We start from the raw sequence: 115,343 nt of genomic DNA on the forward strand, positions 1-115,343 counted from the left end.
ACCCCGCCCCTTCCCGCGAGCCTGCGCCTGCCGCTGCTGGAACGCGAGCAGGAGGGCTACCTCCCGCATGGCTATGAGCAGCTGGCCGCCGCGTATCGGCGTATCGGCGACGACGCGGCGGCACGGACGGTGCAACTGGCCAAGCTTCGCCATCACCGCAGCTCACTCCCCTGGTACCTGAAGGTCTGGGGGTTCCTCCAGGACGGTCTGGTCGGCTACGGGTTCCGGCCGTTGCGGGCGGCGGCCTGGCTGGTCGCTCTGCTGGCGGTGGGCAGCATCGTGTTCGGGATCCAGCCGCCGCCCGAGCTGAAGAAGGGCGAGTCGCCCGGGTTCAATCCGTTCTTCTACACGCTGGACCTGCTGCTGCCGATCATCGACTTCGGCCAGGAGAAGGCGTACAAGCCCCAGCACGGCTACCAGTACCTGGCGTACACCCTGATCATCGCGGGCTGGATCCTGGCCACCACGATCGCCGCCGGGATCACGCGGGCCATCAGCCGCCAGTGATCGACTCCATCGCCGTGGCTCCTTGCGGCGACCTAAAACCTACTATATAGGTAGAGATAATAGGTTTTACCGGGAGGGGCACTGCTGGGATGAGCGCGGTACTGCTGCTGACCGACCATGGCCGTACGCCGCAGGAGGTCCTTCCTGCGCTCGGCGAGCTGCCGCACGCGGTGCGCGTGCTGCCCGCCTCGGCGGCGTGGACCGACCCGACGTGCGACGTGGTCCTGGTGGACGCGCGCAAGGACCTGCAGAGGGCCCGGAGCGTGTGTCACAGCCTCAAGGGCGGCCCGCCGCTGCTCGCCGTGTTCACCGACGGCGGGCTGATCACGCTCGACTCCGGCTGGGGCGTGGACGACATCCTGCTGGACTCCTCCCCCGCCGCCGAGGTCGCCGTACGGCTCCAGATGGCCGGGACCCGCCGGCCCCTGCTTCAGCGGCCGGCCGTGCGGCGGATGCCCTCAGGCCTGTCGTTCGACGACTCCGCCCGTACGGTCCGGCTGAACGACCGCGCGATCCCGCTGACGCACGCCGAGTACCAGATCCTGACCCGCCTGGCCGCCCGGCCCGGCCAGATCCTCACCTACCGCCAGCTCCTGGAGAGCTACAACAGCAGGAGGCCGCAGAGCACCCGTACGATCCACACCCACGTCCGCCGCCTGCGCGCCAAGCTGGGCCCCGACCACGCCGCGCTGATCCACACCAGCCACGGCCTCGGCTACCGCCTCCGCTCGGTCAACGCGTAGTCGATCTCAGCCGACAGGCCGGCTCGTCAACCGATGAGCTTCTCCGACAGCGTCCAGAGCCGTTCCGCGCGCTCGGGGTCGAGGATGCGCGCCAGGTAGTGGCCGAACGGCGGCTGGTCGTCGGCGGTCCATGGCGTGGCGATCGCGCAGTCGTCCAGGTAGTGGCCGCCGACGCCCTCGAGCTCCGGGGCGACGGCGGCCCAGATCGTGGTCGCCGCGCCCTGCTCGACGGTCTTCCACCCTTGCGGCGTGATCCGGTTGCCGTCGGCGTCGGCCCAGCCCATGTCCTGCAGCTCGCCGGTCGCGATGTGGCGCTGAAGGTCGGTCATGATGGCGCCGGGGTTCAGGGCGTTGGCCGTGATCCCGTCGGTGGCCCACCGCTCGGTCAGCTCGACCGCGAAGAGTGCGTTGGCGCTCTTGGACTGGCCGTAGGACTCCCACGGGTCGTACGGGCGGTGCCGGTAGTTCGGGTCGTCGAGATCGATGTCCCCGCGCCGGTGCGCCCGCGAGGACAGCGCCACTACCCGCGCTCCGCCTCCCGCGGCGGCGAGCGCCGGACGCAGTCCCGCCGTGAGCGCGAAGTGCCCCAGGTGGTTGGTGCCGAACTGCGACTCGAAACCGTCCTCGGTGTAGGTCAGCGGCGACGCCATGACGCCGGCGTTGTTGATCAGCAGGTGCAGGCTCCGGCCGGTGGCCGCGTAGCGTTCGGTGAACGCGCGGACCGACGCGAGCGACCCCAGATCGAGCTCGGAGAACTCCACGGCCCGGTTGCCGGTCTCCTCGCGCAGCCGCCGCACGGCTGCCTCTCCCCGGCCGGCGTCGCGTCCGGCGACCACGACCCGGGCGCCCGCGAGCGCCAGCACCCGTGCGGTCTCGGCGCCGAGCCCGGAGGCCCCGCCGGTGACGATCACCTCCTTGCCCGTCAGGTCGTGCCCGGCGACCACCTCGGCCGCGGTGGAGTTCTTGTCGAAAGCCATCGTCATCTCCGTTCGTCCCGCCCGCATCGACCGGGCAAGACGATCATCGCCGCACCGGGTACGCCCAGTGAAGACCGCGACGTTCCTGGCAGTGATACGGCCAGGAACGTCGCGGTGGGAGCGGCGGGGGGCACGCCACGCTCCGGGGTCAGCCTTGGGAGCTCCTGTCGACGGAGTTCAGCGCCGGGAGGTAGCCGCGGCTCTGGCCTCGCGCGGTCGGGTGGTACGAGTCGTCGATCGGAATCGACACCGAGTTCAGCCAGCCGTCACCCGAGCACAACTCATGGCCCGCGAATTCGTCGCGTACGTCGGAATAGGTGAACGAGGCGCGCGACACCGCGGCGGCGATGGTGGAGTCGAGCGCGTCGGCCGCCTGGTTCAGTGCGACCCGCTTGGTGTTGTTCAGTCCGGCGCAGTTGCTCACGATTTTGTAGAGGTGCGGGTAACCGAGGACGATGACCTTCGCCGCAGGCGCCTTGCCCTTCATCGCGGCGTACAGGCCGTCGAGCCGGTCGGGCAGTTTGGTGGTCATGTAGTCCTCCGCCGTCTTCACCGCGGCGGTGCAGTCGCCGGTCGATTCCAGCACGCAGGCCCGCATCACGTTGGTGAAGCCCGCGTCGTTCCCGCCGACGGTGATGGTGACCAGCGTGGTGTTCGGCGTAAGCGCGCTGAGCTGGCTGTTCAGGACGTTGTCGGTGCGCGCGCCCGAACAGGCCACGAACGTGAAACTGACCGGTGAACGGTCGTTCGCCCACAGTTTCGGATAGGCGTTGTCGCTGCGGCGGCACGAGCCGCTGTCGGACTCATAGGAGCCTGCGCCCACTCCGGCGGAGTAGGAATCGCCGAGGGCGACGTAGTTCACGGGACCGGCGACGGAGACGGCCGGCCCGGCGCAGGCAATGGATCCAGCGAGCACGCCCATGACGCCAATGGCGACAGAGCAGATACGGGGCACGCGCATCGGCACTCCGGCGGGAGAACGTTTCTCTAATTGTGCTGACCGACTTATACCCGGGTCCCGCGCGAAAGAAGCCTCGGCCGCGGAGCAGATATTTCATCATGTCCGGCCATTGATGCCCAGTAATGAGAAAGAGACCGCCGATACCAAGAAATGCGAAACACCCGTTTCGTGGGCACCAGGCACCACACGTCACGCGGGTCAGGAGGAGGGAGCGACCAGCCCGGCCTCGTAGGCGATGATCACCAGGTGGACGCGGTCGCGGGCGTCGAGCTTGGTGAACAGCCGGGCGACGTGGGCCTTGGCCGTGGCGACGCTGATGGACAGCTCGGCGGCGATCTCACCGTTCGACAGGCCCCGCCCGACGAGGACCAGCACCTCGCGTTCGCGCTCGGTCACGCCGCCCACCGCGCCGCGGGAGGCCGCCTCGGCGGCGGCAGCGGCGGTCCCGGCGGGCTCGGGGCGGGCGGCGAACTCGCCGATGAGCCGCCGCGTGACGCTGGGCGCGAGCAGCGCGTCGCCCCCGGCCACCACGCGGATCGCGCCGAGGATGTCGTCCAGTGCCATGTCCTTGACCAGGAAGCCGCTCGCCCCGGCGCGCAGCGCCCCGTAGACGTAGTCGTCATCGTCGAACGTGGTCAGGACGATCACGTGCGTCGCGGCGTCCGACGAGGTGATCAGCCGGGTCGCCTCGATGCCGTCCATGCCGGGCATCCGGATGTCCATCACGACGACGTCCGGGGAGGTCTCCTTCACCAGCCGTACCGCCTCGGCGCCGTCCCCGGCCTCGCCCACGATCCGCAGGTCGGGGGTGTCGGCGATGAGCACGCGCAGGCCGGCGCGGATCAGCGGCTGGTCGTCGACCAGCACGACCCGTACCGTCATCGGGCCTCCACCCGTACCGTCATCGGGCCTCCGCCGCGAGCCGGTGCGGCGCGGAAAGCGGCGGGGAGCGGCAGGCGCGCCTGGACGCGGAAGCCGCCTTCGGCGCGCGGCCCCGCCGTGAAGTGCCCGTGCAGGAGCCCGGCGCGCTCGCGCATCCCGATGATGCCGTAGCCACCGGCGGCCCCGACCTCGCAGCCGCGACCGTCGTCGACGATCTCGATGTCGATCTCGTCGTCCCGGTAGTCGATCGTGACCTGGCATCGGCCCGCGCCCGCGTGCCGGACGACGTTGGTGACCGCCTCCTGGATGATGCGGAACGCCGACAGGTCCAGCTCCGCGGGCAGTGCGCGGCCTTCGCCGAGGCGGCGGACGTCCACCCGTACGCCCGCGTCCATCGTCGCGTCGACCAGCCGTTCGAGATCGGCGAGGCCGGGCGCAGGATCCAGCGGCGCGCGCTCCTCGGCGCCGCCGCCCTGACCTCCCGCAGCGGGCTCGGCGCGGCGCAGCGCACCCAGCATGCGGCGAAGGCCCGCCAGGGTGTCCCGGCTGGTGGCCTCGATCGCCGACAGGGCGTTGCGGGCCTCGTCCGGCTGGGTGTCGATGACCCGGCTGCCGACCCCGGCCTGGATCGCGATGATGCCGATGCTGTGGGCGACCATGTCGTGCAGCTCGCGGGCGATCCGGAGCCGTTCGGCGGTGACGGCCTGCTCGGTCGCCCGCGCGGCCATCGCGACGGCGTGCTGGCGCCGTACGCGGACGGAGTTGCCCGCCATCCAGGCGACGACCCCTGCGAGGATCATGAACGCGATGGCCTGCGGGAGCGCGGTCCCGTGCGCGTAGACGAGCGCGCAGCCGGCCTGCACGAGGACCGCGACCGCCGCGGCGATGACCGAGGAACGGCGCGACCGTTCCATCGCGACGAGCGCGACCGCGAAGTCGGTGACCAGCACCTGCAGGCTGCCGACCACGCCGTTCTGGACGTTCGACAGCCCGGCCGCCGCGAACCACGCGAACACCAGCAACCCGAAGGCGGGCCACGGGCTGCGACGCAGCAGCAGGAGGACCAGGAGCGTGAGCAGCGCGGAGATCAGGACCGCGAGCGGGCTGAAGCCGCTGCGCCCGTCCTGCACCGTGGCGAACAGGACCACGGGATAGAGGACGGCTCCGGTCCAGGCCAGGACCGCCCGCAGGCGCGCCCAGCCGCCCGCCGGGGGGCTCACGGTCTCGGACATGGCCCGATCGTAACCGGCTGACCTGCGGCGACGCATCAGCCCGTGGGAGTAAGCCCGCGGGCTAACGCCGGTCCCGGCGAATGTGGCCGACGGCCCGATGCCGTGCGGGCACCGCCCGGGAGATCGTCCGGTGCCATGGGACTGGGGTCGAAGGCAGTGCGCGCCGTTTACGGCGTGCTCACCGTTCAGATCATCGGAGTCGTCGTATTCGCCATCTCTTACAACTCGCTGGACTTTCACATCTATTGGGAGGGTGGGCGGGTCGCCGGCGATGGTGTGCGGCTTTATCGGGAGCAACTTGTCGCACATTGGTTCACCAATACACCGTTTATGGCCTCGCTGTTCGTCCCCATTTCGTGGGTGCCGCTGGGCGTCGCGAGGGTGGCCTGGCAATTGGGGTCGGTGGCCGCGTTCGGCTGGGCGTGGGTGAGCACGCTGAAGCTGGGCGGATTCCGCTGTACGCGGGGACGGGTCGCCGCGGTCGTGGCCGCCGGGCTGTTCCTGCAGCCGATGTGGCAGTCGATTTTCCTGGGCCAGATCAATCCGCTGCTGCTGGCGATCGTGCTGGCCGACGTCCGGCTCGTGGCGGCGGGACGGCGTTCCGCGGGGATCGGGATCGGGGTGGCGGCGGCGATCAAGCTGACGCCGGCGATCTTCGTGGTGATGCTGCTGCTCGCGGGGCGGGTCCGGGCGGCGGTCGTCGCGGCCGGGACGTTCGCCGCGTGCGGGCTGGCGGCGTTCGCGATCGCTCCAGAGGCGTCGCGGGTCTACTGGGGCGGCGTCTTCCTCGACACCTCACGCGTCGGGGTCCCGTATGTCAGCAACCAGTCGCCGTTCGGCGCGGCGGCGCGGCTGCTGGGCGGGCCGGACCGGGTGGGCGGCTGGTATCCGGTCGTGCCGCTGGTGCTGGGGGCGATCGGGCTCGCGGTCGCCGTGGCGTGGGCACGACGGAACGACTGGCTGGCCGCGGCGGCGGTCACGGGCGCGACCGGGCTGCTGGTCTCGCCGATCTCGTGGGCGCACCACTGGGTGTGGGTGGTGCCCGCGCTGGTCGTGCTCGTACGTCACGGCCGGCGGTGGTGGGCGGCGGGCGCGTACGTGCTGTTCTGCCTGTCGCCGCTGTGGTGGATGCCGCGCGAGTACGGCTTCCACGGGCCGGCCACGATCGTCATCAACTGCTATCTACTGTCCGGCCTGGGCTTTGTCGGTTATCTGGCCTGGGCTCTGCGACGGACTGGCGCTGGGGTTGGTGCTGGGGTTGGTGCTGGGGTTGGGACTGGCGTTGGGGCCGGCGCCGGGGCCCAGGAACTTGAGCATCTGGTCGATCTCTCCCGTACGGGACTTGATGAACCGCTGGGCGAGGCCCTTGGACTGCGGGTCGATGCCGGTGGCCACCTCGCGGCGGGCCATCTGTAGGGCGTCGTCCTGGTGCGCGACCATCATGTCGAGAAAGCGGCGTTCGAAGTCCGGTCCGTTCTTGGTGGAGAGCTTGGTGATCTCGCTCTCGCGCGTCATCACCATGCCACCGTGCGCCGTGTGTGAGTGGGCGAGCGCGACCGGCGGCTTGTGCCAGCCGCGCAGCCGGCCCGCCATCGTCTTGACCTCCGCGACCTGCGTCGTGTCGATCGCGGCGGCCAGCGTCGTGACGTCCGGCCGTACGGCCCGCTTCTCGGCGAGGCGCGCGATGCGGATGCCCTGCCCGTTGTGCTGGATCATCATCTGCAGGAACATCACGTCGTCGTCGTTGAAGCTCCCGTTCGGCGTACTGCCAGAGCTCGCGCACCCTGTCAGCAGGAGCAGGGCCGCGACGACGATGCAGGTGAACGGGCCGTATCTCATGGAGTCCTTATCTCATGGAGTCCTCGAGCGCTGGTGGAACGTCCCGCGCCGGGCACCGCCTCGGGCGGTGGGGGACGGCGGCGCCGGCGGTCGCCCGGCGCGGGACGGAGGGGATCGGCCTTGTCGGTTTGTTGGGCGTTACACGCGCTGCCAGAGGGAGGGCGTGGTCGGCGGCTCCCAGCCGGCCAGCGCGGTGTGCGCCTGGAGGCACTTGTACGAGACGCCCTGGTAGGTCACCTGGTCACCGGCCTTGTAGGCGGTGCCCGCGGCCCAGCTGCCGCTCGGCTGCTGCGTGGGCGGAGGCGTGGTGGGCGGGGGCGTCTGCGTCGGCGGCGGGGTGGTGGGCGGCGGCGTCGGGGTGTTGCCGCCGCCGAAGTCCACGTCCGAGCAGGTGTAGAACGCCTCGTTGCTGCCGACGACCCGCTGCCAGATCGAGTAGAGGATGTGGCGGCCGGTCCGCTGCGGGATGTTGATCGTCCAGTTGGTGTAGGTGGTCGGGTTCTGGTTGTTGAACGTCTGGATCGGCACCAGGTCCGCCCAGCGCAGCGGCTGCGAGGGGTCCCAGCCGTCGCGGGTGATGTAGAACTCGAAGTTGCTGTTCTGGTGCGGCGCGGTCGCGTAGTAGGTGATGGTGAGCGGCCCCGGGGAGATGCGCTTGGCGGGCCAGTCCGTACGGACCAGGTCGAGCCCGCGGTACTTCTCGCGGCCCGCGCTGCACAGCTTCCCGTCCGGGATCAGCTCGCGGTGCCGGCCGCCCGCGTCGAGGAGCGACACCTCGTTCCAGTCGTAGAACGCCTGGGTGCCGCCCGCGGCGACCGCCGCCTTGCAGGCATCGGACTTGGGACTCTCGGGGTTCTCCAGCTTGCAGACGTACACGCGGCTGGGCGGGTCGGACATGGTGCCGTGCGCGCTCGCCGGGCTCGCCTGGACGACGACGGAGAGCAGGGCCGCGGCCGGGACCGCCGCGGTCACGAAGGCGACCTTGGATCTCTTTCGCATGGGGGATCTGACCTCCCTTGTGGGGTGGAAACGTGTCAGGCCTTGTGGGGTGGAGACGTGTCAGGGCAGTGCGTTCAGGAATGGCTCGTGGCTGTTCATGAACTCCCAGTTGAAGTAGCGGTCCCAGTTGATGGACCACGTCATCAGGCCGCGGATGGCGGGTGAGGTGCCGCCGCGGAGCGTGTAGCCGCCGCAGTCCTGGCCCTTGGCCAGGCAGTTGAGCGCCTGCTGCACCTGGGCGGGCGAGGTGTAGCCGTTCCCCGCGCTGGTGGCGGCGGGCAGCCCGAACGCGATCTGGTCGGCACGCAGCCCCGGGAAACGGTGGCCGGTGCCGGCGACCGTGAAGCCCGCCTTCACCATGTCGGTCATCGCGATGTGGAAGTCCGCGTTGCCGACGTTGTGCCACTGCTCGTCCAGGCCTGTCACGGGACCGGAGTTGTAGTCCTGGACGTGCAGGACCGTGAGCGCGTCGCGAAGGGCGTGGATGACGGGCAGGTAGGCGCCGGTGCGGTTGTCACCGCCGCCCGCGCCGCCATAGAACTTGTAGCCGACCTGAACGAAGAAGGTCTCCGGCGCCATGGTCAGCACGAACTTGGACCCGTACTTGGCCTTGAGGGTCTTCAGCGCGGAGATGAGGTTGACGATGACCGGCGTCGTCGGGTTGGCGAAGTCGGTGTCGCCGGCGTCGAGGTAGAGGCTGTGGCCTTCGAAGTCGACGTCCAGGCCGTCCAGGCCGTACTTGTCGATGATGGCCGAGACCGAGCTGACGAACGTGTCGCGCGCGGCCGTGGTGGTGAGCTGCACCTGGCCGTTCTGGCCGCCGATGGAGATGAGGACCTTCTTGCCCTGTGCCTGCTTGGCGCGGATGGCGGCGATGAAGTCGGCGTCGCTCTCCACGTTCGGGCATTCCGACGCCGGGCAGCGGTTGAAGCGGACGTCGCCTGACGTGGGCGAGGTGGGCTCACCGAAGGCCAGGTCGATGATGTCCCACGCGGATGGCACGTCCGCCATGCGGATGTAGCCCGAACCGTTGGCGAAGCTGGCGTGCAGGTAGCCGATGAGGGCGTGCTTGGCCAGGCCGGTGTCGGTGCATCCGCCGGTGGTGCCGGTGACCGAGTCCGACTTGGGCGACTCCCCCGCGCTGTTGTACGCGGCGACCGTGTAGGTGTGCGTCGTGCAGGGAGTAAGGCCGCCGATCGTGGCCGACGTGCCTGTGGAGGTGGCGACGGCCGTGTTGCCCTCGTACACGCGGTAGCCGGTAACGGTCCCGGTGGGGGCGGTCCAGGAGAGGGCCATCGAGTTGCTGGTCACCGCGCCGAGTTGCGGTGCGGTCGGGGCGGCGGGCGCTCCGTCGCCGGGCGGGGTGCCACCGGGCCCGTCCAGTTCCACGTCATCGGCGTTGTAGGTGCCCGTTCCGTACCAGCCGTGCAGGAAGATCTGCGCCGACGTCTGGCTCGCGGTGGTCGTGAAGCTGACGCTGAGCTTGGTGTACGAGGTGGCCGAGGGCGTCCAGGTGGAGGCTCCGCCCGTTACGCCGAGGTAGACGTAGCTGCCGCGTACCCACGCCGAGAGCGTGTAGGCGGTGTTCGCCTTGACCGCGACCGTCTGCGTGCACTGCGCGGTGTCGGATCCGGAGGCTGCCCCTGCGAGGGCATACGACCCGGAGTGCACAGGGGTGGAGACCACCGATCCGGTGCCACCCGAGCACGCCCAGTTGGAGAGCGAGCCGGTCTCGAAACCGCTGTTGGAGAGGATGTTGGCGGCGAAGGCGGCCGGGGCCTGCGTGGCGTTCAGGCCGATGGTCACCAGGAGCGCGGCCATCAGGGCGGCGAGGTATTTCTTCATCGTCGGCGTCCTACGGCAGGGTGTCGAGGTGCGGGCGGACGGTCTTGGCGAAGCCGTTGCCGTTGGTGACGTCCCAGTTCACCGACCAGGTCATCGCGCCGCGGATGTCGGGATAGGTGTGCGGCGGTTTGAACGATCCGCAGTTGGTCGCCTTGGCCAGGCAGTCCAGGGCGTTGTTCACCGTGGAGGGTGACACCACCCCGCCCCCTGCCGCGCCGGAGCCGGCGGGGAGGCCGAGGGACACCTGGTCCGCGCGCAGGCCGTTCTCCAGCTGAATGCAGGCAAGAGCGGTGATGAAGTCTTCGGTTCCCTGGGAGTAGACCTTCTGGTCGCAGCCGAGCATCGAGCCGGAGTTGTAGTACTGCATGTGGACGACCGTGAGGATGTCCTTGATGTTCAGGGCCAGCTGGAAGTAGCTCCCGCCCGTGGACTGCATGTCGATGGTCTGCGGCGCCATCGTGACGATGAGGTTCGCGCCCGCCTTGGTGCGCAGCGAGTGAAGGGCCTGACCCATGTAGGTGGCGTTGAGGCCGTTCTCCAGGTCGATGTCCACGCCGTCGAAGCCGTAGCTCTGCATCAGGGAGTAGACGCTGTCGGCGAAGGCGTTCGCGGACGAGGAGTCACTTACCTGGACGGCGCCGTTCTGGCCGCCTACCGAGAGGATGACCTTCTTGCCGCGGCTGTGAAGTGTCTGCACGTCCGCCTTGAACTGCGCGTCGGTGTAACCGCCCAGCGAACTGGAAAGGCCCGGGTCCACGGCGAAGGTGACCTGCCCGCGCGTGGTCGTCGCCTCTCCGAAGGCCACCGCGACGAGGTCGTACTCAGAGGGAACGTCCGCGAGCTTCAGTTCCGCGGCCGCGTTGGCGAAGTCGTGCCAGTACCCGGTGAGGAAGTGCTTGGGCAGGGGCCCGCCCGTCGTGCACCCACCCGTAGTACCGCTGACCTCTGCGCTGGCTGCCGACTCCCCTGCCGAGTTGTACGCCTTGACCGTGTAGCTATGGGAGGTGCAGGCCGCGAGCCCTGAGAGAGTCGCACTCGTGGACGTCGTCGTCGCCCGTACGGTCGTCCCCTCATACACGCGATAGCCGGTGACGGTCCCACTGGAAGCGGTCCACGTGAGCGTGAGCGAAGAATCGCTGCGCCCGCTGACGCTCGGAGGGCCCGGCGTACCGGGTGCCCCTGGCGTGCCGGGCCCACTGTCACCCGTGCAGGCCGCGCCGTTGATCGTGCAGTTCTGCGGGGCACCCGAGCCGCTCGCCACGAAGCCGAACGACACCGACGCCCCGGCCGCCACGGTCCCGTTGTATTCGCGGTTCTTGAACGTCACATGCTGTCCGGAGCTGGTGAGCAGCGAGTCCCAGTAGGTGCCGACGCTCGTTCCCGCGGGGACGTCGGCGTCCACCTTCCACGAGCTGATGGCGGCGCTCGTGCCATTGGTGATCGTGTACTTGCCCTCATAGCCGGAGCCCCAGTCGGAGGACTTGGTGAACGTCGCGGTCACCGCCCCGGCGGCGAGCGCCTGCAACGGCACCAGCAGCGCGAGGAGCAGAGCGGAAAGGCCGAGGAACACGGCTCGGCGCACGAAGCGCATGGTCACTCCAGAGTCGGACGAAGGGAACAGCGGCCAATCCCCCGACCCCGAGACGAAGCACGTGCGCGATCACATTGGATAAGAAGGTTTCCTATAAATTTGAATGAACGGTAACCCCGCCGTCGGCGACCGGACAAGCCCCTTGCCGCCACCGCCGAAAAGCCCAGGAACCGCCCCCGCCAACCACCCCAGGTAGCGGACCAAGCCAGCTGGACGACCTTGAAAATCGGCACCCCTTGCCCACGGATCACCGCTTCGCCTGGCAGTACTTGTCACTTCCGCAGACCAGCCGCCGCGGGCTCCCCACCCCTCGCGTCCGAAGGGCTTCAGATTCCGAAGGATGGGATTTGCGCCACAGCGGTAGACACACTTCTACCGGTGGATGGATCTCAACCGCGTGACCGTTCGGCCCGGGGCCGAAAAGAGCCGGCGGCCGGTCTCCGTCGCCCCCGACCCGAGCGCACCGCCCTTACCTTGAAGGGCGTCCGGACCGCTCTGCCTTACCCGGAGAAATGGACCGGTCGGATGGTCGTGGCGCCGCTGCGCGAGCCGTAAGCCGGACGGTCCGAAATCGAAGAGACCCTTGCCCGCTACGCGGGTCGCCGTTAGGGCCGCAACACCTGGGCCACAAAGTCCCCCGAAACCTCCTTCACGACGCTCCGAATGGGGACAATGGCCCTCTGAAACCCCGGGCTTCGAAGGAGACCAGATGGGATCGCGGCACGCCCCCGTGCAGCCGCTGTCCCGGAACGACCCGTCACGCATCGGCGCGTACACGCTCCTCGGCAGGCTCGGCGCCGGTGCGATGGGACGGGTGTATCTGGGCAGATCCGCCGCGGGCCGCCTCGTCGCGGTCAAGACGATCAGGAGCGAGCTCGCCGGCGAAGGAGACTTCCGGGCCCGCTTCCGCCATGAGATCGACGCGGCCCGCCGGGTCAGCGGAGCGTTCACGGCCGCCGTCATCGAGGCCGATCCCGACGCGGAGGTCCCGTGGCTGGCGACCTCCTACGTCGCCGCTCCGTCCCTCGACCTCCTGGTCAAGTCCTGCGGCCCGCTGCCGCCCGCCGCCGTACGCTGGCTCGCCGCCGGGTGCGCCGAGGCCCTCGAGTCGATCCACCGCACCGGTCTCCTGCACCGCGACCTCAAACCCTCGAACGTCCTGGTCTCGGCCGACGGCCTGCGCGTCATCGACTTCGGCGTGGCCCGTGCCGCCGAACGCAGCACCCTCACCGCCACCCGCCAAGCCGTGGGCACCCCCGCCTACATGGCCCCCGAACAAGCCCGCAACGCCCGCAAGACCGTCCAGGCCAGCGACATCTTCTCCCTGGGCAGCACGCTCCTTTACGCCGCCACGGGCCACCCTCCCTACAAGGGCGACTCGGTCACCGAGATCCTCACCCGCCTGGCCACCGAGCCGCCCGACCTCACAGATCTCCCCGAAGCGCTCCACGAGGTCGTGACGCACTGCCTGGCTCGCGACCCGGCCGACCGTCCCACCGCGGCAACGCTCCTGGACACCCTGGGAAGCTCCTCCCCCTCGATGTCCCCCGCCCATCTCCCCGACTGCGCGCTGGAACTGATCGAGGAACACCGCCAGTGGCCCCGTTCGACCTCGCCCGAAGACCCCACCTTCGCCTCCGCGACCTCAACCCCTGAGATACGCGAACCCGCCCCCACCCAGGAGCCGCAGAAACAGCGAGCCCCTCACCTGCCGACCCTCCTGGCAGCCGCCATCGCCGTCGCCATGCTGCTCATCGGCGGAACCGCAGGCGCCCTGATCTTCCACCAGTCCAGCTCCAGCACGAATCCCCCACGAGGCGGTCCCCCCGCCGAACCCGATGCTCCCCTGTCAGGAGCCGCCCAGCGACCGGACGGCAATCCGCGCATATTGCTCAACCAGCCGCTGGGCGACGGAAACACGGTCTTCGTGGTGCACGGCCGAGGCTGGCCCCCCGGCGCCCAGATCACCATCCGGCTCGACAAGAGACCACCGTCCCCCAGCAAACCCACCGTCGACGCCCGCGGCACCTGGAACTACGCCATCAACCAGAGCCACGAGTTCATCGCCGGCAAGCTGCCCCCGGGCGTCCACGAGGTAACGGCATCCTCAAACGGGACCGTCACCCACACACGATTCACCGTGAACAACCTCTAGGACCGATCCCACCAAAGGTCTTCCTGCCGAGAACACCACGAAGGGTCGTCCAGCTTCGCGAGATCCCCCGCCGTGATGACGGCGTGGTCGATCAACGCCCCCACCACGACCTCATCGGACAAACGCGTCCCCGGCCGCGAAAGCCCCCGCGAAGCGATCTTCCTGCGAAGCACCCTCAGGTGCTCCCCCACCCGCGCCGCGATCCGCTCCCTGAACGCAGGGTCCTTGTCGAACCGCTCCAGCTCATGGTGCGCCTCGGTGACCGACAACGCTCCCCGCGCGATCTCCGGCACCCTCGGCAGAGGCGTGGACCGCCCCGGGTCCAACAGCCAAGGCCGGCACCAGAGCAACGCCACCAGAAACAGCTTCGTCTTCGGATCCAGATAAAGAGGCCTCAACGTGGCCTCCTCATCCGATGCACCCCTCTGCCCAGGCACGCTCCACGCCCCCTGACTGACTTCCACCCGTACCGCCTGCCCCTCGTCGAGCATCGCCCGCGACCCCACCAGCAGGACCCCAGCCCTGGTGAACCAACCCCCCATCGGCTCACTGCGCCCCTCCAGCGGAGGCAGCCGCACCTGATACCCATCGGTCTCGACGTACAACGCGTGCGTCCCGCTCAGATTGGCGACCCAAGCGCCCCCGGGGACTCCCACGACCACCCCCGCGCGCCGCGAGAGTCCCCGGTCAGCGGCGATGACGAGATCGACATCCGCCCCCCGCCCGAACTCCAACCGCCCGCCCTCCGGCACTTCCACCACTTCGCCGGAAGGTGCGGTCACCTGCGTCATATCGCCCACAGTCACGGAGTCTAGAACCGCCCCACATGCCCCACCATCCCGGAATTCAGGGATACCCAAGGCCCCCGATCCAAGCTTTCCTGGACCTCTCCCGAGGAACCATTCAAGGCGCCGATCTCGTCCAGCCCTATCGGGGGTGGCCTGGAAAGACCGGCTCCCGCCGGGCCCGGTCCGGGGCACCACCAGGAGGCCCCCGGCACCGGCCCGGCAAAGAGACCAGTCCCTCGACCGGAAAGCCCGACGTGCCTCCAGACCAAGCGGACGAAGAACTTCTGGCGATGACCATGATGACCATCTGGTCCCTCAGAACCGGCCGGCCCGTCCCCGGCTTCCCACCCAGCCGCCTGACCGAAGAAGAGCTCATCACCTTCTGGTCCGACGACGCCCTCCAGGCCACCCACAACGGCCGATCCCACTCGCTCGACCGTTGATCATCAGTGGGCTGATCGCTCTGAACGACATCGGCGTGCCCGCATCAGGCCAGTATCAACGCTCTGTAAACGCGCCGTCGCACCCGGCCGTCCCCAGAGTGACATCACCGATAGTCCTTGTCGTGGCCGATGAAAGCGGGACGCGATGACCGCCCAAGAAGACCAACACCAGCCCTATGTCGGCACCGGCATCGACGCGGCCGCGGCCAATCGGCTCGTCCGTCTGCTGGGCCTGTTCTGCCGCGGCGACGAGTCCGTTCTGGCCGTCGCCACCACTGTCAAAGCTCTGCCGACACTCACGCACGTCGCGCTCACCGATCACCGGCTGGTCGGTTTCTCGGAACCTGACCTGGCCAAGGAGGGCTTCCGGCAAGAGCTCGCAATCAGCGACGTCGCCGCAGTGGACACTCGGAAGTCGTACCAGCAGCGCTGGTTCCTGGCCTTGACCACGAGCGCGGGGGAGGAGACCGATTTCGGTGACATCCACGAGCACGACATCTCCCTCGTCGTCGACCTGCTCCGAGCCCTCACCACCCCACCGGCTGAGCCGAGCGGGTCCAACGCGCCTCGGCCCGTACCCGCACCGGAGTTCGCCGCGCCACAGCCGGTCGCCTCGCCGCCTCCCTTCACGGCCCTGGCTCCCTCGCTACCGGCCCAGCCTCCCGGCACGGCCTGGCAGTACAACCCGCCACCGACCTGGCCGATGCCACCTGCCGGATGGGCTCCCCCATTCGGATGGCAGCCGGATCCTTCTTGGCCACCCGCACCGCCGAACTGGCAGTTCTGGCTCCCGACTCTGCCCGTCGTACCCACGCCCCCCACGCCGGTCGCACCAGTCGCACCGCCCGAGCCCGCCCCGGCCTCCCGGCACCGCCCCTATTTGGGGATCAAGGTCAAGCAGGGGAAGGCGGACAAGCTCCTCCAGATCGTGGAGCGCTACATCGATCCAGATGAGTCGATCTGTGTCCTGGTGACAGCGACCAAGATGCGCCCGCTGCTCTCACACCTGGCCATCACCGATCGCCGGATCCTCGCCTTCGCCACCGCCGACATCGACCGCGCCGGAGTGAGGCACCAGGCCGCTCTGGGTGAGATCAGCAACGTCGACATCCGCTCATCTTTTGCCCGCCGCGGCTACCTGGCCATCACCTTCCTCAACGGCACAGAGCTGGATTTCGGTGACCTTCAAGAGAACGACGCTCCCGTCGTTCTGCAGAACGCGGATCGACTCGCCTCCCGGGGACACAGCGCCTCCCCGCAGCCGGAGCCCGCTCCACCCGCTCCACTCGTTCCGCAGCCAGAGCCGACCCCACCCGCCCCACAGCCCGTCTCAGCCCATCTGTCCCAGAGCCACGCCACTGCGGACAGGCGCCCGGTCTTCGGCGGCAAGAAGCATCGCATCGACGAACTCGAAGCCGAGAACGCCCACCTCCAAGAATGGGTGACGCGCCTGGGCGGCCTAGAGCCACGGCAGCTCACGGAGGAGATCGAGAGTCTCCGCGCGGATGCTGCCGCACTGCGGGACGAACTCAGCAAGAAGCGACGTGAGCTGGACGAGATCAGCAGCGGCATCGTCGAGACCCAGGACCTCGCACTGCTCCAGGAAGCCGGCATCTACGAGTACCAGCATCCACTCGCCGACACGGTCGCCTACAAGGCCAAGCTCGCGAGCATCAAGGATAAGATCAAATCAATGGCCCGTTCGGGCAAGGCCGTCGTCGGAGCCACCAACTGGACGGTCAATGGCTCGATCGCTCAGGGCAACAAGATGGTCCGTGACTTCTCCAAGCTGATGCTGCGCGCCTACAACGCCGAGGCTGACAACCTCGTCCGGACCATGCGTCCTTACAAGCTGGACTCAGCGATCGAGCGGTTGGACAAGACCGCCCAGGCCATCGAGCGCCTCGGTAAGACGATGGACATCCGGGTGAGCACTGAATATCGGCGGATCCGCGTCCAGGAACTCAAGCTGACCGCCGACTACCTGGCCAAGACCGAAGAAGAGAAGGAGCGCGTGCGGGCCGAGCGCGAGCGCCAGCGCGAGGATGAGAAGGCACGTAAGGAGTTCGAGCGGGAGAAGGCGCGGCTGCTCAAGGAACGCGCCCATGTCGAGTCGGCCCTAGGCCGTCTGGAGAGCAACGGCGACCACGAGGGCGCCGCCCAGCTCCGCGACAAGCTCACCGAGGTCGACTCGGCGATCACCGACGTCGAGGGACGCGCCGCCAACACCCGCGCGGGCTACGTCTACGTGATCTCCAACATCGGTGCCTTCGGCGAGCGCATGGTCAAGATCGGCATGACGCGCCGCCTCGAGCCCATGGACCGCGTCCGCGAACTGGGCGACGCGTCGGTCCCCTTCCGGTTCGACGTCCATGCTCTGATCTTCAGCGACGACGCCGTCGGGCTCGAGGCCAAGCTCCATCAAGCCTTCGCCGAGCAACGCGTCAACCAGGTGAATCTCCGCCGCGAGTTCTTCTACGCCACTCCGCCCGAAGTCCGCGAAACGCTGGAACGCCTCGCCGGCAACCACCTCCTCGAATACACCGAGACCCCCGAAGCTCTCGAATGGCGCGCGAGCCGCTCATCCGGCAACTGATCCTAGGACGGCAGCTCCTCCTATCCGGGTAGTTAGGGCTCCTGGGATTTCTCACGGTTCGCGCTTCAATGGAGGAACCCGGTTCCTGCCTACTGTGCGGAGGAAGGGAAGGCGGCATGCGCAACGAGGACATCAGGTCGAAGAGCTTCACTCTGAAAGAGCTCTTTCACGAGGTGTCCTACGAGATCGATTACTACCAGCGCGACTACGCCTGGGGGGAGGACGAGGTACGGATCCTCCTCAGAGATCTCTGCGGCTCATTCACCGAATGGTCGAGGAACGCCGAGTTCCGCAGGCGGCCGAGGAACGCACCCCAATACTTCCTCGGCCCGTTCGTCTATTACGAGCAGCGTCGTGGCCGTCGCTTCCTGGTCGACGGACAGCAGCGGTTCGTCACCCTTCACCTGATCTTCATGCATCTACGAGCGCTGATGAAGGATCTCAACGAAGATCACAGCGTCTACCGGCTCAACCAGGTCGTCATCAAGGACGACCGCAGCTTCTCCATGGGCATTCCCGATCACGAGCCGGTGCTGCGGGCCATCAGCGAGGGACACGATTACGAGCCCGGCTACGGCGACTCGCTGTCGAGGCGCAACCTGTGGGCTCGCAGCCAACAGATCGAACCCTTCCTCCGGGACGCCCTGGAGAGCGTTCAGTACGAGCCGTTCATCGACTGGCTCCTCGACCGCGTCGCCTTGGTGGGCATTCAGGCGACCAGTCGCGACAACGGCTTCCGCATGTTCGAGACCATGAACGATCGCGGAGCCCGCCTCACCGCCATCGACCTCCTCAAGAGCTATCTGCTTTCCAACGCCGGCGCGGACGAGGAACGACTCAACGACAGATGGCGGCGGATGCTGAGCGAGCTGACCCTCGATCGCGAGGGAACCGGCGCCCCCACGCGTTTCGTCAAGGCGATCCTCCGCGCCCGGTACGCCGACCCCGACAACCGTGGCGACCGTGATCAGATCGAGGGGAATCTCAACACCTGGGTGAGAAGGAACCACAGCGCGCTCGGACTGAGCACTCCGGCCGACTATCTCCGCTTCGTCGGGGACCTGGTGGACACGGCCAAGCTGTTCCGTACCTTCCTGGCGGCCAGCCGCGAACTGAACTCGGGCTTCGAGACGATCTTCTTCAACGAACGCAACGGTCTCGGCGACCAGATGGTGGCGATCTTGGCCGCCCTCAACTCCACGGACACCGCGACCGCGGCGAACGAGAAGGCCAGGCAGATCGCGGACTTCATCGACCGGTGGTACGTCATGCGGGTGCTGCAAGATCTCCCCGTTCAGCCTCCGGACATCGACGACCTCGTCTACGGCACGCTCGTTCCGGCGCTGCGCAAATGTCACAACGCTTCGGACGTCACGAGCACGCTTCGTGAGATGCCCGTACCGGGCGAGGTCAGCATCCTGGATGCCACCACGTACGGCCTCCGGGGCAACAACGCACACCACGTGCGCTACGTACTGGCCAGGGTCACGGCATACGTCGAACAGTCGGTCGGACGGGCCTGCGACATTCTCGACTTCCTCAACGGCGAGAAGTTCCACATCGAGCATCTGTGGCCGACGCATCACCGGCTGGTCATCGAGGAGATCCCCGACCCGGTGGTCTTCCGAACCCGCCGGAACCAGCTAGGGGCACTCGGGCTTCTCCCGGCACGCGAGAACTCGAGCCTCAACGACATGCCGTTCCGGGAGAAAATCAAGACATACGCACGGTTCAACACGCTGCTCGGCATTCTCGGCCCAGGCTTCAACACCCGGAACACGCCCCTGCGCGACTTCGTCAGGAACAACGAGCTGGGCGGCCTCCTGCATTCGTTCGGCGACAGAACCCCGATGACCGAGATCGTGGAGACGCGGCAGGAGCTCATCCTGCGGCTCTGCGCGATGATCTGGGACCCGAACGGACAGCCGCACGCGGCCGCGAGCAGGCCACCCCACCGACCCCGCGGTGGCGTGCCTGAGCCGAAACCCGCACGACACAAGGCCAAGCGCCGCACCGACGTAGCCCGCATGCTCAATGCCGGGGTGCTCGAGGCCGGTGCTCGTATCGTGCTCACTTACAAGGGCGTAGAGCACTGGGCGACGATCGACCAAGACGGCGGCATCATCCTCAACGCCACCGGCGGGACGCCGTACAACAAGGTCGACGACGCGGGAAGCGCAGTGCGAGGCACGCGCTGTCGCGGGATGGTCGAGTGGCATGCCGTACGCGAGGACGGAACTCGCATCAGCCTGAGCGACCTGAGAGCCCAGGCCATCGCCACTGGAAGACTCGGCCGCACCCGCCCCCAGTCCCGCTGAATCGGATCGGCCGGCACCTTTTCGACAGGCGAAGGCTCGTACTACACCGGGCGTAACCATCGGCCGGTCGCTACTCCGATGAGCGCAGATGAGATGCCGCCCGCCTGCCGACGACTTCCTTGAAGGCGCGTCAGAGCATGGGCTCAAGATCCGGCAACTCAAAGGGAGCTCGGCATGGACGAGGTATCAGAAGAGAAGATTCGACGGCCGAGGCGCGCCCTGACGTGGGCGCTGGCACCGGCCGCGATCGTTGGGGCGGTGGCCCTCGGCGCGACGGGCTGGGCAGCCGCATCCAGCGATTCGGCGACTCCAGCGGCGTCCGCCGCCTCACCGAGCCCGTCGAACAGCGCGCATCACGGTGCCTGGGGCAGATGGCAAGGCCATTGGAGAGGCTGGGGAGGAGGCATGGCCAACGGCTTCGGCAGCTTCCTCCACGGCGAATGCGTCACGGCCAAGGAGGGCGGCGGCACGCAGACGAACGTCTTCCAGCGCGGCACGGTGACCGAGGTGACCTCCAACAGCGTGACCGTCCGGAGCTCCGACGGCTTCACCCAGCACTACACCGCCAACAGTGATCTGCTGGTCAACGGCGACAAGAAGGGCCCGAGCGCCATCTCCAAGAACAAGGAGATCGTCATCATCGCTCTGAAGGAAGGCTCTACCTTCACCGCGCAACGAACGTTCGAAACCGATCACTGATTCGTCCCGTGGGTTGGTCCACAGATACCCGTTGTCATCATTGACATCCAGAGTTAGCGTCGCATCGGGGTCGGGTCAATCGAATGATCGGCGGTGCGGGGATGGCACGGGGTTCAGGGTCGTCGGGGTCCTATCGCGATTGGGAAGCGGCCCGCAAAGCCGAGCAACGGGCTCAGGAGCAGGCGGCCAAGCGGCGAGAACAGGAGCGCAAGGCCCAGGAACGCGAACAAGCGCAGGCAGAGGCGATCGCGCGTGACCAGGAGGCCGCCGCGCTCACGGCTCGGGTCGAACAGCGGGCCGGCGAGCTCGACGGTCTTCTGCGCTCCTCCCTCGCATGGGACCCGCGGATCCCGATCTCCTCGCTGCGCAGGCAGCCGAACGTTCCGCCGCTCGACCTGGGCCGGTTGGCAGGGCCGCTGCCCAGTCCTGACTGGGACGACTTCGCACCCCAGTTGCCCGGTGGGCTCGGCAGGCTGTTCGGCGGACGGCAACGCTACGAGAGCGAGCTTGAGGCCGCGGAGCACGCCTACGCTCAGGCGCTCGATGACCACAGACGCCGCGACTCCGAACGGCAGAAGAAGGTGGTGGACGCCCGTCGCGCCCATGAACGGGCGGTCCAGGAAGCCGGGCGGTCAGCGAGTGAGTTCAACGCCCACCTCGACGCGATGGCCGCCGGTCTCGAGGAGGGCGATCGTCACGCCGTCAGCGAGTACATGGAGATCGTTCTCCAGAACTCGCCCTACCCGGAGGGGTTCTCGGACGAGCGCAGGGCCGGCTTCGTGCCCGAGTCGTCGTTGCTGGCCGTCGAGTGGTACCTGCCTCCGGTCGAGATCGTTCCAGACGCCAAGGCGTACCGGCACATCAAGACCCGGAAGGCGGTCGAGCCGACGCCGCGCCCCATGCCCGAGATCCGGCAGATCTATCAACGGATCATCGCGCAGATCGCGCTGCGGACGCTGCGCGAGGTCTTCGGCTCCGCGCCGACCGAGCTGATCACCACGATCGTCTTCAACGGACGCGTACATGCCGTCGATCCGGTGACCGGCCAACGCATCCAGCCGTACCTCGTCACGCTCAGGGCGACGCGCGAACAGTTCGAGCGCCTGGTGCTGCACGAGCCGAAGTTCAACCCGGTCGAGTGCATCCGCAGACACTTCTTCGCCGACGTCTCACCTCATCCAGACGAATTGATCCCTGTCGAACCGGTCATGCCGTTCGAGATGGCCGACCCGCGCGCCGTGGACGCCATCGACGTCATCTCGGGGATCGACAAGCGTCCGAACCTCCTGGACCTGAAACCCAAAGAGTTCGAGGCGTTCGTCCAGAACCTCTTCACCAAGATGGGCTTCGACACCCAGCTCTTCCGGGCAAGCGGCGACGGCGGCGTCGATTGTGTCGCGTACGACCCGCACCCGATCAGCGGCGGCAAGTTCATCGTTCAGGCCAAGCTCTACACCAAGACCGTCGCGCCGACTCATGTGCGCGACCTGTGGGGCACCGTCCAGCACGAGGGCGCTACCAAAGGCATCATGATCACAACCTCGGGATACGGCCCGGACAGTTTCAAGTTCGCCAACGGCAAACCTCTCAACCTCATCGACGGCCACGGCCTGCTTTCCCTGTGTCACCAGCACGGCATCCCCGCACGCATCCTCGGCCTTCCGAAGAGGAGTCGCCCCGCATCCGCCCCGAAGCCGGGAACGGGCCACAGCCCGCCGTGAGATGACTCCGGCACCTCCTTGGGCCGTCGGCGACATCGCCACGGCATGGGAGGCCTGGAACGCGGGTCGTGAGCTGACCGATCCACTCGCAGTGGCGGAGCACCTGGAGCGGGCCGGAGCCGTCCTCAGCGAGGCGTGCGACGCGGCCCGGACCGAGGCGGCCGCGCGTCTCTCCGAGCTCGAGGACCAGTGGCGGCCCCTGGCCGTGCGTCTGGCCGCTTGGATTCCCCGAGCTCGCGCCGTCCTCGCCCAGGCGGACGCTCTGAAGTCTGTGAAGGCGGCCCGTACCTGGCTCACCAAGCAGGCGAACGCGCTTCGCACCGAGGAACTGCGCCCCATGGCGGACAGATCCACTGAGATCTGGAACCGGCTGCGTCAGGAGAGCAACGTTTCACTCGGGCCCATCACCCTCGCCGGTACGGGCAACATGAAGAGGGTCCTGCTCGACGTAGAGGTGGACGGCTCCGAAACATCCGCGCTCGGCGTCATGAGCCAAGGCGAATTGCACTCACTCGCCCTGGCGCTCTTCCTGCCGCGCGTACTGGCGGCACGGACCCCTTTCGGCTTCGTGGTGATCGACGACCCGGTGCAGTCGATGGACCCGGCGAAGGTCGACGGGCTCGCCCGCGTACTGGCCGACGTCGCCCGACATCGTCAGGTCGTCGTCTTCACCCATGACACCCGCCTCCGAGACGCGATCTCGCAGCTCCAGCTACCGGCGTCCGTCCTCGAAGTGACACGGCAGGAACGTTCGATCGTCTCGGTCCGTCCCGTCGAGGACGAGGTCAGCCGGGCGCTCGCAGACGCCCGCGCAGTGGCCGCGAGCATCGACCTTCCCGCTCAGGCCGCGTTCGTCGTCGCCGCCGGGCTCTGTCGCACCGCGTTGGAGGCCGCCTGCGTCGAGGTTCTGCGCCGCAAGCTGCTGGGCCACGGCGAGCCTTACGCGGAGGTGGAGTCTCTCCTACGGTCTACGCGTGCTCTCGGCGAGGTCGTAACTTTGGCAGCCTTCGGAGCGCCTCGCCCCCGCACTGACTTGAACGACCTCCTCGCCCAGCAGGGACCATGGGCCCGAGAGGCTTTCGCGCTGTGTAACAGGGGTGTCCACGGCGGGCCGCCGCCGGCCGATCTCGGCTCCGTGGTCGGCAAGGTCGAACGACTGATCCGGGTCGTGCGTCGTGACTGGTGACGACGACCTCATCACGCTGGCCGACCGGCTGCTTCGGGGTGAGGTTCAGGTGGCCCAGGGCAGCTCGGCGCGCACCACCGTCTTCTTGCTGCGGCTCGCACTCGAAAGGGAGCTGGACGCCTACTGGGACCGCATCGGCCTGCCGGTCCTGTCCCGCAACCCTATGCGCGCCCAGCTGCTCTGCCTCACCGAGTACGCCGACCTTGCGACGGCTACAAGCGCCCGCAGCCTCTGGGGCCAGCTCAGCCAGGCATGCCACTACCACTCATACGAGCTGTCCCCCGCCTCCCACGAACTGCGTCGCTGGCACACCGAGCTGAACCACCTCGTGGCCAGGCTACGTCGGCGACAAGGCCCGGACCGAGGATGAGTGTCGGAGCCTAATAGCTCGTGGACGGCCTCCCTGGGTGCCGCTACCGGTAGGGAGATGTATCTCCGGGGGGTGAACGACCGGCCCTTCGCGAGCGTCTTTACTGCATGAGAATCCCCAGTCTCACTGGTGATCGAAGACATCGGCCCACGCATTCCGTCACGGGTTTGCGGGACGGCGTCGGTAGGCGCGCGGTCGGGAACAGTACGAGGCAGGAGCTTCAGGCCCGGGGACCGGCCTGACTCCGGCATTTACGGGGAACGCGGGGAGCGCATGTGACAGGGGACGTCCGCGAGCGAGTCGGCCGGTTGTACGACTATCTCGGCGCGCTGGCTCAGGAGGTGTACGCCAAGCCCGTTCGTGAGATCGGCAAGCTGGACGGGGTGACGGGGCCAGAGGATCTTCTCCCGCATCCTTCGGTGCGGGTGGGCCCGGCCGCGGGTGAGGCCTGGCTCAGGGTCTCCAAGACCGACAGGCCTGACCCTCCGGTCCTCTCGGAGGCGATCGCGCCGCATGTGGGCCGGATCAAGATCGACGATCCGTTCCGGACGCCGAAGCTGCCGTTCGACCTCGGGAAACGGTTCGACGACTTCGGGGAGGAGCAGGCCTTCCGCCGCGACTTCGCGGACTGGGTGGCCGGGACGTGGACCCCGTGGGCGGAGTCCGCGCGTCCGGCCGCCGCGGCGCGGGCCCTCTACGACAACCTGTTCCGGCTCCGGCAGCGGCTCCGGACCGACGAGGCGACGCACGAGCTGGTGTGGGGTCACGGCCTGCTCGGCTGGCGCCTCGACGATCAGGCGATCTGCCATCCGCTCCTGATCACGAGGGCGCGGGTGGACTTCGACGACGAGTCCGGGGATCTGGCGGTGGTCCCCGAAGGGCTTCCGGCGCTGGAGCTCGACTGCGTGCAGGGGCTCGGCATCCCGAACCTGGGGCGGCTGAGCGAGCTGGCCGAGGAGATCGAGGACGACCCGGTCGACGTCTGGTCCTCCGACGACGTGCGGGCCGTCTACGGGCGCGTGCTCGCGCCGCTTGGTCTCGACGCCCGTGTCGACGAGGGCGACGGCCTGCCGCGGACGGGCCCGGCGCCGGTCATCGCCATGACCTGGCGGCTGTTCGTACGCAAGCGCCGGGTGATGTTCCTGAAGTTCTTCGATCGGCTGAAGGAGTCGATCGAGGCGGACGGAAGCCTGCCCGCCCCGATGGTCGCCCTCGCGGCCGACGAGGAGGGCGCCGAACGGCTGCCCGGCGCGGAGTCGCAGGAGTGGGCCAAGGTCGCCGAGCAGCTGCTGATGCCGCTGCCCGCGAACGCCGAGCAGGAGCAGATCGCCCGCAAGCTGGCCGCGCACAGCGGCGTGACCGTGCAGGGCCCGCCGGGGACCGGCAAGAGCCACACGATCGCCAACCTCGTCTCCCACCTGGTCGCCCACGGCAAGCGCGTGCTCGTCACGGCCCACAAGGACCAGGCGCTCGCGGTCCTGCGCGACAAGATCCCCGAGGAGCTGCGCGACCTGTCCCTCGCGGTGCTCGGTTCCTCGTCGGCGGACATCACGGCGCTGCAGCGTTCGGTGAACGCCATCGCGGCCGCCGCGGACCAGGTGGACGAACGGCGCGAGGCCGCACTCGTCGCGAGCCTGCGCGAGCGGCTGGACGCCGTCGAGCTCGAGGCCGCCCGGCTCGGCAAGCGGCTCAGGGAGGCGCTGGAGCACGAGGGCGATCAGTTCGACTTCGGAAACGTTCAGCGACGCGCGCCCGAGACCGCGGAGTGGCTCGCCGAGCATGAGGCCGGCCTGGCCCGGATCCCCGACGTCGTCGAGCCCGGCGTCGCGTGCCCGCTGAGCGTTCAGGAGCTGTCGGAGTTCTTCGCGCTGGCCCAGCGGACGGCGCCGGAGGACGCGGCGGCCGGGATGCTCGAGCTCCCGCAGGCCCAGAACCTGCCGAACGGCGAGTACTTGCGCAAGGGCCACGAGGAGATGCGGCGCCTGCGGGAGCTCCTCGCCCGCTACGCGATCACCGACTGGACCGTCGTCGACCAGGTCGGGGCCCAGTGGCTCGGCGACCTCAGCGAGGCGATCACCCAGGCCGCCGCGTTCCTCCGGCGGCTGGAGGCGGCCTGGCTCGTCGGCCTCCGCGCGCAGGTCGTGCAGTCGCCGCAGTGGCGGGACCTGTGGGCTGGCCATCGCGACCGCCTCCACTGGGAGGTCCGCCGGTGCGCCGCGTTCCGCGCGACGTCGGCGGGGGCGCGCATCGAGCTCCCCGAGGGCTCCTCCGACCGGGAGCTCCTGACGGCGCTCACTCAGCTCCTCGACCGCTACCGCGACGGCAAGAAGGCCGGTTCGGTCGTACGCCGATCGCTCGGTCACCTCGTCAAGAGCGTCCGCGTCGACGGCGAGCACCCCGAGACGCCGGAGGACGTCGAGAAGGTCATCGCGTTCATCGAACTGCGCCGGGTCCGCACCTCACTGATCCACCTCTGGAACGCCGAGCTGGCGGACGCCCTCGGCGCCCCTCGGGTGCCGCCAAACCTGCCGGCCGTCGAGATCTGGATCGACGCCCGCGTTCAGGAGATCGCGGACGCGCTCAGCTGGGAACAGGAGCACTGGCCGGCGCTCAGGCACCAGCTCGCCGCGCTCTTCCCGCCCGAGGCGCTCCCGCCGCACCCGACCGCGCCCGAGCTGAACGCGCTGGCCGTGACCGTCGACGGCCTCAGGTCGCGCCTGCGCCTTCGCGACCTGATCAATGAGGCTCAGCGGCTGAGCGAATACCTCGCCGCCAACCAGTCCCGCTCACGCGCCAGCAGTCTCTGGGCCGACCTGGCGCGTGCCCTTGCCGGCCAGGACTGGTCCCTCTGGGACGGCACACTCGCCAACGCCCAGCGCCTGCATTCGCTACGTCCCCAGTTCATGCGCCTGCGCGAGCTCCACTACCAACTCGCGACCGTGACTCCCCTGTGGGCGGAACGAATCCTGGACTCGCAAGGCGCAACCGACGCCTGCGGTGACCCAGGCCGCCTCGCCGAACTCTGGCAGTGGCGCCAAGCCGAAACGTGGCTGCGGAAGCTGACGGAAGCCGACGACCTGGCCGAAGTGCAGTGTCGCCTGGACCAGGTCCAGGAACAGCGCCGCCACCTGACCCTTGAGCTGACGCACCGTTCCGCCTGGCTCTCCGTCAAGCGCAACCTGGGGCAGACCCAGCGCCAAGCCCTCGTCGGCTGGCTCCAGACCCTGCGCAAGATCGGCCGCGGAACGGGGGTCAGCGCGAACAAGTGGCGTGCCGAGGCCCAGCGGCTGATGCCCCAGGCCATGGGGGCCGTCCCGGTCTGGATCATGCCGTACTACCGCGTCGCCGAGTCGTTCGACCCGGCCGCCGCCCCACCCTTCGACGTCGTCATCATCGACGAGAGCAGCCAGTGCGACGTCTTCGCCCTGGGCCTCCTGGGCCTGGGCCACAAGGTGGTCGTCGTAGGCGACGACAAGCAGATCAGCCCATCGTCCATAGGCGTGAGGCACGACCGCGTAGACGAACTGATCCGCGCCTACCTACGCGACTTCCCCAACCCCCTCCTTCTGGACCTGGAGTCGAGCCTCTACGACGCGTCCGCTCGCCTCTTCCCCGGAGTCGTACGCCTGCGCGAGCATTTCCGTTGCCTCCCCCAGATCATCGAGTTCTCCTCCCAGCGCTACTACAGCGGCGAGATCCAGCCCCTCCGCGAAGAGTCGACCGACCGCCTGCCAGGCCCCGCCGTCCAAGCAGTCCACGTCCCCGACGGCGTCCGCCGCGACACCACCATCGGCAACATCAACGAAGCCGAGGCCCACGCCCTGGTGGACCGCCTCGTCGAAGCCTGCGCCGACCCGGCCTACGACGGCCGCACGATGGGCGTGATCTCGCTCCTCAGCACGAGCCGCCAGGCCCAGTACATCGACAGGCTCCTCCTCGACAAGCTGGGCCCAGAGGAATACGAACGCCGCAACCTCCGCTGCGGCGACTCCTACAGCTTCCAAGGCGACGAACGCGACGTCATGTTCATCAGCGTCGTCGCCGACGACAACCGGGGCGCCTTCACCTCGAGGGCGTACGAGCAGCGCGTCAACGTGGCCGCCAGCCGTGCCCGCGACCAGCTGTGGGTCTTCCACAGCATCGCGCCCGAGTCCCTCAACGACCACGACCAGCGCGCCGCCCTCATCCGCTACGCCCGCGACGGCCAGCGTTCCGAAGACCTGGCAGCCGACCTCGAATCCCGCTGCGACTCGGACTTCGAGCGCAAGGTCCTCCGCATGCTCCTGGCCCGCGACTACCTCGTCACACCCCAGTACCCCGTAGGCAGCCTCCGCATCGACCTGGTCGTCCGCGGCAACGGCAGAAAGCTCGCCATCGAATGCGACGGCGACAAGTACCACGGCCCCGACCAGTGGGAAGACGACCTCCGCCGCCAGACCGTCCTGGAACGGCTCGGCTGGCGCTTCTGGCGCGTCCGCGGCAGCGTCTTCTACCGCGACCCCGAACGAGCCCTGTCCACCCTCTGGCCCCTCCTCGCCGAACAAGGAATCCACCCAGCCGAGAACCCGTCCCCCTCGACCGGTTTCACCTTCACCCCGGCCTAGGCCGCCCCGCCCCCTCTTGGAGTGTCAGGAACCGTTGACGGCCGCCGCGCCGTCCCCTTGCCTGCCGACTCCCCAGATGACACCGGACACCGTGGCGAGGTCGTGCACCTCGATCCCGGTCGGCACCGTCACCGCCTCCCACTTGCCTCCGCTGTAGCGGTACGGGGCCTTCAGCGGTGAAGCGGACTCCTCTGGCGCGACCCAGGGAATATCGGAGGAGTCCACGGTCAGGTCGGCGAAGTCGGCGTACCCGGCCGGGGGCGCGATCGGGCTCCAGGCGGAGCCGTTCCAGTGCATCAAGTACTTCTCCGTGATCGCCCAGACGTTGTTCGCGGCGACCGGAACGACCTTGAGGAACCGGTCATTGCCGGAGGCCGCCGGCAGCGGAACGCTCTTCCAGGCCACGCCGTCGAAGTGCGCGGCGGCGGGCACCGAGCCGACCTGCGGCTGTTCCCGATCGCCGACCGCCCACACGTCGGTGGCGGTGAGCCCCTGAAGATCGTTGATGTTCCCGAACCCAGGCACCTCGACGGCGGTCCAGGCGTCACCGGTGCGCTTGAGCACCCTGGCGTCCATGTCCCAGTAGCTGATGAAGGTGCCCGCCGGACCGGTGGCGAGCATATTGATCGAGCTGGTCGGAACCGTGACGTTCTGGAACGCCGAGCCGTCGAAGCGCGCCACGTACCTGCTCGAGCTCGTGCTGGCGCTTGGTCCGCCCGCGATCCATGTCTCGCCCCCGCTCGAGGCGATTCGCGCGATCTCGCCCTGGCCCGTCCAGCCGTTGATCGGGTACTCCTGCCAGGACGAGCCCACCCGGCGCCGTACGACCGGGTTCCCGTCGCTGTACACGGGACAGAGGTCGCCCCAGCGAACGCAGTACTTCCCCTGCATGCCGCCAGCCCAGACACCGCCCGCGCCGTCGGGCGTGACCTCGAACAGTTCGGACCGAGACCACAGGAAGGGCAGTGAGACCGTGCGCAGCTCAGGCGCGCCCGCGAAAGCCGGTGCGGGAAGAGACGCGAGGGTGGCGGCGGTGGCGACGACCGTGATCACACGTTTCATGCCAGCACTATTCAACGCTCGCCAAAAAAACGCCAGTGTCTACTGGGACAATCGCAGCGCCCACACCCAAGCAGTCGCAACGCCAGAGGCCACGACCTGGTCCGCAGCATCCAGAACCACCAGATGACCGCGTCCGGCCATACCGCCAGGGCGCTCAATCAGTCCATCGACCTCGCTCGCTCCACGGTGGACTATCGTGACGATCATGGAGTTTCGGCGGGTCGGGGCCAGCGGGCTGCGCATCAGCGAGATCGTCTTCGGCAACTGGCTCACCCTGGACGGCCAGATCGACCAGGACGCGCAGGTGGACTGCATCCGGGCCGCACTGGACAGCGGGATCACCACCTACGACACCGCCGACATCTATTCCGGCGGCCTCGCCGAACAGGTGCTCGGACGCGCCCTGAAAGGGGTGCGGCGATCATCGGTGGAGATCGCCACCAAGGTCTGCCTGCCGGTCGGAACGGGCCCCAACGACAAGGGTCTGTCCCGCAAGCACATCATGGAGAGCTGCAACAACTCTCTGCGGCGGCTCGGCACCGACTACGTGGACCTCTACCAGGCGCACCGCTTCGACGCGGACACCCCACTAGAGGAGTCCATGAAGGCCTTCGCCGACCTGGTGCGCCAAGGCAAGGTGCTGTACGTGGGCGTGTCCGAATGGACCGCCGAGCAGATCGAACGCGGCCACACACTGGCCACCGAGATGGGCGTCCCCCTGATCTCCAACCAGCCGCAGTACTCGATCCTGTGGCGCGTCATCGAAGCCGAAGTGAACCCGACATCCCGGCGGCTCGGCATGGGCCAGATCGTCTTCTCCCCCGTCGCACAGGGCGTCCTCACCGGCAAATACCAACCGGGCGGCTCCGCTCCCGAGGGTTCGCGAGCGACCGACGCCCGCGGCACCCGCTTCGTAGGCCGCTACATGTCGGACACCGTCCTGGAACGCGTCCAACGCCTCCGCCCGCTCGCCGAAGAGGCCAGCCTGACCATGGCGCAGCTCGCCGTCGCCTGGGTCCTGCAGAACCCCGGAGTGGCGGGCGCGATCATCGGCGCGTCCCGTCCCGAGCAGGTGGCCGAGAACACCGCCGCCGCCGGCGTCCGCCTGCCCGCCGACCTGCTCAAGCGCATCGACGACACCCTGGACGACCTCATCGAACGCGACCCCGCCAAAACCGCCGACCTCTTCAACGTGATGCCCACCTGGCGCCGCTAACCCCCACCCCCACCTTGCGGTTCCGTTCGTTGACCGTCGCCCGGCCGATGATCCCCCAGCAAGTCCACACAACGGCCCGATCAAATGTTCGAGAAACAGGCCCTGATCAGGAATCGAGCACCTAAGCTCACCTGCGTGGCGAGCACCGAACCAACCGAACCATGCCGGGGATTCTGGGCCGACACGGCCCGTATCCGTGCGGGCTTCCTTGCCGAAGTCCCGACACAAACACTCGTGCTGAAGGTCGCAGAGGAGGTCGGTGAAGTCGCCGAGGCCTACATCGGGATGACCGGCGGCAACCCCCGGAAGGGCGTGCACAAGACCGCGACCAACGTCCTCGACGAGCTGGCCGACGTGATGCTCGCCGCCGCTGTGCCGATGGTCGACATCGCAGGCGGCCCCTCCGAAGCCGAACGCCACCTGGCTCACCGCCTCGGCGTAGTCTCGGCCCGCAAGATCGCCGCCCCACCCACCACGACCGGCTGGCACGGCTCGTTCATCGCGCCCCACACCCTGCTCTGGCGCGAGGACGGCAAGGTCTTCATGCTCCGCCGCCACAACACCGGCTACCGCGACGGCTGGCTCTGCCCGCCCGCTGGCCGCATCGAACCCGGCGAAGACGTCCTGGCCGCCGCACTCCGCGAAGCCCACGAAGAGACCGGCGTCCAACTCCGCCGCGAAGACGCCGCGTTCTCCCACGTCATGCACCGCACCGCCCCCACTCTCCCCGGACCGTGCCACGCGATCAGCGACTACTGGTTCTCCTTCCGCACCTGGAACGGCGAGCCCCACGTAGCCGAACCCGACAAGGCCTCCGAAGCCATCTGGATCGACCCGGCCGCCCCACCCGACGACGTGATCCCCCACTGCGCCGAGGTACTCCAAGCCATCACCCGAGCCGAGCCCTTCAGCGTCCGCGACTGGGCGAACGAGGGTCAGACTTCGCCCCGGACGTAACACACACAGTGCTCGATCAAGCAGCGAAATCCGGCCAACGGCTCAGAGCCCCTGTGCGCCGGTCAACCAGCAGCAAGGCGCCCTCCACCTGCCGCGAGACCGGCCTAGCGATGAAGACTGCTCAGGCGGAATCACGCAGCCGAAACGAGGAGCTCGATCTCAATGGCCAGGACACCGAGGGCTTCCTTCTCAGGACCATAGATCCGCCGGATGTTGGCGAGCTGCTGGTCGCGGGGACTGTCAGGATTGACGTTGTCGGGACCTTCTCCGTCGAGCATCTCCTCGAACGATGCGTAACGAGTGACGCGTTTGACCCCGGTTAGGCAGTCGTCGCGGCCGCAGATGAAACGGATGTGGTCTCCAGCAGCGAGGTTCCGCAGGTTGGGATAGCAGACGCGGACCTCGATGGTCTTGCGGCCGGCGGCGACGAGGTCGAAGTAGCGACGGTAGAGGTTCATCTCACGAGCGCGGACGCCCGTGGTCGCCGCGGGGCGTGCGGTCATGATCCGGTCCAGTTCCTGTGTGGTGTAGCTGCGGTAGAAGTGCTTGGGGTCGGCGAGCATCCGGCTGACGAGCCAGACGAGCGCGTCGACGTAGGAGTCGGTATCACCATCCCAGGAGGTGACGTCGAGCATCCAGGGGCGCGCCCCTGGTGGCGGTGGAACTTTGCCCTCCCGAATCAGTGACTTGGAGAGCTTGGCTCCGGTGTCGGTGAGCACCATGGGAGTGAAGATGCGTGGCGGCGGTGGCAGGCCGGGCAGCAGAGCAAAGGCTTCGTCGACCAGTTGGCACCCGTACGCCCAATCACCACCCTTGACCATGACCGACAGCGTCACGTGATCGCGGGCGGCCATCCGCTCCTTGACGAGGTTCCTGTACAGGGTCGCCAAATCCAGGTAACCACCGCTGTCGGAGGTCACCGCCACCTCGTAGTCACCGTGGTCAGTGCACACTGCGGTGAAGTCGGCTCCGCCCGAGCCAGCACGTCGCAGTTGGGTCCGTTCGGCTCGTTTCTCCGCCCAGCCGCATTGTGGGCAGGGCAGGCGCAGATGAACCTGCCCGTGTGATGGCGCGAGCGGCCAGCGGATCGACTCCAGATGGCCGAGCGTGGCAAGGAACTCGTGTCTGAAGCCAGGGTCGTTCTGCTGAGTGGTGTAGGTCTCGACCTCGTAGTCGACACCGGTGGCATCAGCGAGCGAGTCGAACAAACCCCTGTAGTACTTGTCGATCAGATTGGTGACCGCATCCTGGCCGAGAGCGTGGAAGTAGGTCTGCTGATAAGCGTGATGGGTCTCCGGGTCCAGGCGGACGTCGTATGGCGCATTATCGAGCGCACCGAACCGGACGACGGCGTCGACGTTGAAAGTGCGCTTGGTGGCCTTGGCGAGCAGGAACGCCGCCGTCTGGACCAGCGAGGTGCCTAGGTGCGGAGCACCATTGATCTGGGTTCCGACACAGAACGCGACCCGTTCGGGATTGATGGCCTGCAGCCTGGGGCGAACCATGTCGACCGTACGCAGCATCGCGTTCGCAAGCACGTTGTTGGGGCTGATGATCTCCACGGGGTGGTCGCGTCCGCCCATGAGAGATGCTCCCGTCAGGTGGTGGGCACAGGCAGGTTTGCGATGATGAAGTCGACACGTCGGCCGGCCTCGTCTGCAGGCACGAAGATGGGCCTGTATCCAGCGTCGTAGTAGCCTTGAATGATCAGTTCGTGGACTCGTCTGATCTCGCGTTCCTTCGCCCACACCAGGTCGTCCTCGGAGTCGAAGTCGTCCAGCGGGTCCAACACGAACACGGCGTCGTAGCGGTAAACGCGGGAGGCTTCCTCCAACTCGGGGTAGGGACCGAGGCCGAAGAACGCGTCCCAGCCGTACCCGTCAGGAATGCCTCGGTTGTAGAAGCGCAGCCCGAACTTGTGGTCGCAGAACTCGGCGACAAAGGCCTCCAGCACGTCGCGAGAGTAGGCACGCCGATCGCCGACCTCCAAGTGCCGGCCGAGCCTGTCACGATGCTTGCGGTAGATCTCCCGAGCCGGTTCGCCCTCGGTACAAGGGATCCCTCGCGCGGCGATCTCGGCGAGCGCTGACTCCTTGCCTGCGGATGGCCCTCCAGTGACCACATAACGTCGTGGCGGGATCGCCGGGTCCAGGAACTGCTCGATGCTCACGAAGGTCGTCCTCTCGATCCCGCTGGAACGGTGCTGATCAGAGCCAGCCGCCACGTAGTCATGAGTTCATCTCCGCCTGCAGCCCGGAGGCGGTCGACGAACTCGGTGTGGGAGCCCTCAAGATCCATGCAGTGCACGACCAGCCGCTTCTGGTCCTCCGTCAGCGGCGGCGTCCACCCGGCGTAGGCGGCAATGTCAGTCGGGCCCAGCTCGGTAGCAGCATGCAACAGCACGCTGCCGTAGGCAGCCCGGTACTGCTCGGCCACAGCCAAGACCATCGCATGCCGCCACAAGGCCGCATCGGCCGCGGGCACCACCTCGCCCTGGTCGACGGCCATGCTTACCAGTCGGGCGACCCGCAGCAGTTCACCGCGGAGGCCGTACACCGCCGCCCACAGCCGCGCGATTGCCTCCTGATGCTCGGCTGCCTCCCATGCGAAGACATCCTCCGGCAGTTGCAGCGCATTCTGGCGAGCCCTCAGCCCAGGAGGCTCTGCATGCCGAACCGTGAAGTCCTCGCTGTCGCGCTGCAACTGCAAGGCGATGAGCTCCAACATCTTCGGTTCGATCCGCTTCCGGAAGTGATGGACCTCGAACCCCGCGGCCTTCGCGGCAGCATCCCTCCGGGCAGTGAGAGTCGCCCCTGACGTCGATACGTGAGCACCGAACAGCAAGGGCGCCGCGTCTGCCAACTCGGCGTTCTCCAACCGGTCCAATTGCTCACGCAAGAGTGCGTCCAACGCACGCGCCTGGCTGCCCGGATCATCGGGTTGCAGCGCACGCGCCCGCACGCCGCGCAAAGCAAGAACACTCGACCCGCACCGCTCCAGCCGAACAGGCAGACCAGCCTTCAGGAGCACACGAAGGTCACCAAACAGATCCTCCGGACGCAGGTACTCAGCTGGTGGCATGACTCAAGTGTCGCAGAGATGCCCAGAAAATGCCCAGTATCGATCCCGTAGCCCCGCCTCTGACCTCTCACAGCTCTCTTCGCAGGTAGCAGCGGTAGTGCTCGACAAGCTCGTCACGAGGAAGGTCCGGCCAGCGGCTCAGCGCACCGGTCCTACGATCGACCACCAGGAGCGGGCCGTCGGCGTCGGAGACTTGCCGGAAGGCGAAACCCTGTTCAAACTCGTCGACGGCGAGCGGGAACCGATGCGGGCCCTCGCCGAACCACTGCTCCGCCCGCCGCCATGCCTCCGCCCGGTCGACCTCGCCAGGTCTTACGGCATAGGCGGCGAAGACGTCCGTGATCAGTTTGATCAGACGGCAGTCGGCGATGCCGCAAGCGCGGCAGATCTCACGTCCGTAGGGATCGTCACCTGGCCGGTGCACGCCCAGGACCGTCGTGAGTGCGGCCGCAGAGGCGAGTACCAGGCGTCGCGCCTCCCTGACGAACTCGATGCTGTGGGGGTCGAGCCAGGGTCCGTCAGCCCGTTCGAGGAAGGCGTCGATCGCGGCCCCGTCGGCGCGCATCGCGGCGGTCATCATCGCATGCACCCGCTCACGAATAACGGCGTGCCGCCTCGCCGGCGACGGGATCACTCCGTCCACTCCCCTGAGAAGACGGCCGTGACGGTCCGGCCATCGCCGTTGCCATGCCAGCCCCAGCTGGAGGCGGTGAGCGACACCGTTCGCAGACCGCGCCCGGACTCGTCGAGTTCGCCGGCGTCCCGTACGACGAGCTCGGTCGGGCCGCCCTGGTCGGCGACCGAGACCGCCACCCGGCCGTCGCCCTTCAGCACCTCGACAGTGAACGTCCCACCGCACTGGCCCGACTTCGTGTGCCTGATCGCGTTGACGACCAGCTCATCGGCTGCCAGCAGGACGTCGTCGACGTAAGGACAGCCGTCCAGCAGGCACCCGACGAACCGCCGTACGGTGCGAGCCTGCTCAGGGGCGCCCATAAAGGTCCGTCGCCAGTAGAACGGACTGGTTTCTGCCGCGAAGAGCATCGCCGGGGACATGTGCACTCCTGATGTGCGGATCTGTTGATGGCCCTGCCTTTTCGCAGGCCATTCGCCAAACGATGCTGCCATTCAGACCCGATGAATCAAGGCGATCGGGTCCGATGACGCTTGATTCGCACGAGCGGCGAGGGCACGTCCCATCTCCGCACGTTCGAACGCCGCACGTGTCAGATTCGCACGTGCGGAAAAATCTTGGCCCCGTACTCTGACCTGCACATTCATCACATGGACGGCCGCATCCGGCCACGGCGTTGCCGATACCAGATCAGTTGCAGAAGGTTATTGATCCGTACGCAGTGTGATCGAGGCCTGTTCAAGGGAGAGCGGCCATGCCGAGCCCCTACGTCCGTCGCCGCCGGTTGGCGGCCGAACTCCGCCGGATCCGCGAGGACCGCGACCTGACCGCCGACGAGCTCGCCCGGCTCGTCTACCAGTCGCGCACGAAGATCACCCGGCTGGAGAACGGTCAGCTCCGACCGGATCTCGCCGATCTCATGAACATGCTGGACACCCTCGGCGTCACCGGCCGCGAGTACGAGAAGGTCATCCGCCTGGCCCGTGACGCCGCCCAGAAGGGTTGGTGGGACTCCTTCGGCGACTCGATGGGCCCGCGCCAGAAGCTCTATGCCGACCTGGAGTCGGGCGCCGACACCATCCGCAGCTACAACCAGACGGGATTCCCCGCCCTCCTGCAGATCCCCGATCTCATCAGCGCACTGGTCGATCTGGACGAACGGCAGGGGCCTCTCGAATACCGGCCGGAGCGCATGGCCGACGCACGCACACACCGCCAGCGCCGCCTGCTCCAGCCGGACGGCCCCACCTACGACGCCGTTCTCGACGAATCCATGATCCATCGCCTCGCCGTGCCACCCCTGGTGAAGGCCGCCCAGCTCCGGCACATGGTCGAGCTGGTCACGGAAGAGGAACGCATCACCTTCTGGGTCCTGCCCTCCGACCGTCCCATCCCCGGAGGGCTCCTCCCCAAGGCGTCGTTCTCCCTCTACACCTTCCCCGACCCGCCTGACCCAGCTCTCGCCGTCGTCGACACCGTCACTACGGATCTCGTTCTCTCCAAGCGCAGCGAGTTGGCGCGGTATATCGGGATGTACGACCGGCTCCGGGACGCCGCCCTATCCCCTGAGGACAGCCTCGCCTTTCTCGGACGGGTAGCCGATCGGCTGGCCGACGGGGCAGGATCGGAGACATGACCAAGCACTACACGGGCTGGCGCAAGTCGAGCCACAGCGACCCGAACGGCGACTGCGTCGAGGTGGCCCGGGCCGCCGACGGCACCATCGCCGTCCGCGACTCCAAGGCCACCGACAGCGTCCTGGAGTTTCACCAGGAAGAATGGGCCGCCCTCCTAGAGACGGTCCGAAGCCACCTGCACTGACTCGAAGCACAAAGCTCCACCACACGGCTGACTTCGGCGCTGATCGCTTGTAATCTGCCTACCGCAAAGGGAATGCGGACCGACGGGCTTCCGCTGATCGGCTGATCACGGACATGCCCCCACCGCACGAGTTTCTTCGTGCTGCCTGGGGGATGTCGGTGACCGCTGTTCGGGTGTCTGCCGAGAATCTGGTCGGATCTCCGATGGAACGGCAACTGGTCGGCATCCTCAACGACCACCTGAGGGCCACCACGGGACGCTCCGCTCCCGAAGGGGAGAAGAAATCCTGGCGCCGCAGCCTTCCCGTACTCGCCCGGGACCTTGTCGATGCTGGCCTCGGCAAGGTGGAACTGCTGATCGAATACCAGTTGCCACGGACGAGCAAGCGTGCCGACGTCATCCTGGCGGGAGTCGACCGGACGACGGGCAATGACCTGTACTTGGTCGTGGAACTGAAGCAGTGGAGCAAGGCCGCCCTCTACGAGGACAACGAGAACCTCGTTGTCGTGCCGGGATATGGTCGCGAGGTCGAGCACCCCCTCAATCAGGTGCAGGGGTACTGCGAGACGATCGTCGACTTCATCGGTGCCCTGAAAGGCGATCCGGAGGCCGTTCGCGGTGTCGCCTACCTCCACAACGCGCTCGACCAGGATGTGGACGATCTCTTCGACCTCGCGCAGAACGAGCGCACGCGGTTGTTCACCAAGTCCCGGCGCAGCGGATTCCTGGACTATCTCAGGGCCCAGTTCGCGCCAGAGCCCGGCGCCGAGGCAGCCGACCATCTGCTCAACAGCGCCGTCCGGCCGTCCAAGCAGCTGATGCGGCTCGCCGCAGCCGAGCTCGGCGACCGCGAGCAGTTCGTGCTCCTCGACCAGCAACGCGTGGCGTACGACCTGGTGCTGCACGCGGTGAAGCGGTCATACGCGTCGGACGCGAAGCGGGTCGTCATCGTCACGGGCGGACCGGGAAGCGGCAAGAGCGTGATCGCCCTCTCGCTCCTGGCCGAGTTGAACAGGCAGGGACGCACCGTTCTGCACGCGACCGGCTCCCGCTCCTTCACCCAGACGATGCGAAAGAACGCCGGCAGAGGAAACCGGCGGGTGCAGAACCTGTTCAAGTACTTCAACAGTTTCATGGAAGCGGGCAAGAACGAACTCGATGTCCTCATCTGCGATGAGGCGCATCGGATCCGCGAGAGCTCCGCCAACCGGTTCACCCGGGCGGCACAGCGCACGGGACGGCCACAGGTCGACGAACTCATCTCGGCCGCGCGGGTGCCCGTGTTCCTCCTCGACGAACACCAGGTGGTGAAGCCGGGCGAAACGGGCACCGTGGAAGCGATCAAGAACCATGCCACGAACCTCGGCTTTCGAGTTCACCACGTCGACCTGGACGGGCAGTGGCGCTGCGGCGGGAGCAAGAAATATGAGGAATGGGTCCTCAGCCTGCTCGGCCTGGACTCAGAGGACCCTCAGCCGTGGACGGGTGACGACCACTTCGAGGTGACACTGGCCGAATCACCGGCCGAGATGGACGCGATCCTGCGAGCGAAGACCGCTGAGGGCTATTCCGCGCGGATCGCCGCCGGTTACTGCTGGCCGTGGAGCAAGCCCCGTTCGGACAACACTCTGGTCAGGGACGTCCGGATCGGCGACTGGTCCCGGCCTTGGAACGTCAAGGACGATCGCGCGGTGGGCGACGCACCTCCCAGCCCGCTCTGGGCGACCGCCGACGGCGGCTTCGAACAGGTGGGCTGCGTGTACACCGCCCAGGGCTTCGAATACGACTGGGCAGGTGTGATCATCGGGCCCGACCTCATCGCCCGCCATGAACGACTCGTGCCCGTCCGCGCCGAGAACAGGGATCCGGAGCTCACTCGTAAGAACGTCACCGACCTGCAGGTCGACCGGCACATCAGGAACATCTACAAGGTCCTGCTCACCCGCGGCATGGCCGGCACTGTTCTGTACGCCGTGGACCCCGAGACCCAGGCCTTCCTCGCCCGCCTCATCGAGCACCAGACGTGATCACCCGGGACGGCGGAACCGACCCCGCGTCCCTACCCACTGGAGGCCTCCAGGTCATCCGCACGGTCCAGGAGTGCACCGATCTCCAGTGAGTGGCCGAATACCCTCGCTCGTTCCCGCAGCTCCCGCGATCCTTCCCTGATCAGTTCCGGATCCCGTTCGTCACCGAGATGCGCGAACTCCGCCCTGATGATCTCGTTGGCCACAGGACCGGCGATGCCCAGTTCGATCTCCAACTCCTCCGCGTACGCACCGTATTCAGAGGGATCGCCTGAGGCGCTCTCGGCGGGATGGTCGCGGCCGCGTATCCCTCCACCCCACACCACCGCGCACGCCGTGTGGCATAGACGGGCGCAGCAGGGACGAATGCGGCTGGTTTGTCGGTCATAGCGCGTACGGTTGTGAGGCGTGGAGGAGGATCACGACGCCACTGAGCTTGATCGGCTGACCGCTTACACGTATCTGACTGTGCATGACCGGGCGGTCTATCTGTCGGTCATGCGGGTGTTCACGTCGACCTTGCTGGCGGATCTGTCGGCGCACGACGTGGCCGAGCGGCTCGCGGGCGAGCTGACCGTCGAGACGCTGGCGGCCAGGCTTGAGCAGTTGAAGATCTGGGGGAATCTGATCCCCAGCTCCCGGCCGGTCAAGGCCGCGAGCATCCGCGAATATCACCGGGTCCGGTCGCGGTATCAGCTGTCGGCGCTGGGCGAGCGCATTCAGCGGCAGGCCGATGAGATCCTGGCGAGCGCCGACGCGGCGCGGGAGGTCAGCCGTGAACTACTGGCTCTCGTCGCGCGAGGGCTGCGAGAGCTTGAGGAGCTGAGCGCCGCGCCGGGCGGGATCGAGCCGCGGGAGGGGCTGGAGCGGATCTCGACGATGTTCGCTCAGTTCGGCCAGTTCGCCGACTCGGTGCGGGACTTCTATGCCTATCTGGGGCAGGTCATCTTCCGGTACGATCTGGACACCACGGAGTTCACCGGATTCAAGGAATTGCTGCTCGACTACGCCGAGACGATCACCGATGACGTTGCCCACTTCGCACCGCAGATCCAGGCCAGCCTTCGGGCGTTGTGGCCGGGGTTGCCGGAGCTGCTGAGGCGAATCGACGAAGCCGATCAGGGGCTGGCGGCGCTGGAGCAGGCCGAGATTCAGGTGCAGCGCAGCCGGGGGCGCGGGCTGGACGACTGGGCCGGTTTGCGAGCCTGGTTCTTTGACGAGACCGGGCAGGGCAGCCAGGTCGACCAGCTGCGCGACGCGACCCTGCGTGCGTTGCAGGCTCTGCTGGCCAACGCGAAACGCATGATCCGCTCCTCGACGGGCGGGCTGTCCCGGCAGCGGGATCTCCTCCGGTTGGCCGCATGGTTCGACGCCGCGGACGATGCCTCTGCGCATGATCTGTTCGTGGCCGCGTTCGGGCTTTACGGCGCGCGGCATCTGGCCTTGGCTCCGGATGCCGACCGTGATGTGCCGGCGACGACCAGTTGGTGGGACGGGCCGGTCATCGGCGTCCCGGTCGCGCTCCGGGAGCGGGGATCGCGGGCGCCCAAGGGACGCACGGCGGGGCCGGAGGACTACGCCGAGCAGCGTGCGAGATTGCGGCGGCACGCCGAGGAGGAGACGCGCCGGCAACGGGCGGCGGCCGCGGAGTTGCGCGCGGCGGGGCCGAGGCTGGACGGTGTGCGGCTGTCGGCGGCGGCCACCCGGCTATTGCTGGATCTGCTCGCCCGGTCGTTGGCGACGGCTCCGCCGGGGTTCGAACAGGTCGAAACCGTGGACGAAGATCTCGGCGTGGGCCTCCGGATCGTCCGGGCGCCCGGGCGGGGTTCGGTGGTCCATGGAGCCGATGGTGATCTGACACTGGACGATCTCGGTTTGGTGGTCGGCGCGGCAGGGCCCGACCTGTCGGTGGAGGAGGCTGGATGATCGGCGATTTCTCGGTCGATCTCGCGGCCGAGAGGCGTGCCGCGGCGCGGTTGCTGCTCAGACATCCACTGGTGACGTCGGAGTCGCACCCGGAGGACTTTCCGCTGATCCGGCGGCACGCGGACGAGCTGACGAGACAGTTCGGTCAACTGCTCGGCTACCGGCTGGTGGTCGAACCCGGCTTCGCGCGCCTGCTGAAGGCAGGTCTGGGATCGGGTGCCATGCGGAGGTTGGAACGGGCATCCGGTACACCGTTCACCCCTCGCACCTATGCGTATCTGGCCCTTGCGCTCTCCGTCCTCGTGACCGCCCCTGAGCAGTTGCTGCTCTCGGAGATCGTGACCCGTACCCGCGCCGCGGCCGCGGAGGCCGACATCGACCTCGGCGAGCCCAACAAGGCCGTCGAACGCCGTGCTTTGGTCGCGGCGCTCAAGCAGCTCATGGCTTGGCGGGTGCTGGCGGAGGACGAGGGGTCGGTCGAGTCGTATTCGGGCGACGGGGACGCGGAGGCACTCCTGACGGTGGACCGCGAGATCGCCCGCAGGATGGTGAGCGGCCCGATCGGCCGGGCCGCGTCTGCCGCCGAGCTGGTCCGGCTGGCGGCGGCGCCCGACCAGTCCGGACCTCGGCATGCCGTGCGGCGCAGGCTGGTGGAGACCCCGGTGGTCTACGTCGAGGATCTGACCGATGAGGAACGCGACTGGCTGCGCCGCAACCAGAGACGCGAGCAACGGATCTTCGAGGACGCGCTGGGGCTCGACGCGGAGATCAGGGCCGAGGGGGTGGCCCTGATCGATCCCGAGGGCGAGCTGAGCGACATCGGCTTCCCCGGCACGGGCACCGTGCCGTGGGCGGCATTGCTCCTGGTCGAGAGGCTCATCGCCGCGCTCGCCCCGGAGGGGGGCTCGCCCGAAATCCCGGATCGGCTGATCGGCGCAGTGCTCGCGGATCTCGCCGGGCGGCACGGTGGATCTTGGGCCGAGCATTACACCAAGTCGCCCGAACTTCTGCGCGAGGACGTTCTGGACCTGCTCCACCGGATGTGCCTGATCAAACCCTGCGCGAACGGAGGCTGGCGGCTGCTCGCCGCTGCCGCCCGCTATGCCCCCGAGGTGTCGACACGATGATCCCTCTGCCCGAGCACCCGCACAGGTTCCGGCTCGGCCGCGCCGGGATCCACCAGGTGTGGCAGTACGACGACGAGTTCCTGTTCGGCGGCGGCCGCCTGCTGCTGCGCGGCAAGAACGGTGCGGGCAAGTCCAAAGCCCTGGAGATGCTGCTGCCGTTCCTGCTCGACGGCGACACCCGGAGGCTGGACGCGGCCGGTGGCGGAAAGACGACGCTGAAGTGGCTGATGCTGGACGGCTGGACGCAGGGCACCAATCGGCTCGGTTACCTGTGGGTCGAGTTCGTCCGCACACCGCAGGAAGACGGGGAGCCGGAAAGGATCACGCTCGGCGCGGCGATCCGGGCGTCCACCTCAACAGGTGAGGCAAAGGCGTTCTACTTCGTCACGCCGCTCAAAGTGGGTGACGGCGAGGGCGAGCTTCCGCTGAGCGATCCCGCACGCCGGCCCACGCTCGTCCAACTGCGGGACCTGGTCGGGCAGGAGAACTACTACGACCGGCCCACCGAGTACCGGGCGCGAGTCTCCCGTGAACTGTTCGGGCTGACCGACCTGGCGCGCTATCGCAATCTGGTGCATCTGCTGTACGGCCTGCGCCGGCCGACCATCGGCGACCGGATCGAGTCGGGCGAGCTGGTGAAGGTGCTCAGCGACGCGCTGCCGCCGCTCGACGACGAGATCATCGACAAGGTCGCCCGCAATCTCGACGACCTCGACACCGTACGCGAGGAGCTGGCGCGCCTGGAGAAGACCGACGCCGCTCTCGGCACGTTCCTCGTCGCCTACCGCGGCTATCTACGCGGCGTGCTGCGGGGGCGCGTGGACGAAGTGCGCCATGCGCTCACCGAACTCAAAGACCGCCGGCGGCAGGCCGGGGACGCCGAGCGCGATCTCGCCGGCTTGAAAGACGACGAAGCCAAGGTCAAGGCCGCCGCCGACTCCCTGGAGGAGGCCAAGGACTCTGCCGAGGGCGACCTGCGGGCGCTGCGCGACAGCGCGGCGTACGGGGCGCTCAAGGATCTGCGGGACAAGCGTGAGACCGTCCGAGCACAGCATGGGGCCGCCGAGGCCGCGTGGGAGGCGGCGGAGCTGGCACGCCAAGGCGAGGGCGCCGCCGCGAACCGGTTGGACACCGAGGCCAACGAGATCGGCGCCGATCTCACCGCCCTGCGGGAATCGCTTCGCGACGCGCGGCGTGACGCGCGCGCGTGCGGACTCGACGAGGCGTTGCTGGGAGAGGCACCCGTCGCCAGAGCCTCCCCGCTGTCGTCGCCCCTGACCGAGACGCTCATCGACCCGGACGACCGGGAGCACGAGCTCGGACGCCCCGCCCCGCGTGCATTGGATGCGCGGACGGCCCCTGATCTGGCGGCATGGACCGAGCGGCTCGGCGAGAGCGACCGCGTGGTGAAGGCGCGGCAGCGCGCGGCCGCCGCGCTCACCGAGCGGTTGGAGAAGGTGACCGCCGCCGAGCGGAAGGCCACAGCCCTGCGGCAGGAGGCGGAACGGCTCGACGGACAGGTGGAGGAGGCACGCCAACGCGAGAAGGACCGCGGCGTCGAACTGGCCGCCGCGTCGGAGGACTATGCGGCGGCCGTGGTCCCCTGGGCCGAACGACTGCCCGAACCCGAGCCACTGCTGGACCTGATCGCCCTGCCCCGCGATCGGGCGGACGATGAACTGCCCGTCACAGAGCGGGCACTCCCCCGCGATGTTCCCGATGCCCTCGGACGTCTCGCGCACGACATCGCCGAGCCGGTCCTGGCGACCTATGATGCCGAAAGGGACGAGGTCCTCGCCCGCCAGCGCGATCTCGCGAGTGAGCTGGAGAAGGCACAGTCGGAGAAGCGGCACTGGGAACGACAGGCCGATCCCGAGCCGCCGCGTTCACGGTACGCGACGGCGGAACGCCGGCCGGGCACCGGAGCGCCCCTGTTCCTGCTGGTGGACTTCGCCGACCCGGTGACCGGCGCCGACCAGGCGGGGATCGAGGCCGCACTGGAGGCCGCCGGTCTCCTGTCCGCCTGGGTGGACGGCGACGGCCAAGTGATCGACAGGCGCCTCCAGGAGGTGCTGCTCCAGGCCGCTGCCACTCCCCTGACGGGTCCCACTCTGGCCGACGTTCTGCGCCCGGTCCCCGGGCAAGGCGTGGGCCAGGGGACGATCGAACGACTGCTCCGTTCGATCGGGCTGGTGGAGAACGGCGGGGACGCAGCCGGCGAAGAGCAGCCGCACAGCTGGGTCGCACCGGACGGACGATGGCGGCTCGGCGTGGCGAACGGCTCGTACGCCAAGGACGGCCCCGAGTACATCGGCGCGGGCGTGCGAATGGAGACACGGCGGCGCCGGATCGCCGAGCTGGCCGCCCGCATCGAGGCGCTGACGAGCGAGGCCGAGGTCGCGGGCGCGGAGCGGAAGCGAATTGAGCAGGCCCGCGACGAGCTTCGCCGCGCGTTGCGCGAGCCCCCGCGATCACGGCCTCTCACCGACGCGTGGACCGTGTACGAGGAATCCGTCGCGGAGACCGGGCGCCTGGCCGTTCAGCTGGTCCAGGCCCGGCGCGAGGCCGAGCAGGCGCGGGCGGCGGCGGTGACACTACGCACCCGGGCCGAAGCGCAGGCGACCGCCGATGGGCTTCCCACCGAGACTGGCGCCCTCGCCCGCCTGCTCAACGATCTGGGCGGGCTTCGGACCAGGCTCGGCACGCTCACCCGCGACGCCGGCCGCGTCCGTGGGCGATTGACCGGCCACGCCAAGGCCGGCGGCCTGTGGACGCAGGCCCGCGAGCGGCGTAGCGAGGCGGAAGGCCGCTACCGAGGCATCCGAGCCGATCTCGTGAAGATCCGCCACGAGCTGGTTCTCCTCGAGAATTCCGTGGGTGCGACCGAACAGGAGATCGTCGAACGCGAGGGTGAAGCCCAGCAGCGCTACAACGAGGCGCAGGCCGCCCTCCCGGGGCTGCGAACGCGGCACGAGGGAATCCGTGAGAAACGGATTGCCGCGCAGATCGAGCGGCAGCACGCCTTGGACGCACTTTCCGAGCACGAGCAGGAGGTCGTGTCCGGCGGCGTCCGGCTGCGACGTCCCCTCGGCCTACCCGGGCTCGCGCTCGCGGCCGAGCTCCGCGACGGCGTGGAGGCGGCTCTTGAGGCCTACGACGCCGCTCAGGAAGCCGAGGTGCGCGCCCGCATCACTGCTCTCCGCGCGCTGGCCGACGACATCGCCGGCCGGCTCGGTGCGCCCTCGGCCGACGTCAGCGACTCGCTCATCCTGCGTCGCGGCGAGGAACTGCGCGACGGGCTGGCCGGCGGCTACGACGCCGGTATCGATGAGGTCGACGGCATCAAGCGCTTCGCACTGCACGACGACACCGGCGTCCATGACGTCGCCGTGGTGGGCTCCCGGATACGCATGGCGGTGGCCGAAGCCAGGCTTCAGCTGTCCAGCCGGGAGCAGGAGGTCTTCGAGCGCTACCTGCTGGGCGAGCTCGGTGACCACCTGTCCCGGCAGGTGCTCGCTGCGCACAGTCTGGTCGCGGTGATGAACCAGACGCTGGACGACGTCCGGTCCTCGCATGGCATCGGGGCCCGGCTGGTGTGGGAGCTGGCGGCCGGCAGCCACGCCGACATCAAGGCAGCGGTGGCGCTGCTGCGCAGCCCCTCGGCGCTGCGCACACGTGACCAGTCGGCGCAACTGCGGGACGCCCTGCGGCGCCGGATCGAGGAGGCTCGGCTGGCCGATCCATCCGCCGGATACGCGCTGCACCTCCAGACCGCCCTCGACTACCGCTCGTGGTTCGCGTTCAGGGTGAAGGTGACCGATACCGCCAACCCGGACAAGGAGCGGGTGCTCAGCCATCGGACGGCGCTCAGTCAGGGTGAGCAGCGGGTGGTGTCCTACCTGGTGCTGTTCGCGACCGCCGCAGCCCACTTCTCGTCCCTGGGAGACGCGGCACCGGCAGCACCACGGCTGATTCTCCTGGACGACGCGTTCGCCAAGGTCGACGAGCCCACGCACGGGCGGCTGCTCGGTCTCCTGGTGGAGCTCGACCTCGACTTCGTCATCACCAGCGAACGGCTCTGGGGCTGTTTCCCCAGCGTGCCCAGTCTGCACATCTATGAATGCCTCCGCGATCCGCATGTGCGCGGCGTGGCGACCGTGCATTTCACCTGGGACGGCCAGCGCAAACACTTGGTGAGCGTATGACCGTGCGCTCTCCCTCCCAGGTATCCGGAGAGATGCCGGCGCACGCGCGGACCAGATCGTGAGGCCCGAGACCCGCGCGTGGCTCGGCCAGCCCGCGCTGGCCCGCCTCTGGGATCTGCTGCGAGATCGAGTGGAACGCAGCGGTCTCGAAGTGCGAGGTCGGATCCGTCTGGACATGCTCAGCGCCGATGAGGTTGAGGCCCTGGGACTCTTGATGGGGAGGTCGTATCCCGGCGGCACAGTGTCGATCGCGCTCGCCGACCTCGACGAGCGCCTTCGGCTGAGCGCGGCCGAAGTGGGGCTGATCGATGTAGTGGCGGAGCTTCGCGGGCCGCTGACCAACCGGCCCGCCCTGCGAAACGCCCGACGCGCCGCTGCGGAGGCGACCTGGGCGGAGGCCAGAAAGGCCTTGCGGCGTAATGATCTCGATCAGGCCGACTGGGCCGAATCCTGGCTCGCCGAACTGAAACGGAGTGGGGTCCTGGCCCGGCTGCCTTCAGAGCGAGCGGCGCAGCTGATGGTCCAAGCCGTGGATGTCCTGGCGGCGCTGCCTCATCAGCTGGAATCGGCGCCGTCCACGATGTCACCGCGACCCGAGCCCGGAGAGTTCCCGAGCGCAACCGATCTCTGGTCGACGGCCCGGGCCGTGCCCGCGATCCGACTGGCCAGGCTTGGCCGCGGAGAGCTCGCCGAACAGCTGACCGGCACCGCGCACGGCCTCGATGACGACACCCTCCTGTCCAAGGTCGTGATGCGAGCCCTGGCCCGTGCGCATGGGATCGATCCGCCGCCGGACGCGGCGGCGAGGCGCGCCCTCTGGGAGGCGGCGGGCGTCGCCACCGACCGGGTGTCGAGCACCGTGTTGACGTACGGGCTCGTGCCGCTCGGCGGCCACTGGCCTGAGCGGTCGCTCCGCGAGCGCACCGAGGCCTGCGCTGAGACACACCTGACTCTGCGCGACCTCCAACGCATCACATGGCGTTTGGCCGCCGACACAGAGATCTACATCTGCGAGAACCCTCGAATCATCGAGGCGGCCGTTGAAGCGCGCTGCAGCAGACCGGTGGTGTGTGCTTCCGGCAACCCCACCACCACAGTGCTCACCCTGCTGGACGCGCTCGACGACGCCGGGGCACGGCTGGCCTACCGCGGTGATTTCGATTGGCCGGGAATCGCCATGGCCAATCGAATGATCGCTCGCTATGACGCGCACCCGTGGCGGATGAGCTCCGCCGACTACGAGGAACACGTGGCGACCGCTCGTGACCGCGGCACGCCGCTGCTCCCTCTTGGAGGAAATGCGGTCGAAGCCGGGTGGGACCCCGAGTTGACCCCCACCATGTGTTCACTGGAGGTGGCCGTACAAGAAGAGTCGGCACTGGAACTCCTGCTCTCGGACCTGCGATGAGATCCCCCGCTAGCCGGCATCACCCCGAGGCATGACATCACTGAGTGCCCGTGCGTTGGCTGGGCAGTCGTCTAGCCAACATCGATCCTCAGACCCTGGGTCAGCGGGCGGTGACCGGCGGTCAAGCTTCAGGTGTCGGCGGCCGTACGGGAGGCGCTCGGCGATGCCTACTTCGCGAAGATGTCGGATCAGTACCCGAAGGAGACCAGGGCCAATGTCGTGGGTCCGACGAACGTCTTCTACGGGAAGGCCGGGAAGAGGTACTACGCGATCGGGGATGTTGGATTCAAGGACAACCCGATGTCCAGTCAGGACGGGCCGCACGTGTGGGATCGGGTGTGGCTGACTGGGAGTACGAGGGCGACACGGGTGGAGCTGACTGCTCCAAGGTGCCAGAGCAACTGGTGAAGGTCTGGGGTAAGGCCTGAGGCTGAGCGGGACTGGGGCTCTGTCGCTACGGCGGCAGAGCCGTCTTGATTGGAAAGGGTCAGAATCCACCACGACGCGAGCGGCGTTTCTACCTACGGTGGGAGTGCGCGCGTCGCCGACCTGCACTCTTCGGCGGCGTGGGGTCCGCAGCAGTCCCTTCCTTTGTGCCCGTTCGGGAGTGCAAGGTCGCTGTGCGGCGGATTCGAGTGTTGCTGGTTGTCGCTTGTGTGCTGATCACCATGGCGGGCGTGCCTGCTTCGGGTTCGGTGCTGCGCGGGATTGATGGTCGGCTTGTGTACGTGACCCACGCTCAGTCGGAGGACATCGCCGCGTTCAGGGTGGGGACGGACGGTCGTCCTCGGCGTGTGGGCGATTTGATCAAGACGGGTTCTGGTACGGGGCCCTCGCCTGTGATGTTCTCGCCGGACGGCCGTACTGCGTATGTGTTGAATCGGGGGAACAACACGGTCGCGGCTTACCGGGTTGGCTCGCAGGGTGAGTTGAGGTTGCTCGGGACGGCTCCGACCGGGGATGCCTTCGGGCTGGCGCTTGCTCCGGATGGCAGCTCGCTGTTCGCCGCCAATCAGTCTGGAACGGTCTCGGCGTTCACCATTGACGGTGCCGGGAGGCCGCGGTCGGCGGGCGACCCGGTGCCTACTGGTTTTGCCCTGCCGCAGGGGCTGGGTGTGAGCCCGGATGGACGTTTTCTGTATGTCGGGCATGGTGAGCCCGACAGTCCTGGCCCGCGCGACCCCGATGTCATCGTTCGGTTCGCGATCGGGCCGAAGGCCGCGTTGAGGAAGGTCGGCCGTCCGGTGCAGACCAACCCGTCCGGTGCGCAGATCGTCTTCACGCCTGACGGGCGGTTCGCTTACATCGCCACGACCTTCGACTCGGTGGTCGACGGGTTCCGGGTGGGGCGCGACGGGGAGCTGACTCCGGTGCCTGGCAGCCCGTTCAAGGCCGCGCTCTTCGCTGAGGGCGCCGTGGTCTCGCCTGACGGCAGGCACTTGTTCGTCGCCGGATCCGGCGACGAACCCGATCCGGGCGGAGTATCGGCGTACACGATCAACGGCGACGGCAGCCTTTCCGAGACCCCGGGCTCGCCGTTCTCAGCCGGGATGTTCCCGGTCGGGATCGACACCACCCCGGATGGACGACATCTGCTCGTATCGTCGGCCAACGGCGACCCCAGCCTGCTGTTCACGTTCGCCATCGCCGCCGACGGCCGTCTCAGCCAGGCCGGCCCGCCGCTGCTCACCGGCGGCACCTTCTCCATGTTCCAGTCGCTCGGCGTCCAGCCCGACCAGGGCCCGGTCGCTGAGTTGACCGTCCGGGTGCGGGCTGCCGGGGAGGCCACGCCATTCGACGCCTCGAGGTCCTCTGACCCCGATGGCACCGTGGCTCGGTTCGACTGGGACTTCGGCGACGGCGCCACCTTGAAAGACGGCGGCCCGGCGCCTGATCACATCTACCGGCGGGCCGGAACGTTCATTGCGACAGTGACCGTTACCGACGACGAGAACTGCTCCACTGCCCTGGTGTTCACAGGTACCAGCGCGCACTGCAACGGGTCGGCGCGGGCACGGGCGTCGCGGAGCGTCACCGTGCCGCGCTGATCACAGTTGATCGATGAAGGCGAAGACGGCGGCGGTGAACTGGGCTGGGTCGCCGTCCACGCCCAGGTGGGCTTGCCCGTGGAGGGTTGCCAGGTCGGCGTTCGGGAGGTGGGCGGCGATGGTTTCGGCGGCGGAACGGAAGTAGGGCGGGCTTTCAGTGCCCAGGAGCAGTCGGACGGGGACCGTGATCTGCCCCAGGCGGTCGAGGATGTCGAAGGTCTCCACGCCGTCCAGTTCGCGCATGACGGTCGGGGCGGTTGCGAGGCGGGCCAGCCAGGTGGGCGAGGCCTTCATGGCTTGGACGGCTGGCGGGGGTGTGCCCAGGGCCTCGCGGAAAAGGGCTTCCAGGGTGGCTTCGGCGTTGCCTGCTGCGGCGACCTTGCGGACCTTGTCGCGGGCTTCGGTTGAAACGATGGAACGGCCGTCGGTGGGTGGCTCGTAGAGGAACATCCGGGTGATGGAGCTGGTGAGCAAGGCCGCCTCTAGGGAGCAGAGGGCACCGTAGGAATGGCCGACCAGGTAGACGTCCTGGCCGATCGTTTCGGCCACGGCGGCTATGTCCTCGCCTTCGCGGCGCAGGGCGTAGGGCCCTTGCTCGGCTGTGCTCAGGCCTCGGCCTCGGCGGTCGACCACGTGGACTGTGAAACGGGCGGTGAGGGCGTCGAGGACCGGCGTCCAGCGGGTGCGGTCGGCGGTGGTGCCGTGGACCAGGAGGAGGGGCGAGCCCTGGCCCAGGGTCTCGAAACCGATCACGGTGCCGTCGCGGGACTCGACCGAGTGGAGGGTGCTCATGAAAGCACGATGGGGCAATAGTTGGATAACTGTCAAACCGTCGAACTATTGGTAGGCTGAGGCGTGCGCTTGTCATCCCAGCCTGAAGTGGACGAGATCGAGTTCGTCGCGGTCATGCATGCCCTGGCCGACCCGGTGCGGCTGCAGTTGCTGGCGGCGCTGGCCGATGACGGGGAGCACTCGTGCACGGCCGCCACCGCCGCGATCGCCGTGCACAAGTCGACGATGTCGCATCACTTTCGAGTGCTGCGGGAGGCCGGGCTGATCAGCGCGCGGCAGGAGGGCCGTACGCGGTTCATGCGGCTTCGCCGAGACGACATCGACTCGCGTTTCCCCGGAGTGCTCGACGCGGCTCTTGTCGCGGGACGTGATGCGGCCGGCGTCCGGCCTGAGGCGGCGGGCCGCTTCTAGCGGGTCAGGGAGAGATGGAAGATCTGGTCGGCGCTGTTGTCGGGGGTGCTGTCCTTGTCACCGCTACTGGTGGCGAGCCACAGGCCACCGTCGGGGCTGGGCTCTACCGTGCGGATACGGCCGTAGGTGCCGGTGAAGTAGGACTGCGGGGTTGTGGTGGTGCCGCCGGTGATCTTCATGCGCCAGAGGCGGAGGCCCCGGAGGGCTCCCATGTAGAGGTGGTCGTTGACGATCGCCAGGCCGCTGGGTGAGGCGTCGGCCACGGGCCAGGTTTGGACCGGGTGAACGAAGGTGGGGTCGCCGCAGTCGCCGGACGTTCCTTCGCAGGCGGGCCAGCCGTGGTTGCCGCCGCGGTGGATGAGGTTGAGCTCGTCGGTGATGGAGTTGCCCAGCTCGGCCTCCCATAGGCGGCCGTGGGAGTCGAAGGCCAGGCCCTCGATGTTGCGGTGCCCGTAGCTCCATATGTATTTGCCGGGGAACGGGTTGTCGGCCGGGATGGAGCCGTCGGGGTTGAGGCGCAGAATCTTGCCGTTGAGGGAGTTGAGGTTCTGCGCATTGGAGCCGTTCTGGGCATCGCCGGTGGCCGCGTAGAGCTTGCCGTGGGGGCCGAAGCGGATACGGCCGCCGTTGTGGAACTTGCTACGGGCTATGCCGGAGAGCAGGACCTGTTCGGTGGTCAGGTCGAGGACATTGTTCTCGTATTTGATGCGGACGATGCGGTTGTCGGTGGGACTGGTGTGGAAGAGGTAGAGCCAGTGGTCGCTGCGGAAGTGCGGGGAGAGCTCCAGGCCCAGGAGGCCGCCTTCGCCATCGGTGCCGGCGACGTTGGGGACCGTGCCTACGGCGGTGCGCCGACCGGCGGGGGTTACGCCCTCGCGCATTCGCGGGACCCGCGAAGCGAGACGCGGGACACCGTCGAGATCGCGCCCAGGTCTACCGCGATCCACTGGTAGCGGCCGCGTCGTTCCGACCGCCAGCCCGTCCAAGGATCACCATCGACCGCACTCCCGGCCACCGACCCCGGCCCGGCCTCGCTCGACGCGGTCGCGGGCCGGTGATCGGACAGCAACACCTCGGCGTCGGCACGGGCATTGAGCACGGCGATCCGGTGAGCACGAGCGTTGCGGCGAGCAGGCATCGTCTCAGCAAGGCGACTCCTTCAGGACCCGGTCGTGATGAACTCGTCCGGCTTCATGACGACCGGCGACTCGACGTAGAGGCTCTTGTACTCGTCCTGAATTCCAGAGTTGTGAATCTGGATGGCGAGAGGTCCCTCGCGTGCGGCGGTCTTGTCCTTAAATCGCAGGACTTCGACCGCCTTGCAGGTCGAGGCCGTCGTGAGGGGGCAGCACGCCATGCGCGCGATGCCGGTCTCCTGGTTGGCGATGAGCTCGCACTGGCTCCACTTGTGAATGTCGATCTTGTCGTGCGGATACTGCGTGAAGAGGTCGCCGCCTCCGTTGTTGTGGCCGGGGCGGTAGTCCCAGTGGCCGCCGTTCGGCGGCTGGAACTGGATGCCGCCCAGCGCGTCCAGATAAGGCTGGGCGGTGGTGCCCCAGATCAGGACCGTCGGCGCATGGTTGCCGGTCACCTGACGGAGATTGAAGATCCAGCGGAACGAGCCGACCTGCCGCGGGCTGTAGTAGATCCAGCCGCGCCCGGCACCCGTTCCGTGGACGGCTCCGTCCTTGACGGTCCAGCCGTCGGATCTGGACTGCGTCCACCCGTCGAGCGTGCTGCCGTTGAACATCGAGACGAGGTTGGGGTCGCCGTACGGGTTGCCCGGGCCGCTTGGCGCGGTGTGAACGGTGAGGGAGCCGCCGGGCGCCGACGTGTTGCCCGACGCATCGCGCGCCACGACGGAGATGGCCGCGTCCGCGTCCGGGCTCAGGCCCGTGCAGGTTCCGGTCGTCGTCCGGCCCGGCACGGTCCCGCACGTACGGCCGTCCGCGACGAGGTCGTACGCGTCGACGCCGGCGTTGTCGGTCGCGGCCGCCCAGCTCACGGTGGCCGTCGTCGCGGTGACGCCTACCTTGCCCGGGGTTCCCGGAACGACACCCGGCGCCTGCGTGTCCGTGGTGCCCGTGACCGTGAGGCGATCGACGTTGGGCCCGCCGCTTGAGCCTGTCGCCGCCGCACGGATCTTGTTGACGCCCGCGCTCAGGGTGGCGGTGAACGTGCGGTCGGCCCAGGTGTCCCAGTTGGCGGTCACGTTGAACGCGGCCTTCGTCGCGACGGCCGTGCCGTTGACCGTGATGGTCATCGGACGATTCGCCTTGGTGCCGTTGGCGTAACGGAACGTCAGCGTCTGGCTGCCCGCGTCCGGGGCGTTCACGGTCCACTCGACGTAGCCGCCGGTCACGTTGGTGTAGTCGACGAAGCCCGTTCCGGAGAAGCCCGCATGGTTGGAGAAGACGCCTGCCTGCGACAGCGCGGCGTTCTCCGCCTGCCACTCCACCGGGGCCGAGGTCGCCACCGCCGGACCGCTCCCCCGCGCCGCCCCGGCGGATCCCACCGGCGGCAGACCGAGCAGCAGCAGACCCAGGATCGTTCCGAACGTCGTTACGCGCCGTCGCATCGTCCAGCCTCCTCCCCCAGACACCCAAACATCCGACATAAAAACACGAGACGCGGGCCGCTCCTAGACCCAGAGCCCGAAATCCGCCATATTCATCCGATGTTTGGGATGTCTCAGATGTGGAGGCTGCGGCCACCGTCCACGAGGATCCGCTGGCCGGTGATAAAGCCCGCCTCCGGCGAGGCCAGAACGCTCACCGCGTAGGCCACGTCGTCCGGAGTCCCCATGCGTCCCACGGGCACCGTGGCCAGATAGGCGCTCCTGGTCGCGTCATCGACGTCCGCGTGCCGCTCCACCGGGATGAAGCCCGGGGCGACCGTGTTCACGGTGATGCCGTAGCCGGCGAGCTCGTTCGCCCAGCTGCGCATCAGGCCGATCTGCGCGTTCTTGGCGGTCGCGTACGCCGACCGCCCCGCCGGTGGCCGATCGGCGATCTCCGAGTCGATGTGAACGATCCGGCCGAACCGCCGTTCACGCATCCCGGGCAGGACGGCCTGGCCCAGCAGCACCGGACTCCTCACGAAGAAGTCCAGCTGGTCGAGATGGTCACGCCAGGCCACATCCTCCAAAGGCGCCTCCGGTTGCGGGCCCGTCGCGTTCAGCACCAGCGCGCCGACGACACCGAGCGTTGCGGAGACAGCGGCCACCAGCTCCTCGGCCTGCTCCCTGTCGGTCACATCTGCCGCAAATCCCTCGGCGGTCCCTCCCTCGTCCCAGATCGCCGCGACGACCTCGGCCAGCCGGCCGTCGCCATGCAATCCGTTCACCGCGACCGTGTACCCGTCCCGCGCCAGCCGGCGGGCGACGGCCGCGCCCAGCCCACGCGAACTGCCCGTCACCAGGGCCACAAGCTGATCATTAGAAGGCATGCCGCAATCATCCATCGGGCAGCCCCCTGGAGCACGGACCCGCTCCTTCGCCTGCCCGTTCTGGCTGCCACGGCGCCGTACGCTGGGCGGGTGACGAGCATCGATCACCTGGCGGAACGGCTTCGGGAGTTCGCGACGGAACGGGACTGGGAGCAGTTCCACACGCCCAAGAACCTGGCGATGGCTCTTGCCGGCGAGGCGGGCGAGCTGCTGGCCGAGTTCCAGTGGCTCACGCCCGAGGAGTCCTGGCGGGTCATGGAGGACGACGACGCCGGCCCGCGAGTCGAGGCCGAGCTCGCGGATGTGATGCTCTACCTGATCCGGCTGGCGGACGTGCTGGGTGTGGATCTCCTCAAGGCGGCTGAGGGCAAGGTCGACAAGAACGCACGCCGCTACGACGCGGACTCCTATCGAGGCTCGGCCCGCAAGGCCCCGCCGCTCGCGTGACCGGCGACCGGGTCCGGAAGCTCGCCCAGTCCGGGGATCTCTGAAGACTCGACGTTCCAGCCGAACTCGCGAGCACGACGTTCAAGGATCGGGATCCGGTAGGCGAGCCCTTCAGGCTGCCCATGTCCGGAGTCCCGGGAGGACTCGTTCCACGCCTCCAAGGAACGCACCAGCGGCCAGCCATCCAGTGCCAGCCGCAGAGCGAAGGTGGCCCGACCGTCGAGAAGCATCGCCCTGCCGCTATCGCTCGCCTCCAACTCCTTGGAAAGCAGCGTCTCCTCCAGGCAAAGCCGGTCCCCCGACCTCGTCGCAACGAGCAGCGGCCTCATCTCCCCCTGATCCTCGATGAGGAAGGCGGATCCCTCCCCCTCCAGGCAGATTTGATACCGAGGCAGCTGACGCTGGCGAGCGAATCCGATGTTGAACTTCCACCCGCACACCCACATCCCACGTGCGAGGTAGTACCGAACGGTGTCCCTCCAGACCCAATCCGTATGGAGCTGAAACCCATCCAGACCTTCAGCCAGAGCCGCCTGATAAATAGCGTCCAGCCCTCCCCACGCCAGACCGTTCCGACGAAAAGCGGGGTGAATGTAGAGCGATGACACCGACAGGCATCGCCTGCCGGTGATGTGCCGCCCCACGCTCACAGTGCCGACCCTGCCCTGGTCCGTCGTAATCCAATAGCGATCGGCCCAGGGCTGCCCCTGCGTAGGCGGCAGCCAGGCGTGCCCCAGCCGGCCGCGCCAATACTCATAGTCGGATTCGGTGAGGCGGCCGGGATCCAGCGTCCCGCCAAAGGCGTTCTCCACCATCAGCGCGATCTCCCAGTAGGGGAACGGCGCGCCCTCACCGGCCACGATCGGGGTGAGCGCGAAAGCCGACCCGGACACTGGAGCGGACGCCAACCCGGGCACCGATCCGAACGCCGGCGCGGACGCCAACCCGGGCGCTGGTGCGGAGGCGGACCGCAGCCGCTCGCGAACGCCCACCAGCCGTTCGTCTTCCCGCATGCATCCCTCCGCTTCCGCGCGCGCAGCCGTCGCCGCTCGCACAGCCATGCGACCCTGCGCACGATTCCAAGCACGCTACGTAGCGGATACGACACTCAGAGACCGTTTCGACTCTCCATTCGCGGTGGAGAGGAACGAGACAAGACGTGCCTCTAGCCGACCAGGCCCTCGTTCACGCGCACCGACCCGAGCCACAGCAGGTCACGGGCTCGCGTCATCGCGACGAAGAGCTGGCGGCGGAGAATCTCGGCGCGTTCGCGTTCCGCGGCGCTCTCAACGGAAACCTCGCGCAACGCCACGTCGTGATGGGGCAGGAAGACGCACTTGAACTCCAGCCCCTTGGCGCGCCGGTACGACCCGAGTTTGACCGCCTCGACCTCGCGACCGTCGTAGTTCTCCAGACGCAGCACAGGCACTCCTGCGCCGGTCAGAAGCCGGTGGTAATGCGCGATCTCCCTCCGCGTCGCGCACAGCACCGCGGCATCACCGGCCGGAACGGCCTTGAGCGCCTCGACCAGCCGGCGATCGTGCGCAGCGTCGCTCGTCTCGTCCGCGCGGACCAGAGTGCCGTCGTGGTAGGTCAGCTCCAGATCGCGGCGTCCGCTGGAGGTGGTCCCGTCCAGGTCGTCGTACGGGTCGGCCGAGATCAGTTCCAGGGCCGCATCGAGAATCTGGGCCGCGTTGCGGTAGTTGGTCCGCAGCGTCACGCCGCGTCCTTTGATGTCGATACCTGCGTCCGATAGCCGAAAGCCTCCCGGGTAGACGGCCTGCTGCCCATCCCCAATGAGCAGAAGCCCGTTGCGGGCATCCCCTACCAACGCGTGGAGAAGCTTCACCCCGATAAGCGTGAGGTCCTGGACCTCGTCCACTATCACCGCGCCGTACGGAGGTTCCATCGGCTCGGCCTGGAGTTCGGCGAGCGCCCCTAGGAGAACGTCGTTGAAGTCCTGCACTCCCCGCTCTGAGAGAAGGAGCTCGTACTCCTCGTAAAGCAACCAGGCCGCCTCGCGGTGTTCGGTCTGCAGGGCCGTACGACGGCCATGCCGAGGAACGGTCCGGTACTCCTCTAGCGACGTCAGCCCGCGTCCCTTGATGACGTGGTCGATCTCCTCCCGCCAATAGAACGGGGAGGATTCGATGTCCACCAGCGCGCTGTCCAGGCCGGCTCGCATCCACGCAAGCGAAAAGGCTGTCTCGGCCCGTTCGCTGCTCAGGCAGACCTTTACTCCACGTTCCGCGAGAAAACGCTGAGCCCATCCATGCAGGCTGGTGAACTCGACCCGGTCCGTCGAGACCGGAGCGAGGCGGCTGAAGAGCTGGCCCTGCACGCGAGGCAGATTGTTGACGAACGTGACGTACAGAAGCTTCCCCGGGGTGCGCTCCGCCAGATAGGCGGCGCGGTGGAGGCCCACCACGGTCTTGCCGGTGCCGACCGGGCCGCTGATGCGCGCTGGCCCGTTCCACGTCCGCCTTGCCATGGCGACCTGGTCGGGGTGGAGGAACGTCATCCACTGCTCGATCGGAGCGGCGAGAGCAGATCGCAAAGCGGCCTCCTCCACCTCCTCGACCTCGAAGAGCGGACTCGCGTCCGCAGCGGCATCGCCATTGCCCTTGCCCAGAACCGGTGTCTCGTACGCGGGGAACGCCGTCTCAAGATGAGCGCTGACGGCCCGTACCATCGCCGGAGTCAGGCGCCTCGGCTCGGCGACGAGCATCTGGATCACCTCCTGGTCACCCAGGAGCCGGACGCGGCCGAGCGTCGTGTCAACGCGGTGACCTGCGAAGACCATCAGCGGCCGCAGCGCGACGGGCGACATGCCCAGGGTGGCCACTTGCCGTTCGGCCTCCTGGGTCATGGCGAGCAGCTTCTCGACCTCGCCATCACGCCGCTCGCCATCACGCCGCTCGCCCTCGCGTTGGTCGTCACCGGCGAGCAGGTGATCGCCCGCTACCACGGGCGCGTGGCGCCAGCGCTTGACGTCGATCACGAAGACGCCGCCGGGACCGACCAGGATCATGTCGACGTTGGCGGATCGCGTTCCCGGCCAGCGGCGGTCCACCAGCAGGCGCCACTTCCCGTCGCCCGTGAGCGTCAGGAGCGTCGCGGCGACCTTGCGTTCCGCCTCGGCCGCGACCTCGTATCTGCCGGCCAGTTCGTACGCGTCCCGGTAGCGGCGCCAGAGCTGCATCGCATATTCGCGTGCCTGCCGTGCGTGGGCACTCGCCGATCCGCCAGCAACCATTCGACGCCTTCCAGCCGACGACCACCTACGAACAACAACAGATAGCAACAATCGTCGTCGGCGAACAGGTCTTTTGACTCATCGGATCAACCCGGTCGAGTGTGCGGCAGTGCCCATCGATCCACGACACCGAAAATGTCGGACCCGGGTGCCACCATGGCTTTCGTCGTTCCGATCTCGGAGGTTCGCCTATGCGTTCTCGGCAAGCGATCGACCTGGCAGGCGAAGAGCTTCTCATCTTCTTCCCTTACAACCGAGAGAACAACCGCGCGCTCCGCGAGTACACCCGGGCCACCGACCTGCAATGGGACCGCAGGCGACATGCTTATTGCCTGAGCGCTACAGCGGCCGACTCACCCGAGGTGTGCCACAACCTCCGGGGCTTCGCGAGCCGCCGCGGGCTCCGCCTCAACCGCGCGGCCGCCGCCCGTCTCGGCGCGTTCGTCACGCGCACCACCATCGAGCGCGTACGCGCCGAGATCCACGCCATCGATCGCAAGCTGGAGCAGGACGTCCTGCCGAACCCGGGCGCGGACGGCGAGGAGGAACGCCGCGAAGGACTCCGCCTCCGGCGCGACGAGCTGAACTCCATGCTCATGTGGCCCGTGTTCCCCTACCGCCCGGGCGGCTGCCGCATCGCCTCTCCCGGAAGCCTCTTCCACTGCCGGTACGACGACGGCGAGGAAAGCGTCCTACTGATCTCCGCTGCCGACATCGACGGCTACGAGCGGATCTCCCCCATGAAGCCGATCGGCACGGCTCTCAGCACCGGCCACATCGGCGACAGCCTCCCCCTGGGCAAGGGCCGGGGCGCCCTCACCATCCTCGACATCACCGACTAGGTGTAGCAACCCGCAGGTTTGTTGACGCGGGTGATGGGTGGTTGGCCACCCGGGCGCCCTCGATCGAACGCGTTCGAGCGCATCTCCCCTGCGAAGCTTTGCTCGTGTGTAATCGGCGGGCCGCTGCCGGACATAGGAGGGCATCACGAGCCAAGACCAGAGGAGATGAGGGTGGGAGATGATCACGATCGTTTCTCCGAGCTCTACGCGGCCTGCTATCCGGATGTCCTGCGGTTCGCGGCCCGCAGGACCGACGCCGATCAGGCACGCGACGTGGCCGCGGAGACCTTTCTGATCGCTTGGCGGCGGTTCGCCGATGTGCCGGGCGAGGCGGAACGGCTGCCCTGGCTGTACGGCGTCGCGCGCAACGTCCCGGCCAACCAGCTGCGGGGCGAACGGCGCCGGGAGCGGTTGGGCGCGCAAATCCGATCGGCTCGACGCGAGACGCCCGCGCCGGACCACGCGGGTGGCGTCGCGGCCTCCCTGGACGTACGGGCCGCGCTCGACCGGCTGTCCGACCGCGATCGGGAGGTCCTGCAACTGGTCGCCTGGGAGGGCCTGGACGTCGCCGCGGCCGCCATGGTCGTCGGCTGCTCCCCCAGGACGTTGGCCGTACGGCTCCACCGGGCGCGCAAACGGCTGGAGAAGGCCTTGGCGGACGAAGGCCCGGGGATCCGACCACAGAGCTTCGAAATGAGGGGGGCGCAGTCATGACCAATGAGGCACAGGTTCGTCGACTCTTGAAGGGCACCGACCCGCTCGCCGCCGACCAGTACGCCCAGGCGGCCGACGACGCCGACGGACGCCGCACGCTGGCCCGCATCCTCACGGAGTCCCCGAGCCCCCGCTCCGCCTCCCGTCCCCGCTCCGCCTCCCGTCCCCGCTCCGCCTCCCGTCCCCGCTCCGCCTCCCGTCCCCGCTCCGCCTCCCGTCCCCGCTCCGCCTCCCGCGCCCGGTCCGTCCTCCGCCGCCCCCGGACTCATCGGCGCCGCTGGTTGGTGGTGGCGGGCGGGGCCGTGGCGCTCCTGTCGGCGGCCGGTGCGGCGAGCGCGGCGGGCTTCACCCCGGCGGGTGTCGTCCATGGGCTGCTGAGGGGTGAGGAGCCCGGCACCACGTGGGGCAAGCTCGACACCGCCAAGGCGCAGATGGTGATCGAAGCTCGCGGGCCGGGCGGCAGCAAGGCGCAGTGGTGGTTCGCACCCGGCGAGAAGGGCGGTGGCTGCACCTACCTGCGGAGCGTGACGTCCAAGGGCAGGTCCGACGGCTCCACGACGTGCGGCGGCCCTCCCGGCGTCCTGCCCACACGCACCGAGCAGCTCATGATCGACTACACCTCGCTGGCCGGAGGCTGGATGGGGGTGTACGGCCGGGCGGCACACCCGGCGAGCCAGATCCGCGTCCGCTTCAAGGACGGCGCTCAGGAGCTCGTTCCCGTACGGCAGGACGGCTACTTCATGCGGGTCTTCGATCGTCCCGACGATCCCCGGCCGAACTCCGTAGAGGTCGCGGCTTTGGACGCCAAGGGCCACGTCCTGACGTCCGAGCAGCTCGACCCCGGCGGGGCCTAGCGCACCCGGGCCGCTCGGGCCGCTCGGGCCCTCCACGACCGCGGTGTGGAGGGCCCGCGTTCCAGGCCACATCCGCGTTCCAGGCCACATCTGTCTTCTCATGGAAACTTCATGAGAGTTCTCTTCGTCCTAGCGATGTAGGGGTTCACTCGCGTCGAACGGCCAGCCCCGCGAACCTGGGATGGGGCGATCAACGATGAACATGGACAAGCCGCTGCGCCGGGTGGCGATCTTCGGCGGGCTGTTGTTCCTCGGGTTGCTGGCGCAGGTGAACTACGTACAGGGCACCCAGGCCGAGAACCTGCGCACGGACGACAAGAACACGCGCAAGTTCGCCGGCACGTTCAACGAACCGCGCGGCCGGATCATCGCGGGGCCCGAGGTCCTGGTCGAGGCGGTCGAGACCGGCAAGAGCTCCCCCAAGTACGGGCGTAAGTACAAGGACGGCGAGATCTTCGCTCCGATCACCGGGTACTTCACCGCCTCGGCCGGTGCCGGTGGTGTCGAGAAGGCCTACAACGACCTGCTGAGCGGCCAGGACAAGCGCCTGAAGAACCAGAAGTGGTTCGACATGCTGATCGGCAAGAAGGCCAAGGCCGCCGATGTCCAGACCACGATCGACCCCAACGCCCAGCGGGTGGCCTTCAACGCCCTGAAGGAGGGCACCGCGTCGGGCCGCAAGGCCGCCGCAGTGGTGATGGACATCAAGACCGGCGCGATCAAGGTGATGGCGTCCTTCCCGTCCTACGATCCGACCACCGTCGCCCCGCAGGCCGGTGAGGCGGGCGTCAAGCGCTTTGACGAGCTCAACAACTCGCGCACCAAGCCCACCGTCGACAAGGCGATGAGCGACACCAACTTCCCCGGATCCTCCTTCAAGTCGGTCGTCGCGGCTTCCGCGCTGGCGAACGGGCTCAACAAGAACAGCTCCGTCCCGGCACCCTCGACGTTCAACCTCCCCGGCACGAACACGGCGCTGCCGAACAGCCACGAGGGCGGCGCCTGCGGTGGCATCGGTCAGGCGCAGCTCATCCAGACGTTCGCCGAGTCCTGCAACACCACCTTCGGCATCCTCGGATCCCAGCAGCTCGGCAAGGACAAGGTGCTCGACACCGCCAGGAAGTTCGGTTACGACCAGGCGATCGAGATCGAGCCCGGCCTGCGTACGGCCAAGAGCAACTTCGTCAAGCCCGACGCTGACGGCGCACAGACGGCCCTCGCCTCCATCGGTCAGGGCAGCAACTCCGCCACCCCGCTCCACATGGCGATGGTCGCCGCGGCCGCCGCCAACAAGGGCAAGATCATGAAGCCGTATCTCGTGCAGAAGGTCACCGGCGAGGAGCAGAACACCCTCGATGAGGCCAAGCCCAAGGAGTTCGGCGAGGCGATGTCCGACGACGCCGCGGGCCAGCTGGCCGACATGATGCGCGAGGTCGTCACGACCGGCACCGGCAAGTCGCTGCGCCGGTTCAACATCGCGGGCAAGACCGGCACGGCCGACATCGACGGCGTCGAGTTCAACAACCGCTGGTTCGTGGGCTTCGCTCCCATCGACAGCCCGCGCTACGCCTTCGCCGTCTTCACCCAGGGCGACGGCTCCGGCGGCGAGGCCGCCGGCCCCATCGCCGGCAAGATCATGCAAGCCGTCCGCAAGGACTGACGCCCAACCTCCAGCCTGACCCGCGGCCGCCACGCACGGAATTCACCACCGGTCGGCTTGACCGGATGAGGTCAACGGATCGCAATTACTCAAATCCGAAGAGTTATCCTCCGCATTGAAGTCCGGATCCCCTTCGGTTCGAGTGGAGGATCATCGTGCCCGATCCACGAGCATGACCTAGCCGGGTTGGCGCGCGGCTTCGGCGTCGAGATCGAGGATTAATCTGCTGGCCCCGCGCCGGCGACTGCGGTGATCATGGGCGGATGAGCGGGTCCATCAGTCCTGATGAGGATGCGCAGGAGTGGCCTCGGGACAAGTTGAACGCTTTGCGGCTGGGACAGTCGCTGATCGCTGAAGTGCCCGGCTCGGGGCCCGGCCGTCAGGCGTTCGTGGTGCGAGAAGCCACTGCGATCGGAGAGGCGGCGCTGGGCGAGGTGGTCAGGGCTTGGGGGCTGCGAGCTGGGGACTTCGCCTATCCGTGGGATACCGAGGACCCGACGTGACGCGGGGGCGGGGTGAAGGGATTACTTGGGATACCGGGCCGGTTGCGGACCGGGGCTGGGATGCCCTTTTTGTGGTTCTAGGTGGGGAATGTCTCTAGCGTTGCGGCATGCGTTCACGGGTGATTGCGATGGGGGCCGCCGGGGTTGTCGCGGCGGCGGGGATGTTCGTGCCGGGGGTGGCTTGGGCCGCTTCGTCGGTGCAGATCTACCGGGTCTACTTCGACTCGCCGGGGAAGGACACGCGGTCCAATGCGAGTCTGAACGGGGAGTGGGTGCAGCTGATCAACCGATCGAAGAAGTCGGTGCAGCTGAAGGGGTACCGGCTGCGGGACAAGACCGGTTACACGTATGTGTTCGGGTCGTTCAAGCTCGGCGGGAAGAAGACCGTGAAGGTCCGCACGGGGAAGGGGCGGAACACCTCGGCCAATCGGTATTGGGGGCGGGGGTCGTATGTGTGGAACAACACCGGGGACACGGCCTATCTGAAGTACGCCAACGGGAAGACCGCGGACTCTTGCTCCTGGGGCAGCAAGGGTGACTGGAAGTACTGCTGAGTAGGGCGGCGGCGGGGGCATGAGTACGACTACTCATGCCCCCGCGGTCGTGTGGTGGTGAGGTTGGGGCATGGCGATTCAGGAGACCGGCAAGGTCAGCTGGCCGGGAGTGCTCACCATCGTTGGGACGTCGTTTGTGGGCGCCGTGATGGCGTTGTTCCACCTGGTGTGCTCGCTGTTGGTGAGCGCCGGGCCGGACTCTTGCGGGACCGCGTCTTGTCAGGGGGACCCGGGGGTTGGGCAGGGGTTTCTGTGGCTCGCGGCGGGTGGGGCCTTGCTGGTGGTGGCCAGTTGGTTCACGGTGAGGAGCTTGGTGGCGCGGGTTGTTGTTTGCGGGGCCGCGGTATTGGTTCCGGTCATTGGGAGCCTTGTGTTGTGGTCTATTGCGCCTGAATGGCTTTGAGGGTCGCCTGAGCCATGGCGGTGGCGCCGTTCAGGTTGGGGTGCGCGGGGGCGGCCCATTGGGTGGGGAGACCTTCGATCCAGCGCTTGGCGGGGTCCTGCTGACAGATGTCGTGGCCCGCCTCGGTCGTGTCCACGAGGGTGGAGGCGTTGGCGGAGGCCTGGTCCGCGAGCATCTGGTTGAGGTGGTGCTGAACGTCGCGGAGGTACGGGACGTCGCCCTTGGCTATGGGGAGGGTGGGGAAGCAGCCGGTGCCTGTCGCGGGGGTGATGAGGGGGTAGTTGAGGAGGAGGACGTGGGCGTTCGGGGACTTGGCGTGGATGCCCTTGAGGACGTCGGCCACTTTGGGGGCGGCGGCGTCGATTTTCTGGGCCAACTGGTCCACGCCGTCCACGACGTAGTTGTCCTTGCAGGGGGACGCGTCGGAGGCGCCGAAAGCGAGGGTGACGCACTTGGTGCCGATTCCGCCGAAGCCGATGTCGTTGCCGCCGATGGTGAGGGTGACGAGCGTTGTGTCGGGGGTCAGCGCGTCGAACTGGGGTGGATTGGGGGCGCTGAACGAGAGGTTCTGCGTCTCGGTCATGTGCTTGGTGCTGGCGCCGCCGCAGCTGACGTCCTTGAAGGACGTGGGGTGGATGGCTGCGGCTACTTGGGCGGGGTAGTCGCGGTCGGCTCTGAAGCAGCCCAACGGTGAGTTCTGCTGGTTGGGCGAGATCAGGGGCGCCGAGGTGTAGGAGTCGCCCAGAGCCACGTAGTTGACGGTGTCGGCGTGGGCTGGGGTCGCGAGGAGGGCGGATGACAGGGTGGCCAAAGCGGCGGTGGCCAGAGAGCGACGCGGCACGGGGACTCCCAGGAAATGAGGTGGCCGCATCATTAGTACGCCCACGTGACCTGGGTCACTAGGGATTTGGTGATGACCTTACGGAGAGGCTTTGTCATCAACCGCGTAGGGCGGATATGACCACGGGGGGAATCCAGAGGGCGCTGGGGTCGACGGCGTACTGGGTCACCCGGCGCGAGGTGCGGTGGGCCGTTTTGTTGTTCACGAACCACGGAGGCTTGGGCGAGAGCGTCCATTCGCCCTTGAGGAGGGCGCGGGGCATCGGGCGGAAGGGGCCTCGGATGATGGTCCGTTCGATGTCGTTCAGGAGGAAGGCGTTGTGGCTGGCGCCTATGCCGCTTCCCACGTCGTGAAGCTCATGGCCGGGGAAGGCACCCCAGTTCGCTCGGGGGGTGAGGTAGCCGACGGACGTCCAGGCGTTGACGGCGACCGTGCCGTAGCGGAGGGCTACGAGGGCTTCGTCGAACTGCTTGCCGAGGGCGGCGATGGTGCGGGGGTGAATGATGAGGTTCACGCCCAGGGTGCCGGCCAGGCCTTCGTTGCAGAACGCTATGGCGGACTCTAGGAAGTCTTGGGGTGAGTCGCCGGGGAGGGACGTGACTCCCTGGACGGGGGCGAAGCACTCGGTCTGGAAAAGGGGCTCGGTGGGGTTGAGGGGGTCCAGGTTGGGCGCGAAGAGACGGCCGCCTTCCAGGAGCTCCGCCTCGGGGTGCATGGTGGCGGCCTTCTGAACGCGGTCCTCGGCGCCTGGGTAGTAGGACGGGCGCTGGGGAGCGGACTGGAGGGCCTTACGGAGGGCGGCCAGGAAGGCGGCCGACTGGTTCCAGGAGTCGGGGAGAACGACTATCTGGGACGCGGTGCAGTTGAAGCCGCCGTTGTGGAGTTTCTGCGTCGCCACGTGCGCGGCCTGGAAGTTCAGGTCCGCTGACGACCACGGGCCGGGGACCACGACCGTCGCGCCTACACCGCCCAGTTCGCTGGTGATGGGCTTCTCGAGGATGGGCGTCCTGTTGAGCTTGCGGCGGGAGCCCTCCAGGCCGGGGCCGAAGACGATGGCGTCGTGGGCGGCGTTGCTGCCGGTGATGTGGATCGCCGAGACCAGGTCGTGCGAGGTGAGGTGCGCGCCGAGCTTGGCGTCGCCGGTGGTCAGCGCCACGAAGTGCTGCTTGATGAACGGCTCGAAGATGTGCTCGAGGATCGGCAGCATGTAGTCGTTGACCGGGTTCAGCTTGCACAGCACGACCGAGTTGGCGGCGTAGAGCTTGTAGAGAACGTCCAGGGGCGCGGTGGCGTTGATGTTGCCCGCGCCGAGCACCAGGTAGACGCCGTCGGCGGGTGTCTGCGAGAGGAGCTTGTGCGCCTGGCGTTCGCGGGCTTCGGCCTCAGTGACGCCGGGACGCAGCCAGAGTTCGGCGCTGAAGCCGCTCAGGAAGAGGCGGTCGGGCAGGTCGTGCGGCAGCGCGCGGATCGCCAGGCGGCCGTCGGGGCGGGTGCGGATCTTCACGCCTTTGAGGGGGTCTGCGCCGTCGGCGAGGTGGCCCACGGTCTCGGCGAGCGCGCCGAGGTAGGTGAGCATGGCGTACGGGCCGGTCAGCCATTCTTCACCGGCGAGCGGCGACTTGATCGAGATGCCCTTGGCATTGCAGGCCTCGTTCACCCAGTGCTCGGCGATCGGTCCCACGAGCTCTCGCGAACGGAGGAGTAGGTCGCGCTTCTCGGCAAGGGATGTCCTGGCCCAGGCGGCGGACTGGCCGTGCAGGGCCTCCAGCTGGCGGTCGACCTGCATCGTCGCGGTGCTCGTGGTCAACTGAGCATCCCTCCCCCAACCCGGACTTCTCACGGGTCTTGTCATTTTCACGCAGATTCTGCCTATCAGATCATCACAAAAAGCACATTGTTTGATACTGAGGCGAGTGACAAGTCGAAAAAGAGTCCTGTTAGGGCACTGACAAACGGCGCACACGGGCAGATCGCGCGTGCTAAGAGAAACGCATGAGCGAGGAGAGGGACTCCAGATATGCGGTCGGGAGGCTCACACCCGCGAGGATTCGCGGCGTGCTGTTCAGTACCACGCGCCTGCGGCCCGGCTACGACGCCCAGGAGGTCGACCGGTTCCTGGACCGGGCCGAGCACGAGCTCACGCGGCTGATCCGCGAGCGCGACGAGGCGCTCGCCGAGGCGGCCCGCAGGCGGGAGGACGCCGCCCGGCGGCGCGCGTATCGGCTCGAGGGGCGCGAGCGGCCGGCGCCCTAATCGCGCGGGCGTTTGTTGTCGACGTTGCCACTCAAGATCGAGAGGAGACCGGGCAGTTCCGCCACGGTGTGATCAGGTAGACCGGCCACGGTCTCCTCGGCGAGGTCGCACCACATTTCCTTGACCCGGCCCGCCAGCGCCACGCCGCTGTCGGTGAGTTCGACGATGCTGGCGCGCTTGTCGGACGGCGCCGGGCCGCGGCGTACGTGCCCGGACGCCTCGAGCTTGCGGGTCATGAGGGTGACGCTGGGCGGCTCGATGCTCAGCGCCTCGCTGAGCTTGGCCTGGATCATCGGGCCGGTACGAGCCAGCTCCAGCAGCAGCGCCTCCTGGCCGGGATGCAGGCCGAGCGGGGCCAGCAGCGCCGCCGCGCGGGCCCGATGGCGCAGGGTCAGCAGGCGAATGGCCTGGTTGAGGGTGTCCGCCTGGTCGAAGTCCACGAGATCCGCACTCCCTTGACAAATTGGTTACGCGCATAACATTATGCGGCTAACGTTATCCGCGTAACTAATCCTACGCAAGATCCAGGGAGCCCGCATGACCTCCACGCTCGCGACGGCCGCGAAGGTCGCCGTCATCTACTACAGCGCGACGGGCACCGTGCACGCCCTCGCCCAGGCCGTCGCCGAAGGCGCCGCCTCCGCGGGCGCCACCGTACGGCTGCGGCGGGTCGCCGAACTGGCGCCCGACAGCGCGATCGACGAGAACCCGCAGTGGCGGCAGCACGTGGACGGCGCCGCGGCCTCGGTCGCCGAGGCATCGCTTGCCGACCTCGCCTGGGCCGACGCGTTCGCGTTCGGAACGCCGACGCGCTTCGGCACGCCGGCCGCCCAGCTCAAGCAGTTCATCGACCAGGCGGGCGGGCTGTGGCGGGAGGGCAGGCTGGCCGACAAGCCGGTGACGGCCTTCACCTCCGCCTACAACAGGCACGGCGGCAACGAGGCCACGATCCTGTCACTGGGCAACGTCTTCTACCACTGGGGCTCGCTGATCGTCCCGCCCGGCTACACCGACCCGGCCGTGTACGCCGCGGGCGGCAACCCCTACGGCGCGTCCGCCAGCGGCGGCGGCTTCGACGACGCGGCACTCGACGCGGCGCGGCACCAGGGCCTGCGCCTCGCCGAGATCACCAACCGGCTGCTGGGAAACAACCGCGCCGCCGACGAGACCCTGGTCGGAGCCACCTCGCAGGTCGCGTCATGACGACCATCAGCACTACGCCCCGCCGCGCGCGAGCGAACGCGAGCCGCGCCTGGACGATCCTGGCGCTGGCGTGCGCCTGCCAGTTCATGGTGATCCTGGACTCGTCGATCGTGAACGTCGCGCTCCCCTCGGTCGACCGGGACCTCGGCTTCTCCGACACCGGCCTGGCCTGGGTGGTGAACGGCTACCTGCTCACGTTCGCCGGCTTCATGCTGCTCGGCGGGCGCGCGGCCGACCTGTTCGGTCCGCGCCGGATGCTGGCCGGCGGGCTGGCCGTCTTCTCCGCCGCGAGCCTGGTCGGCGGCCTGGCCAACACCGCGGAGATCCTGGTCGCCGCGCGCGTCGCGCAGGGCATGGGCGCCGCGATGATGGCCCCGGCGACACTGGTCGTGATCAACACCCACTTCACCGAGGAAAGCGCGCGAGCCCGGGCTTTCGGCGCCTGGTCGGCGGCGGGCGGCGTCGGCGGGATGGCGGGCGCGGTCGCGGGCGGCGCCATCACCACCGGCCTGTCCTGGCGCTGGGTCTTCCTCATCAACGTCCCGATCGGCGCGGTCCTGATCGTGATGGCGCTGGCGTACCTGGCGGCGACACGGACCGGCGAAAGGCAGTCGCTCGACGTCGTCGGCGCGGTCACCGGAACGGCGGGCCTGGCGGCGCTGATCTACGGGGTCATGCGGAGCGCCGACCACGGCTGGACGTCCGCGCAGGCCCTCGTGCCGGTCGCGGGCGGGCTGCTCCTGCTCGGCGTCTTCACCGCCGTCGAAGCGCGCGGCGCCCGCAACCCGATCCTGCCGCTCCGGCTGTTCCGGATCCGGGGTGTGGCGGTCGGCAGCGGCATGCTCCTGCTGTTCGGCGGTGTCGCCATCGCGATGTGGTACTTCACCTCGCTGTTCCTGCAGGACGTTCTGCACTACAGCGCGCTCAAGGCGGGACTCGGGCAGACACCGGCGGCGGTGACGTTCATGCTGGTCGCGCGCCAGGCCGCCGCGCTGCTGCCACGTGCCGGTGTACGGGCACTCGTGCTGGCGGGATGCGCCTGCTTCGTCGTCGGTTTCGGCTGGCTCGCCCAGGCGAGCGCCGGCAGCGGCTACGTGACCAGCGTGCTCGGGCCGACGCTCATCATCGCGGTCGGCATCGGACTGACGTTCCCGACCTTCATGGCCGCGGCGACCGCCGACGCTCCCGAGGGCGAGGTGGGCATCGTCGGCGGCGTCGCCGCCACCGCCAACCAGGTGGGCGGGTCGATCGGGCTGGCCGTTCTCGCGACGGTCGCCAGCGCGACGGCGGACGGGGACTCTCCCGCCGCGCTCGCCTCGGGCTACGACCGGGTCTTCCTGATGGCGGCCGGTCTCGCCGTGGCGATCGCGCTGGTCAGCCTGCTGCTGCCGCGACGCCAGAACGGCTGAAGGGTCTGGCGGGAGCAGAGCGACGACTGAGGTACGACGGCGGCCGGTGATGGCCAGTCGGGCATACGCGAGGGTTATTCACATTCGGGCGACTCCGGCCTACCTTCAGGCCACCCCCCGTTGTGGAAGGAGCGCAGACCGTGGCCTCCCACCCCCTCAGAACACTGGCCATCGCCGGCACGCTCGTCACCGGCCTGTTCGCCGCCGCCCCAGCCCACGCCAACACCAACGCCGCAGCCCAAGCCCGAGCAACGCAGGCGATCCAGCCCCTCCCCGCCGACCTCGAGCAGATCCGGGCCGCCGAAGCCCAGCAGCTCTACGGCAGCCCGGACATCCGCCCCATGCAGGACCGCAAGACCGGCGTCATCACCATGGGCGACAGCGAGATCTCCGGGGAGGGCGCCGGCAACTACGAGCCCGGCACCCACCAGGACAGCCCGCTCAACTACTGCGACCGCTCCAAGGACCAGGCCGTCTGGCGGCTGACGATCTCGGCGGACGTCCGCTACAACGTCGCCTGCTCCGGCGCGACGCCCGACAACCTCCGGTACGGCGGATCGCACCAGTGGACCGAGATCAACCAGGGTGACAACCTCGCGATCAAGGCCCGGAACACCCACCTGAAGCTGCTCTGGGTGGTCGTCGGTGCGAACGGTGACGGCACCATCCAGTTCGGCCCGGTCGCGACCGACTGCGCCAAGCGCCGCATTCTCCTCCAGGGCCCGTGCTGGCCGACGTACACCGACACCTGGGCCACCCGCGTCACCGGGAGCAGGCAGCAGGTCGCGGCCACGCTCACCAACATCAAGCAGACGATGGCCGACGCCGGTTACACCGCGAGCGACTACCAGCTGGCCGTCATGTCCTACCCCTCCCCCGGCGGCCCTGACGTCGAGGACAATCCCAACTTCCCCGGCTGGTACGCCGGAGGCTGCACGCTTTACCTGGCCGACGCGGCGTTCGCCCGCAACAAGGCCGTCCCCCTCTTCGAACGCGGCATTCGCGGCGCGGCGGCGGACGCGAACGTTCGCTACCTGGACGCGAGCCGTCTCTTCCACGGGCATGGCGTCTGCGATGACGTTCCCTGGGCACGCGGCGTCTACATCGAGAACGGCAACATCTTCGACGAGAACGCGGCACGCCAGTCCCTGCACCCGAACGCGAGCGGGCACGGCGCGTTCGCCCAGTGCATGTCGCAGTTCTACGCCTCCGGCTGGCAGCAGGCGACCTGCGTGGACCCGGCGAGCACGAACAACGCCAAGCTCTACAACGGCCTCATGAGCTTCAACCAGCTGCACTCCGAGTCCGGCAAGTGCGTGGACGCCCACGGCTACGACTCACGCAACGGAACGGCGCTGGCCGCGTGGAACTGCCACGGCGGGCGCAATCAGGGGTTCTTCTACGACTCCACCAACCAGACCCTCAACGTGGAGTTGTCCCAGGACCGCTGCATCGACGCCAACGGCGGAACGATCGCGGCGGGCACCAACGAGATCCTCTACAACTGCGCCGCGTCCGCCAACCAGAAATGGACGTTCGACGGGAAGCTCATCCATCCCAAGGGGCACACCGACCTCTGCCTGGGATTCACCTCGACCGCCGACAACGCGAGCCTCCAGCTCATGGCCTGCAACGCGGCGGACACCAAACAACGCTGGGCCTTCGAGACCCGCGCCTTCCCCAGCCCCGTCGGCTACAACCACGACGACTTCATAGGGTCACGGGTCTACTAAGACCACTGATCAAGCCACCCAAATCGCCGGTGTATCTTCCAGGCATGGCGAACGAGCCCAGGCGGGCGGAGCAGGTAGGAACGGCTGCCGCCATGGGCGCACTGGCCGGAGCCGCTCTCGGCGCCGGGCGCGGCCGAAAGGGCACCGCGCTCGGCGCCCTGGCGGGTGCGGTCGGTCTCGGCGCGGTCGAGGCCGTCGCCCGCGCCCGGCAGAAGCCGAACGAGATCCCGGCCATCTGGGCGCGGATCGCGGCCAGCGGGGCCGTCGCGGCCCCGCTCGGCTGGGTCGCCGGACGGCTCGGCGCCGGGCCGATGCTCACGAGCGTCGCCGCCGGATCGGCCGCCGGGGCCATGGGTCTGCGCCCGCAGAAGGTCGCGTTCGGCCCGCTGGTCGGCGCCGCCACCGGCCTGGCCCTCCGCAACCGAGGCGACAACCGAGGCAACGCCGCCGTGGCGGCCGCGACCGCGGTGGTCGCCTACCGCACGCTCGCCGCGCTGATCTTCCGCGACCCCCAGGTCAGCCTGCTGGCCGAACGGGTCGCCGCCGAGGACCTGCCGTTCGTCGTGCCGCTCGAGGCGCACGGACGCTACGTCGGAACCGGCTACGTGGCCCGCCTGGCCGAGGTGCTCGGCGGCACGTACACCAAGGAAGCACCCGACGTCGGCATCGTCGCCTCGATCGACGAGCTCGCGGGACCGGACTTCGACCCTGCCGACGTCGATCCGCTCGTCCGGGAGTTCTACGAGCACACGACCCGCTTCGCGCTCGACATCGTCCCCGAGTGGCGCCTTTGGGTCCGCCCCGGCTACCTGCTCTACCAGAACCTGGTGGCCAAGCCGCTCGGCCAGGCCAGCGTTCCGATGAACCAGCGCGAGGCCCAGCGCGGCGTGGTCGGCCGGATCGACACGATCACGCAGGAGGGCAAGGACGCCCCGACCCTCCGCGGCTGGATCCGTTCCTACAGCGACAACGACGAGCCGATCTACGTCGGCGTCTACACGACCTACCGGCACGAGGGCCGCGGCTACGTCAGCGTCGGCTTCCCGCTCCCCCAGGCCAGTTTCACCGCGACGCTCGCGCCGTACGCGCGGCCGGGCGGCGGGCTCGTCCTGACCAGCAAGAGCGACCTGGACCAGCCGGGCCACTACCTGACCTTCATCGACGCCGAGTCGCAGGAGCTCACCGCGGCCGCCGTGCACGGCTTCGCCGAGAGGCTCGACGTCTACGTGCAGGACGGGGAGCTGCGCGCCGAGCACGCCTTCTCGGTCTTCGGGCTGCCCTTCCTCGTCCTCCACTACACGATGGAACGCAAGTAGCCCGCCGAGCAGCCGCCAAGCAGCTCGCCAGGCAGCTCGTCGAGAAGCTCGCTCAGGCGGGGGTGGGGGACTCGAACTGGGCGGTCGGCAGGGCGCTGCGGGCGGCGCCGAGCAGTCCGGCGGATCGGCCGAGCTCGAACGGCACGACGGTCAGCCGGCGCACATAGCCAAGCGTCAGGAACCCGTCCAGGTGCTTGCGCAGCGGCGCGAACAGCACCTCGCCGGCGGCCGAGACGCCGCCGCCGATCACGACGCGGTCCAGGTCGCACAGCGCGGCCGTGGCGGCGATCCCGCGGGCCAGCGCCTGCGCGCCCCGATCGAACGCGGCCAGAGCGACCGCGTCCCCGCGCGCGGCATCAGCCGACAGCGCGCGAGCGTCAGGACCGGTCCACCCCTGCGACTGAGCCCACCGGACCATCGACGGACCGCTCGCATAGGCCTCGACGCACCCGGTGGCGCCGCACGAGCACAGCGGCCCGGCGGGGTCGGCGACGACGTGCCCGATGTGCCCGGCGTTCCCGCTCGGGCCGGCGTACGCCTCGCCGTTGAGAACGAGACCGCCCCCGACGCCCGTGGACACCACGATCCCGAGCATCGCCTCGACGCCACGGCCCGCGCCGAGCCAGTGCTCGCCGAGCGCCGCCGCGATGCCGTCGCCGACCAGCACGGACGGGACGCCGGGCATGATGGCGCCGACCAGATCGAGCAGCGGGAAGTCCCGCCAGGCGGTGATGTTGACCGGGCTGACGCGGCCGCGCGGCGGGTCGACCGGGCCTGCCGAGGCGAGCCCTATCGCGCGTGGTGACGCACCGTCGGCCACCGAGGTGAGCAGCCCGCGCATCGCCTCCTCCAGGAGAGGCCGGGTGGCGGGGGTGGCGACTTCGGACTGGCGGTGCACCTGCCCGTCGGCGCCCACCAGACCGGCGCTGATTTTGGTGCCGCCGATGTCCACGGCGAGCACGACGTCATGGTCCATGAACGATTCCTTGGTCTGTGAGCGGCGGGTGAGGGACGGGAGGCAACGCGACCGCTCCGGTCAGTCTTCGAGCAACGCCGACAGTTGCGGCGAGTAGGTGGCGTGCAGGACGAGGGAGGCGGCGCCGACCACGGCGGCGTCGGGGCCGAGGGGCGACACCGCGGCGTCGGCGACCCGGACGTGCCGTGACAGCGGCCGGGTCGCGAGCGCCTGGGTGACGGCGTCGAGGTAGAGGGCCTCGACGTGCCGGATGCCGTGGCCGCCGAGCACGAGGAGGTCGACGTCGGCGATGTTCACGACGTTGACGGCGACGGAGGCGACGCGTTCGGCGGCCTCGCGGATGACCGCGGCGGCCAGCGGGTCGCCCTCGGCGGCGGCGTGCCGGACCACGGCGTGGTCGACGCTGTCGGGGTCGCGCTGGAACGGGACGGTCAGCGCGCTGTCGGCGGTGCCCTCGGCGAGGCGGCGGTGCGTCTCGGCGACGATGGCGGCGGGGCTGACCAGGGTCTCCAGGCAGCCGCGGTTGCCGCAGTAGCAGGTCGGGCCGTCCGGCTCCACCGAGGTGTGGCCGAACTCGGCGGCGTTCAGGGAGCCGCCCCGGTGGACCTGGTGGTTGAGGATCAGGCCGCCGCCTATGCCGGTGCCGAAGAAGAAGTAGGCGAAGTTGGCGATCCCGCGCCCGGCGCCCGACCAGCGTTCGCCGATCGCGGCGGCGGTGGCGTCGTTGTCCAGCGTGACCGGCAGGCCGGTGGCCTCGCTCAGCAGCTGCTTCATCGGGACGCGCGACCAGTTCGCGAGCTTGGGCGGCGCGACGACCATGCCGCGGTTCTGGTCGATCGGGCCAGGACTGGCCACGCCGAGGCCGAGGACGCGTTCGCGCGGCACGGCCGCCTCGGCGAGCACGCTGGCGAACAGCTCGGACATGGCGGCGACGACCTCGTCGGGCTTGGCGCCGGCCGGGGTCGGGGTGCGCTTCAGGACGAGCGGCCGGCCCTCCAGGTCGACGACCACGCAGGCGAGCTCGACCGGGTCGAAGTGCAGGCCCACGGCGCTGCCGGCGTCGCCGTTGATGCGCAGCCTGGTGCGGGGTTTGCCCAGGCCGGCGACCCGGCTGGAGCCGTCCTCGCGGACGATGCCCTCGGCGAGCAGCTTCTTGACGATCCCGGAGACGGTCTGGGGGGTGAGGCCGGTCCGCTCGGCGATCTCGGCACGGCTGATCCCGTCGGCGAGCTGGATCTGGTCCAGCACCACCGCGCGGTTGTAGCGCCCCACCTTAGGAAGGTTCGTGCCTGCCTGCCGCAACGAAAGTCCTCTCTTCCGGCGCGGTCCCCTGCCCGTCGCCAAGAGTATTCTGACGCTTCCCTTTGACTTTGTAAAACAATTGGATTTAAAGTGCATCCGATGTAACGCGCGTCATACGCGTGCGCCATCACGGGTCACGCCCAACCCTCATGACCCACGCCCACAGGCAAAGCAAGATCATCGGAGATGTTGATGGCAGAGGCACCGGATTCGGGCCCCGGCACGGGCGCCAGCCCGGGCAGCGGCCCGGTCCTGCTGGAGATGCGGTCGATCACCAAGACGTTCCCGGGCGTCACCGCCCTGGCCGACGTCAACCTGTCGGTCCGCACCGGTGAGATCCACGCGATCGTCGGCGAGAACGGCGCCGGGAAGTCGACGCTCATGAAGGTGCTGAGCGGCGTTCACCCGCACGGCACCTACAGCGGCGAGATCGTCTACCGCGGCGACGAGGTGAAGTTCGGCGACATCCGCGCCAGCGAGAACGCCGGCATCGTGATCATCCACCAGGAGCTCGCGCTGGTCCCGGGGATGTCGATCACCGAGAACATCTTCCTGGGCAACGAGATGCGCCGGAACGGCGCGCTCGACTGGAAGGGCGCCCACCACCGCGCCCTGGCGCTGCTGAAGCAGGTCGGCCTCAAGGAGGACCCCGACACGCTCGTCAAGGACATCGGCGTCGGCAAGCAGCAGCTGGTGGAGATCGCCAAGGCGTTCGCCAAGGACGTGAAGCTGCTGATCCTCGACGAGCCGACCGCGGCGCTGAACGAGGGCGACTCCCAGCACCTGCTCGACCTGCTCCGCGAGTTCAAGGAGCAGGGCATCACCTCGATCATGATCTCGCACAAGCTGAACGAGATCGCTGCGGTCGCCGACTCGATCACGATCCTGCGCGACGGGCGGACCATCGAGACGCTGAACGTCAAGGCCGACGGCGTCGACGAGGACCGCATCGTGCGCGGCATGGTCGGCCGCGAGCTGAGCAGCCGCTACCCCGACCACACCCCCGACATCGGCGAGGTGTTCTTCGAGGTCCGCGACTGGACCGTGCGCCACCCCGTCTCCGCCGAGCGGCTGGTCGCCAAGCGCTCCAGCTTCAACGTCCGCCGCGGCGAGATCGTCGGCTTCGCGGGCCTGGTCGGCGCCGGCCGCACCGAGCTGGCGATGAGCCTGTTCGGCCACTCCTACGGGGTCTGGGAGGGCGGCCACGCCTACAAGGACGGCAAGGAGATCCAGCTGAAGACGGTCTCCGACGCCATCAAGCACGGCCTGGCCTACGTGAGCGAGGACCGCAAGGAGATCGGGCTCAACCTGCTCGACGACATCAAGACCTCGATCGTCGCCGCCAAGCTGAAGAAGATCACCAAGCGCGGCGTCATCGACCAGTACCGCGAGCACGAGGTCGCCGACGAGTACCGCCAGAGCCTGCGGATCAAGACGCCCACGGTCGACGTCGGCGTCACCACGCTGTCGGGCGGCAACCAGCAGAAGGTCGTGCTGGCCAAGTGGATGTTCACCGACCCGGACCTGCTGATCCTCGACGAGCCGACGCGCGGCATCGACGTGGGCGCCAAGTACGAGATCTACGGGATCATCCAGCGGCTCGCCGACCAGGGCAAGGGGGTCATCGTCATCTCCTCCGAGCTGCCCGAGCTGATCGGCCTGTGCGACCGGATCTACACCGTGTTCGAGGGGTCCATCACCGGCGAGGTGCCGCGAGGCGAGGCCGACCCCGAACTCCTCATGAAGCAGATGACCTCCAACAAGAAGCTGGCGACCTCATGAGCCGATACCAAGACCTGAAGAAGAACCTTTTCGGGGGCACCCAGTCCAACGCCCGGCAGTTCGGCATGATCTTCACGCTCGTGGCGATCGTGCTGCTGTTCCAGGTCCTGACCGACGGCCTCACGCTGTCGTCGGGCAACCTCATCGGCGTCGTCAGCCAGTACTCCTACATCCTGATCCTGTCCATCGGCATGCTGATGGTGATCGTCGCCGGGCACATCGACCTGTCGGTCGGCTCGGTCGCCGCGTTCACCGGCATCGTGGTCGCCAAATCGATGTCGGAGTGGAACCTGCCATGGCCGCTGGCGATCCTGTTCGGCCTGGTGGTCGGCGCGCTGATCGGCGCCTGGCAGGGCTTCTGGGTCGCCTACGTGGGGGTGCCCGCGTTCATCGTCACGCTGGCCGGCATGCTGCTGTTCCGCGGCGCCAACCAGTACATCGGCAACGCCGACACCGTCCCGGTGCCGGAGGGCTTCCGTAAGATCGGCGCCGGGTTCCTGCCCGAGGTCGGGCCGAACACCGGCTACAACAACCTGACGCTGCTGCTCGGCCTGCTCGCCTGCGCCGCGGTCGTGGTGCGCGAGCTGCGCGCCCGGCAGGTCCGCCAGCAGATGGACGCCGACCCGACCCCGATGTGGGTGTCGGGGATCCGGCTGGTCATCATGCTCGGCGTCATCATCTTCGCCACGCTGCGCTTCGCCGGCGGCCGGGTCGGCACGAGCCTGCCGATCTCCGGCATCATCCTGGCCGTCCTGGTGATCGCCTACTCGTTCTACACGCGCAACACCGCCGGTGGCCGCCACATCTACGCGGTCGGCGGTAACTCCCGCGCCGCGGAGCTGTCGGGCGTGAAGCTGCGCCGGGTCAACTTCTTCGTGATGACCAACATGGGCGTGCTCGCCGCGCTGGCAGGCATGATCTTCGTGGCCCGGTCGGCGGCGTCCGGCCCGCAGGACGGCCTGAACTGGGAGCTCGACGCGATCGCGGCCGTGTTCATCGGTGGCGCCGCGGTCTCCGGCGGTCTCGGCACCGTCAGCGGCTCCATCGTCGGTGGTCTGGTCATGGCGCTGCTGAACAACGGCCTCCAGCTGGAGGGCGTCGGCTCGGACCGGGTCCAGATGATCAAGGGCCTGGTGCTGCTGCTGGCCGCCGCGCTGGACGTCATCAACAAGAAGCAGGGCCGCTTCTCGATCATCGGCTCGCTGATGCGGCCCTTCCAACGCGGCGATGCGCCGCCCGCGGACTCGGCCTCGCCGCCGTCCACCGACACCTCGAAGGCCGACAAGGCCGCGACCACGACCTCATGACCCCGGCCGACGCGAACTCGACCGGCCACGCCACGGCCGACCGATCCACGGCCGACCAAGCCCCGGCTGACCTGCTCCTTACAGACAGGCTTCCGACCGCCGCTGCCGCGGCACTCACCACCCCGCAGTAATCGAGAAAGGTCATCCGACAATGCGCTCCATCTTCACCAAGACCCTCGCGGTCGGCGCGGCAGCCATGCTCGCGCTGACGGCCGCGTCCTGCTCGAACGACCGGGAGGGCTCCGACAGCAAGGGCGGCGGCGACTCCAAGGGCTTCGCCAAGGACTCCCTCATCGGGGTGGCGCTGCCCGCCAAGACCTCCGAGAACTGGGTCCTCGCCGGTGACCTGTTCACCAACGGCCTGAAGGAGGCCGGGTTCAAGGGCGACGTGCAGTACGCGGGCGCCTCGACCACGGTCGCCGACCAGCAGGCCCAGATCTCCTCGATGGTCACCAAGGGCGCGAAGGTGATCGTCATCGGCGCGACCGACGCCGCCCAGCTGTCCACTCAGGTGGCGCAGGCCAAGCAGTCCGGCGCGACCGTCATCGCCTACGACCGGCTCATCACCAACACCAAGGACGTCGACTACTACGTCGCGTTCGACAACTTCAAGGTCGGCGTGCTGCAGGGCCAGGCCCTGCTGGACGGGATGAAGAAGAAGAAGGCCAAGGGCCCGTACAACATCGAGCTGTTCTCCGGCTCGCCGGACGACAACAACTCGGCCGTCTTCTTCAACGGCGCGATGAGCGTCCTCAAGCCGGCCATCGACAAGGGCGAGGTGAAGGTCGGCTCCGGCCAGACCAACATCAAGCAGACCGCGATCCAGGGCTGGAAGGCCGAGGGCGCCCAGCAGCGCATGGACTCGCTGCTGACCTCGTCGTACAGCAAGAACACCCTCGACGGCGTGCTGTCGCCGAACGACACCCTGGCCCGCGCGATCCTGACCTCGGTGAAGGGCGCCGGCAAGCCGACCCCGATCGTCACCGGCCAGGACTCCGAGGTCGAGTCGGTCAAGTCGATCATGGCGGGCCAGCAGTACTCCACCATCAACAAGGACACCCGCAAGCTCGTCGCGGAGACCGTGAACATGGTGAAGGCCCTGCAGGCCGGCAACAAGCCGCAGATCAACGACACCAACACCTACAACAACGGGTCCAAGGTCGTCCCGGCGTACCTGCTCCCCCCGGTCATCGTGACCAAGGAGAACGCCGCCCAGGCGTACGCCACCGACCCCAAGCTGGCCCCGCTCACCAAGTAAGCGGCTGAACGGTCCGGCGGGTCTCACCAGGCCCGCCGGACCGTACGTCCGTTCCCCACCGCCCTCACCCCCCAGGAACCTCGAAGCCTGACGACATGAGCACTGGCACTGGCACGCAGCTTCAGCTCCACCGGCTGGACAACCCCATCCGCGACTACGCCTGGGGTTCACGGACGGCCATCGCGGACCTGCAGGGCAGGCCCTCGCCGGCGCCCGGCCCCGAGGCCGAGATCTGGATCGGGGCGCATCCGGCCGCGCCGTCCAGGATCCCCGGCGGCACCGACCTGCTGACGGCGATCGAGGCCGACCGCGCCGGCCTGCTGGGCCCGGGCAACGACCGGCTGCCCTTCCTGCTCAAGATCCTCGCGGTCGCCAAGCCGCTGTCGATCCAGGTGCATCCCGATCCCGAGCAGGCCCGACGCGGGTTCGCCCGCGAGGAGGCGCTCGGGATCCCGCTCGACTCCCCCACGCGCAACTACCGCGACGACTGGCCGAAGCCCGAGCTGGTCTACGCCGTCACCGCGTTCGAGGCGCTGTGCGGTTTCCGCGAGCCCGAGGTCTCCGCGCGCCTGCTGCGCGCCCTGGACGGGAGCCGCCTGCGGCGCCTCGCCGAGATCCTGGAGGAGGGCGGCCCCAAGGCGGCGCTGGACGCGCTGAACGCCTGGCCGGCCGCCGACCGTTCCGCCCTGGTCGCGGAGGTACGCGACGCCGAGGTGTCCGCGCCCGACCCCGCGCACCGCGCGGCGGCGTCGATCGCGGCGGACTACCCCGACGACCCGGGCGTCGTCGCCTCGCTGCTCTTCAACCTGATCGCGCTGCAGCCCGGCCAGGCCCTCTACACCGCGCCGCGCACCATCCACGCCTACCTGCGCGGAACGGCCGTGGAGATCATGGCCTCGTCCGACAACGTGCTGCGCGGCGGCCTCACCGGCAAGCACATCGACAAGGCCGAGCTCGCCGCCGTCACCGACTTCGCCCCGACGACGCCCGAGGTGCTGGAGCCGTCCACGCTCCCCACGGGCGAGGAGCTGTACGCCACTCCGGCCACGCAGTTCCAGCTGACCCGGCTGCGCCCGCGCCCGCCGATCAGCATCCCGGTCCCCGGTCCCAGCGCGATCCTCTGCCTTGAGGGCACGCTCAGCGTGGCGCGCGGCGGGACCACCGAGCTGCTCACTCCGGGCCAGGCCGTCTTCGTGCCGTACGAGGGGTCCGGGCCGTTGGTGATCGAGGGCGACGGCGTCGGTTTCCGCGCCTCCGTCCCCGAGTCCGCCTGAGCCTGTACGCCTCTACGACGGGGGCGACGAGGACATCGCGGAGATGATCCGTTCCTCGGTGACCTCGCGCCCCGTCAGCTCCTGGATCACGGCGCCGTCGCGCAGCACCACCACGCGGTCGCAGCCGTTCACCAGCTCCTCCAGGTCGGAGGAGATCAGCAGGATGGCCAGGCCGTTCACCGCCAGCTCGTCCAGGAGGTCGTGCAGCTCGGCCTTGGCGCCCACGTCGATCCCGCGCGTCGGCTCGTCCAGCAGCAGCACCTTGGGCTGAGTGGCCAGCCAGCGTGCCAGCAGCACCTTCTGCTGGTTGCCGCCCGACAGCTCCCCCGCCTTCTGGTGCGGCGAGGTCGCCTTGATCTGCAGCCGCCGCATGAACGTCTCGACCACGCGGTCGATGCGCGCGTTCGACAGCACGCCGAAGTGCGACAGGCGCGGCAGGGCGGCCAGGGCGATGTTGTCGCGCACCGACAGGCTCTGGATGATCCCCTCGGTCGCGCGGTTCTCCGGCAGCAGGCTGACGCCCGCGCGGATCGCCCCGGGGATCGAGCGGCGGCGCAGCGGCGCGCCCGCGACCGTCACCTGGCCCGAGTCCAGCGGCAGCGCCCCGGCGATGGCCCGCGCGGTCTCGGTACGGCCCGCGCCGTGCAGGCCGCCGAGGCCGACGACCTCGCCGGTCCGCAGCTCGATCGACACGTCGGTGATCGCGTGCCTGCGGGTCAGGCCGATGGCGCGCAGGTAGGGCGGCGGCGCGTACGCGGCGGCGCCGGCCGCCGACACCGGCTGCGGCGAGGGCAGCGAGAGGCGGCGGCCGAGCATGACCGAGACCAGCGTCCGGCGGTCGATCCGGTCGGAGCGGCCGGTGTAGGCGACGCGGCCCTCGCGGAGCACGGTGATCCGGTCGCACAGCTCGGTGAGCTCGTCGAGGCGGTGGCTGACGAACAGCACCGTGCCGCCGTCCTCGCGGAACGCGTCGATCGCGGTGAAGAGCGCCTCGATCTCGGCGGGCTCCATCGGCGCGGTCGGCTCGTCCATGATGACGATCCGCGCGCCGGCGGTGACGGCGCGGGCGACCGCGACCAGCTTGCGCGCGCCCGCCTCCAGCGAGCTGAGCCGGGTCCGTACGTCGGTGTGCACGCCGAAGCGCGGCAGGATCTCGGCCGCTCGCGCCCGCATCCGCGCCAGGTCGATCAGGCCGAACCGGGTCCGCGGCGGGAATCCCAGGAAGAGGTTGTGCGCGAGGCTCAGCGAGGAGACGAGGTCGTCCTCCTGGTAGACGGTCCGGATCCCGGCGGCCTGCGCGGCGGACGGATCGGGGAAGGACACCGGCTCGTCGTCGCGCCGCAGCCGCCCCGCCTCGGGTCGGTGAACGCCGGACAGGACCTTGACGAGCGTGGACTTGCCCGAGCCGTTCTCCCCGACCAGCGCGTGCACCTCGCCGCGGCCGAGCGTCAGCGACACGTGGTCGAGCGCGACGGTGCCGGCGAACGACTTGACGATTCCGGCCGCGTCCAGGGCTTTCTCCGTCACAGGCCCTCCCGGGGTTCGAGGCCAGATGACCGATTCGTCATATCACGAGTGCCGCGGCCGGGGCCACGGGCTAGGTGCGCGCCACGTGGATCCGGACCCCGCGGGTGCTGAGCTCGTGCAGTTCCTCGGGGGACGCTTCCTCGCCGGTGACCAGGTGGTCGATGCGCTCGGTCGGCACGGTCTGGACCATCGCGTCGACGCCGATCTTGGTGTGGTCGGCGAGGACCACGACCTCCTCGGCGGCCGCCGCGAGCGCCCGGTCGATGCCGGCCACCTGGACGTTGGGGGTGGACAGGCCGCGTTCGGCGGTCAGCCCGTTGCCGGAGATGAACGCGCGGCGGGCGCGCAGCTCCGACAGCGCGTGCTCGGCGGCGCTGCCGACCAGGGCCTGGATCGAGCCGCGCAGCGTGCCCCCGGTCATCACGACCTCGATGCGCGGCGAGTCGGCCAGCGTCTGGGCGACCAGCAGGGAGTTGGTGACGACGGCCAGCTCGCCGTGGCCCGTCAGGCGCTGGGCCAGGGCGTGCGCGGTGGTCCCGGGCCCGATGACGATCGCGTCGCCGTCCTCGACCAGGGCCGCCGCCAGGTCGGCGATCGCGGCCTTCTCGGCGGTCGCCACCAGCGTCTTCTGGACGAACGTGGGCTCACGCGAGGACAGCTCGCCGGGCAGCGAGGCGCCGCCGTGGTGGCGCTCCAGCAGCCCGTCGGCCTCCAGCGCCCGTACGTCGCGCCGCACGGTGACCTCGGACGACTGGACGGCCTCGGCCAGCTCGCGCAGCGACAGGGTGCCGCTGGCCTTCAGCAGCTCGAGGATCCGCTTGCGCCGCTCCGCCCCGAAGAGCGGCTTGCGGCCGTCGGCGGGCCCCAGCACGTCGCTCACGATTCCCCAACCCACAGATGCGATCCGAACAGATCCGATCGTAGTCGGTCACGACCGGACCCTCTCAGCGAAGCCGGTTCAAGCGGCTCAGCGTCGTCTGGAGCACCACGACCACCGCCAGGAAGGCCCCGCTCACCACCTGCTGGTACGAGGAGCTGAGGTTGCCGATCTGGTTGATGATGTTCTGGATCACGCCGAGCAGCAGGACGCCGCTGATCGTGCCGCTCACCGAGCCGATCCCGCCGGTCAGCAGGGTGCCGCCGATCACCACCGCGGCGATCGCGTCCAGCTCCATGCCCGTGCCGAGGATGGTCACGCCGGACGACAGCCGCGCCGCGTTCAGCGTCCCGGCCAGCCCGGCGAGCAGCCCGGACAGCGTGTAGACGGCGATCTTGGTCCGGTCGACCCGTACCCCCATCAGCCCTGCCGCGTCCTCGGCCCCGCCCACCGCGAAGATGGACTGCCCGAAGCCGGTCCGCTGCAGCACCAGCCCGCCGGCCGCGAACAGCGCGAGCGTGATGTAGACCGGGTAGCCGAGTCCCAGGAACTCGCCCTGCCCGACCTTGGCGAGCACGGTGTCGTGCGGGATCAGGTACGTCTTGGCGCCCTCGTTCGAGATCGACAGCAGCAGCCCGCGCGCGCCGAGCAGCCCGGCCAGCGTGACGATGAACGGCGCGAGCCGGGCCCGCGCGATCAGCAGTCCCTGCGCCAGCCCGATCGCCCCGCACACCACCAGCGGCAGCGCGACCCCGGCGAGCGAGCCCCATGTGGACCCGTAGGCCGCGAGCACTCCCCCGAGCGCGAACACCGACCCCACCGACAGGTCGATCCCGCCGGTGATGATCACAAACGTCATCCCGAGCGCCACGATCGCCAGGAACGCCGAGGTGATCGCGATGTTGCCGAGGTTCTCGGTGGTCGGGAAGTTCTCGTACGTCACCGACCCGAAGGCGACCAGCAGCACCAGCACGGCCGTCGCCCCGTGCCGCTGGACCAGCCCCGAGATCCGCTCCCGCCGGTCCCCGCCCGTCGAGGCGGTCACCGCGCCCGGAGCGTCCGCCACGGTCATGTTCATCGCCCACCTCGTCCCCGGGCGGCGTAGACGGCCACCAGGATGATCGCCGCCTGCACCATCTGGGCGGCGGAGTCCGGGATGTCGTGCTTGATCAACGTGGCGCGGACGAGCTGGATGAGCAGCGCGCCCGCGACGGTGCCGAGGACGCGGACCTGGCCGCCGCTCAGCGGGGTGCCGCCGACGACGACCGCGGTGATCGCCGACAGCTCCATCAGCAGGCCCAGCGAGGACGGGTCGCTGGCCTGCAGGCGCGCCGTCGCCAGGGTTCCGGCCACCGCGGCCAGGACGCCGCACGTGACGTAGACCAGCAGCAGGATGCGTTTCACCGGGAGGCCGGACAGCTCGCTGGCCGCCCGGTTGCCGCCGATCGCCACGACGCGGCGGCCGAACGTGGTGCGGCGGACCAGCGCCATCATGACCACTGTCAGGACCAGGGCGATGACCACCGGGACCGGCAGGCCGAGGATGGAGGACGAGCCCAGGTCCAGCAGGCCCGGGTTGTGGACGTCCTTCAGCTGGCCGCCGGCGATGACCAGCGCGAGCCCGCGCCCGCCCACGAAGAGCGCGAGCGTCGCGACGATGGGCTGGACCCCGGCGAACGCGACGAGCGAGCCGTTCACCAGGCCGACCAGCAGGCCGCCCACCAGTGCCGCCAGGATCGCGGGCACCAGGCCGTAGCCGAGGTAGAGCGGGATGAGCGCGGCGGCCAGGGCCATCACCGAGCCGACCGACAGGTCCACGCCCTCGGTGCCGATGACCAGCGCCATGCCGAGCGAGACGATGATGACCGGCGCGACCTGGACGAGCTGGGTGCGCAGGTTCTCGGTGGTCAGGAAGTGCGGGGTGATGGCCGCGTTCACGATGACCAGCAGGCCGATCGCGGCGTACACGCCGTAGTCCTGCAGCCAGGCCAGCAGCCGGTCGCGGTCGAACCCGCGCCGGGCCGGCGCGGCGGCGGCCTCAGCCATCGGAGTCCTCCTCGGTCTGGCCCGCGATGGCGCGCATCACGGCGTTCTCGGTGACGTCGTCGCCGTGCAGCTCGCCGACGACGGCGCCGTCGCGCAGCAGGACCACGCGGTCGGAGCCCTCGACCAGCTCCTCCAGGTCGGAGGAGATGAGCAGCACGCCGAGGCCCTCCTCGGCCAGCTCGTCGACCAGGGCCTGGACCTCGGCCTTGGCACCGACGTCGATGCCGCGGGTGGGCTCGTCCAGCAGGAGCACCTTGGGTTCGGTGGCCAGCCAGCGCGCGAGGAGGACCTTCTGCTGGTTGCCGCCCGACAGCTCCCCGACGCGCTGGCCGGGGCCGGTCGCCTTGATGCGGAGCCTCTTCATGAAGACGTCCACGATCCGGTCGATGCGCGATTCCGCGACGACGCCACCGCGCGACAGGCGCGGCAGGGCGGCGAGCGCGATGTTCTCCCGTACGGACAGGCCGGGGATGATGCCCTCGGACTTGCGGTCCTCGGGCAGCATGGCGACGCCCGCGCGGACCGCCGCGCCGGGCGAGCCGCGCCGGATGGGCGCCCCGGCGACGGTCACGCGACCGCCGTCCAGCTGCAGCGCGCCCGCGATCGCCTTGGCGGTCTCGGTACGGCCCGCTCCCAGCAGTCCGCCGAGGCCGACGACCTCGCCGGGGCGGATCGACACCGACACCTCGTCGAGCAGGTGGCGGCTGCTCAGGCCGCGCGCCTCCACGACCGGGGCGGTGTCGGCGTCGTGGCCGCCGGAGAACTTGGTGAGGCCCTCCTCCCGTACCTGCGACATCTCGCGGCCGAGCATGAGCGAGACGAGCTTCAAACGTTCCAGCTCGGCGAGCGGCCCGCGGTGCACCATGCGGCCGTCGCGCAGCACCGTGACGCGGTCGCAGATCCGGTAGAGCTCGTCGAGGCGGTGGCTCACGTACACCACCGCGATGCCGTCGCCGCGCAGCCGGTCGATCACCCCGAAGAGGGTGGCGACCTCGCGCGGCTCCAGCGAGGAGGTCGGCTCGTCCATCACGACCAGCCGCGCGTCCACCGACACCGCCCGGGCCAGCGCGACCATCTGCTGCGCGCCGACGCTGAGCGAACGCAGCGGGCGGCGCACGTCGATGTCCACGCCGTAGGACTCCAGGGCGGCGCCGGCCGCGCGGTTCATCTCGCTCTGGTCGATCAGGCCGAGGCGGGTGCGCGGCTCCCGCCCGAGCAGCAGGTTGCGCGCGACGCTCATGGACGGCACCAGGCCGATCTCCTGGTGGATGGCCTGGATGCCGGTCTGCTGCGCGTCCACCGCCGAGGCGAAGGCGACCGGGCGGCCCGCGAAGGCCAGCGAGCCCTCGTCGGGCCGGTAGACCCCGGTGATCACCTTGATCAGCGTCGACTTCCCGGCGCCGTTCTCGCCGACGAGCGCGTGCACCTCGCCGGCGCGCACGTCGAGGGAGACGCCGTCCAGCGCCACCACACCGGGGAAGCGCTTGACGACGTCTCGTACCTCGAGCAGCGGTCCGCTGTCTGACACGTCACCCCTCTCAGTACGCGCCGGACAGGGACTGCTTGGCGTTGCCGGAGTCGTACTCGCGGTCGGAGATGATGATCTTCTCGGGGATCGACTCGCCCGCCAGGAACTTCTGCAGGGTCTGGAAGGCCAGCGGGCCGAACCGGGGGTTGGACTCCACCACGGCGTAGATCCAGCCGTCAACGATGCCCTGCACCGCGTTCCGGGTGCCGTCCACCGACACGATCTTGATCTGGCCGGGCTTCTTGCCGGCGCCCTTCAGCGCGGTCACGGCGCCGAGCGCCATCTCGTCGTTCTCGGCGTAGATGGCGTTCACGTCCGGGTTGCTCTGGATCAGCTGCTCGGTGACCTGCTGGCCCTTCTCGCGGGCGAACTCGCCGGTCTGCTCGAAGGTGATCTTGATGTTCGGGGCCTTGGCCGCGATCTCCTTCTTGAAGCCGTCGGTCCGTTCGGTGGTCACGTTGTTGCCGGACGCGCCGAGCAGGATCGCGACCTTGCCCTTGCCGCCGAGCGCCTTGATCATCTGGTCGGCGGCGCGGCGGCCCTGCTCGGTGAAGTCCGAGCCGATGAAGGTCAGGTAGTCCTTGCAGGCGGTGGCGTTGATCTTCCGGTCCACCGTGATGATCGGGATCTTCTTGCCCGCGGCCTGCTGGAGCACCGGCTCCCAGCCGTCGGAGTTCAGGGGCGCGATGACCAGGGCCTTGGCGCCCTGGGCGATGAGCTGCTGGACGTCGCTGATCTGCTTGTTGAACAGCGACTGCCCGTTGGTGCTCTTCAGGCCGGAGACGCCCTGCTTGCCGGCCTCGTCCTTGATGGACTTGGTCTCGGCGATGCGGAACGGGTTGGCCTCCTTCTCCGACTGGGAGAAGCCGACGACCGCGGTCTTCGGATCGAACTTGGTCGCGCCGAACTTGGTCAGCGTGCACGACGGGCCGGTGCCCGCCGCCGGGGTCTGGGCCACCTGCTGCTGGCCCTGCGCGTTGCCGGAGTCGCCGCCCGAGGAGTCCTCGGACTTGGAACAACCGGTCAGGACGATGGACAGGGAGACGAGCGAGGCGAGCACGGTGGTGCGGCCGGCATGGCTGCCCTGAGGCACCTTCATCAGCAGTCCCTCCTCGGGGCGATGGGTGCGCCCATTGAGCCATCCCGGTCCATTTCTGTCAACAGCGATCTGAATATTGCAAAAGCGGTCAACCGTCCTCATGATGAGGCCACCCCCACCGGAGGGAGCCCATCCCGTGCAGAATCGAAGATCACAGGCGGCCACCGGACTTCTCGGCCTCGCGGTCCTCCTGGTCGCGCTCCTCGCACAGGCGCCCGCGCACGCCGCGGGCCCAGGGAAGGCACCATTGCTCATCACCACGCCGACCGACCTGACCACCCCGTGGACGGCCCAGGTCACACCGACGAACGCGCTCCCGGACTACCCGCGGCCGCAGCTCACCCGCGAGCGCTGGCAGAACCTGAACGGCACGTGGCAGTTCGCCGAGACCGCCGCCGGGCAGCCGCCGCCGATCGGCGTCGACCTCGGTGAGCGGGTCCTGGTGCCCTACCCGGTCGAGTCCAGGCTCTCGGGCATCCAGCGGCACGTGGACCGCATGTGGTACCGCCGCACGTTCACCCTCCCCCCGTCCTGGCGCCGCGACCGGCTGCTCCTGCACTTCGGGGCGGTCGATTACCAGGCCACGGTGTACGTGAACGGCCAGAAGCTCCTCACCCACACCGGCGGCTACGACCCGTTCAGCGTGGACGTGACCGACGCGCTGAAGAACAAGGGCAAGGGCGAGCAGGAGATCATCCTCGGCGTCACCGACACCACCGACATCGGCTCCCAGGCGGTCGGCAAGCAGCGCAAGCCCGGCGACGGGATCTTCTACACCCCGTCCTCGGGCATCTGGCAGACCGTCTGGATGGAACCGGTCGCCACCGCGCACATCGAGAACCTCCAGTCCACGCCAGACCTGGCCGCAGGCGCCCTGCGCCTCACCGTCAAGACGGCCGGAGGCCAGACCAGCGGCCAGACGGTCGAGGCGGTCGCGTACGCGGGCGACACCGAGGTCGGCCGCGTCACCGGCGCGCCCGGCACCGAGCTCAAGCTGCCCGTGCCGAAGGCCCATCTGTGGACGCCTGACGACCCGTTCCTCTACGACCTGCACGTCCGGCTGCGCGACGGCAACGGCAACCGGGTCGCCGACGAGGTCGGCTCCTACTTCGGCATGCGGTCCATCACCAACGCCAAGGGCCCCGACGGCAAGGTCCGGATGATGCTGAACGGCACGTTCGTGATGCAGGTCGGCACGCTCGACCAGGGGTTCTGGCCGGACGGGATCTACACCGCGCCGACCGACGCGGCCCTGCGCTTCGACCTTGAAGCCCACAAGAAGCTCGGCTTCAACATGGTCCGCAAGCACATCAAGGTCGAGCCCTCGCGCTGGTACTACTGGGCCGACCGGCTGGGCCTGCTGGTCTGGCAGGACATGCCCGCCACGTTCGGCGGCCACACGCCATCCGACGCCGTGAAGGCTCAGTACGAGACCGAGATGCGGGCGATGATGGCCCAGCTCCACAACCACCCCTCGATCGTGGTCTGGGTGCCGTTCAACGAGGGCTGGGGCGAGTACGAGCCCAAGCGCATCGCCGACGCCGTGAAGTCGTGGGACCCGAGCCGCCTGGTCGACGCCAACAGCGGCGTGAACTGCTGCGACTCGCTGCCCGACCAGGGCGAGGGCGAGATCTACGACGACCACACCTACGTCGGTCCCGGCGCACCCTCCGCCTCGACCACCCGTGCGGTCGTCGCCGGCGAGTACGGCGGGCTCGGGCTGCGCGTCGACGGCCACATGTACGACCCCGACCACGGCTTCGCCTACGAGATGACGCCCGACTCGGCGACGCTCACCAGGCGCTACACCGAGCTGCAGGACAAGATGCTCACGGTCGAGAAGCGCTGCGCGGTGTCGGCGTCGGTCTACACGCAGATCACCGATGTCGAGAACGAGATCAACGGGATCTACACCTACGACCGGCGCGTCCTGAAGGCCGACGCCGCCGCCGTCAAGGCCGCCAACGAGAAGCTGATCGCGGCGTCGGGCACCAGCAGCGAGCCGCCGACGTTCCCGCCGGGCAAGCCGGGGCTGGACGGCGTGAGCTTCTACCCGTTCGACGAAGGTAGCGGCACCACCGCCAAGGACGTCGCGGGCCCGCACGACGCGACGCTTGTGAACGGCCCGCAGTGGACCACCGGCCACAACGCCGGCGGCCTGCAGTTCAACGGCTCGGACCAGTACGCCGACGCGGGCGCGGCGATCCTGGACACCACCGGCAACTACAGCGTCTCGGCCTGGGTGAAGCTGGACAAGCTCAGGTCGTTCGGCACGGCGGTGAGCCAGGACGGCACCAACAACAGCGCCTTCTACCTGCAGTACTCCGGCCCCGACGACCGGTTCGCGTTCAGCTTCGCCGGGCTGCGCGCGCTGTCGTCCAGCCCGCCCGAGACCGGCCACTGGTATCACCTGACCGGCGTTCGCGACGCCGTGAACGGCACGCTGACGCTCTACGTCGACGGCAAGCAGTCGGGCGCGAGCGCGGCGGCGTGCCTGGGTGACCCCTCCACCGGCCACACCGTCATCGGCCGGGGCAAGTACGGCGGCAACCCCGTCGACTACTGGCCCGGCGCCCTCGACCAGGTCCACCTCTACGACCGCGCGCTCAGCGCCGCCGAGGTGTCCGCTCTCTACGAATCCGGCCGGTAGCCCGGCAGGAAGCCGTTCCGCAAAGGGAGAGACCGAATGGAACGCCGAGAGTTCCTCAAGCACGGCCTGGTGGCCGCGGGCGGCGTCGCCGTCGCCGGGACGGCCACCGGCACCGCCCAAGCCTCCCAGACCTCCTCAGCCTCCCAGACCTCCTCCGCAGCGACCGACGTCCAGGTGATGGCCACCGTTCAGACGACAACGGCGGGCGGCCACTACACACCCAACCGCGCCCCGCTCCAGCCCGAGCCGTTCCTGCGGCTCCCACCCGGCAGCGTCCGGCCGGGCGGCTGGCTGCGCGGCCGGCTCGACCTGCAGCTGAACGGCCTGAACGGGCGCATGACCGAGGTCTCCGACTACCTGGCCTACGACGACTGCGGCTGGGTGCATCCCGAGAAAGACGGCTGGGAGGAGCTGCCCTACTGGCTGCGCGGCTTCAGCGATCTGGCCCTGGTCACCGGCGACGATCGCACCCGTACGCTCGCGCGCCGCTGGATCGACGGCATCCTGGCGGCCGGGCAGCCCGACGGCTGGTTCGGCCCGGCCGCCAAGCGCACGTCCCTGGAGGGCGGGCCGGACTTCTGGCCGCACATGCCGGTGATGGACGCGCTGCGGTCGTACGCCGACGCGACCGGCGACGACCGGATCGTGCCGTTCCTGACCGCCTATCTGCGCTTCCAGAACGGCCAGCCGCCGGAGGTGTTCGCGCGCGGCTGGGGCGCGTTCCGGTGGGGCGACAACCTCGACAGCGTCTACTGGCTCTACAACCGGACGGCGACGGCTGGCTGCTCGACCTCGCCCACAAGATCCACGCCGGCTCGGCCGACTACGTGCACACCATCCCGACCTGGCACAACGTCAACCTCGCCCAGGGCTTCCGTGAACCGTCGCAGTACGGGGTCCTCGCCGCCGACCCGGCCCTGCGCGCGGCGACCTACCGCATTTACGACACGGTGATGGGAACGTACGGGCAGTTCGCGGGCGGCGGATTCGCCGGTGACGAGAACTGCCGGCCGCATTTCGGCGATCCGCGGCAGGGCTTCGAGACGTGCGGGTTCGTGGAGTACATGCACAGCTTCGAGCTGCTGACCCGGATGACCGGCGATCCGGTGTGGGCCGACCGCTGCGAGGACATCGCGTTCAACTCCCTTCCCGCCGCGTTCGATCCTGAGCAGAAAGGCACCCATTACGTCACCAGTGCCAACAGCGTTCAGCTGGACGACGTCGCCAAGACCGACGGGCAGTTCCAGAACCGTTTCGCCATGCAGGCCTATATGCCGGGCGTTCACAACTACCGCTGTTGCCCGCACAACTACGGCATGGGCTGGCCTTACTTCGCCGAGGAGCTGTGGCTGGCGACCTTCGACGCGGGACTGTGCGCCTCGATGTACGCCGCGTCCACGGTGAAGGCCAAGGTCGGCAAGGACGCCACGAACGTCACCATCACCGCCGACACCACCTATCCGTTCGACGAGAACGTCCAGTTCAAGGTCGCGCCCGACAAGGCCGTGTCGTTCCCGCTGTACCTGCGGGTGCCGCGCTGGTGCGCCGCCGCCCCAGAGCTGCGCGTCAACGGCTCACGGCTCACGCTGCCGGCGGCCAAGACACCCGGCTACATCAGGGTGGAGCGGGTCTGGCAGGCCGGCGACACGGTCCAGCTGCGCCTGCCGATGCGCGTCGCCACGCGGACCTGGCGTTCCAACCACTCCTCGGTCTCGGTGGACCGGGGCCCGCTCACCTACTCGCTGGAGATCCAGGAGAACTGGCGGCGGTCGGGCGGCAGCGACGCCTGGCCCGAGTACGAGGTCATCGCCGGATCGGCCTGGAACTACGGCCTGGACGGCGGCACGATCACCAGCCGCCGCCGCACGCCGTCGGGGTCCGACCCGTTCACCCGCGAGGGGGTGCCGCTGGAGCTGCGCGCCCGCGCCCGCCGGATCCCCAACTGGCGCGTGGACCGCCAGAACGTCGTCCGCACGCTCCAGGACGGCCCGGTCGCCTCCGCCGAGAAGGCCGAGACGGTCTCGCTCATCCCGATGGGCGCGGCGCGGCTGCGGATCACCTCGTTCCCGGTCATCGGGCACGGGCCGGACGCCCACCAGTGGATCCTGCCGCCGAACACCAGCGCGTCCCACGTGTGGCAGGGCGACACCACCGAGGCGCTGTGCGACGGCGTGGAGCCCTCCGGCTCGGGCGACCAGTCGATCCCCCGCTTCACCTGGTGGGACCACCAGGGCACGACCGAGTGGGTGCAGTACGAGTTCGACAAGCCGCTGCAGGCCGCGAGCGCGGCCGTGTACTGGTTCGACGACACCGGAGCCGGGGCGTGCCGGGTGCCGGTCTCCTGGCGGCTGCTGTACATCGACGGAACGGCCTGGAAACCGGTCCAGAACCCGTCCGGGTACGGCGTCGCCCGCGACACCTACAACAAGGTGACCTTCACCCCGGTCACCGCCACCGCCTTCCGAGTGGAGGTACAGCTCGCCGGCGGATTCTCCGGCGGCATCCTGGAATGGAGGATGAACCCCTGATGCGGCCTTCCCGCTACTTGGAGGGCTGGCAGAGGTAGGCGTTGCGGAGCTCGTCGCAGGGTCGGGGGCCGTGCGCCCGCACGATGTCCTTGCCCACGTCGTTGGTGAGGTAGCGGATGAAGCTGGCCGCGAGCGATCCCGACGGGAGCTCGCCGTAGGTGTAGGCGTACTCGGTCTCCCAGAACGGGTAGGCGCCGTGGTCGGCCTCTTCCAGCGTCGCCTTGTGGCCGCCGATCCGCACCAGTTGCAGATCGCCGCGGCTCGAGGCGGCGCCCTCCTCGGCGTAGCCCATCGCGCCCTGCGTATGGGCCACGACGTCCAGCAGGTCCTCGGTGGAGCTGCGCGCGCACCGCGGGACGCCACCCTGGGCTCCCGCGGCCGGCTCGCGGCAGTCGTCGGAGGTATCGCCCGGCTCGCGCCTGCCGCCGAGGACCCGCTGCTCGAACGTCTTGCGCGTACCGGAGTTGGAGTAGCGGCCGACCAGCCGGACCGGCTGGTCCTTGCCGCCGACGTCCTGCCAGTTGGACACCTGGCCGTTGTAGATCTTCCTGATCTGCTGGAGTGACAGGTCCTGCACGCCCGCGTCCTTGTTGACCACGACGCTGAACAGGGAGAACGCGACGGGCCGCTGGATCAGCTGCGGATAGCCGTCGGGCTTCACGCCGTCGCTGAACGCCAGCATGCCGCCACCCGGCTTGAGCCGCTGCAGTCCCTCGGCGCTGCCCTTGGTGTCGACGGTGAAGTGCGCGCCGCTGCAGGAGTGGGCGTAGGACCTGGTCGCCTCCTGCAGCACCGGGCTGAACGCCGTCGACCCGGTGATGATGAGCTTGCCCTTGGCGCAGTCCAGCGGCGTCTTGTCGTCGCCGAACGAGATGATCGACTGGGCGACGATGACGGCGACCAGGAACGCGACCAGCCAGACCGCGCGCAGCGACGTGCCCGCGTTGCTCTTGGTCTCCTGCAGCCCGCCGCGCCCCGCGCCGCCCTTGATGCCGCCGACGACCTCGGGGTCGGCGAACGCGACGCTCCGGCCGTTGTCGTTGTCGGGGTGGCGTTCCAGCGCGGCCAGCACCTTGTAGTGCGCGGCCCGGTTCATCGGGACCTTGGGCAGCTCGATGACGCCGTCCACCGCGTTCAGCCCGGAGGTCTCGCTGAAGGAGTGGCGCAGGAAGCCGTCGCTGAGCTCGGTCACCACCATGCCCGCGACGCGGCGGCCCGGGAAGCGGACCCGTACCCCCACCTTGTCGTCGTCCAGCACGGCGTAGTCGCTGGTGTCGATGTGGGTGGCGCCGTTGTTCTCGATGCGCAGCAGCACGAACGACGGGTCGACCAGCGGGTCCCCGCCGCTCTTGCGCAGTTGCTGGAGCGCCCCCGCGTACTCCGAATGCACCTCGTCGGTCGCGATCGTGTCCATCTGCACGCGGTAACCCAGCCGCTTGCGCCCGACGAGAACGAACTCGTACAGGAACGCGATGATCGGCACGACCACACCGAAGACCGCGAGAACGACCCCCCACGGAAAACTGTTCACGCAGGCCCAAGGTAGAAGTCGCGAGACCGTTTCATGACTGCCGGGACAAGGTTTCGGCGAGAGTTCACCGCTCGTTGAGCTCCGCGGCGCTCTCGGGCCTCAGCTCGTCTTGTTGCAGGGGGATCCGAGGCGGTAGGTCTGGGCGGTGCGGCCGGCGAAGAAGTCGGTGATGATCTTGATGCCGGTGAACTCCCGGTCGTCGGGGCGGCCGATCACCGACTGGCGGAACGCGGCGGAGTTGGGATCGCCGGAGAAGTTGCCCGCGGCCTTCGGGAGGATGCCCTCGTAGTCGACGAACGTGGTCTGCTTGAGCGCGTCCAGCACGCCCTCGCGGGTGAGCTTCTTGTCGTCGGCGGCCCGCTGCAGGACGGCCTTCAGCGGATAGGACTCCGTCCAGCCCGCGGTGAAGGAGTCGTTCGGGTCCACCTCGCCGAGCGCGGCGCGCATCGCGGTGTGGCCGGGGTCGTCGGTGGCGAACGGCTTCCACGGCGCGGCCAGCAGGTAGCGGGTCTTCAGCGCCTTGGCGGCCGGGCCCTTCAGCAGCGACTTGTCCCAGGAGGGGTTGGAGCCGACGAAGCTGCCCTTGAAGCCGCGCGCGACCGACTCGCCCACGATGACCGCCGCGTCGGCGGGACCTGTGGTGAGCATGACCAGGTCGGGCTTCTCGCGGACGATCGCGTCGACGGCGGCCTTGGAGGAGCCCTGCGCGGTCTTGACGTCCACGTGGGTGAGGCCGTGCGCGTCGGCGGCGACCTTGGCGCCCGCCGCGGCGTCGTCGCCGTAGTCGCCCGAGTAGTGGACGGCCATCGTCTTCTTGAGCGTGGAGTTCTGCGCCATGTAGTCGACGGCGTTCATCGACTCGAAGCAGTAGCTGGTGCCCGACTCCAGGATGGCGTCCTCGAACTCCCACTTGGACGTCCAGGAGGCCGGCACCGCGATCATCTTGGCGGCGTGCAGGCCCTCCAGGATCGCGTCGGTCTGGGGCGAGCCGAGGGTCTGGGCGAGCGCCAGCACCTTGCCCTGGATCTCCTCGAAGGCCTTGCGGTGCGTCGCCACGTCGTAGTGGTTGTCGCGGACGTAGGTGGTGACGTCCACGTCGTAGCCGCCGATGCCACCCTGCCGGTTGACGCGTTCCCAGAACGCCTGCTCGGCGCGCGTGGAGGCGACGCCCAGCGCCTTGAACGGGCCGCTGGTCAGGTCGGAGATCACGCCGAGGTAGATGCAGCCGTGCTTCTTGTTCACCGCGTGCGGGCAGGCCTTCTTGGTCACCCCGGGCGCGGGGCTGGCGTAGGCGTCCGATCCCCCGGCGCACGCCGCCGACGAGACCAGCATCGCGGCGGCGGTCAGCGTGCCGAGCACCCTAGAGCGCACGGAGTCCATCGATCACTTCCCTGAGTAGGCCGGCGTCGGGCGCGGCGGAGGGCGAGGCGGGGCGGCGCACGACGATGAGGCCGCGGTCGGACAGGTCGCCGAGCAGGACGCGCACCACGCCGACCGGCAGCGCGAGCGCGGCGGCGATGTCGGCCACGCTCTGCGGGCGGATGCACAGCTCCAGGATGGCCTCGTCCTCGGGGCCCAGGGTCAGCGGATCGGGCGCGGGCACCTCGGCCGTCAGCACGACCGCGATGAGGTCCAGCGCCTCGCCCGTCCGCCGCGTGCGGCCGCGGGCGACGGTGAACGGCCGGACGACAGGCCCGGCCTGGTCGTCGACCCACAGCTCGTCGTCGGCCTCGCTCATCCGGGCTCGGCTCCCGCGGGCTCGGACGCGGGCACCGCGCCGGACTCGGGCACCGCGCCGGGCGCGGCCCTGGGACCGGCGGGCAGGGCACCGGCCACGGCCTCGGCCAGCAGCTCGCCGGGGATCAGCACGATCGCCAGCACGCCGCCGTACGGCGAACCGCGCAGCGTGACCTTGATGCCGTGCCGTTGGGCGAGCCGGGTCACCACCGAGAAGCCCAGGCGCGAGCTGTCGAAGAAGTCGGTCTCGCTGGCGTGCGCGAGCCTGCTGTTGGCCGCGTCCAGCTCCTCGGGCGGCATGCCGAGCCCGCGGTCCTCGATCTCGATGGCGAAGCCGTGCGCGGCGCCCTGGCCGGTGACCCGCACCATCGTCTCCGACGGGGAGAAGCTCAGCGCGTTCTCCACCAGCTCGGCGAGCAGGTGGATGATGTCGGCGACCGCGCGGCCCTGCACCGCGACGCGCGGCATCGGCACGACCTCGACGCGGGTGTAGTCCTCCACCTCCGAGGTCGCGGCGCGCGCGACGTCCACCACGCGCACGGGCGTACGCCAGACGCGCCCTGCGGAACGGCCGGACAGGATGACCAGGCCCTCGGCGTGGCGGCGCATGCGGGTGGCGACGTGGTCCAGCTCGTACAGCTGCTCCAGCTCGCCCGGGTCGTCCACGCGGCGCTGCATCGCCTCCAGCATCGACAGCAGGCGCTGCAGCAGCGACTGGTTGCGCCGGGCCAGGTTGATGAGGATGTCGCCGAGCCGCCGGTGCGCGGCCGCCTCGCCCGAACTCGCCCGCACGACCGCGCGGCGCGCCTCCAGGAACGCCTCGTCGATCTGGTCGATCTCCCTGATGGTGTAGCCGGGCCTCGGCGGCTCGTCGGGGATCTCCTCGCCGGCGCGGGCCGCCTCGCCGATGCGCGGCAGCCGTTCGCCGGTGAAGGCGTTCATCGAGGCGGCGACGGCGCGGCTCTCGCGGACCAGCCGGCGCCCGACCCGGAACGCGACGGCCAGGGAGATGCCGACCGCGATCAGCCCGAGGCCGCCCGCCAGCGCGAGCCGCACCAGCACGGTCGTGGCGTTGTCCTTGGCGCGTGCCACCGTCGTCGCGCGCAGGCCCGAGGCCACGCCGGACAGCTGCCCGTTGACCGACTCGGTGGCGGTACGCCACGCGCCGCCGTCGACCGGCGGGCGGCCCGAGTCGCGGCCGCTCTGCATGAGGCGTTCTTCCAGGTCCTGGAAGCGCTGGTACTCGCGGCCCTTGAGGATCGCAGTGTACCGGGCCCGTTCGGCGGCCGGGAGCGCGCGGGCCGACTCCTGGTAGAGGAAGCGCTGCGCCCCGACCGTCCGGGTGAACTGCAGGTACTCCACGTCGCTGAGCTTGCCGGCGGCGAGCGCGCCGGTGACCAGCGCGTCCTCGCGGGACAGGTTCTCGCGGGCGCGTTCCATCGCGACCAGCGTGCGGGTGTCGCGGACCACGTCGCGGTCGTCGGGGTAGACCTCGTCGAAGATGCCCGCGGTCTGGTCGATCAGCTCGGTGTAGCGGGCGAGCGCCTGCGGCCGGTCGATCGACGCGCTGTCGGTGGTGTGCCGGTCGACCGCGCCACGCAGCGCGGTGAGTCCGCCGAGCGAGTTCACGACCAGCACCATCTGGCGGCGCGCCACGGGCCGGGTCGCGGCGCGCACGTCCGGGTCCCGGGTGGACCGGCGGAAGACCGCCGCCGCCTGGTCGGTGCGGGCGCGCTGGGCGTCCAGGCCGGTGCGGCCGATCGTGGCGTCGTCGCCGAGCTGGGCGAGCGACATCCGCCGCTCGTCCTGGAGCGCTCCGACCAGGGCGTTGGTCGGGTCGACGACCTTGGTGTTGAAGGTCTTGGCCCGGACCAGCCGCAGGCTGTCGCGCAGCGTCACGGTGGCCGCGAACGCCCAGAGCGCCACCAGCGCGGTGATCGGGGCGATCAGCAGAACGATGATCTTCGTCTTGATCGATTGCGCCTGGGTCGATCGCGCTCGTCCGGTCATCTGTCCTCGTGGCAGGCGTCAGTGGGGCGGGGTGACGCACGAGAGCCAGGTGACGGGCGTGTGACAAGGCTCACGCGAGTAGCCGGAAGCTACTCCCGTTTTCGGTGGGTCGATTGGACTTCGCGAATTTTGACCTCATTCGGACGACCGGGTGGTCAGCATGGACCACTACAGACGGTGAAAACCATCAGTGCGTTTGGATCCACTGGTCGATCCGGTCGAACGAGTCGCCCGCCGACGGATGCAACGTCAGATCGTGCCCGGTGTCCGCGATCGCGGCGGCGGACACGCTCGCGGCCGAGCTGTAGTAGGGCAGCTCGTTCGTGCGGACGTTGGAATCCTGCGAGCAGTCGAGCAGGACGCCGCAGTAGCTGGTGTCCTCGCGCCCGACGACGACGAGCGTGTGCGCGTGAACGGCGTTGGTGTCGTTCAGCCCGGCGGGCGTGGCCAGGCGGACGCCCGCGTCGGCCAGCTCCACGGCGGAGACCAGGTCCTTGTGCGCCTCGTCGTAGGCGATGACGGACGGGTCGGCGGTGCCCGTGTCGTAGAAGGCGCCGGCCCGCGTGCCCGGCCGGGTGGTGAGGTAGCCGGGGTCCAGGACCTGGCCGGCGAACGCGGGGTCCAGCGCGGCCGGGTAGAAGCTCCCGACGGTGATGACGGCGCCCTGCCCGAGCGCGGGCGGGTGGACGACGCCGGTGACGACCAGCCGGTCGGCGTCGCCGTAGGCGCCCACCTCCTTGATCGCCACCATCGAGCCCATCGAGTGGCCGACGACGGTGACCTGCGAGAAGCCCTGGCCGCGCAGGTTCTGGACGAGCTGGTGCAGCACGTAGGCGTCGGCCGCGACGCTCAGCGACGCGCTCGCCGGGCGGGTGCTCGCGCCGTCGCCGGGGCGGTCGTAGGCGAACGCGGCGCGGCCCGCGTCGGTCGTCTTCTTGACGTAGGAGTAGGTGCCCGGGTCCTGCGGCCAGTCCCAGTAGCGGTGGTCGTAGGTCGCGCCGTGGACCAGCACGTCGACGCGGTGAACGCCGCCGGCGTAGGTGGCGGGGGTGCAGAGCTCGCCCGAGATCGTCTGGTTCGCCGGGCCGCCCTCGGTCAGCGCGGCCGGGACGGTGACGGTCGAGCAGGTCTGCGTGGCGCGCGCGGGCGCGGCAGGCCCCGCGGCGAGGAGAGCGGTCGCGATCGTGGCCAGGCACATCGCGGGAATCCGGCGCATGAATTCTCTCCGGTATCTGAAATGAACGGGTTCCGGTCCAGGGGCCCGATCTTTAGGGAGTAAGAATGTAGCGCAGATAATTTCGATCTTAAGGTCGCTTCGCGGCCTTCGTGAAAATTGGTGGCCAACGTGAAGCTTGTACACGTAGGAACGGTCCATTCCCCGTAGTGCAATGTGTCGCCGATTGGGAGGACACGAGTGGACCGACCGTACTAACCTTGAGGTGTCTTCGGTGCGCGAACGCGCCGGGACACCACACGGGAGTGGTTCAGTTGGTCGACTATGCCAGGCCCCCGACCGGAAATCTTCCGGCCGAATTGTCGAGCTTTGTCGGACGACGGAAAGAACTGACCGAGATCGGCGCACTGCTGGGACCCTCCCGGCTGGTGACCGTGACCGGCGTCGGCGGCGTGGGCAAGAGCCGGGTCGCGCTGCGCGCGGCGGAGACGGCCGCGCGCGACTTTCCCGACGGCGTCTGGCTCGTCGAGCTGTCCGAGCTCCAGGACCCGGCGATGCTCACGCACGTGGTCGCGCACACGATCGGCCTGCAGGACCAGACCGTCCGCCCCCAGATCGACGTGCTGTCGGACTTCCTCGCCGAGCGGAACGTGCTGCTGCTCCTGGACACCTGCGAGCACCTGCTCGACGCCTGCGCGATGCTCGCCGAGGTGCTGCTGGCGGCCTCGCCCGGCTCCTGCGTGCTGGCCACCAGCCGCCGCCCGCTCGGCGTCGCGGTCGAACGGGTCTTCGCGGTGCCGCCGATGGCCGTGCCCGAGCCCGACTCCACCGACACCGACTCCCTCGCCGGCGCCCTCGACACCGGTTTCCTCGACGCCGGCCCGTCCGGCCTGGGCCTGCCCGGCGCGATCGACCCCGACCCGGGCTCGATGGACTCGCGGCGGGCGTGGTGCGACTCGATGATGCTGTTCGCCGAGCGCGCCAGGGCGGCCGACCCGGGCTTCCTGCTGACCCCGCGCAACCACGCAGAGGTGAGCCGGCTGTGCCGCCGCCTGGACGGGATCCCGCTGGCCATCGAGCTGGCCGCGGTGTGGGTGCAGACGCTGACGATCGAGCAGATGCTGGAGCAGCTCGACCACCGCTTCAAGCTGCTGTCGGGCGGGTACGGCGCGGTCGCGCGACACGAGACGCTGCGGGCCGCGGTCGGCTGGAGCCACCAGCTGTGCGAGCCGGTCGAGCGGCTGATGTGGGCGCGGCTGGCGGTGTTCGCCGGGCCGTTCGACGCCGCCGCGGTGACCGCGGTGTGCGCCGACGCGCAGATCCCGGTCGGCATGGTCCCCCGCCTGCTGAACCGCCTCACCGAGAAGTCGGTGCTGCTGGAGGAGCCGCCGCACGGCGGCCAGGGCACCCGCTACCGGCTGCTGGACACGCTGCGCGAGTACGGCTGGGAGTGGCTCACCGCGCTCGGCGAGCACATCGGCCTGCAGCGCCGCCACCGCGACCAGTACCTCGCGCTGGCCCGGCGGTGCGTGGCCGAATGGTGCGGGCCCGACCAGGTCGAGTGGTGCGAGCGGATGGGCCGCGAACGCTCCGACCTGCGCGCCGCGCTGGAGTTCAGCCTCACCGACCCGGCCGAGCACGAGGCCGGGCTGGAGCTGGCCGGCAGCCTCTACTTCTTCTGGGGCACCAGCGGCCTCATCCGCGAGGGCCGGTACTACCTGGACCGCTACCTCGCCCTGGACCTGCCGCCGAGCCCGGCGCTGACCAGAGCGCTCGGTGAGGGCGCCAGGATCGCCACGCTGCAGGGCGACCCCGCCACCGCGCGAGAGCTGATCGAACGATGCCGCCCGTTCGCCGAGGAGCAGCATCTGACCGCCACGTCCGCCCAGCTCTCCTACCTCGAGGGCGCGACCGCCACGCTCCGCGGCGACCACGAGTACGGCGGCGCCCGCCTGGACGAGGCGATCGCGCTGTACCGCCAGGGAGGCAGCTCGGGCACCGGGCTGCTCTTCACCATCGCGGTGCGCGGCATGGCGCACACGCTGGAGGGCGACGTCGACCTGGCCATCGTCCGGCTCGAGGAGTGCCGGACCCTGTGCGATGAGCACGGCGAGCGCTGGGTCCGCTCGTTCGCCGACTCCATGCGCGGCCTCGCCGAGCTGCGGCGCGGCGACGTCGAGTCCGCGACCTGGTACGCCCGGGAGTCCCTGCGGTTCAAGGAGCAGCTCCCCGACCGGACGAGCACCGCCCTGGCGCTGGACCTGCTCGCCACCATCGCGGCGTCGGGCGGCGAGGCGGAACGGGCGGCCCGGCTGCTCGGGTTCGCCGACAGGTTGTGGGCCTCCTTCGGCATGCCTCAGGGCGGCTACTCCGAGCTCAGGACGATGCGCGAGCCGAGCGAGCGCAAGGCCCGGCAGGCCCTCGGCGCGGACGCCTATGACAAGGCGTTCTGGCAAGGCCATGACCTTTCCTTCTCTACCGGCGTCGGGTACGCGCTCGACGCCGCGCCACCTCGGGCGAACGGAGCAGGCGAATCGGAGCCGGAGTAGGGATGCCCCGACAGATGTTCCGTCGCTCACGTCCCCCCGTTTCCTCGCCCCCGCCCGGCCGGGCGGGGCCGATGGAGCCCGCGGTGGCCGCGCTGCGGCTGGCGCGGGCGACGGTGCCGCGGTTCGCCGACTTCGTCGCCGTCCACCTGGTCGAGGACGGCGCGGCCGACTCCGGGGTGCGGCTCACGCTGCGCCGGATCGTGTCGGTGGACGCGACCGAGCGCAGCCGCCTCGCCGAGCTGCTGCCCGCGGGCGCGATCGCTCGCTGGGAGCCGGGCGGAACGGTCCCCGCCTCGCTGTCGCGCGGCGAGAACGTGCACGCCGTGAGCATGGACGCGCCGACCGCCGACCTGCTGTCGGTCCAGCTCGCCGCCCCGGCGCTGGCGCCGCTGCTGCGCGACCGGTCGATGTCGCTGATCCCGCTGACCGAGGACGGCCGCGTCCTCGGCAACGTGCTGATGGTCGCCGAGCCCGGGCGCGCGCGGCACACCGAGCTGGAGGCCGCCGCGCTGGAGGAGCTGGTCCGGTGGACCGCCCACGAGATCGCGCGCGGTCAGGCCGAGAGACGAGCCGGCGCCCCGGAGCAGGACGACGGCGACGGCGACGGCGACGGCGGTCGGCACGGCGAGCACTCGCTCGCGGAACGGCTGTGGCGTGAGGCCGGTCCAGAGCTTCCCACCCACATCCCGTTCGTCGAGCTCGGCTACCGCTACCTGCCGGGCAGCACGGACGGCCGGGACCCTTCGGCGTCGAACGACCAGCCGCCCGCCCGGATCGGCGGCGACTGGTTCGACGCGGTCAGGCTGCCGCACGGGCGGACCGGACTGGTCGTCGGCGACGTCGCCGGGCACGGGCCCGCGGTCGCGCTGCGGATGAGCCAGTGCAAGACGATCGTCCGCACGCTCGCCTCCCTGGATCTGCCGCCCGAGCAGGTCATGCACCGCTTCGACCTGATGGTGCGGCGGCTCGGCGAGGACTACGGCAGGGACGAGGACTTCCTGGCCACGTGCGTCTACGCGGTCTACGACCCGGCCGAGCGGCGCTGCCACATCGCCAGCGCCGGGCACGTGCCACCCGTCCTGATCCACCCCGACGGGCGCGGCGAGCTGCTGCGCCCCATCGCGGGCCTGCCGATCGGTGCGGGCGACGCGGGCTTCGAGACGAGCACGTTCAGCGTCGAAGAGGGCAGCGTGCTGGCGCTCTACTCCGACGGCCTGGTCGAGGCCGGGCGGCGCGACATCGAGGACGGCATCCGCGCGCTCGCCGACCGGCTCAGCAGGCCCCTGGACGGGCGCCCGCTGGACGCGGTCTGCGAGGACGCGATGGCCGTGCTGGGCGCGGACCGGCGCGAGGACGACGTGACGCTGCTGCTGGCCCGGCTGACCAGCCCGCAGCCGATCACTCCGGATGCCTCCGCCACGCGGCCCGCCGCCGTACCCGCCGGCGAGGTCGCGCGGACCGGCGGGCCCGAGGAGGCCGGGATGGTCGGGCGCGTCCGCGAACTCGGCGAGATCGGGCGGCTGCTGCGCTCGGCGCGACTGGTGACGCTGACCGGGATGGGCGGGGTCGGCAAGTCGCGGCTCGCCCGGGAGGCGGCCGAGCGGCTGCGGACCTCGTTCCCCGACGGCGTGCACACCGTCGACCTGGCGGAGCTGCACGACCCGGCCGAGCTCCCGGCGCTCGTCGCGACGACGCTCGGGTTCGCCGAGCCGGACGCCGACGAGGGCGCCGCCGTCCAGCGGCTCGTCGCGGGCCGCCGGATGCTGCTGATCCTGGACTCCTGCGAGCAGGCGCCCGGCACCTGCGCCGCGTTCGTCGCCGGGCTGCTGCGCGCGGCCCCCGGCGTCCACGTCCTGGCCACCGGCCGCTCGCCGCTGCGGGTGGCCGGCGAGCACGTGCTGCGGATCGAGGCGCTGTTCCCCGACGACGCCCTGGAGCTGTTCCTGGCCCAGGCGAAGGAGAGCGTCGCGGGCTTCTCGCTGTCCTCGCAGGACCTGCTGCGGGCCCGGCACCTCTGCCAGCGGCTGGACGGCATCCCGCTGGCCATCGAGCTGGCCGCCGGCCGGCTGCGGAAGCTGCCGTTCGAGGACCTGATGGGGCGGCTGGACGACCCGTTCGAGCTGCTGACCGGCGAGCCGGGGGCGCGGCCCGCGCGGCACCAGAGCATGCGGTCGGTGATCGACCACAGCCACGAGCTGTGCGAGCCGCTCGAGCGGCTGCTGTGGGCCCGGCTGTCGGTCTTCCCCGGCACCTTCGACCTGGCCGCCGCCCAGCACGCCTGCTCCGCCGACGGCCTCGGCCCCGAGGACGTGGTCGAGGTGCTCGGGCGGCTGGTGCGCATGTCGGTCGTCACGCCGCGGCCGACCCGCACGAGCCGCCGGTACGTGATGCTCGACGCGACGCGCCGCTACGGCGGCGAGCGGCTCGCCGAGCTGGACGAGGCGCTGGAGGTGCGGCGCAGGCACCGCGACTGGTACCGGCGGGCGACCGTGGACGCCTCGGAGCTGTGGTTCGAACGGGATCAGGTCGCCCGCGCCGACCTGATGCGCAGCGACCAGGCCAACCTGCGCGCCGCGATGGAGTTCAGCTTCACCCAGCCGGGCGAGGCGGGCGACGGGCTGGCCGTCGCCACCTCCCTGTGGCCGCGCTGGGGCATCGCGGGCAACATCACCGAGGGCCGCACCTGGCTGCGCCGCGGGCTCTCGCTGGAGACCACGCCGTCGCCGCTGCGCGCCAGGGCGCTGTGGATCCAGGGCTGGCTGGCGGGGCTGCAGAACGACCAGGTCTCCGCGCTGCACTCGCTGGAGGAGTGCTGCGAGCTGGCGTCGAGTCTGGGCGACGAGGCGGCCGAGACCACCGCGCTCCAGTTCTCCGCGGAGGTGGCGCTGCGGCGCGGCGACCGGGCGGTCGCCGTTCCGCTCTATCAGGAGGCCCTGGACCGGCACCGCAAGGTGGGCGCCCTGCACGGCGTCCTGATGTGCCTCTACCAGCTCGCCCTCTGCCATTCCCTGCACGAGGGCGCGGAGGCGCAGGACCTGCGCCGGTCCCTGGAGCTGTGCGAGGAGGGCCTGCACGCGGCCGAGGGCGGCGAGGACCAGTGGCGCCGGTCCTGCCTCCTGTACGCCTACGGGTTCGGCCGCTGGCGGCTCGGTGACCTGCGCGCCGCCGGTGAGGCGGCGCTGGACGGCCTCCGGCTGAAGCGGCCGCTGAACGACCGGCTCGGCGTCGGCCAGGATCTCGCGCTGCTGGCCTGGATCGCGGCCGAGGACGGCGGTACGGCGCAGGCCGAGCACGCCGCGCGGCTGATCGGCGCGGCCCAGCGGATCTGGCGCGAGACCGGGTCGCCGTTCGCCGGGTTCCGCCAGCAGGCGGGGCGGCGGGACCGCGCCTGGGCCTCGGTCACGGCGGCGCTGGGCGACACCGGCAAGGCCGAACGGCTGGCCCGCCAGGGAGCGATTTTGCCGCTCCCCCGCCTCCTGGACGAGCTGCTCGGCGAGACCGGCGGCGGTGACCGTCACGTCCGATCGGCCGGATAGGCCAGAATCGGCGTATGCAGTTCGGCATTCTCGGCCCGGTCGAGGCACTGGTCGACGGCCGCCCCGTGGCGGTCGGCGGTCCTCGCGTCCGTGCGCTCCTCGCCCTCCTTCTCCTCGACGCGGGCCGGCTGGTGTCCACGGAACGGCTCATCGACGGCCTGTACGGCGAGGACCCGCCGAGCGGCGCGGCCAACGCCCTCCAGTCGCAGGTGTCGCGGCTCCGGCGCGGACTGGGCGACGCCGAGCTGGTCGAGGGGCAGCCCGCCGGGTACCGGCTCGCCGTGGACCCCGCCGATGTGGACGTTCACCGGTTCGACCGGCTCGTGCGCGAGGGGCGGCAGGCGCTGCCCGCCGACCCGGCCAAGGCCGCGGCCCTGCTGCGGGAGGCGCTGGGCCTCTGGCGCGGGCCCGCCCTGGCCGACCTCACCGACGCCCCGTTCGCCAAGGCGCAGGCGGCCCGGCTGGAGGAGCAGCGCGTCGCGGCCGCCGAGGACCGCGCCGAGGCGGAGCTGGCGGTCGGCGAGCACGCCGCCGTCGTGGCTCCGCTGCAGGAATTGACCGCCGAACACCCGCTCAGAGAGCGGGCACAGGGCCTCCTCATGCGGGCGCTGTACGGCAGCGGGCGGCAGGCCGAGGCCCTCGCCGCCTACGAGAACGTGCGCCAGTTGCTGGCCGACGAGCTCGGCGCCGACCCGTCTGCCGAGCTGTCCGAGATCCACATGGCGATCCTGCGCGGCGACGAGTCGCTGCGCGCGGTCAAGGCCCCCGCCCCCGCCCCCGCGGCGGCGCCCGCGGTCTTCCAGTCCAACCTGCCCGCCCAGCTGACCAGCTTCGTCGGCCGCGAGGAGGAGCTCGCCCGGGTCGGCAAGATGCTCGAGGAGAGCCGCCTGGTCACGCTGCTCGGCCCCGGCGGCACGGGCAAGACGCGGCTGGCGGTCGAGGCCGGCGGCCGGGCCGAGGGAGAGGTCTGCTTCGCCGACCTCTCCCCCGTGATGAACGAGGACGATCTCCCGCAGGCCATGCTGACCGCCCTCGGCGTTCGCGAGGCGGGCCTGCACGACGACGCCACGCAGGGCGAGCGGCCGCAGCCCCTCGACCGGCTGATCATGGCGCTGGCCGATCGGCCGATGCTGCTGATCCTGGACAACCTGGAGCAGGTCGTCGCGGGCGCGGCGCGGCTCACCCACCGCCTGCTCAGCGCCTGCCCGAGCCTGCGCGTGCTGGCCACCAGCCGCGAGGCGCTCGGGGTGACCGGCGAGACGATCTGGCCGCTGCCGCCGCTGCGCGTACCCGAGCCGGGGACCGCCGCCGCCGAGGCGCTCGCCTATCCCGCCGTACGGCTGTTCGCCGACCGCGCCGCCGCCGTGCGCCCCGGGTTCGAGGTCGATGAGGGCAACGCCCGGACCGTTCTGCAGATCTGCGCGGCCCTCGACGGCCTGCCGCTGGCGATCGAGCTGGCCGCCGCGCGGCTCCGCTCGATGGCGATCGAGGACGTCGCGGCCCGCCTCGACGACCGCTTCCGGCTGCTCACGCGCGGCAACCGTTCCGCCGCACCGCGCCACCAGACGCTGCGCGCGGTGGTCGAGTGGAGCTGGGAGCTGCTGGACGAGGACGAGCAGCAGCTCGCCCGGCGCCTCACGGTCTTCGCGGGCGGCGCCACCTTGGAGGCGGCCGAACGGGTCTGCGGCCTGCCCGAGTACGAGACCGACGACCTGCTGGCGAGCCTCACCGACAAGTCGCTGATCCAGAACGACGGCGGCCGCTACCGGATGCTGGAGACCGTCCGGGCGTTCTGCGCCGAACGCCTCGCGGACACGGGCGAGGAGGACGAGCTGCGGCGGGCGCACACCGCCTACTTCGTCGACCTCGCCGAGACGGCCGACCCGAAGCTGCGCGGCCCCGATCAGCTGACCTGGATGGCCCGGCTCACCGCCGAGCACGCCAACACCCAGGCCGCCTTTCGCTGGGCCATCACCTCCGAGCCCGAGACCGCGCTGCGGTTGCTGGGCGCGCTGTCGTGGTACTGGTGGCTGCGCGGGATGCGCGGCGAGGTCGGCGCGCCCGCCGCCGAGCTGCTGGAGCACTTCGGCCCGCGGCCGCCCGAGGGTCTGGACGAGGAGTACGTGCTCTGCGTGGTGAACGCGGGGGCGGGCGGCATGCTCACCAAGGACGCCGACGCCCACATGTCCGCGGCCGCAAAGATCATGGACGCGATGCCCGGCGCGCCCAGGCGCATCAGCGTCCTGGTCCTGTGGGCGATGTCCAACCCGATCCCGAACGCCGACGACATGATGGAGCGGCGGCGGCGGATGCTGACGCTGGCGGGCGACCCCTGGCTCGACGCGCTTGACGACTTCAGCGCCTCCTACATGGCCATGTACAGCGGTGACCTGGACACCGCGCGACCGCACTTCGAGAAGGCGATCTCCTCGTTCCGGGCGCTCGGCGACCGCTGGGGCATCGCCAACACCCTCGACGGGTTCGCGATGCTGGCCGAGTTGCAGGGCGACCTGCCCCGCTGCCTGGAGCTGATCGACCAGGCCTACGCGCTGACCGAGGAGCTCGGCGTTCCCGAGGACATGGCCGACCTCCTGTGCCGCAAGGCCGAGACGTTCATCCGCTCGGGCGACCTGGACGCGGGACGCGCGGAGTACGAGCGGGCGCACGAGCTGGCCGTCCGCGCCGGCTCTCCTCAACGCGCGCAGATGGCGCGGCGGGGCCTGGCCGACATCGCGCGGATGACCGGCGACCTCGCCACGGCGCGGGCCCTCTACGAGGAGATCCTGAACAGCCGCACCCTCACCTGGGGCTGGACCGCCGAGACCGTCGCCCGCGCGCACCTGGGACTGGGCCTCATCGCGCTCGGCGACCGGGAGCTCTCGGTGGCGCGCGAGCATTTCCGCGAGGCCATCGGCATCTCGTGGGAACAGCCGTACGTCAGGACCGCCTCAGAAGCCGTGGCGGCGCTGGCGGAGGCCGCCCTCCTCCTGGACGACGCGCAGCAGGCCGCGACGCTGCTGGGCGCGATCGACGCGTTCCGGGAGATCGGCCCCCCTCTGAACTTCGAGCCGCTCGTCGCCCGCATCCGCGAGAGCCTCGGCGAGGACGCCTACGAGTCCGCCTATGCCCAAGGCGCAGCGATGCCCCGCCAGGAGGCGTTCGCCTTCGCCCGCTCCTGAGTTAGGTGAGGCCCTCCTCACCTCTCCGGACCCGGCTTGGAAAAGTGATATCACTTTGCTAGATTGGTGATAGAAGCCTACAAGGGGGAGATCATGACCAGTACGCCGGATCCGGACCCGAACCAGCCGGTCGACATGCCGACGCCGAAGATCAGCGAGCGGACCACCAACGGCGCCAACGGGTGGCCGATGCTGGGGGTCGTCGTGCTCCTGGTGATCGTGGGCGTCGCGCTCTTCCTGATCGGGGTCAACTCCGACGGCACCGGCAGCGTCGTCGCCGTCGTGGCCGGGGTGCTGGTCTTCCTGATCGGCCTGGCGCTCGGGTTCGGGCTGACCGCGGTCGCGCCGAACGAGGCGCGGGTGCTGCAGCTGGTCGGGGCGGGCTACACCGGCTCGATCCGTACGCCCGGACTGCGCTGGGTCAACCCGCTCACGCAGCGGCGCCGGGTGTCCACCCGGATCCGCAACCACGAGACCGGCCACGCCAAGGTGAACGACCTGGACGGCAACCCGATCGAGATCTCCGCGGTGGTCGTGTGGCAGGTCGAGGACACCGCACGGGCGATCTTCGAGGTCGACGACTTCGTGGAGTTCGTGGCGTTCCAGACCGAGGCCGCCGTCCGGCACATCGCGGGCAGCTTCCCCTACGACTCCAGCGAGCGGATCTCCCTGCGCGAGAACGCCGACGAGATCACCGGGAAGCTGTCGGAGGAGATCGCGGCGCGGGTGGCCTCGGCCGGGGTACGGATCGTCGAGTCGCGGATCACCCGGCTGGCGTACGCGCCGGAGATCGCCCAGGCGATGCTGCGCCGCCAGCAGGCGGGCGCGGTGGTCGCCGCCCGGCAGCGGATCGTCGAGGGCGCCGTCGGGATGGTGCAGTCCGCGCTGGCCAAGCTGGACGAGGAGGGCGTGGTGGAGCTCGACGAGGAGCGCAAGGCCACCATGGTCAGCAACCTGCTCGTGGTCCTGTGCGGCGACCGGGACGCGCAGCCCGTGGTCAACACGGGCTCGCTCTACCAGTGACCCGTGGCGACCGAGCGTAAGAAGATCCTCCTGCGGCTCGACCCCGCCGTCCACGACGCGCTGGCCCGCTGGGCCGGGGACGAGCTCCGCAGCACCAACGCCCAGATCGAGTTCCTGCTCCGCAAGGCCCTCGCCGACGCCGGGCGCCTGCCCGGCGGCGTGGGGCGGATGCGCCGGCCCGGGCGGCCATCCAAGACAGCCGAAACCGATGCCACGGACACCGTCGAGGAGTAGTCATGGTCGAGGTTCCCGAATCACTTCCGGCCAGGATGTTCCTGCTGGCGTACGACCTGAACAAGAAGCGCATGACCGGCCGCTCGCAGCTCGGCTACGTGCTGCGCGGCGCGGCCCTCACCGAGCTGTACCTGGACGGGCGGCTGGGCGAGCGCAACAACAAGCCCTGCACCGAGACCGACGGGGACGACCCGTACGGGCTGCTCGCCCAGATCGCCGCCTCCCGGCCGCACTCCTGGCAGTACTGGGTGCGCAAGGAGCACCGGGCGATCGTGCGGACCGTACGCGAGGAACTCGCCAAGGGCGGCTGGATCCGCGTGGAGCCACGCCGCGTGCTCGGCCTCTTCCCCGCGACGCGGATCACCGTCCGCGACCCGCGCGTGGTGAAGTCGCTGTGGGGCGGTGCCTCGTCGGCGCTGCGCGGCAAGCCGGTCGCGCACGTCAACAGCCTCGACGCCGCGGCCGTGGCGCTCGCCGCGGCCGGGGACCTGCGCACGGTGCTCCCGCGCGGCGACCGGCGCCGCCACAAGCAGCGCATCAAGGAGCTGACCGCCCGCACCGGGCCGGTTCCGAAGGCCGTTCGCAAAGTGATCTCGTCGCAGCACGCCGCGGAGACCTCCGCCGCGACCGGCGGCGGCTGACCGGCGGCGGCTCCCGATCCGCCCCGGCGGCTGACCGGCGGTTCCATCGCGCCTCGACCCGTGTTCGACGGCCCGGCATTGACACTTGTCACGACCACGGGCGAGGCTGGCGACTGTTCTAGAACGAACCTCTAAGAACTCGACGACCGTCGGCGAGGCGCGAACCCGGGAGAGCCCATGACGCGGCTGAGCGCGTCTCCCGGCGCGGCGCTGGGCAGGCCGCGCGAACCCGGACCCTGGCGGGTGCTGTCGGTCGTCACGCTCGGCACCCTGCTGCTCGTGGTCAACCTGACCACGCTCAACATCGCCCTCCCGGTCGTCGTCCGGCACTTCGGCGCGGGCGCGTTCGCCTCCAGCTGGCTGGTGCTCGGGTTCATGCTGGTGCAGACCTCGCTGCTGATGGTCGCCGGGCGGATGTCGGACGTGTTCGGGCGGCGCGGCATGTACCTGTGCGGGCTCGGGGTGTTCACGCTCTCCAGCCTGATGGCCGGGTTCGCGCCGACGATCGAGGCACTGATCGCGCTGCGCGTCGTGCAGGCGTGCGGCGGCGCGGTGCTGCTGGCGAACGGGACGGCGATCATCGCGCACGCGTTCCCGTCCGACCGGCTCAGCGAGGGCCTCGGCGTCTACTTCGGCTTCCTCACCGCGGCGCCGCTGGTCGGGCCGTCGGCGGGCGGGTTCCTGGCCGAGGCGGCGGGCTGGCAGTGGGTGTTCTGGTTCAACGTGCCGTTCGGGGTCATCGCCCTGGTCTGGGCCGCGGTCTCGCTTCCCCGCGTACCGCCGGGCGGCGACCGCGAGCCGATCGACGTGATCGGCGCGGTGCTGCTGTGCGGGTGGCTGAGCGGGCTGATCCTCACGCTGTCGGAGGGCGGGTCGCACGGGTGGGGCACGCCGGCGTCGCTGGCCGGGGCGGCCCTGTTCGCGGTGCTGCTGCCCGCGTTCGCGCTGCGGCAGGCGACGGCGCGGCATCCGCTGGTGGACGTCACGCTCTTCACCGACCGGCACTTCTCGCTCGCCAACCTCGCCGCGTTCTGCAACAACATCGGCCGGTTCGGCAGCGTTCTGCTGATGGCGCTGTTCCTGCAGGCCGTCAGCGGCATGACCCCGGCGCAGGCGGGCCTGGCCGTCCTGCCCGGCCCGATCGCGGGCATGGTCGCGACGCCGGTCGGGGGCTTCCTCGGCCGCCGCGTGAACGCCCGGACGATCGCGGTCGTCGGGTCGGCGACCGCGACGTCCGGGCTGCTGCTGGCGCTGCTGGTGCTGAACGAGGACACCCCGTACGCGCTGATCGCGGTGTGCCTCATCCTGGTCGCGGTCGGGAGCGGGGTGTTCACCACGGGCAACACCTCGGCGGTGCTGTCGGTCGTGCCGGACGGCCGCCTCGGCGTGGTCAACGGCCTGCGGATGACCCTGCTGAACGTGGGCAACGTGATGGGTGCCGCGCTGTGCCTCATGCTGGCCAGCTCGGCGCTGGCCGCCGATGACCGCCGCCTGCTCTACGGGGGCGCCGCGGCGGGCCTGTCCCCCGCCGAGCTGGGCGATCTGGTCACCGGCTACCACCGCGCCTACGCGCTGCTGCTGGCCGCGTCGGTGGTCGCGACGTTCGCCTCGCTCACCAACCGCCGTCTCGGGCGTCACGAGCCGCGGCCCGCCGACCACGGGTGAGCACGAACGCGCCGCCGGCGAGCGCGGCGAGGATCATCGCCGTGCCGAACACCGTCGCGCCGTTCGCCAGCCCGATCTCGTCGCTGAGGAAGCCCGCCGCCACCGGCAGCAGCCCCGCCGGGAGGTAACCGGCGGCGCTGAGGGCCGCGTTCGCCTCGGCGAGCCGGTGGCCGGGGACCCGCGCGCTCAGCAGCGACAGCCCGCCCAGCTGCCCGAGCCCCTGCCCGGGGCCCGCCAGGATCGCGGCGGCCACCAGCAGGACGGCCGACGAGGTCCGCACGGCGACGATCAGCGTCACCATGCTGAGGACGGTCGCGACGGCGCCGGTGGAGAGCACGGCCCGCACGCTCGCGCCGCGCATCGCGAACTGCGCGCCGGTCGCGGCGGCGAACATCACGAACACCATCGTGCCCGACACGATCCGGCTCTCGGTGCCGAGCAGGTCCGAGAGCAGCGACGGCCCGAGGGCCAGCACGAAACCGGTCGCGGTGATCCCGGGCGCGAAGACCGCGATCCCGGCGAGCAACTGCCCGCGGTTCGCCGCCGGAACCGAGGGCAGTCGTACGGCCCGGTGCTCGGAGGCGGATGCGGCGGGCCTCCGCAGCGGGAGCCGCAGGACCGTGACGAACGCGGTGATCAGGAGCGCGGCCTCCAGGACGAAGAACACCACCGTGGGGCCGGGGAGCCGTTCGGACAGCACGCCCGACACCAGCGGGCCCGAGCCCGCGCCGATCACGACGGCCGTGGAGGCCAGCAGCGCGGCCAGGCGCCTGCGGGGCGCGCATGTGCCGCCGAGGTCGGCGACGGCGGCCGTGCCGGTGGACAGCACCGTGCCGACCGCGACGCCGGTCAGCAGCCGGGCGACCGCCAGCGCGGCCACCGAGGTCGCCGTCGCGAAGATCGCGCACGCCGCCACCCCCAGCGCGAGCACCGGCAGCAGCACCGCGCGGCGCCCGATCCGGTCCGAGAGCGCCCCGGCGACCGGCAGCGCACCGAGCAGCCCGGCGATGTAGCAGGCGTACACGATGGTGATCACCCCCGCCGAGAAGCCGAGCCGTTCCTGCCACAGCACGAACAGCGGGGTCGCCGCCGTGGGCAGCATCATCACCGCCGTCACCGGCCACGCCGCCAGCCAGACCGCGCGCCGTTCCCGGACCGTCGCCGTCATCACGCCTCCCGCACCACACTCATGTACGAAAAAACTCGTACTTGTACGAATGGGGTCGAACTTAGCATCAGTTCGACTCGACTCGTACAATGGGCGGCATGGAGACCGAGACCAGCGCGCGGCCGGCGCCGCTCCCCCAGCCCGCCCGGGAGGACCTCCGGCTGGAGGTGGTGATGGGCGCGCTGAGCGACCCGCTGCGGATGACGATCGTGCGCAGGCTGCTGCTGGAGTCGGACGGCTACGACCACACGTGCGGCTGGTTCGAGCTGGACCGGCCCAAGTCCACGCTCACGCACCACTTCAAGGCGCTGCGGGAGGCGGGGCTCACCACGCAGCGCCAGTACGGCCTGGAGCGCCGGAGCAGGCTGCGGTCGGAGGACCTGAACGCCCGCTTCCCAGGCCTGCTGGACCTCGTCGCGGCCTGGGAGCCAGCTAAATAATTCCTGGTCAGACCATGTACTGGTCGTGCCGCAGGTAGAGCTCGGCCCACTCCTCGGGCGTGAGCTGCCTGCCGGTGCGCGCGATCTCGGCCGTTTCCTCGAAGTAGGCCTCGCGCGGGGCGCCCGGGGTGAACAGGATCAGCATCGAGGCGGGCTCGCCGCTCTCGTTGCGGAACGAGTGGATGCCGCCGGGCGGGACGTAGAGGAAGTCGCCCGGCTCGGCGTCGACGGTCTTGTCGCCGTCATACAGGCGGATCGTGCCGCTGAGAATGAAGAACGACTCGGAGATCGTCTTGTGGAAGTGCGGCGCGGGCCCGGCCGGTTTCGCCGACATGTCCCACCGGTAGAGCCCGAACTCCCCATCGGTGTTGGCGCCCGTACCGAGGTAGTGGACGCCGGAACCGTCGCCCCGGTCGATCTCCGGCGGGGACGCGGCGGGGCGGAACCGGCCGCTGACCTCGCCCTGGTCGGCGAAGTATCGGGGTTCGGGATACGTCATCGTGATCCTCCTCGACGGTATGAGCCAATTCTGCCCATACCGCCGGGAGCGCGATCACCGGGGCCGGGTCACTCGACGACGAGCTCCACCGGGATGTTGCCGCGGGTGGCGTTGGAGTACGGGCAGACCTGGTGGGCGCGCTCGATCAGCTCGCGGCCGCCCTCGAGGTCCTCGGGAAGCTCGACGCGCAGCACCACGCTGAGCCCGAAGCCCTTGTCCACGCTGCCGCCGATGCTGACCTCGGCGGTCACCGACACGTCGCGGACGTCCTTGCGCTCGGCGCGCGCCACGGCGCCCATGGCGCTGGCGAAGCAGGCCGCGTAACCGGCCGCGAAGAGCTGCTCGGGGTTGGTGCCCTCGCCGCTGCCGCCCATCTCGACCGGCGGGGCCATCTTCAGGTCCAGCTTTCCGTCCGAGCTGACGGCACGCCCGTCGCGCCCGTTCGCGGTGGCCACGGCGGTGTAGTGGGTGTCCATGAGAGCTCCTTCGGCGTTGAAGATCCGTACAAGAATCAATGTAGCACAACTTAGTTGTGCGCAATTGAATTGTAGGATGGAACACATGATGAGCTCACCGGACGAGGTGCTCCGCCTGGACAACCAGGTGTGCTTCGCCCTGCACGCCGCCTCGCGCGCCTTCGACGCCACCTACCGCCCGATGCTGCGCGACCTCGGCCTGACCTATCCGCAGTACCTGGCGATGCTGGCGCTCTGGGAGCACGGAACGCTGACCGTCAAGGAGCTCGGCCTCGCCCTGCGCCTGGACTCCGGCACGCTCTCCCCCCTGCTCAAGCGGCTCGAGACCGCCGACCTGGTCCGGCGCGAGCGCAGCAGCGAGGACGAGCGGTCGGTGACGGTCTCACTGACCGCCCCCGGCCTGGCCCTGAAGAGGAAGGCGGCGGCCATCCCGCACCGCATCCTCGGCGCCACGGGCCTGTCCGCACAGGAGCTGAAGGACCTGCGCCGTTCGCTGGACGAGCTGACCGCCGCCCTCGACGCCGCCCAGGTCTGAGACCTCTGGCCTCGGCCCCTGGTCTGGGGCACGGGGCTTTCGATCAATCGTCGGCGCCTACAAATTCTGGGTGTGGGGCTTTGTAATCGCCCGGCAGCGAGGGCGCGGACGAACCGCCCATAACCTTCGCTTATGGACCCCGAACGCCTGATCTATCCGCTGACGAAGCACGTTCTGCTGGGCCCC

The 115,343-nt window shown here is 69.5% G+C and carries 93 protein-coding genes and 1 pseudogene (2 of these 94 running past the window's edge); 52 read left to right on the plus strand and 42 right to left on the minus strand.

The features are described 5' to 3' along the window. Positions 1-507, plus strand: partial view of a hypothetical protein gene (locus tag J4573_RS54300; RefSeq protein ID WP_243773715.1) — the end only. 969 nt of this gene lie to the left of the window's left edge; only the last 507 of its 1,476 coding nucleotides appear in the window; the start codon falls outside the window, past its left edge; its stop codon occupies positions 505-507. A gap of 89 nt (positions 508-596) precedes the next feature. Beyond that, positions 597-1,250, plus strand: coding sequence for a winged helix-turn-helix domain-containing protein (locus tag J4573_RS29075; RefSeq protein WP_208259069.1), 654 nt, complete (start codon positions 597-599; stop codon positions 1,248-1,250). A 26-nt stretch (positions 1,251-1,276) separates the two neighbouring features. On the opposite strand, the gene J4573_RS29080 is transcribed toward J4573_RS29075, so the two are convergent. The 4 genes from J4573_RS29080 to J4573_RS29095 all read right to left on the minus strand — a co-directional run bounded on the left by J4573_RS29080 (position 1,277) and on the right by J4573_RS29095 (position 5,302). Further along, complete coding sequence (locus tag J4573_RS29080) at positions 1,277-2,227, minus strand: SDR family NAD(P)-dependent oxidoreductase (RefSeq protein ID WP_243773716.1); 951 nt, start codon at positions 2,225-2,227, stop codon at positions 1,277-1,279. Positions 2,228-2,375: 148 nt separating this feature from the next. Continuing rightward, on the minus strand, positions 2,376-3,188 hold the full coding sequence (locus tag J4573_RS29085; protein ID WP_208259220.1) for an SGNH/GDSL hydrolase family protein: 813 nt from the start codon (positions 3,186-3,188) through the stop codon (positions 2,376-2,378). Positions 3,189-3,386: 198 nt separating this feature from the next. Then, complete coding sequence (locus J4573_RS29090; protein ID WP_208259071.1) at positions 3,387-4,070, minus strand: response regulator; 684 nt, start codon at positions 4,068-4,070, stop codon at positions 3,387-3,389. Then, entirely contained in the window at positions 4,067-5,302 is a 1,236-nt protein-coding gene (locus J4573_RS29095) for a sensor histidine kinase (protein ID WP_208259072.1), read from the minus strand. Before J4573_RS29095 ends, J4573_RS29090 begins: the two co-directional genes overlap by 4 nt. Positions 5,303-5,437: 135 nt before the next feature. Between J4573_RS29095 and J4573_RS54305 the strand changes: the two are divergent. Beyond that, a pseudogene (locus tag J4573_RS54305) lies at positions 5,438-6,298 on the plus strand (glycosyltransferase family 87 protein); the annotation flags it as partial. Positions 6,299-6,484: 186 nt separating this feature from the next. Here the strand turns inward: J4573_RS54305 and J4573_RS54310 are convergent. From J4573_RS54310 to J4573_RS29115, 4 genes are all read right to left on the minus strand, one after another. After that, entirely contained in the window at positions 6,485-7,141 is a 657-nt protein-coding gene (locus J4573_RS54310) for a DUF305 domain-containing protein (RefSeq protein WP_243773717.1), read from the minus strand. A gap of 138 nt (positions 7,142-7,279) precedes the next feature. Next, on the minus strand, positions 7,280-8,140 hold the full coding sequence (locus J4573_RS29105; protein ID WP_243773718.1) for a lytic polysaccharide monooxygenase auxiliary activity family 9 protein: 861 nt from the start codon (positions 8,138-8,140) through the stop codon (positions 7,280-7,282). Positions 8,141-8,200: 60 nt separating this feature from the next. Next, entirely contained in the window at positions 8,201-9,985 is a 1,785-nt protein-coding gene (locus tag J4573_RS29110) for a chitinase (protein WP_243773719.1), read from the minus strand. A 10-nt stretch (positions 9,986-9,995) separates the two neighbouring features. Next, entirely contained in the window at positions 9,996-11,576 is a 1,581-nt protein-coding gene (locus J4573_RS29115) for a chitinase (RefSeq protein WP_208259074.1), read from the minus strand. A 709-nt stretch (positions 11,577-12,285) separates the two neighbouring features. On the opposite strand from J4573_RS29115, the gene J4573_RS29120 reads away from it, so the two are divergent. Next, positions 12,286-13,731 (plus strand): serine/threonine-protein kinase, encoded by a 1,446-nt coding sequence (locus J4573_RS29120; protein ID WP_208259075.1) that lies wholly within the window; start codon positions 12,286-12,288, stop codon positions 13,729-13,731. Here J4573_RS29120 and J4573_RS29125 read toward each other — a convergent pair. Further along, positions 13,728-14,522, minus strand: a complete 795-nt coding sequence (locus tag J4573_RS29125) for a hypothetical protein (RefSeq protein ID WP_208259076.1) — start codon at positions 14,520-14,522, stop codon at positions 13,728-13,730. The two genes, J4573_RS29120 and J4573_RS29125, sit on opposite strands and share 4 nt — an antisense overlap. A 287-nt stretch (positions 14,523-14,809) precedes the next feature. Between J4573_RS29125 and J4573_RS29130 the strand changes: the two genes are divergently transcribed. The 8 genes from J4573_RS29130 to J4573_RS29165 all read left to right on the plus strand — a co-directional run bounded on the left by J4573_RS29130 (position 14,810) and on the right by J4573_RS29165 (position 28,456). Further along, a complete protein-coding gene (locus J4573_RS29130) occupies positions 14,810-14,962 on the plus strand; it encodes a hypothetical protein (protein WP_208259077.1) in 153 nt (50 codons plus the stop codon). A gap of 145 nt (positions 14,963-15,107) precedes the next feature. Continuing rightward, complete coding sequence (locus tag J4573_RS29135) at positions 15,108-17,558, plus strand: SNIPE associated domain-containing protein (protein WP_243773720.1); 2,451 nt, start codon at positions 15,108-15,110, stop codon at positions 17,556-17,558. Between the two features lie 116 nt (positions 17,559-17,674). Then, entirely contained in the window at positions 17,675-19,876 is a 2,202-nt protein-coding gene (locus tag J4573_RS29140) for a GmrSD restriction endonuclease domain-containing protein (RefSeq protein WP_208259078.1), read from the plus strand. 405 nt (positions 19,877-20,281) lie between these two features. Beyond that, positions 20,282-20,575 (plus strand): hypothetical protein, encoded by a 294-nt coding sequence (locus J4573_RS29145; protein ID WP_208259079.1) that lies wholly within the window; start codon positions 20,282-20,284, stop codon positions 20,573-20,575. A gap of 101 nt (positions 20,576-20,676) precedes the next feature. Continuing rightward, positions 20,677-22,296: a restriction endonuclease gene (locus J4573_RS29150; protein WP_208259080.1), complete on the plus strand. Its 1,620-nt coding sequence runs from the start codon at positions 20,677-20,679 to the stop codon at positions 22,294-22,296. A gap of 1 nt (position 22,297) precedes the next feature. After that, complete coding sequence (locus J4573_RS29155; protein ID WP_208259081.1) at positions 22,298-23,482, plus strand: AAA family ATPase; 1,185 nt, start codon at positions 22,298-22,300, stop codon at positions 23,480-23,482. Further along, entirely contained in the window at positions 23,472-23,852 is a 381-nt protein-coding gene (locus J4573_RS29160; RefSeq protein ID WP_208259082.1) for a hypothetical protein, read from the plus strand. The genes J4573_RS29155 and J4573_RS29160 overlap by 11 nt, the downstream gene beginning before the upstream one ends. 275 nt (positions 23,853-24,127) lie before the next feature. Next, the gene (locus J4573_RS29165; RefSeq protein WP_208259083.1) at positions 24,128-28,456 is read left to right on the plus strand and encodes a PDDEXK-like endonuclease domain-containing protein; all 4,329 of its coding nucleotides are present in this window, start codon (positions 24,128-24,130) and stop codon (positions 28,454-28,456) included. Positions 28,457-28,480: 24 nt separating this feature from the next. Here the strand turns inward: J4573_RS29165 and J4573_RS29170 are convergent, their stop codons facing one another. Then, a complete protein-coding gene (locus J4573_RS29170; RefSeq protein ID WP_208259084.1) occupies positions 28,481-29,518 on the minus strand; it encodes a hypothetical protein in 1,038 nt (345 codons plus the stop codon). Positions 29,519-29,723: 205 nt separating this feature from the next. On the opposite strand from J4573_RS29170, the gene J4573_RS29175 reads away from it, so the two are divergent. Both J4573_RS29175 and J4573_RS29180 read left to right on the plus strand, forming a co-directional pair. Continuing rightward, entirely contained in the window at positions 29,724-30,734 is a 1,011-nt protein-coding gene (locus J4573_RS29175) for an aldo/keto reductase family protein (protein WP_208259085.1), read from the plus strand. Between the two features lie 234 nt (positions 30,735-30,968). Beyond that, entirely contained in the window at positions 30,969-31,691 is a 723-nt protein-coding gene (locus J4573_RS29180; RefSeq protein WP_208259086.1) for an NUDIX domain-containing protein, read from the plus strand. 131 nt (positions 31,692-31,822) lie between these two features. Here the strand turns inward: J4573_RS29180 and J4573_RS54315 are convergent, their stop codons facing one another. From J4573_RS54315 to J4573_RS29205, 5 genes are all read right to left on the minus strand, one after another. After that, positions 31,823-33,274 (minus strand): ASCH domain-containing protein, encoded by a 1,452-nt coding sequence (locus J4573_RS54315; RefSeq protein WP_243773721.1) that lies wholly within the window; start codon positions 33,272-33,274, stop codon positions 31,823-31,825. Between the two features lie 14 nt (positions 33,275-33,288). Next, a complete protein-coding gene (locus tag J4573_RS29190) occupies positions 33,289-33,861 on the minus strand; it encodes an AAA family ATPase (RefSeq protein ID WP_208259087.1) in 573 nt (190 codons plus the stop codon). Continuing rightward, positions 33,858-34,772, minus strand: a complete 915-nt coding sequence (locus J4573_RS29195; protein WP_208259088.1) for a hypothetical protein — start codon at positions 34,770-34,772, stop codon at positions 33,858-33,860. The genes J4573_RS29190 and J4573_RS29195 overlap by 4 nt, the downstream gene beginning before the upstream one ends. 67 nt (positions 34,773-34,839) lie before the next feature. Then, positions 34,840-35,415, minus strand: coding sequence for an SUKH-4 family immunity protein (locus J4573_RS29200; RefSeq protein WP_208259089.1), 576 nt, complete (start codon positions 35,413-35,415; stop codon positions 34,840-34,842). Then, positions 35,403-35,828 (minus strand): ATP-binding protein, encoded by a 426-nt coding sequence (locus J4573_RS29205; protein ID WP_208259090.1) that lies wholly within the window; start codon positions 35,826-35,828, stop codon positions 35,403-35,405. Before J4573_RS29205 ends, J4573_RS29200 begins: the two co-directional genes overlap by 13 nt. 332 nt (positions 35,829-36,160) lie before the next feature. On the opposite strand from J4573_RS29205, the gene J4573_RS29210 reads away from it, so the two are divergent. The 3 genes from J4573_RS29210 (at position 36,161) to J4573_RS29220 (ending at position 39,254) form a co-directional block, all read left to right on the plus strand. Next, complete coding sequence (locus tag J4573_RS29210) at positions 36,161-37,042, plus strand: helix-turn-helix domain-containing protein (protein WP_208259091.1); 882 nt, start codon at positions 36,161-36,163, stop codon at positions 37,040-37,042. After that, entirely contained in the window at positions 37,039-37,227 is a 189-nt protein-coding gene (locus J4573_RS29215) for a DUF397 domain-containing protein (RefSeq protein ID WP_208259092.1), read from the plus strand. The genes J4573_RS29210 and J4573_RS29215 overlap by 4 nt, the downstream gene beginning before the upstream one ends. Before the next feature lie 203 nt (positions 37,228-37,430). Continuing rightward, on the plus strand, positions 37,431-39,254 hold the full coding sequence (locus J4573_RS29220; RefSeq protein ID WP_243773722.1) for a DUF2075 domain-containing protein: 1,824 nt from the start codon (positions 37,431-37,433) through the stop codon (positions 39,252-39,254). A 32-nt stretch (positions 39,255-39,286) separates the two neighbouring features. On the opposite strand, the gene J4573_RS29225 is transcribed toward J4573_RS29220, so the two are convergent. Continuing rightward, on the minus strand, positions 39,287-39,490 hold the full coding sequence (locus J4573_RS29225) for a hypothetical protein (protein ID WP_208259094.1): 204 nt from the start codon (positions 39,488-39,490) through the stop codon (positions 39,287-39,289). Positions 39,491-39,662: 172 nt separating this feature from the next. Here J4573_RS29225 and J4573_RS29230 point away from each other — a divergent pair, with 172 nt between their 5' ends. From J4573_RS29230 to J4573_RS29250, 5 genes are all read left to right on the plus strand, one after another. Further along, positions 39,663-41,180, plus strand: coding sequence for a TIGR02677 family protein (locus J4573_RS29230; RefSeq protein WP_208259095.1), 1,518 nt, complete (start codon positions 39,663-39,665; stop codon positions 41,178-41,180). Further along, positions 41,177-42,307, plus strand: a complete 1,131-nt coding sequence (locus J4573_RS29235) for a TIGR02678 family protein (protein ID WP_208259096.1) — start codon at positions 41,177-41,179, stop codon at positions 42,305-42,307. Before J4573_RS29230 ends, J4573_RS29235 begins: the two co-directional genes overlap by 4 nt. Then, the gene (locus J4573_RS29240) at positions 42,304-46,512 is read left to right on the plus strand and encodes a TIGR02680 family protein (protein ID WP_208259097.1); all 4,209 of its coding nucleotides are present in this window, start codon (positions 42,304-42,306) and stop codon (positions 46,510-46,512) included. The genes J4573_RS29235 and J4573_RS29240 overlap by 4 nt, the downstream gene beginning before the upstream one ends. Positions 46,513-46,570: 58 nt before the next feature. Next, the gene (locus tag J4573_RS29245; RefSeq protein ID WP_208259098.1) at positions 46,571-47,920 is read left to right on the plus strand and encodes a TIGR02679 domain-containing protein; all 1,350 of its coding nucleotides are present in this window, start codon (positions 46,571-46,573) and stop codon (positions 47,918-47,920) included. Positions 47,921-48,555: 635 nt separating this feature from the next. Beyond that, entirely contained in the window at positions 48,556-49,968 is a 1,413-nt protein-coding gene (locus J4573_RS29250; RefSeq protein WP_208259099.1) for a beta-propeller fold lactonase family protein, read from the plus strand. Here J4573_RS29250 and J4573_RS29255 read toward each other — a convergent pair whose 3' ends face one another. Beyond that, positions 49,969-50,760 (minus strand): alpha/beta fold hydrolase, encoded by a 792-nt coding sequence (locus tag J4573_RS29255; RefSeq protein WP_208259100.1) that lies wholly within the window; start codon positions 50,758-50,760, stop codon positions 49,969-49,971. It lies immediately after the preceding gene. 63 nt (positions 50,761-50,823) lie between these two features. Between J4573_RS29255 and J4573_RS29260 the strand changes: the two genes are divergently transcribed. Continuing rightward, complete coding sequence (locus tag J4573_RS29260) at positions 50,824-51,171, plus strand: ArsR/SmtB family transcription factor (protein ID WP_372442909.1); 348 nt, start codon at positions 50,824-50,826, stop codon at positions 51,169-51,171. Here the strand turns inward: J4573_RS29260 and J4573_RS29265 are convergent. The 4 genes from J4573_RS29265 to J4573_RS29280 form a co-directional block, all read right to left on the minus strand. Continuing rightward, entirely contained in the window at positions 51,168-52,052 is an 885-nt protein-coding gene (locus tag J4573_RS29265) for a PQQ-dependent sugar dehydrogenase (RefSeq protein ID WP_208259101.1), read from the minus strand. The genes J4573_RS29260 and J4573_RS29265 overlap by 4 nt on opposite strands. Further along, positions 52,037-52,309 carry a discoidin domain-containing protein gene (locus tag J4573_RS56730; RefSeq protein ID WP_372442910.1) on the minus strand — a complete coding sequence of 91 codons (273 nt, stop codon included), beginning with the start codon at positions 52,307-52,309 and terminating at the stop codon, positions 52,037-52,039. The genes J4573_RS29265 and J4573_RS56730 overlap by 16 nt, the downstream gene beginning before the upstream one ends. Positions 52,310-52,330: 21 nt before the next feature. After that, on the minus strand, positions 52,331-53,749 hold the full coding sequence (locus J4573_RS29275; RefSeq protein WP_208259103.1) for a 3-keto-alpha-glucoside-1,2-lyase-like domain-containing protein: 1,419 nt from the start codon (positions 53,747-53,749) through the stop codon (positions 52,331-52,333). Positions 53,750-53,862: 113 nt separating this feature from the next. Then, positions 53,863-54,618, minus strand: coding sequence for an SDR family NAD(P)-dependent oxidoreductase (locus J4573_RS29280; protein ID WP_243773724.1), 756 nt, complete (start codon positions 54,616-54,618; stop codon positions 53,863-53,865). A gap of 90 nt (positions 54,619-54,708) precedes the next feature. On the opposite strand from J4573_RS29280, the gene J4573_RS54320 reads away from it, so the two are divergent. Then, complete coding sequence (locus tag J4573_RS54320) at positions 54,709-55,065, plus strand: nucleotide pyrophosphohydrolase (RefSeq protein WP_307796975.1); 357 nt, start codon at positions 54,709-54,711, stop codon at positions 55,063-55,065. Here J4573_RS54320 and J4573_RS29290 read toward each other — a convergent pair. Continuing rightward, positions 55,026-56,078: a GNAT family N-acetyltransferase gene (locus J4573_RS29290; RefSeq protein WP_208259106.1), complete on the minus strand. Its 1,053-nt coding sequence runs from the start codon at positions 56,076-56,078 to the stop codon at positions 55,026-55,028. The two genes, J4573_RS54320 and J4573_RS29290, sit on opposite strands and share 40 nt — an antisense overlap. A gap of 152 nt (positions 56,079-56,230) precedes the next feature. Further along, positions 56,231-58,321, minus strand: a complete 2,091-nt coding sequence (locus J4573_RS29295) for a nuclease-related domain-containing DEAD/DEAH box helicase (RefSeq protein ID WP_208259107.1) — start codon at positions 58,319-58,321, stop codon at positions 56,231-56,233. Positions 58,322-58,512: 191 nt separating this feature from the next. Between J4573_RS29295 and J4573_RS29300 the strand changes: the two genes are divergently transcribed. The 6 genes from J4573_RS29300 (at position 58,513) to J4573_RS29325 (ending at position 63,448) form a co-directional block, all read left to right on the plus strand. After that, a complete protein-coding gene (locus J4573_RS29300; RefSeq protein WP_208259108.1) occupies positions 58,513-59,163 on the plus strand; it encodes a hypothetical protein in 651 nt (216 codons plus the stop codon). A 171-nt stretch (positions 59,164-59,334) separates the two neighbouring features. Next, positions 59,335-59,877, plus strand: coding sequence for an RNA polymerase sigma factor (locus J4573_RS29305; RefSeq protein ID WP_208259109.1), 543 nt, complete (start codon positions 59,335-59,337; stop codon positions 59,875-59,877). After that, positions 59,874-60,731 carry a hypothetical protein gene (locus J4573_RS29310; protein WP_208259110.1) on the plus strand — a complete coding sequence of 286 codons (858 nt, stop codon included), beginning with the start codon at positions 59,874-59,876 and terminating at the stop codon, positions 60,729-60,731. Before J4573_RS29305 ends, J4573_RS29310 begins: the two co-directional genes overlap by 4 nt. Before the next feature lie 196 nt (positions 60,732-60,927). Then, entirely contained in the window at positions 60,928-62,391 is a 1,464-nt protein-coding gene (locus J4573_RS29315) for a penicillin-binding transpeptidase domain-containing protein (RefSeq protein ID WP_208259111.1), read from the plus strand. Between the two features lie 263 nt (positions 62,392-62,654). Continuing rightward, positions 62,655-62,894 (plus strand): hypothetical protein, encoded by a 240-nt coding sequence (locus J4573_RS29320; RefSeq protein WP_208259112.1) that lies wholly within the window; start codon positions 62,655-62,657, stop codon positions 62,892-62,894. 107 nt (positions 62,895-63,001) lie between these two features. Beyond that, positions 63,002-63,448, plus strand: coding sequence for a lamin tail domain-containing protein (locus J4573_RS29325; RefSeq protein ID WP_243773726.1), 447 nt, complete (start codon positions 63,002-63,004; stop codon positions 63,446-63,448). Positions 63,449-63,828: 380 nt separating this feature from the next. Here J4573_RS29325 and J4573_RS29330 read toward each other — a convergent pair whose 3' ends face one another. Further along, a complete protein-coding gene (locus J4573_RS29330; RefSeq protein WP_307796978.1) occupies positions 63,829-64,692 on the minus strand; it encodes an SGNH/GDSL hydrolase family protein in 864 nt (287 codons plus the stop codon). A gap of 97 nt (positions 64,693-64,789) precedes the next feature. After that, the gene (locus tag J4573_RS29335) at positions 64,790-66,499 is read right to left on the minus strand and encodes an aldehyde dehydrogenase family protein (RefSeq protein ID WP_208259113.1); all 1,710 of its coding nucleotides are present in this window, start codon (positions 66,497-66,499) and stop codon (positions 64,790-64,792) included. 185 nt (positions 66,500-66,684) lie between these two features. Here J4573_RS29335 and J4573_RS29340 point away from each other — a divergent pair, with 185 nt between their 5' ends. Further along, positions 66,685-66,945: a DivIVA domain-containing protein gene (locus J4573_RS29340; protein ID WP_208259114.1), complete on the plus strand. Its 261-nt coding sequence runs from the start codon at positions 66,685-66,687 to the stop codon at positions 66,943-66,945. On the opposite strand, the gene J4573_RS29345 is transcribed toward J4573_RS29340, so the two are convergent. After that, entirely contained in the window at positions 66,942-67,385 is a 444-nt protein-coding gene (locus tag J4573_RS29345) for a MarR family winged helix-turn-helix transcriptional regulator (RefSeq protein ID WP_307796979.1), read from the minus strand. The genes J4573_RS29340 and J4573_RS29345 overlap by 4 nt on opposite strands. A gap of 97 nt (positions 67,386-67,482) precedes the next feature. Between J4573_RS29345 and wrbA the strand changes: the two genes are divergently transcribed. From wrbA to J4573_RS29365, 4 genes are all read left to right on the plus strand, one after another. After that, complete coding sequence (gene wrbA, locus J4573_RS29350; protein ID WP_208259115.1) at positions 67,483-68,148, plus strand: NAD(P)H:quinone oxidoreductase; 666 nt, start codon at positions 67,483-67,485, stop codon at positions 68,146-68,148. Continuing rightward, positions 68,145-69,557, plus strand: a complete 1,413-nt coding sequence (locus J4573_RS29355) for an MFS transporter (RefSeq protein WP_208259116.1) — start codon at positions 68,145-68,147, stop codon at positions 69,555-69,557. Before wrbA ends, J4573_RS29355 begins: the two co-directional genes overlap by 4 nt. Before the next feature lie 140 nt (positions 69,558-69,697). Then, a complete protein-coding gene (locus J4573_RS29360; protein WP_208259117.1) occupies positions 69,698-71,290 on the plus strand; it encodes a ricin-type beta-trefoil lectin domain protein in 1,593 nt (530 codons plus the stop codon). A 44-nt stretch (positions 71,291-71,334) separates the two neighbouring features. After that, on the plus strand, positions 71,335-72,606 hold the full coding sequence (locus J4573_RS29365) for a hypothetical protein (protein WP_208259118.1): 1,272 nt from the start codon (positions 71,335-71,337) through the stop codon (positions 72,604-72,606). A 52-nt stretch (positions 72,607-72,658) separates the two neighbouring features. On the opposite strand, the gene J4573_RS29370 is transcribed toward J4573_RS29365, so the two are convergent. Then, positions 72,659-73,582, minus strand: coding sequence for an ROK family protein (locus J4573_RS29370; RefSeq protein WP_208259119.1), 924 nt, complete (start codon positions 73,580-73,582; stop codon positions 72,659-72,661). Between the two features lie 60 nt (positions 73,583-73,642). Continuing rightward, the gene (locus J4573_RS29375) at positions 73,643-74,854 is read right to left on the minus strand and encodes an ROK family transcriptional regulator (RefSeq protein WP_208259120.1); all 1,212 of its coding nucleotides are present in this window, start codon (positions 74,852-74,854) and stop codon (positions 73,643-73,645) included. A gap of 222 nt (positions 74,855-75,076) precedes the next feature. Here J4573_RS29375 and mmsA point away from each other — a divergent pair, with 222 nt between their 5' ends. The 4 genes from mmsA (at position 75,077) to manA (ending at position 80,505) form a co-directional block, all read left to right on the plus strand. Next, complete coding sequence (mmsA, locus tag J4573_RS29380) at positions 75,077-76,666, plus strand: multiple monosaccharide ABC transporter ATP-binding protein (RefSeq protein ID WP_243773728.1); 1,590 nt, start codon at positions 75,077-75,079, stop codon at positions 76,664-76,666. Next, on the plus strand, positions 76,663-77,973 hold the full coding sequence (mmsB, locus tag J4573_RS29385) for a multiple monosaccharide ABC transporter permease (protein WP_208259121.1): 1,311 nt from the start codon (positions 76,663-76,665) through the stop codon (positions 77,971-77,973). Before mmsA ends, mmsB begins: the two co-directional genes overlap by 4 nt. Before the next feature lie 151 nt (positions 77,974-78,124). Further along, positions 78,125-79,231, plus strand: coding sequence for a substrate-binding domain-containing protein (locus J4573_RS29390; RefSeq protein ID WP_208259122.1), 1,107 nt, complete (start codon positions 78,125-78,127; stop codon positions 79,229-79,231). A 95-nt stretch (positions 79,232-79,326) separates the two neighbouring features. Next, positions 79,327-80,505, plus strand: a complete 1,179-nt coding sequence (manA, locus tag J4573_RS29395; protein ID WP_208259123.1) for a mannose-6-phosphate isomerase, class I — start codon at positions 79,327-79,329, stop codon at positions 80,503-80,505. Between the two features lie 12 nt (positions 80,506-80,517). On the opposite strand, the gene J4573_RS29400 is transcribed toward manA, so the two are convergent. From J4573_RS29400 to J4573_RS29425, 6 genes are all read right to left on the minus strand, one after another. Continuing rightward, positions 80,518-82,032, minus strand: a complete 1,515-nt coding sequence (locus tag J4573_RS29400) for a sugar ABC transporter ATP-binding protein (protein WP_208259124.1) — start codon at positions 82,030-82,032, stop codon at positions 80,518-80,520. A 70-nt stretch (positions 82,033-82,102) separates the two neighbouring features. Further along, on the minus strand, positions 82,103-82,912 hold the full coding sequence (locus tag J4573_RS29405) for a DeoR/GlpR family DNA-binding transcription regulator (protein WP_307796980.1): 810 nt from the start codon (positions 82,910-82,912) through the stop codon (positions 82,103-82,105). A 64-nt stretch (positions 82,913-82,976) separates the two neighbouring features. Continuing rightward, entirely contained in the window at positions 82,977-83,987 is a 1,011-nt protein-coding gene (locus J4573_RS29410) for an ABC transporter permease (RefSeq protein ID WP_243773729.1), read from the minus strand. Beyond that, the gene (locus J4573_RS29415) at positions 83,984-84,955 is read right to left on the minus strand and encodes an ABC transporter permease (protein WP_208259125.1); all 972 of its coding nucleotides are present in this window, start codon (positions 84,953-84,955) and stop codon (positions 83,984-83,986) included. Before J4573_RS29415 ends, J4573_RS29410 begins: the two co-directional genes overlap by 4 nt. Beyond that, positions 84,948-86,483, minus strand: coding sequence for a sugar ABC transporter ATP-binding protein (locus tag J4573_RS29420; RefSeq protein WP_208259126.1), 1,536 nt, complete (start codon positions 86,481-86,483; stop codon positions 84,948-84,950). Before J4573_RS29420 ends, J4573_RS29415 begins: the two co-directional genes overlap by 8 nt. A 10-nt stretch (positions 86,484-86,493) precedes the next feature. Next, positions 86,494-87,582 carry an ABC transporter substrate-binding protein gene (locus J4573_RS29425; RefSeq protein WP_208259127.1) on the minus strand — a complete coding sequence of 363 codons (1,089 nt, stop codon included), beginning with the start codon at positions 87,580-87,582 and terminating at the stop codon, positions 86,494-86,496. A gap of 136 nt (positions 87,583-87,718) precedes the next feature. Here J4573_RS29425 and J4573_RS29430 point away from each other — a divergent pair, with 136 nt between their 5' ends. Genes J4573_RS29430 through J4573_RS29435 form a run of 3 tightly spaced genes read left to right on the plus strand, consistent with a single transcriptional unit; the run spans position 87,719 to position 92,760 of the window. Next, positions 87,719-90,232, plus strand: coding sequence for a LamG-like jellyroll fold domain-containing protein (locus J4573_RS29430; protein WP_307796981.1), 2,514 nt, complete (start codon positions 87,719-87,721; stop codon positions 90,230-90,232). 36 nt (positions 90,233-90,268) lie between these two features. Next, positions 90,269-91,186, plus strand: a complete 918-nt coding sequence (locus J4573_RS56245) for a glycoside hydrolase family protein (RefSeq protein ID WP_307796982.1) — start codon at positions 90,269-90,271, stop codon at positions 91,184-91,186. Continuing rightward, entirely contained in the window at positions 91,069-92,760 is a 1,692-nt protein-coding gene (locus tag J4573_RS29435; RefSeq protein WP_307796993.1) for a beta-L-arabinofuranosidase domain-containing protein, read from the plus strand. The genes J4573_RS56245 and J4573_RS29435 overlap by 118 nt, the downstream gene beginning before the upstream one ends. Before the next feature lie 13 nt (positions 92,761-92,773). On the opposite strand, the gene J4573_RS29440 is transcribed toward J4573_RS29435, so the two are convergent. The 5 genes from J4573_RS29440 to J4573_RS29460 all read right to left on the minus strand — a co-directional run bounded on the left by J4573_RS29440 (position 92,774) and on the right by J4573_RS29460 (position 99,254). Next, the gene (locus J4573_RS29440) at positions 92,774-94,291 is read right to left on the minus strand and encodes a PstS family phosphate ABC transporter substrate-binding protein (protein WP_208259130.1); all 1,518 of its coding nucleotides are present in this window, start codon (positions 94,289-94,291) and stop codon (positions 92,774-92,776) included. Between the two features lie 99 nt (positions 94,292-94,390). Beyond that, positions 94,391-95,671, minus strand: a complete 1,281-nt coding sequence (locus J4573_RS29445) for an ABC transporter substrate-binding protein (RefSeq protein WP_208259131.1) — start codon at positions 95,669-95,671, stop codon at positions 94,391-94,393. Further along, on the minus strand, positions 95,652-96,029 hold the full coding sequence (locus J4573_RS29450) for a DUF742 domain-containing protein (protein WP_208259132.1): 378 nt from the start codon (positions 96,027-96,029) through the stop codon (positions 95,652-95,654). Before J4573_RS29450 ends, J4573_RS29445 begins: the two co-directional genes overlap by 20 nt. Next, on the minus strand, positions 96,026-98,038 hold the full coding sequence (locus tag J4573_RS29455) for a sensor histidine kinase (RefSeq protein WP_208259133.1): 2,013 nt from the start codon (positions 98,036-98,038) through the stop codon (positions 96,026-96,028). Before J4573_RS29455 ends, J4573_RS29450 begins: the two co-directional genes overlap by 4 nt. A gap of 187 nt (positions 98,039-98,225) precedes the next feature. After that, positions 98,226-99,254, minus strand: a complete 1,029-nt coding sequence (locus tag J4573_RS29460; RefSeq protein ID WP_208259134.1) for an alpha/beta hydrolase — start codon at positions 99,252-99,254, stop codon at positions 98,226-98,228. A 386-nt stretch (positions 99,255-99,640) separates the two neighbouring features. On the opposite strand from J4573_RS29460, the gene J4573_RS56250 reads away from it, so the two are divergent. From J4573_RS56250 to J4573_RS29495, 7 genes are all read left to right on the plus strand, one after another. Then, positions 99,641-101,761, plus strand: coding sequence for an ATP-binding protein (locus J4573_RS56250; protein ID WP_208259135.1), 2,121 nt, complete (start codon positions 99,641-99,643; stop codon positions 101,759-101,761). A 71-nt stretch (positions 101,762-101,832) separates the two neighbouring features. After that, entirely contained in the window at positions 101,833-105,297 is a 3,465-nt protein-coding gene (locus J4573_RS29470) for a SpoIIE family protein phosphatase (RefSeq protein ID WP_208259136.1), read from the plus strand. Positions 105,298-105,311: 14 nt separating this feature from the next. Then, a complete protein-coding gene (locus J4573_RS29475) occupies positions 105,312-108,476 on the plus strand; it encodes an AfsR/SARP family transcriptional regulator (protein ID WP_208259137.1) in 3,165 nt (1,054 codons plus the stop codon). Between the two features lie 93 nt (positions 108,477-108,569). Next, positions 108,570-109,499: an SPFH domain-containing protein gene (locus tag J4573_RS29480; protein WP_208259138.1), complete on the plus strand. Its 930-nt coding sequence runs from the start codon at positions 108,570-108,572 to the stop codon at positions 109,497-109,499. A gap of 3 nt (positions 109,500-109,502) precedes the next feature. Continuing rightward, positions 109,503-109,733, plus strand: coding sequence for a type II toxin-antitoxin system antitoxin (locus tag J4573_RS29485; protein ID WP_208259139.1), 231 nt, complete (start codon positions 109,503-109,505; stop codon positions 109,731-109,733). A gap of 2 nt (positions 109,734-109,735) precedes the next feature. Beyond that, positions 109,736-110,374 carry a GOLPH3/VPS74 family protein gene (locus J4573_RS29490; protein ID WP_208259140.1) on the plus strand — a complete coding sequence of 213 codons (639 nt, stop codon included), beginning with the start codon at positions 109,736-109,738 and terminating at the stop codon, positions 110,372-110,374. 177 nt (positions 110,375-110,551) lie between these two features. Then, entirely contained in the window at positions 110,552-112,039 is a 1,488-nt protein-coding gene (locus J4573_RS29495; protein ID WP_208259141.1) for a DHA2 family efflux MFS transporter permease subunit, read from the plus strand. Here the strand turns inward: J4573_RS29495 and J4573_RS29500 are convergent. Beyond that, positions 111,987-113,207, minus strand: a complete 1,221-nt coding sequence (locus tag J4573_RS29500; RefSeq protein ID WP_208259142.1) for an MFS transporter — start codon at positions 113,205-113,207, stop codon at positions 111,987-111,989. The two genes, J4573_RS29495 and J4573_RS29500, sit on opposite strands and share 53 nt — an antisense overlap. A gap of 98 nt (positions 113,208-113,305) precedes the next feature. Between J4573_RS29500 and J4573_RS29505 the strand changes: the two genes are divergently transcribed. Next, entirely contained in the window at positions 113,306-113,647 is a 342-nt protein-coding gene (locus tag J4573_RS29505) for an ArsR/SmtB family transcription factor (RefSeq protein WP_243773730.1), read from the plus strand. A 7-nt stretch (positions 113,648-113,654) separates the two neighbouring features. Here the strand turns inward: J4573_RS29505 and J4573_RS29510 are convergent, their stop codons facing one another. Then, a complete protein-coding gene (locus J4573_RS29510; RefSeq protein ID WP_208259144.1) occupies positions 113,655-114,146 on the minus strand; it encodes a cupin domain-containing protein in 492 nt (163 codons plus the stop codon). 68 nt (positions 114,147-114,214) lie between these two features. Beyond that, complete coding sequence (locus J4573_RS29515) at positions 114,215-114,622, minus strand: organic hydroperoxide resistance protein (RefSeq protein ID WP_208259145.1); 408 nt, start codon at positions 114,620-114,622, stop codon at positions 114,215-114,217. Between the two features lie 85 nt (positions 114,623-114,707). Between J4573_RS29515 and J4573_RS29520 the strand changes: the two genes are divergently transcribed. Both J4573_RS29520 and J4573_RS29525 read left to right on the plus strand, forming a co-directional pair. Beyond that, a complete protein-coding gene (locus J4573_RS29520) occupies positions 114,708-115,157 on the plus strand; it encodes a MarR family winged helix-turn-helix transcriptional regulator (protein ID WP_307796983.1) in 450 nt (149 codons plus the stop codon). A 132-nt stretch (positions 115,158-115,289) separates the two neighbouring features. Then, on the plus strand, positions 115,290-115,343 hold the 5' end (the start) of the coding sequence (locus tag J4573_RS29525) for a lysophospholipid acyltransferase family protein (RefSeq protein WP_208259146.1). 621 nt of this gene lie beyond the right edge of the window; 54 of the gene's 675 nt are visible here — the first part of the coding sequence; the start codon lies at positions 115,290-115,292; the stop codon falls past the right edge of the window.

The sequence above is a fragment of the Actinomadura barringtoniae genome, from assembly GCF_017573505.1.
Classification (GTDB): domain Bacteria; phylum Actinomycetota; class Actinomycetes; order Streptosporangiales; family Streptosporangiaceae; genus Spirillospora; species Spirillospora barringtoniae.

What these genes read in the sequence shown, in the direction of transcription:
- J4573_RS29490 (WP_208259140.1), top strand. Translation starts at nt 109,736, where the DNA reads ATGGTCGAGGTTCCCGAATCACTTCCGGCCAGGATGTTCCTGCTGGCG.
- J4573_RS29210 (WP_208259091.1), top strand. Translation starts at nt 36,161, where the DNA reads ATGCCGAGCCCCTACGTCCGTCGCCGCCGGTTGGCGGCCGAACTCCGC.
- J4573_RS29505 (WP_243773730.1), top strand. Translation starts at nt 113,306, where the DNA reads ATGGAGACCGAGACCAGCGCGCGGCCGGCGCCGCTCCCCCAGCCCGCC.
- J4573_RS29390 (WP_208259122.1), top strand. Translation starts at nt 78,125, where the DNA reads ATGCGCTCCATCTTCACCAAGACCCTCGCGGTCGGCGCGGCAGCCATG.
- J4573_RS29425 (WP_208259127.1), bottom strand. Translation starts at nt 87,582, where the DNA reads ATGAAGGTGCCTCAGGGCAGCCATGCCGGCCGCACCACCGTGCTCGCC.
- J4573_RS29080 (WP_243773716.1), bottom strand. Translation starts at nt 2,227, where the DNA reads ATGGCTTTCGACAAGAACTCCACCGCGGCCGAGGTGGTCGCCGGGCAC.
- J4573_RS29445 (WP_208259131.1), bottom strand. Translation starts at nt 95,671, where the DNA reads ATGGACTCCGTGCGCTCTAGGGTGCTCGGCACGCTGACCGCCGCCGCG.
- J4573_RS29410 (WP_243773729.1), bottom strand. Translation starts at nt 83,987, where the DNA reads ATGAACATGACCGTGGCGGACGCTCCGGGCGCGGTGACCGCCTCGACG.
- J4573_RS29290 (WP_208259106.1), bottom strand. Translation starts at nt 56,078, where the DNA reads ATGCGGGAAGACGAACGGCTGGTGGGCGTTCGCGAGCGGCTGCGGTCC.
- J4573_RS29460 (WP_208259134.1), bottom strand. Translation starts at nt 99,254, where the DNA reads ATGCGCCGGATTCCCGCGATGTGCCTGGCCACGATCGCGACCGCTCTC.
- J4573_RS29480 (WP_208259138.1), top strand. Translation starts at nt 108,570, where the DNA reads ATGACCAGTACGCCGGATCCGGACCCGAACCAGCCGGTCGACATGCCG.
- J4573_RS29315 (WP_208259111.1), top strand. Translation starts at nt 60,928, where the DNA reads ATGAACATGGACAAGCCGCTGCGCCGGGTGGCGATCTTCGGCGGGCTG.
- J4573_RS29415 (WP_208259125.1), bottom strand. Translation starts at nt 84,955, where the DNA reads ATGGCTGAGGCCGCCGCCGCGCCGGCCCGGCGCGGGTTCGACCGCGAC.
- J4573_RS29125 (WP_208259076.1), bottom strand. Translation starts at nt 14,522, where the DNA reads ATGACGCAGGTGACCGCACCTTCCGGCGAAGTGGTGGAAGTGCCGGAG.
- wrbA (WP_208259115.1), top strand. Translation starts at nt 67,483, where the DNA reads ATGACCTCCACGCTCGCGACGGCCGCGAAGGTCGCCGTCATCTACTAC.
- J4573_RS29295 (WP_208259107.1), bottom strand. Translation starts at nt 58,321, where the DNA reads ATGGTTGCTGGCGGATCGGCGAGTGCCCACGCACGGCAGGCACGCGAA.
- J4573_RS29175 (WP_208259085.1), top strand. Translation starts at nt 29,724, where the DNA reads ATGGAGTTTCGGCGGGTCGGGGCCAGCGGGCTGCGCATCAGCGAGATC.
- J4573_RS29275 (WP_208259103.1), bottom strand. Translation starts at nt 53,749, where the DNA reads ATGCGACGGCGCGTAACGACGTTCGGAACGATCCTGGGTCTGCTGCTG.
- J4573_RS29155 (WP_208259081.1), top strand. Translation starts at nt 22,298, where the DNA reads ATGACTCCGGCACCTCCTTGGGCCGTCGGCGACATCGCCACGGCATGG.
- mmsB (WP_208259121.1), top strand. Translation starts at nt 76,663, where the DNA reads ATGAGCCGATACCAAGACCTGAAGAAGAACCTTTTCGGGGGCACCCAG.
- J4573_RS29150 (WP_208259080.1), top strand. Translation starts at nt 20,677, where the DNA reads ATGGCACGGGGTTCAGGGTCGTCGGGGTCCTATCGCGATTGGGAAGCG.
- J4573_RS29220 (WP_243773722.1), top strand. Translation starts at nt 37,431, where the DNA reads ATGGAACGGCAACTGGTCGGCATCCTCAACGACCACCTGAGGGCCACC.
- J4573_RS54315 (WP_243773721.1), bottom strand. Translation starts at nt 33,274, where the DNA reads ATGGGCGGACGCGACCACCCCGTGGAGATCATCAGCCCCAACAACGTG.
- J4573_RS29075 (WP_208259069.1), top strand. Translation starts at nt 597, where the DNA reads ATGAGCGCGGTACTGCTGCTGACCGACCATGGCCGTACGCCGCAGGAG.
- J4573_RS29310 (WP_208259110.1), top strand. Translation starts at nt 59,874, where the DNA reads ATGACCAATGAGGCACAGGTTCGTCGACTCTTGAAGGGCACCGACCCG.
- mmsA (WP_243773728.1), top strand. Translation starts at nt 75,077, where the DNA reads ATGGCAGAGGCACCGGATTCGGGCCCCGGCACGGGCGCCAGCCCGGGC.
- J4573_RS29090 (WP_208259071.1), bottom strand. Translation starts at nt 4,070, where the DNA reads ATGACGGTACGGGTCGTGCTGGTCGACGACCAGCCGCTGATCCGCGCC.
- J4573_RS29265 (WP_208259101.1), bottom strand. Translation starts at nt 52,052, where the DNA reads ATGCGCGAGGGCGTAACCCCCGCCGGTCGGCGCACCGCCGTAGGCACG.
- manA (WP_208259123.1), top strand. Translation starts at nt 79,327, where the DNA reads ATGAGCACTGGCACTGGCACGCAGCTTCAGCTCCACCGGCTGGACAAC.
- J4573_RS29450 (WP_208259132.1), bottom strand. Translation starts at nt 96,029, where the DNA reads ATGAGCGAGGCCGACGACGAGCTGTGGGTCGACGACCAGGCCGGGCCT.
- J4573_RS29475 (WP_208259137.1), top strand. Translation starts at nt 105,312, where the DNA reads ATGCAGTTCGGCATTCTCGGCCCGGTCGAGGCACTGGTCGACGGCCGC.
- J4573_RS29170 (WP_208259084.1), bottom strand. Translation starts at nt 29,518, where the DNA reads ATGAAACGTGTGATCACGGTCGTCGCCACCGCCGCCACCCTCGCGTCT.
- J4573_RS29195 (WP_208259088.1), bottom strand. Translation starts at nt 34,772, where the DNA reads ATGCCACCAGCTGAGTACCTGCGTCCGGAGGATCTGTTTGGTGACCTT.
- J4573_RS29515 (WP_208259145.1), bottom strand. Translation starts at nt 114,622, where the DNA reads ATGGACACCCACTACACCGCCGTGGCCACCGCGAACGGGCGCGACGGG.
- J4573_RS29205 (WP_208259090.1), bottom strand. Translation starts at nt 35,828, where the DNA reads ATGTCCCCGGCGATGCTCTTCGCGGCAGAAACCAGTCCGTTCTACTGG.
- J4573_RS29095 (WP_208259072.1), bottom strand. Translation starts at nt 5,302, where the DNA reads ATGTCCGAGACCGTGAGCCCCCCGGCGGGCGGCTGGGCGCGCCTGCGG.
- J4573_RS29145 (WP_208259079.1), top strand. Translation starts at nt 20,282, where the DNA reads ATGGCCAACGGCTTCGGCAGCTTCCTCCACGGCGAATGCGTCACGGCC.
- J4573_RS29105 (WP_243773718.1), bottom strand. Translation starts at nt 8,140, where the DNA reads ATGCGAAAGAGATCCAAGGTCGCCTTCGTGACCGCGGCGGTCCCGGCC.
- J4573_RS29510 (WP_208259144.1), bottom strand. Translation starts at nt 114,146, where the DNA reads ATGACGTATCCCGAACCCCGATACTTCGCCGACCAGGGCGAGGTCAGC.
- J4573_RS29300 (WP_208259108.1), top strand. Translation starts at nt 58,513, where the DNA reads ATGCGTTCTCGGCAAGCGATCGACCTGGCAGGCGAAGAGCTTCTCATC.
- J4573_RS29365 (WP_208259118.1), top strand. Translation starts at nt 71,335, where the DNA reads ATGGCGAACGAGCCCAGGCGGGCGGAGCAGGTAGGAACGGCTGCCGCC.
- J4573_RS29325 (WP_243773726.1), top strand. Translation starts at nt 63,002, where the DNA reads ATGCGTTCACGGGTGATTGCGATGGGGGCCGCCGGGGTTGTCGCGGCG.
- J4573_RS56245 (WP_307796982.1), top strand. Translation starts at nt 90,269, where the DNA reads ATGGAACGCCGAGAGTTCCTCAAGCACGGCCTGGTGGCCGCGGGCGGC.
- J4573_RS29140 (WP_208259078.1), top strand. Translation starts at nt 17,675, where the DNA reads ATGCGCAACGAGGACATCAGGTCGAAGAGCTTCACTCTGAAAGAGCTC.
- J4573_RS29340 (WP_208259114.1), top strand. Translation starts at nt 66,685, where the DNA reads ATGAGCGAGGAGAGGGACTCCAGATATGCGGTCGGGAGGCTCACACCC.
- J4573_RS29215 (WP_208259092.1), top strand. Translation starts at nt 37,039, where the DNA reads ATGACCAAGCACTACACGGGCTGGCGCAAGTCGAGCCACAGCGACCCG.
- J4573_RS29115 (WP_208259074.1), bottom strand. Translation starts at nt 11,576, where the DNA reads ATGCGCTTCGTGCGCCGAGCCGTGTTCCTCGGCCTTTCCGCTCTGCTC.
- J4573_RS56730 (WP_372442910.1), bottom strand. Translation starts at nt 52,309, where the DNA reads ATGCCTGCTCGCCGCAACGCTCGTGCTCACCGGATCGCCGTGCTCAAT.
- J4573_RS29110 (WP_243773719.1), bottom strand. Translation starts at nt 9,985, where the DNA reads ATGAAGAAATACCTCGCCGCCCTGATGGCCGCGCTCCTGGTGACCATC.
- J4573_RS29470 (WP_208259136.1), top strand. Translation starts at nt 101,833, where the DNA reads ATGGAGCCCGCGGTGGCCGCGCTGCGGCTGGCGCGGGCGACGGTGCCG.
- J4573_RS29455 (WP_208259133.1), bottom strand. Translation starts at nt 98,038, where the DNA reads ATGACCGGACGAGCGCGATCGACCCAGGCGCAATCGATCAAGACGAAG.
- J4573_RS29520 (WP_307796983.1), top strand. Translation starts at nt 114,708, where the DNA reads ATGATGAGCTCACCGGACGAGGTGCTCCGCCTGGACAACCAGGTGTGC.
- J4573_RS29370 (WP_208259119.1), bottom strand. Translation starts at nt 73,582, where the DNA reads ATGGACCATGACGTCGTGCTCGCCGTGGACATCGGCGGCACCAAAATC.
- J4573_RS29135 (WP_243773720.1), top strand. Translation starts at nt 15,108, where the DNA reads ATGACCGCCCAAGAAGACCAACACCAGCCCTATGTCGGCACCGGCATC.
- J4573_RS29085 (WP_208259220.1), bottom strand. Translation starts at nt 3,188, where the DNA reads ATGCGCGTGCCCCGTATCTGCTCTGTCGCCATTGGCGTCATGGGCGTG.
- J4573_RS29130 (WP_208259077.1), top strand. Translation starts at nt 14,810, where the DNA reads ATGACCATGATGACCATCTGGTCCCTCAGAACCGGCCGGCCCGTCCCC.
- J4573_RS29120 (WP_208259075.1), top strand. Translation starts at nt 12,286, where the DNA reads ATGGGATCGCGGCACGCCCCCGTGCAGCCGCTGTCCCGGAACGACCCG.
- J4573_RS29255 (WP_208259100.1), bottom strand. Translation starts at nt 50,760, where the DNA reads ATGAGCACCCTCCACTCGGTCGAGTCCCGCGACGGCACCGTGATCGGT.
- J4573_RS29500 (WP_208259142.1), bottom strand. Translation starts at nt 113,207, where the DNA reads ATGACGGCGACGGTCCGGGAACGGCGCGCGGTCTGGCTGGCGGCGTGG.
- J4573_RS29280 (WP_243773724.1), bottom strand. Translation starts at nt 54,618, where the DNA reads ATGCCTTCTAATGATCAGCTTGTGGCCCTGGTGACGGGCAGTTCGCGT.
- J4573_RS29355 (WP_208259116.1), top strand. Translation starts at nt 68,145, where the DNA reads ATGACGACCATCAGCACTACGCCCCGCCGCGCGCGAGCGAACGCGAGC.
- J4573_RS29235 (WP_208259096.1), top strand. Translation starts at nt 41,177, where the DNA reads ATGATCGGCGATTTCTCGGTCGATCTCGCGGCCGAGAGGCGTGCCGCG.
- J4573_RS29320 (WP_208259112.1), top strand. Translation starts at nt 62,655, where the DNA reads ATGAGCGGGTCCATCAGTCCTGATGAGGATGCGCAGGAGTGGCCTCGG.
- J4573_RS29495 (WP_208259141.1), top strand. Translation starts at nt 110,552, where the DNA reads ATGACGCGGCTGAGCGCGTCTCCCGGCGCGGCGCTGGGCAGGCCGCGC.
- J4573_RS54310 (WP_243773717.1), bottom strand. Translation starts at nt 7,141, where the DNA reads ATGAGATACGGCCCGTTCACCTGCATCGTCGTCGCGGCCCTGCTCCTG.
- J4573_RS29240 (WP_208259097.1), top strand. Translation starts at nt 42,304, where the DNA reads ATGATCCCTCTGCCCGAGCACCCGCACAGGTTCCGGCTCGGCCGCGCC.